Source organism: Serratia sp. CY33802, from assembly GCF_052169095.1.
GTDB lineage: Bacteria > Pseudomonadota > Gammaproteobacteria > Enterobacterales > Enterobacteriaceae > Serratia > Serratia bockelmannii.
In genome coordinates this window covers 282,294-396,454 of the sequence record NZ_JBJNLL010000001.1, presented here as the reverse complement: position 1 = coordinate 396,454, position 114,161 = coordinate 282,294, and the positions used below count along the sequence as shown (strand labels likewise).

Below are 114,161 nucleotides of genomic sequence, written 5' to 3'. Positions count from 1 at the left end.
CATGGCCCATCGCCCGACTCATATCGTACATTACGCTTGTTGCCACTGCTTTAACGCGGGTATCCATCGCGGCGTCGTTTAACGCCATGCCACCCCAGCCGCAAATGCCGAGCAGCCCGATACGGTTGCGGTCCACCTCTTTTTGCAGCCCTAAGAAATCCACCGCCGCGCTGAAATCTTCCGTATTGATATCCGGTGAGGCGACGTTTCGCGGATAGCCGCCGCTTTCCCCCGTGTAAGAGGGATCAAACGCCAGGGTAATAAACCCTTGTTCCGCCAGCGTCTGCGCATACAGTCCGCTGGATTGCTCTTTCACCGCGCCAAAAGGCCCACTGACCGCAATCGCCGCCAGCTTGCGATCGCCGCGATCTTTGGGCAGGTAAAGATCGCCCACTAAGGTGATGCCATATCGATTCTGGAACGAGACTTTACGATGATCGACTTTCTGGCTCTCGGCGAACGTTTTATCCCATTTATCTGTCATGGATACAGGGGCGTTCGGATTGGTTGAATCAGCATAACTCATTGTCGTGACTCCACTTAATGATGCGAATAACAGCATGGCCGGCATCGCGGTTTTTAGCGTTCGGGTGAAGGTTTTCATAAAAATCCCCATGAAAAACAAGAGAGATACAGGTTTCCTACGGACAACGCTGCGGTGCTTTGTTTTGATGGGGTCATTATAGTGAGCAGAATTAGTGCTGATTAGAGGGGTATTACTGCTAAGATTGATACCATATTGTTATAAATTAATGCTGAGTTTGCTGTCGTTCAGGAGGGATTATTCAATGGCGAAAAGGGAGAACTACAACGAGTTGTACCTATTTATGCAGGTGGTACGGGAAGGCAGTTTTACCGCGGCGGCTCAACGGCTGGGGCTTGCTCAATCAGGGGTCAGCCGTTCCGTTCGTGAGCTTGAGGAAAGGCTGGGTGTCCAGCTACTGGTGCGCACCACGCGTAAACTGTCGCTGACGCAAGCGGGCGAGCAGCTCTACCAGAAGACGGCATCTGGATTTGATACGCTAGATCTAGGGCTTGCCGCGCTGGCACATTATCGAGAGACCCCTTCCGGCACGGTTCGTATCAATGCCAGCCAGCACGCGATTGATAAATGCCTGCTGCCAAAGCTTGCGATATTTAAACAGCGCTATCCTGATATCAGGCTGGAACTCATAAACGAGAGCAGGTTCGTCGATATTATCGAAGAAAGATTCGATGCGGGCGTTCGCCTGGGGCCCGAAGTAAGCACTGGCATGGTTGCTGTACGCATTACGCCCGATATGGAGATGGCCATTGTGGGTACCCCTGAGCATTTTCGTCGCTACGGTTTTCCGCAAACCCCGGCGGATTTAACAACGCATCCCTGTATCGCCTATCAGTTTGCCGACGGCAGCGTGTACCAGTGGGAACTCAATCAGGATGATAAAAAAATCACTCATCGGCCTGAAGGACAATGGGCCTTATCTGACAGTTATATGGAAGCAGAAGCCGCCCGGCTGGGCTTGGGGCTGGCCTATGTTCCTGTCGAACTGGTCACAGATGATCTGGAACGCGGGGCGCTTATCAGAGTTTTACAGCGTTACAGCCTGCGAATGGAGGGGTTGTTTCTCTATTACCCTCATCGCAATGTATCCCCCGCTCTGCGAATGGTCATTGAAACATTGAAAATCTGAGCGTTTAGCGATGACCGAGCCTTCACTGTGCAGAATGGTGTTAGGTCGTATTTTTGCACTTTCAATCCTAAGGGCTGCTATACGAAGAGCGGACGTCCCATCCAGCGAAAGAACGTAAAAAAACCGCCTCACGGCGGTTTAGTTATCCAGTTAGGAAGTTGCGCTTGCAAGCCGTGCTGCAAATCCAATGAAGAACATACCTACCAGCGCGTTTCCGGTGGCAGATAACCTACGGTTGCCTTTCAGACGACTGAGCAGATAAGAGCCGCAGAAAACGAGGAAGCCGAAATAAACGAGAGTAATCGCGAACATCACTGCAGCAAGAATGATAAACGCCATCCAGGAGTGCTCAGCCTGAACATTGATGAACTGGGCGAAGAAAGAGATATAGAACAGCAGCGTCTTTGGATTCAATAGCGTAACCAGCATTCCGCGCCCGATGATCCCCTTAGCATCAGCTGAAGATTTCTTTTCCTCACTCGTTTCGACCGCTGGCTTAAAGATAGCGCGTATCGTCTGGACTCCGAGATAGAACAGATAAGCAGCACCTGCGTATTTGATGGCGTTAAACAAGGCTGGTGTTGAGCTGATAACTGCCGCCAGCCCGCACCAGGCCAAAAGAACCAGGATAACGTCGCTCAGGAGGATGGAAAATATTGCAGCAAAGCCTCGCTTGATGCCGCTGGTAATGCTCGTTTTAATCACGAACAGGGTTTCAGGGCCTGGCACAAGGACTATCAGCGTCGCACCAAGCAGGTACGTCCAGAAATTCACGACACCAAAATCAGCAAACATTTTCACTCCAGTTCTCTCGTTTTCAACGAGGCCATTCTAACTAAAGTTACGTTAATGGAAACACATCGCCACGGCTTTCAATTCACAATCAATGTCTGCTCCTGGTACAAAGCCGGCCGTCAGATTGCTAACCCTACCAATCCCCACAAACACCAAAAGGCCCGCCCCCAGGCAGGCCTTTATCCCTCCGCAATGTCTCAGGCCCCATCCCGCTCCGCAACCCGCGCCATCAATGCCCCCAGCAACGCCAGGTCGACCAGCAACGCCAGCGCGAAACAGGCTCCCTTTATCCCCGGTGCGGCATAGGTTTGCACCAGCGAAGCGGCAATCACTACGGCCACGATAGTCACCACCATCGTCAGCCTGCACGCCACGGCGAACGCCGCTTTCTCCCCCACTGCCGTGCGGTAGGCGACGCCCTGCCCCAGACCGCCGAGGACGATGCCCGCCAGCAGGGCCGGCCAATCATGGCCGCCGAACAGCATCAGCAGCGTCAATAGCCACCCCACCGCTGCCAGTAAAAAGCCGTAGCGGAGAATCGCCAGCGCAGGCCGGTTCCGCAGCGGCCGTAGACGGGCCAGTGCGGCGCCGCCGAGAAACGCCAGCGCCAATGCCGTTAGCAGCATCAGGGTCGCGCCGATGCCCAGCAGATTTTCGGTCTTCAGCAGCAAGGCGCCTGCCGCGGCCGGCACGCTGAGCGCCAGGGCGCTCGCCGCCGCTCCCGTGTGTGCCATGGCGCCCAGGGCACCGTTGTTGATATAAAGGCTCATCGTTCACTCCCGACATGATGGAAATGATGAAATAAATTCATTTCCCTGTTCACAGGTTAGTAGCCTATCTCTTGTATAATCGCTCAGACAAACTCATAGTTTTCAGCCTTGGATGAGAATAATTCAGCCATGAGAAAAACCCGTTTGCCGCCGCTGGGCGCGCTGCGCGCCTTCCACGCCGTGGCCGGCTGCCGCAGCTTCAAGCTGGCCGCCGAGGCGCTGGGCGTCAGCGCGACGGCAGTCAGCCACCAGATCAAGCTGCTGGAGTCGGTGCTGGAATGCCGGGTGTGCGAGCGCAGCGCACATGGCGTCAGCCTGACCGAGACCGGCGAGATCCTGTATGCCGGCACCCAGCGCGCCTTCGCCGCGCTGGAGCAGTCCGTCGCCCAAATCACCCGCGCCCAGCAGCCGCCGGCGCTGACCGTCACCACCACCTCCAATTTTCTCACCCACTGGCTGGTGCCGCGCCTGGCCGATTTCAAGGCGGAGTTTCCCGCCATCGATCTGCGCCTGCACACCAGCGTCGAGCGGGTCGATCTCAGCCAGCGCACCGTGGACGTCGCCATTCGCTACCGCGAAACGCCGGAAAGCGATCTGCACTGCACCTTGCTGCATGAGGATCGTTTTATCGTGGTGGCCAGCCCGGCGCTGGCGCTGGAGCGCATCGAGGATTTGCAGCGGGTAACGCTGTTTCACGTGGAACATCGGCAGGTGCCCGCCGACGCGCCGACCTGGGAAAACTGGCGGCGGCGCTACGGGCCGGAAGGGTTGAATGTGGAAGCCGGGCTGACCTTCAGCGACGAAACCCATGCGCTGCAGGCGGCGGTGGCCGGCCAGGGGGTGGTGATCGCCAGCCGGCTGCTGGCACGCGATTTGTTGCAGCGCGGCGTGTTGGCCGCGCCGTTCGAGATGGCGTTACCCGGCGCCAACTACTATCTGATGGCCACCGAAGAAACTGCGCAGCGCCCCGATATCATTGCGCTACGCGAGTGGTTGCTGCGGCAAATGGCGGCGGGCTAACGGCTCTCGGGGGCGATCTCCCCCAGGCGGATCGCCACGCTGATCGCCTGCGCGGTGGTGGCGGCGCCAAGGCGTTGGCGAATGCGGCGCAGGTGGTTTTCCACCGTGCGTTCAGACAGGCCGAGCATCGCGGCGATATCCGCCTGCCGCCGGCCGATGGCGGTCCAGCTCAGCACCTCGCGCTCGCGCGCCGACAGCCGGCTCCCCCCCTCACCGGCTGCCGGTTCGAACAGCCGCCGCGCCGCCAGAAAGGCCGCCGAACCCACGAGCGACAGCGCCAGCCGCACCGGCGGCGAGGTGTCGATGCGCTCGCCCCCCAGGCTGACGGCCCCCTCCAAACCGGCGGGGCCGAACACCGGGATCTGCACGCCGTGCAGACCGGCTCCGCGCGGCGTGCGCACAATCCGGTAACGCTCGCCCTGCCGCGCCCGGGTCTTTGTCCAGAAGAACGGCTCGCTGGCCCGCAGCATGTGCCGGGTCACCGGGCAGTGCCGCACGTAGGTCAGCGCATCGACCGCCTCCCCCTCGCCGAACCAGTCGCCTTCGACCCAATAGATATGCTCGATCCCCGCCTCCGCCGCAGCGGAAGCGGAAAACAGCACAAAGCGATCGAAACCGAACGGCGCGGCGAAGGCGCGAACCCGCCCCTGAATGGCGGACAGGGTTCGCTCGTGGTCCATCGCCAGCGCCGTCTGGAAAGCGCGCTGCGCGATCTCGTCGCTCATCGCGTGGCGACGTCGGCCAGCAGCGTCTCTGCCGCCAGTTTGCCGAGGTTGTTGGAAGCCAGCGGGCTGTCGCCGGTCAGCAGGCGCCGATCTTTATGCACCTTGCCGGTGATGTCGGCGTTGACGATCTTAACGCCCCGCTCGCGCAGGCGTTCGCCCACCAGCCAGGGCATCGGACCGGGAATATAGCCGATGTCGATGTTGGCGCCGGTATCGAGCGAGTCCGGGAACACGCACATCTCATAGCCACGATAGAGGAAATCCTCTTTGTTCTCGCCGATGCCCGCCGCCAGCAAACCGGCCGGCCCGTGGCACAGCGAAATCACGTAGCGATCGTTGTCATGCGCCCAGTGCAGGGTCTTTTTCACCTCTTCGCTGAACGGGATATCATTGAGCACGCCGTGGCCGCCGGGAATGAAAACGCCGAGGTAGTTGCCGCCATCCAGATCCTTCACCACTTCCGTCAACTTTTTCGGCTGCTTGAGCTGGCTGCGGTACTTCTCGTAGGTGGCCTTGACTGCTTCATCTTCATGCGGGAACGCCCACATCTCCAGCTTCACCGGATCGCCGGACGGCGTGGCGATGTCGATCTCGAAACCGGCCAGATCCAGGTGATACATCGGCAGCAGCATCTCGACCGGATGGTTGCCGGTGGAGAAGAACTTGCCGTTTTGCATCAGCAGGTAACGCTCCTGCGAGGCGATCATCAGCACCTTCCACTTGCCGCCGCGATAGGCGTTCGGGTAGCTGGCGCCCGTGAAGTCGGTTTTGGACGAGGTGTACTGGCTGAGGGAGTAAGGGGATGGGAAGAACGCGTTGTCTTCCGCCACATCCGGGGTGGGATTACGATCGTTGGATACTGAATCAGTCATGATTATCTCCATATTCACCGTTGCATTTCTCTTTCAGCTTAAATAACCGCCGGCGGGGCCGCAATGAGGGATATCCCTCAATCACCCTCGCGCTGGCGGCGCTCAAGCGGGGTGCGGTAGCGCGACAATGAACGTTTCTTCGCTGACGCCGGCATATTCGTACCGGCACTTTCTCACCGGTACCTGGAAGTAACGCTCCAGGATATCCTCTTGCAGCAAGGCGTTTTTATCGCCAAACATGCACTGTCGCTTATTCATCAGCAGGCACTTGTCGGAGATGCGATCGGCATAATGCAGAAAATGCGTATTCAGCACGATCGTCATCTGCCGCTCTTTGGCGAGGCGCCAGAGCATCTCGATCATTTTAGCCTGATTGTAAAAATCCAGATTCGATTCCGGTTCGTCGAGGATCATGACGTCGGGATCCGCCGCCAGCGCCTTGGCGAAATAACACATCTGCAGTTCTCCACCGCTGATCTGGTTGATATTTTTCTGCGCCAGCGGCGCGATCTCCAGCGCATGCAACACCGCCTGCGCCTTGGCGACATCTTGCCGCCGCGGCCTGGCGAACCACCCCGCCTGGCGGGCACAGCCGAAAGTGACAAAATCGAGCACCCCATAAGCGAAATGCGGCGTTTTCGCCTGCGGCACATAGGCCAACCGGGCGGGCCGATTGTCGACCAGGCCGATCTTGCACCCGCCAGACAGGGGCCGGCACAGGCCCGCGATGTGTCTCAGCAACGTGGTTTTACCGGCGCCGTTCGGCCCGAGCACGCTGAGGATCTCGCCCCGCGCCAGATGAAAACTGACGTTGTCGAGAAGGGGTTCTCGCCCCTTGAAACCCAGGGTCAGCTGGTTAACTGTGATCATGTTTGCTGCTCGTAATAAAAAGGAGAGCGAAAAGCGGCGCGCCGATCAGCGCGGTCAGGATGCCGATCGGGATTTCAGCATAGGTGGCCCCTCTGGCGATATTGTCGATCACCAGCAAAAACAGCGCCCCGCTCAGCGCCGAAGCGGGGATCAGGCGGCCGTGGTTATACCCCAACACGCTTCTCACCAAATGCGGGATCACCAAGCCGACCCACCCCACCACGCCGGCCAAGCTCACCGAGGCGGAAACCAGCAGAGAGGCGGCGATCAGCAACAGGATCTTCAGCCGAGGCGGATTCAGGCCGGCGATGCGCGCCTCGTCGTCCCCAAGAGAGAGAATGTTCATATTCCACCTGAGCCGGTAGATAGTCAGGTAACACGCCGCAAACAGCGGGATCAGCCAATAAACCTGCGCTTTCGCTACCGAAGCGAAACTGCCCATCAGCCAGAAGACGATCGCCGGCAAGGTATCCTGCGGATCGGCGACATATTTTATGACCGAGACAAACGCGATAAACAGCGACGCGATAATCATGCCGGACAAAATCGTGGTGAGTGCATCCTGCCGGCGTTTGAGGCGGCAGATGCCCAGCACCAGCAGCAAGCTCACCACGCCGAAAAGAAACGACAGCAGGGAACTCAGGGCAAAAGGCAAACTCAACAAAATGCCCAGCGCAGCGCCAAAGGCGGAGGCGGAAGAGGTGCCCAGCACGTCCGGGCTGGCCAGCGCGTTTTTCAGCACCGCCTGAAAGGTCGCACCGGCGACCGCCAACCCACCGCCCACCAGCATCACCGCCACCACCCGCGGCGCGCGCAGGTTAAAAATCACCGAGTAGCGGGCCTGGTTTTCCCCCGGCATGTTCCCCTGCCATAAAATCTGCACCACATCATGGGCCGACAAGGCGTAGCGGCCGGCAAACAGCGATGCGAAGGCGACCACACAGAGCGAAATAAACAATCCCGCCATGATCGCCACATATTTTCCTCTGCCCGGCATCCCCAAGCTCCTCCAACGAACTCACGCTATTCAACCGTGGCACTAGCGTTGCGCCAGCACCTCATCCAGCAACCGGTCCGGGATCGCATAAGAGAACATCGTCTGATAATAGCGACGCGTCTCCTCCCGCAGCGTTTTGTCGCTAATGTCTTCAGGGGCATACCGGTTGATCATAAACAGCGGCAGCAGTGACGTTTCCGCCGACAGGCCCCCCCAGTTGTGAATGCCCACCGGCGTCGAGAAAACCTTGCCGTTTTTCACCGCCCTGAGCGTCTCCCACGCCTGGCCGGGGATCCCCCCGCGCAGCAGTGCTTTGGCGCTGCCGAACACCACGAAAATCACATCCGGATCCCAGGCCATGATCTGCTCCATCGAAACGTTGATGTACCTGCCGGCATCCCCTTTTACCGGCAAATCCCCGGCGACATTGTCCATGCCGGCCATTTTCAGGTAGGTGTCGCCGTAGGTATGCGGGCCGCTCACCTTCAGCTGCCTGCCGTCGCTTTCTTCGAGATACAACGCCCTGACGTGCTGCGCGCGGATGGCGGCGGCATAGGGGCGGATCTGTTTCAGGGTCTTTTCCCAGGCGTCTTTGAATTTATGCGTACGCGGCAGGCCGAGGGTGTCGGCGAAGGTATTTTCCCAATACACCTGGGTAACCATCGGCTGGTATTTGGTCTTCCCGCCGGCGTCCAGATCGACCGTCATCACGCCCGCCCTTTCCAGCCGATCGTCCTGGCTTTTGCCGTAGTAATAAATGATGTCGGGCCGCAGATTCATTAACGACTCCATGTTGACCCGATAGTCTTTATTGATGAAATCGGACGTGATCCTGCCGATATCCGGCTTCATGTCCTTCAACACATGCCTATCGGCATGCATGAACGCCCAGGGCCCCACGCCGACGACGTGCCGATAGGCCGCCTCGTTCGCCAGGATCACGCCGAAGGGGCAGTTGCCGGTGATGACGATCCGCGGGTAGCTGCCGGGCAGCGTTTGCGTCGCCGCGCTTTGCAACGGCTCGGCCGCCGCCGGCAGGCTGGCGCCGGCGCAAGGCACCGTCGGCAAGGCAAATAGGGCCAGCAGCGCGGTGGCGATAAATTTCACTGTTACGCACATGGTGCCTCCTGCGCGCACGCTCGGCGGCGCGCGTCGATGGGCTGTATTAGGCCGACGCGGCGATGCCTGCTGCCATAATGGTGATCCCGGCCACAAAGACGATTGCCGTGGTGGCTACCGCGCCGCCGCCAACCAACGCGGCGGTTTTTCCCGTGGAAAGGTCTTTTCGTTGCAGGAAAGAAAGCTCTGCCAGGGGAATGATTTTTCCGCTGTCGGCGACGATGTCTTTAGGTTCCACCTTCGCCACCTTCAGCTCGCCGCCGCTGCCGTCCTTCAGACCATATTTCAACTGGTCGCCGACATAGACCGGCGGCTGCAGCAGGTAATACGGGCTATTGAGCCCCGCCTCTTTTTGTTGCAACGCCACGTCGTGGTAGGTCGTGCAACCGGCAAGGGAAAACGCCGCCATCCCGATAACCAACGGCACTAATGGGATAAATCGCATGGGAAACCTCGTGCTTCTATTTGCTGGTTTTTAACGTAACGGCGGACTTGAAGCGCATATAGCTCACGACCAGAGAAAGGAACGAGAATGCCGCCCCCGCCATTAAACTGATATTCGTCGCTTGCGCGCCGCGCATATTGAAGAAAATCGCCACTAATGCCGAACCGACGATTTGCCCGATCAATCGGGAGCTGCCCAACAGGCCGCTGGCGATGCTGCTGTTTTCATGGGACACAGAGGTCATGATCAGCAGGTTGTTCGGTGATTGAAACAGGCCGAAACCGATGCCGCACAGCGCCACGCGCCATACGATCGCCCCATTCGACGGATCGCTCGGCAAATTGGCCATCAGCAGCATGCCTGCCAGCAGACAGGCGAGGCCCGAGAGGGCAACAAGATTGGGATCGTATTTCTTGGCCAAATCGCCGGAAATTAGCGAAGACGCCATGGTGGCCAGCGGCCAGGCGGTCAGCAGCAGACCGATGTCCACCACGTTTCTTTGCAGGACATTGTGGAAATAGAAAGGCAGCGATACAAAAGCCAAAAGCTGGGTGCTGTAAGACAGCATCGACATCAGCAAAGACAATGACAGCGTCGGGTTATGCAGCATCGCGATCGGGATCAGCGCGGCGTTAGCCTTTCTTTTCTGATTGATGTACAGCCACCCGGCCAGCCCGGCGAATACCGCAAAGCTGAGCGCCGCCGCCGGCAGATGGTGGGTAGTCATGCTCATCGTGCTGAGCGAGAAAGCGATAAACAGCACAAACACCAACAGAGCCCCCCCGCTGTCGAATCCAACGCTGCGCCGCTCGCGGGGGGCCAGGAAGATCAGGCTCAGCAGCAGCGACAGGCAGGCGATGGGAACATTGATGGTAAACAGCCAGTTCCAGCTCGTCTGAGAAAGTATCGCCGAGGCGATGGACGGCCCGGCGGCGGCGGAAACCGACACCACCATCACATTAATCCCCAGACCGCGCCCCAGCAGCCTTTCCGGGTATATCTCCTTGATCAGCGCCGCATTGACGCTGAGCACCGCCGCCGCACCGAAGCCCTGTATCACCCTGAATGCCGTCAGCATCGACAGCGTCGTGGACAGCGCGCAGCCCAAGGATGAAAAAGCGAACAGCACCACCCCGGCTATAAAGATCTTTTTATTGCCCACCGCGCGGCCCAGCGCCGCGAAGGGCATCAAAGAGGCGACAACGGCAAACTGGTAGGCATTAATAATCATGATGGAGGCCGATTCGGAAACGCCGAAATCTTTGGCGATAACCGGCAATGCCACGTTGGCGATGGTACTGTCGAGCATGGCGATGACCGTGCTTAACGAGACCGCGAGAACGGCGAATATATTTAGTGTCTCTTTTTCCTGGTGTTTAAAAGTCATGTTAACGCTCCAAAAACGTGAGTAGCTTCATGCCGGCGGCAAAGACCCCGTTTTTTATCCGTTTTAATATTTACGTTATAACATATCAATTAAAGAGGAGAATAAATCTCATTTGAAATATTAGATTAAATAGTGTGTCAAAATAAGAATTAACAAATGCAAAACAAATTTATATCAATACAAACATTCAATAAACAAAATAAATGCAGTATAAAAAACCAGTGAATTTAAGGAATGACATTAAAAGTAACAGCCGCTAACAGACAACCCCGCCGGCGCGTGAAATTGTTATGTTATAACAAAAACACCCTTTCCTTTTATGCTGGTTAACCTTATGGCTAAGACGGACCTTTTGAACACCCGGTTATCTCGCCGCAGAATGATGTTGGCAGGGTTGGCGGCCCTGGCGCTGAACGGCGCCGTTTCCCCGCTGGCTCACGCCCACGGCCTGCCACGTCCCAAAAAGCAGAACGGCCCTCAGGGGGCGCGAAAAAGATTCCTGGTCATGTTGGATCCCGGTCATGGCGGCATCGACTCCGGCGCCATTGGCCACACCGGTTCGCTGGAAAAACATGTCGTTCTGGAGATCGCCAGAAATGTGCGTGCACAGCTTGATCGACACGGCATCGATGCCCGCCTGACGCGCGACAGCGACGTTTTTATTCCGCTGTACGATCGGGTGGAGATCGCGCACCGGCATGGCGCCGATCTTTTCATGTCCATCCACGCCGACGGCTTTACCTGCCCCAGTGCCTGCGGCGCGTCGGTTTTTGCGCTTTCCAATAAAGGCGCCAGCAGCGCGATGGCGAAATACTTATCGAACAGTGAAAACGCGGCGGACGATCTCGCCGGCCCCAACGTCATCAAGAAAGATCGCTATTTGCAGAAGATACTGTTTGATTTGGAGCAGACGGAAACGATCAAAGAGAGCCTGGCGCTGGGCTCGCACCTGATTCAGCATATTGCGCCCATCCATCATTTGCATGCCAAAAATACCGAACAGGCGGCCTTCGTGGTCTTAAAGTCCCCGTATATTCCTTCCGTCTTGGTGGAAACCTCTTTCATCACCAACCCTGAGGAAGAAAGGCTGCTCGGCACCCCCGCCTTCCGAAATAAAATTGCCACGGCGATCGCTCAGGGGATCGTCAGTTACTTTAAACGCGAAACGCACGCTTAAGCTTCGCCGGGGCGGCAAGCACACGGGCTTGCCGCGCACAGGGACGGTGCCATCATGATAAAACGCAATCCTCGTTATTTTTCGGCGGGCATGCTGTTCCCCCTGCTGGCCCTGTTGCCGCGCGGCGCCTTCGCCGTGTCGTTGATGGGATCGCAGCAAAACAGCCTGAATTTCTACGGCACGATTATCGCCAGACGCTACAGCGGCCAAAACGAACGCGACGACGGCGACCGCAGCTACCTCTATTTCGGCCTGATAGGCAAAAAAAAGATCGCGCCGCGCTGGCAGGCTTACGCCCACTGGGAATATACCGTCAGCTTCGCCGACGCGAGCCGAAACAGCACCCGGCTCGCCTATATCGGCGTGCAAAACGCCACCCTGGGCAGCCTCGATATCGGCCGCAACTGGGGCGTACTTTATGATGTGACCGCCCTGACCGATCGCTCCCCGCTGTTTAGGGAAATGGCGTACAACTACATCGATAACTTTATGCGCGGCCGGGCGCATAACCTGCTCACCTACCGCCAAACTTTCAGCCTGTTTCAGCGGCGCGCCGCCCTCGCGTTGCAATATCAGTTCAAAGACGGCGACGATCGGCAAGCGCCGGGCAAACAAAACGGCAACGGCTTCGGCGCTTCGTTCCGTTATGCGCTGACGCCGACGCTCAGCCTCATCGCCGCCGCCTCGGCGTCTCAAACCACGCAGCGGCAGCAACACGCCGCCGGCTATCGCCGACGCATCGATACGCTGGCCGAAGGGGTTCTCTATGCGTCGAAAAAAATCTATCTTGCGGCCGTGTTCACCCAAAGCGACAACGCCATCAGCCCACAACAAACCGCTAACCGCGGCTCGGCGTCAAGTTATGAAGCGCTCGTCAAATACCGGCTGACGGACCATATTCAGCCCAACATCGGCTATACCCGTTTAATACAGGCCCGGGCAGGCCGCAACACCGACTTATTGAACTACGAGGAGCTGGGGGTGACCTGGTTGCTCAACAGCAACATGCAGGTGTTTATTAACTATGAATTCAATAACCTTTCGCAGCACGCGGCCGGCGTCGATGCGTCGGACAAGCTCGATATGGGCATCAGCTATCACTGGTGATCCGCTTTCGCGCAGCCAATAAAAAGCCCCGCCCGGTGAGGGGCGAGGCTCGCTTAATGGCTCGAGTGGGCCGGCAGCCCAGCGTAGCGCGCTATGGCTAGCCCTGGCGCGGCGGGCATCTTAACGCGGCGCTTGCGCGTTCTTCCACTCCCGCCAAATCGTTTCCAGCCCGGCGCGATACGTCGTGACGGCGAAGTCGGGAAAGCGCTGCTTGAACTTGGTCGAGTCGAACAGGTTGTCGTACTCGTAGCGCGGCAGCAGCTCGCGCATCTCACGCGCCCCGGACGAAACCAGCCCTGCGGCGATCAACGCCCATTTGCCGATGACGGAATATGAAATGTCCTTCCCAAACACCTCGCAGGCCAAGGCGGCGAACTGCGCATAGGTGAGCCGTTCGTCGCAGCACGGGAGATGCCACGTCTGGCCGAACGCGTCGGGCGTATTGCCGAGCCGGGCTAACCCACGGCTGGCGTCGGGCGTCCAGATCAGCGTGCGCAGCCTGTCGTCGCGAACCGGCACGCGCGGTTTTTCCCCCGCTTTCAGCCTGTCGACGATCAACGCATTGGTGAAGCTCTGCGTTTTTCCCGGCCCATAAAACTCAGGAGCACGGCCGATCAGCACGGGGATCTGCTTGCGCTCCATCTCGTCGAGCACCTTCTCGGTCATCAGAGCGCGCACCCGTCCCTTGCGCCCCCGAGGCGCGAACGGCGTCGATTCCGTCTGCAGTTCGCCGTTCTGCGGATACATGTAAGTATTGTCGAAATAAACAAAGGGCACGCCCGCGGTACGGCTGGCGTCCAACGCATTCTGCAGCATGGTCGGAAATTGCCGCTCCCACAGCGCCGAATCCGGCGGCAGGCCGGCGGCGAAATACACCACGTCGCTGCCCTTCACCGCCGCCAGGGTCTGCTGTGCATCGAGCAGGTCGGCCGCGACCAGCGTATCGCTGTCGTTGACCTTCCTCGGGTTGCGGCTGACCAATCTTAAATCATCGGTGTACGCGCGCTTCAGTTCACGCGCTAGCTCTTGGGCGATCTGGCCACTGGCGCCCAGGATCGTTTGCATTTCCGTTCCTCATCGTAATGAAAAAAGCTCCGCCCACTCAGGGCGGAGCAAAAGTGCTTGTTCGCGCTTAACTGTTCACGAACGCCAGCAGATCGGCGTTGACCTGATCGGCATGGGTGGTCGGGATGCCGTGCGGCGCGCCCTTATAGGTATGGAGCGTGCCGTTTTGCACCAGCTTGGCCGAGAGCACGCCGGAATCCTGATAAGGCACCACCTGGTCGTCATCGCCGTGGATCACCAGCACCGGAATGGCAATCTTCTTGAGATCTTCGGTGAAATCGGTCTGCGAGAAGGCGACGATGCCGTCATAGTGCGCCTTGGCGCCACCCATCATGCCCTGCCGCCACCAGTTCCAGATAATGGCCTCCGACGGTTTGGCACCCGGGCGGTTATAGCCATAGAACGGGCCGGCCGGCACGTCGTAATAGAACTGCGCCCGGTTGGCGGCCAGCTGCGCCTGGAAATCATCGAATACCGATTTTGGGGTGCCCTGCGGATTGGCGTCGGTTTTCACCATCAGCGGCGGCACCGCGCTGATCAGCACCGCTTTGGACACCTTGTCCTCGCCGTGGCGCACGATGTAGCGCACCACCTCGCCGCCGCCGGTCGAGTGGCCCACGTGCATGGCGCCCTGTACGCCGAGGTGTTTTACCACCGCGGCGACGTCATCGGCGTAATGATCCATGTCGTGCCCTTCCCACACCTGGCTGGAGCGGCCGTGGCCGCGGCGATCGTGCGCAACCACGCGGAACCCTTTGTTCACGAAGAACAGCATCTGGGCATCCCAGTCATCGCTGGACAGCGGCCAACCGTGGTGGAAGTAGATAACCTTGCCGTTTTTTGGGCCCCAATCCTTGTAGAAAATCTCGACGCCATCGCTGGTCGTTACATAACCCATGTCGTTTCTCCCATTTACACTATGGTTAAAAAAGAAGGTTTATACTGCGCACGGCACCGGGATCTCTGGCTCCCTCATCCCGGTTGGCCGACGATCTTGCGTTGATCGTTTAACGAGTATAGGTTTAAAGTTCACTTTAAGGTCAAACACAATTCGGCAAACCGCATTCCCGCTTTCACTCGGCATCAGGAGAATTCAAGTGCAGGGAGATGACATCCTCATGACGATGGAGCCGCGGCTTGCCGCCCAGCGCCACGCCTTCCTGCGCGACGGCGCGCCGACGATGCAACAGCGCAAGGCCGCCCTGCGCCGCTTGCGAAGCGCCATTCTGGCCCAGCGCGCCGCGCTGGCGGCGGCCGTCAGCGCGGACTTCGGCCACCGTTCGCCTTACGAAACCGACATTCTGGAGATTCTGGTTACCGTTCAGGCGATCGATTACCTGCTGCGCAACCTGAAACGCTTCATGAAGCCGGAGCGCCGCCACGTCGCCCTGCCGTATCAGGCCGCACGCGCCTATGTGCAATATCAGCCCAAGGGCGTGATTGGCATCATGGCGCCGTGGAACTATCCCTTCTCGTTGACCTTCATCCCGCTGGCCACCGCGCTGGCCGCCGGCAACCGCGTGATGCTGAAACCTTCGGAGCTCACGCCACATACCAGCCGCCTCATCGAAACGATGCTGGCGGCGCTGTTTCCTGTCGATGAGGTCGCCGTCGTGACCGGCGGGCCGGACGTCGGGGCCAAATTCAGCGAGCTGGCGTTCGACCATCTGGTGTTCACCGGCAGCACGGCGATCGGCCGTCAGGTCATGCAGGCGGCCGGCAAACATCTGGTGCCGTTAACGCTTGAACTGGGCGGCAAAAGCCCCGCCGTCATGGCGCGCGGCGCGGTTAACGCCAGAAACGTCAAGAGCGTGGCGTTCGGCAAGCTGTCAAACGCGGGCCAAACCTGTATCGCGCCCGATTACCTGCTGGTTCATCAGGACGATCTGGCAAGCTTCATGGCGCTCTATGACGCGGCGGTCAAAACCTTTTATCCCGACGGGCCAACCGGCGACGACTACGGCGCCATCATCAACGACAGGCACTACCACCGCTTGCACGATCTGCTCGCCGATGCCCAGGCGCGGGGCGCGCAAATCCTTCCGGTGGGCCATCGCCCGGACTCGGCGTCTGAACGGCCGAAAACCCTGGCCCCTACGCTTATCGTCGGCGCCCCCGATGACAGCGCGATCATGAAAGAAGAGATCTTCGGGCCGCTGCTGCCGGTGCGCACCTACACCGCCTTTGATGAAACGATCGACGTTATCAACGCCGGGCCGCGCCCGCTAGCGCTCTACTACTTCGGCCCGCCGGGCGAGGATCGGGACCGGCTGCTGGCGCGCACCGCCTCCGGCAACGTCAGCATCAACGCCACCCTGCTGCACTTCGCCCAGGACGACCTGCCGTTCGGCGGCATCGGCCCCAGCGGCATGGGGGCCTGTCACGGCATCGAAGGATTTCGGGCGCTGAGCCACGCCAAAGGCGTTTTCATCCAGAGCCGCTGGCGCTTTACCGACCTGCTGCGCGCGCCGTTCGGCAAGCTGGCGGACGCGGTACTCGCGTTCATGTTGCGGCGCCGATAACGCGGCGTGTTGACTATCAATAGCACACTCATAAATCGCCGCAAGCTATCACAATATTCACTCATTCCTATTTTATCTCTCCGCCACCGCTGACTAAGCTTAGCCATGAGTCGCCTTTTGCCCATTAGCGGCCGGGGCGATGCGAATCCATTGAGTTCAGTTATTTAGCGCAACACCCGACGCAAGCCTTACCCGCATGCCTTGTTAACCGCTCCACGCCCGGCGGCTGGAGCACCTTTATGGAAGCAGAGAGCGCATTATGACAACTGAAAGCAAATGCCCGTTTTCGGGCGGCAAGCAGCCCGCACCGCAGAACGGCCCCACCAATCAGGATTGGTGGCCTAATCAGCTCAGCCTGAAACCGCTGCACCAACATTCCCCCCTGTCCGATCCGATGGATAAAGACTTCAACTACGCCGATGCCTTCAACAGTCTCGATCTGGCGGCGGTCAAACAGGATCTGCACGCCCTGATGACCGACTCGCAGGAATGGTGGCCGGCAGACTTCGGCCACTACGGCGGCCTGTTCATCCGCATGGCCTGGCACAGCGCCGGCACCTACCGCATCGGCGACGGCCGCGGCGGCGCGGGCGAAGGCCAGCAGCGCTTCGCCCCGCTCAACAGCTGGCCGGACAACGTCAGCCTCGACAAGGCGCGTCGCCTGCTGTGGCCAATCAAACAGAAATACGGCCGCAACCTCTCCTGGGCAGACCTGATTATCTTGACCGGCAACGTGGCGCTGGAATCGATGGGCTTCAAAACCTTCGGCTATGCCGGCGGCCGCGCCGACACCTGGGAGCCGGACGACGTCTACTGGGGTTCTGAGAAGATCTGGCTGGAGCTGAGCGGCGGGCCAAACAGCCGTTACTCGGGCGACCGCGATCTGGAGGACCCGCTGGCGGCAGTGCAGATGGGCCTGATCTACGTCAACCCGGAAGGCCCGGACGGCAATCCCGATCCGGTGGCCGCCGCACGCGACATCCGTGAAACCTTCGCCCGCATGGCGATGAACGACGAAGAAACCGTGGCGCTGATCGCCGGCGGCCACACCTTCGGCAAGACCCACGGCGCCGGCCCGGCGTCTAACGTCGGCGCCGATCCGGAGGCCGCCGGGCTGGAGTCGCAGGGCCTCGGCTGGCACAGCACCTTCGGCACCGGCGTTGGCAAAGACGCCATCACCAGCGGCCTGGAAGTCACCTGGACCACCACCCCGACCCAGTGGAACCACGACTTCTTCCGCCACCTGTTCGAATACGAATGGGAGCTGAGCCAAAGCCCGGCCGGGGCGCATCAGTGGGTAGCGAAAGACATCGGTGAAACCATTCCCGACGCCTTCGATCCCAACAAGAAACGCCGCCCGACCATGCTGACCACCGACCTGTCGCTGCGCTTCGATCCGGCCTACGAGAAGATTTCGCGCCGTTTCTATGAGCATCCGGAAGAGTTGGCCGACGCCTTCGCCCGCGCCTGGTTCAAGCTGACCCACCGCGATATGGGGCCGCGCGCGCGCTACCTCGGCCCGGAAGTGCCGCAGGAAGAGCTGATTTGGCAGGATCCGATCCCAGCGGTCGATCATCCGCTGATCGACGAGCAGGACATCGCCGCGCTGAAAAACGCCGTGCTGGCTTCCGGCCTGCCGGTGTCCGCACTGGTCTCCACCGCCTGGGCTTCGGCTTCCAGCTTCCGCGGTTCCGACAAACGCGGCGGCGCCAACGGCGCGCGCATTCGCCTGGCGCCGCAAAAGGACTGGGCGGTCAACCAACCTGCGCAGCTCGCCGCGACGCTGGCCAAGCTGGAGAGCATCCAACGCGCCTTCAACGATGCCCAGACCGGCGGCAAGCGCGTCTCGCTGGCGGATCTGATCGTGCTGGCCGGCGCGGCGGGCGTGGAACAGGCGGCGAAGAACGCCGGTTTCGCCCTGACGGTGCCGTTCGCCCCGGGCCGCATGGACGCCTCGCAGGAACAGACCGACGTGGACTCCTTCGAGGCGATGGAGCCGCTCGCCGACGGATTCCGCAACTTCCTGAAGGGCAAATACCGCGTGCCGGCCGAAACGCTGCTGGTCGACAAGGCGCAGCTGCTGACCCTGACCGCGCCGGAAATGACGGTGCTGGTCGGCGGGCTGCGCGTGCTCGGCGCCAACGTTGGCGGCACGCAGCACGGCGTGTTCACCCAGCGGCCGCAGGCGCTGACCAACGACTTCTTCGTCAACCTGCTCGACATGGGCACCACCTGGCACCCGATCGGTGAAGACGGCCTGTTCGAAGGCCGCGATCGCCGCAGCGGCGCGGTCAAGTGGACCGGCACTCGCGTCGATCTGGTGTTCGGTTCGCACGCGCAGCTGCGCGCGCTGGCCGAAGTCTACGGCAGCGCCGACGCGCAGGAGAAGTTCGCCCACGACTTCGTCGCCGCCTGGAACAAAGTGATGAACCTCGATCGTTTCGATCTGGCGTAACGTCCCCCCAACGGCCTGCTTTGGCAGGCCGTTTTTTCCCCTGAGATCAGCACCACCTCCGCTCCACGTCAGCCCTGTCAGGCGCCGCGATATTCTCTTTCCCCGCTTATTCGTATTTACTCAACAAGTCATATAAAAATTTGATGGGCGGCAATTCTTTTAATGCTGTATTTATATTTAGACGGCAATGAAGACCGTAAACTCAGCTGGCTCATGCGATATATCCCATCTAGGAGAACACCATTATGGATTATCCTCGATTCACCTCAACACGCGGCGAAGCGGGCCTCATGACCACCGCCATTCCTTAGCGATAGCGGGCTGAGCCGGCAAAGGCGCCCCACCGTTCCACGCCCATAAAAAGAGATATTTTGCACCTGCGCGATATTCGTTTTAGGCGCCAGATCCTCGCCCTTATTTAATGTTTCACGACGCGCATTGCGTTTTTCGTTTTTATTTTTCAGCCGACGGGAAAGCTCATAGGAAATTACGCTTCACTCAGGACAATAACCGCTACCTGGAGGTCAACATGCAACATATTATCGGCATTTCTTCTCGTCGGCTGAGGATATCGGCCCTTGCGCTGCTGCTCCCGGCGATGTCATGGGCGGCCGATACGGCGTCTCTCGCCGTGGGGCCGCAATATGACACCACCCATGTCTACGTCGAACGCGGTAAGATGGATGCCTTTGTCGACAGCATCCTGAAAACCTTCGGCGGCACCAGCACCGAACGCGTGCTGGTCAACGTCACGCCCACGCCGAGCGAAACCTACTCCCAGCTGATACTGACGCCGGCCGGCAGCTTCTCGGTGTTCGATTTCAAAACGCCGATCCCGCACCCGTTCGGCACCGAGCGCAACGGTTTTCTGGTCAGGGATATGGACGCCGCCATCCGGCAGGCCAGGGCCGCCGGCGCCGATGTGCAGGTTGCGCCTTTCGACGATCCTATCGGCCGCGACGCGGTGATCCAGTGGCCCGGCGGCGTCAACATGCAGCTCTATTGGCACACCAAGGCGCCTGACTACAAGCCGCTGCTGAGCGTGCCGGAAAACCGCCTGTATCTCTCCGCCTACCGCGTCGACGATTTCCTGAAAAGCTACCAGGCGTTCTCACACGGCAAGGTCGTGAGCGACGAACAGGTCAGCGACACGGCGATCGGCCGTAACGGCAACGGCAAGATCCGCCAGATCGAACTGGACTCCCGCTTCGGCAAAACGCGCATTTTCGTCACCGACGGGCATCTGCCTTATCCGTTCGGCCATGAGCGCACCGGCTATGGCGTCGACGATCTGTCGGCCACGCTGGCCAAAGCGACGGCCAGCGGCGCGCAGGTGCTGTGGCATTCGACGGCGGCGGAACGCCGCGCCTCGGCGCTGGTGCGTTTCCCCGGCGGCTATATCGCCGAAATTCACCAGACGGCTAAATAAACCCAAGGCGCGCTGCGGCGCGCTTTTTTCTTCGGATATTCATGATGAAACGCACGCTACCCGCACTGTTGCTGTTCTCCACGCTCCCCGCGCTGGCGGCGGAGCCCGCCGCTTCCCCCTGGAAAAACATCCCGTTGGGCGATGCGGCCACGTTGTCTTTCGACGGTTCACTGCGCGAGCGCTATGAATGGACGGATCAGCGGGATCTGAACGGCGGACGCGACGACACTTTCATGCAGCGCTTGCTGGTTGGCGCGCGCCTCGACTACGGCGACTATTTCGGCGCCTATGTGCAGGTGGGATCGTCGCTGGCCACCCCGCGCGACCGCGGGCGCAAGCCGACTGACGAAGATCATGCCTACCTCGGCCAGGGCTATGTGGACTTAAAACTGCCCACCGCCTACGGCCTCGGCACCCTGCGGATCGGCCGCCAGGAGATTGCGCTGGGCTCGCTGCACCTGCTGGGCACCCGCGACGGCCCCAACGTGCGCCGTTCCTTCGATGCTATCCGCGCCAGCTGGGCCAAGGATAAAAACCGCCTCGACGCCTTTATCGGCCATCCCGTCACCCTCAAAACCGGCAGTTTCGACGACGATACTGACAACAGCCAAAAGGTCTGGGGGCTGTACGGCACCACGCCGCTGGCCGCGCTGGCCTCCTCGCTCGATCTCTACACCTTCGGCTTTGAGGATAACGACGTCCACTACGCGCAGCTCAGCGGGCAAGAGCGGCGCTATACCGTCGGCGCGCGCATTTTCGGCGCGGCACAGGGGTTCGACTGGGATAATGAAGCCGCCTGGCAGTTCGGCAGCGCAGAACAGCGTGACATCCGCGCCTGGTCGGCGTCGGCGCACGCCGGCTATACGGTCAACGACTGGCGCTGGCAACCGCGCTTCGGCGGCAAGATTGGCATCGCCAGCGGCGATAAAAACGGTCACGATGGGCAGCTCAACACCTTTAACGCCATGTACCCCAAGCTGCCCTACCTGACCGAGAACGGGCTGGTGGCGCCGGCTAACCTGATCGCCATCCATCCTTCGGTCACGATTATGCCGTGGCAAACCCTGGCCATCGACTTCAGCTGGGACGCGTTGTGGCGGCAACGCCGCGAGGATGCCTTCTACCTCGGGCCAATGCGCCCGGTGAAGGGCAGCGCGCAGGGCTCGCGCTTTATCGGCAACCAGTATCAGGTTGAAACGACCTGGACACCGCGCAGCGATCTTCAGTTCAAGGTGGCCTACGTCTACTTCGACGTCAGCAACAGCCTGCAGCAACATGCCGGGCTGAAAAACATGAACTTCGTGCTGGCGCAGGGCACCTACAGTTTTTAAGTATCAGGTAAGTTAATCGGTGTACGCGGACGCCCTTAATAATCCCGTACTCAATTAATGCCGAGCGCCGGCGAGTAGCCGCCCATATGCATTGCGGCAATGGCGGCTACTCGCCGCCATTCACAGATAAAAGCTAAATAAAAGCAAAAAGATAAATCAATCACGTAAACTCCGCTAGCCAATTACAGTGTAATATTAAATAAAAATTTAATTCCACCTGGTTATTTAAGCACGCCTTTTACGCATATCTTATGTAAAAGATTCATATAAGAATAACTCATTAATGAAATAATTGTGTTTATACTGCTTTAACTCAATCACAGTGCACAATTAATTCCTCACCGTGATTAATGATAAGGATATATTCCGCTTGAACGCAATATTCAAGCCAGACCAAGGAGGCAAACCAATGATATCACATTAATTACCCCTGATTTTCAAACCTGTGTACGAGCATATAGAGCGTTAGGTGCAATATTGTCAACGTCCAAAGGAGTTTGATATGTCATTAGCGACCGATAAGATTTCCGATTATTTAACCCGTTATGAAAGAGGCGATCATGCGGGGAGCAGTAAACCGTCATATACCACGCAAGAGGTTTCAGATCTGCTGCTGAGGAGCCATTATTCCGCCAATGGCAAAGGCGTGACCGACCATGCGGCTACCTTGACCTACTCTTTCCCCGTCTATACCGACAGCGACAAGACGGGCGCCGCGCAGCTTACCGCCGCCCAGCAAGCCCAAACCAAGCTTTCATTGCAATCCTGGTCGGATGTGGCCAACATCACGTTCACCGAGGTTAAAGGCAACGACGCGAAAAATGCAGATATCAAGTTTGGTTTTTATAAGGCGGCCAGCGGGGGCAATTACACCTCGTATGAAAGTACGCAGAGCAATCTCAAAAGCACCATTTGGATCAGCGGCAATAACGGCTACGACGCCTCCAATCCGCAAACCAATAACTACGCCAGGGATACGCTGACTCATGAAATAGGGCATGCGTTGGGGCTTTCTCATCCCGGCAATTATGATGCGTCAAATGCCACCTACCCCACCTACGCCAACTCGGCGAAGTATTATGAAGACGACCATCAATATTCTTTGATGAGCTATTTTAACGAACAATACACCAGCGCTGACTATAAAGGCGTTTGGCCATCAGGGCCGCAGCTGGATGATATTACCGCCATACAGAAGCTTTACGGCGCGAATACCACCACGCGCACCGGCGATACCACCTATGGTTTCAACTCGAATACGGACAGAGACTTTCTGAGCGTTAAGGCGTCCACGGACAAAATCGTGGCGGCTATCTGGGATGCCGGCGGCAATGACACGCTGGATTTTTCAGGCTACAGCCAGGATCAGCGCATCAACATTAACGAAGGCGCATTCTCTGATGTGGGCGGCTTGAAGGCAAATATCGCCATCGCCTACGGCGCGCAGATTGAAAATATCATCGGCGGCAGCGGCGCAGACATTTTAGTGGGCAACGCGCTGAGCAATACGCTAAAAGGCGGTGCAGGCAACGACATCATTTACGGTGCCGGCGGCGCCGATCAGCTCTGGGGCAATGCAGGCGCGGACACCTTCGTCTTCCGCGAAGCCGGCGACAGCCAAGCCGCCGCGCCGGATTGGATCCGCGATTTCCAGACGGCGGTGGATAAAATCGATCTGTCGTGGCTCAACCAGACGGCTAAGGCCGACGGGAGCGAGCTGCACTTCGTGGATAGTTTAAGCGGCTCGTTGTATGAAGCGGCACTGAATTATGACGCGCAGCAGAATGTCACCGATCTGGCCATCAATCTCTCCGGCAATCAATTACCTGATTTCCTTGTCAAAATCGTTGGGCATGTCGACGCTTCCGCCGATATTCTCGTCTAGCCAAGGCAAACCCGCAGTCCGGCCTTCACGCCGGACTGTTCATCTCTTCTCAGGCCTCACCCCGGCGTCTTTTTACATTGCCACAGCAATAAATCGCGCAGACGAGCTCACACCGCTTCCAGCTCCGCCGCCAGGGTGGCGACCAGCTCCGCCGCCGGCATCGGTCGCGCCAGGCCCACGCCCTGCCCGGCCCACAGCGACATAAACTCCCCGCGCCCGGCCTTGGCCGCCGCCTGGCGGATATCGCCGGTGAGCGCGTTCTGCACCGGATAAGGCAGGATCTGCGCCTCTTCCGCGCGCATCTGCCGCATGAAATCATTGACGATGCCGCGCGCCGGGCGGCCGCTGAAGGCGCGCGTCAGGCGCGTGCTGTCATCGCCGGCGTTGCGCAGCGCCGCCCGCCAGGCTTCGGCGATGCCCGACTCCGGGCTGCACAGGAACGCGGTGCCCAGCTGCGCCGCCTGCGCGCCCAGCAATTGCGCCGCTGCGATGCCGCGCCCGTTCATGATGCCGCCTGCGGCGATCGCCGGGATCTTCACCGCCGCCACCACCTGCGGCAGCAGGGCCATCAGGCCGACGCAGGATTGCTCAATGTCGCCGAGGAAGGTCGGGCGGTGGCCGCCCGCCTCCGCGCCCGAGACGCACACGAAGTCGGCGCCCGCCTCTTCCCAGGCGCGGGCTTCCGCCACCGTGGTGGCGGTGCCGATCACCCGCGAGCCGGCCTTCTTGAACTGCGTGACCGTGGCGCGCGGCAGCACGCCGAAGGTGAAGCTGACCACCGGCGGCGCCGCCTCCAACAGGGCCGCGATCTGGTCGCGGTTGTTTTCGGCGAATTGGATCGGCATGGGCGGCTCACTCAGCCCCAGCGCTTCGCGGAACGGCCGCAGCAGGTGCTGGGCGCGCTTGAGCTCGGCGAGATCCGGGTGCTGCTCATCGAGCAGAAACAGATTGATGTTGAACGGCGCGGCGGTCTGCGCGCGGATCTGCTGCACCCGTTCGAGGATCACCGCCGGTGAAAACAGCGCCGCCGCGCACGATCCCAGCGCCCCGGCGTTGCTCACCGCCACCGCCAACGCCGGCGGCGACGCGCCGTTCATCGGCCCCTGAACGATCGGATAGCGCAGCCCAAGCTCGCGGGCAAAAGCAGAAGGTGCCGTCATCAATGTGTCTCCCTGTGCTGACTACATTCGTCTTACGGCGGCCGCGCCGCCGAACCGACCAAAAGCATAGCACCTTCTCGCCGCCTGGCCGTGCAGTTAATGCTTCACCTGACGCCGGTCGAGCGACAGGAAGTGATGCACCACCGGTTTCTCAGGGCCAATGTGGAAGCGCAGCGCCTCCTGCTGCAGGTCGGCGTCGGCGTGCGACACCCGCTGGTGCTGCCGCAGGTGCTCCGCCCAGGACTCCACCAGGAACCACTCCATGATGCATTCCGGATCGCCGGTGTGCTCGGTGATGCCCCAGGCGTAAGCGCCATCGCGGCGGCGCGCCCGTTCCAGCATCAGCAGCGTGCGCAAGAACTGCGGCCGATCCTGTTCGCGGATGCGGTACTCCACCTGGATCATCACCGGGCCGCGATCGTTTTCAACCGGCGTGTTAACCAACGGCTCCGGCCAATGGTTCGACGGCTGCAGATCGGCCTCGCCGGTCGGCAGACGCAGGCGGTGGAACAGCAGCCCCGCCGCCAACAGGCCGACGCCGCCGACCAGCAGCGTAGCGGCCACGCCCAGCTCCTGCGCCACCAGCCCCCACAACAGGCTGCCCGCCGCCATCGCGCCGTTGAACACCATCAGGTAAATGGCCAGACCACGGCCACGCACCCAGTTGGGCAGCACGCCCTGCGCCGCGCCGTTAAGCGTGGTCAGCGCGATAATCCAGCCGGCGCCCAGCACCAGCAGCAGCACCACCGCCAGCCACTGCGGCGGCGCCAGCGACAGGGCCGCCATCACCACGGCGGTGAGCACCGCCGCCAGCAACACCAGCCCGTCGGCATTCAGCCGCTGGCGCAGACGCGGCAGCACAATAGCCCCAAGGATCGCCCCGGCGCCTACCGCCCCCAGCAGAACGCCGTAGAAACCGGCGCTGCCGCCCAGCATGCGGCGCGCCACCAGCGGCAACAGCGCCCAAACCGAGCTGGAGAAGGCGAAGAACACCGCCGCCCGCAGCAGCACCACGTGCAGCTCGCGGCTGGAGCGGGCATAACGCAGGCCGGCGCGGAAGGCACCGAAGAAATGCTCCGACAGCCCGCTGTCCTCGGCCTTCGGCCGCTTCCACCACAGCAGCGCCGCGATCACCAGCACATAGCTCATCACGTCCGCGCCGTAGGCCGCGCCGGCACCGAAGCTGGCCAACAGCAGACCGCCGGCCGCCGGGCCGATGGAACGGGCGATGTTGATGCCCAGCGAGTTCAGCGCCACGGCGTTTTTCAGCTCGGTGCGCGGTACCAGCTCCGGCACGATCGCCTGCCAGGTCGGCCCCATCAGCGCCGCGCCGATGCCGCCGACGAAGGTCAGCGCCAGCAGGTATTCCACCGTCAGCGCGCCGGTCTGCGACAGCAGCAACAGGCTGCCGCTGACGCAGGCCAGCAGAATTTGCACGAAGATCAGAAAGCGCCGCCGATCGAGGATGTCCGACAATACCCCGGCCGGGATCGCCAGCAGGAACACCGGCAGCGTAGCGGCGGTCTGCATCAGCGCCACCGCCGAAGGGTTGCTCGACAGGTCGGTGATCAGCCACGAGCTGGCGACGTCACGCATAAAGCTGCCGACGTTGCCGAGCACCGTGGCGCCCCACAGCACCGCAAATAATGGGATTTTCAGCGGCGCGAAGCCGCCCGCCGCCGCCTTGTTTTCCGTCTGTTCAGCCATCCGTTCGCTCCTTCAAATCGTTAAATGCCACCAGCAACAGCGCGCCGGCCAGCCCGAGGTGTTCAAAAAATCCGTTCATCATCTGGCCGCGCTCCGCCCCGTCGAACTGCCAGAACGGATTGGCCATCAACGTCGCCATCAGGGTAAAACCGGCCAGCGCCAACGCGCCGAGCCAGCGATAAAAGCCGCTCAGGATCAGCGCCGACGCCGCCAGTTCCAGCAGCGTCACCAGCACGGCGAACAGCGCCGCCGGCTGCAGGCCGAAGTGGGTCATTTCGGCGATGGCGCCCTCAACGTTCAACGCCTTGACCAATCCGCCCTGAATATAGGCGGTACAAATCGCGAGCAGCAGCAGCCAGCGCACCGCGGGCGCATGCAGCCGCTGTACGCAGCGGGCGGCGATAGCAGTCAGGTTCATCGCGCCCCCTTAAAACGGCGAATTCTGGATGAAGGCCAGCAGATCGGCGTTGAAGCGATCGGGATCGACCTGCGCCAAACCGTGAGAACCGCCGGCGTAAACATTCAGCTCCGCCTGTTGCATAAGCTTAGCGGCTTTCAGCGCCGAGGCACCGATCGGCACGATCTGATCGGCATCGCCGTGCACCAGCAGCGTCGGCTTGTCGATCGCCAGCAGATCGGCGGTATAATCCACTTCGGAGAACGCGCGCACACACTCGTACTGCCCTTTCACGCCGCCCTGCATGCTCATCAGCCAGAAGTGGTCGATCAGCCCCGCATTGCTCTCCACCTCGTCGCAGTGGAGGCCATAGAACGGCACCGCCAAATCTTTGAAGAACTGCGAGCGGTTGCCCGCCACGCCGCTGCGAATGCCGTCGAAGGCCGCCATCGGCGTACCCTCTGGGTTGACCGGCGTTTGCAGCATCAGCGGCGGTACGGCGCCGACCAGCACCACCTTCGCCACCCGATCGCTGCCGTGACGGCCGATGTAGCGCGCCACTTCGCCGCCGCCGGTGGAATGGCCGACCAGGATCAGATCGCGCAGATCCAGCGTTTCGATCAACAGGGCCAGATCGTCAGCGTATTGATTGATGTCGTTGCCGTGCCAGGTTTGATCGGAACGGCCGTGGCCGCGGCGATCGTGGGCGATCACGCGGAATCCGCTCTGGCCGAAAAACAGCAGCTGGTTGTCCCAGGCGTCAGCGGACAGCGGCCAACCGTGAGAAAACAAGATCGGCTGGCCGCGGCCCCAATCCTTATAGAAAATGCGTGCGCCATCGGGCGCGGTAAGGGTGCTCATGACGTGTTCCCCGCTCGGTATCGAATTGGATTTTGTACGGGTTAACAGTACGGCAGGCGTAAAAGCAGTGATAACGGAATAATTTTCGCATGATCGCGAGTTTTTTTGCTGAAGAAGCCGGCGTCGCCGCCGGCGCAAAACGTCAGATGTTTTCCAGATCGATACCGCGCGTTTTTGGGCCGAACAGCCCGATCACCAGCATCACGATCAGCATGCTGGCGACGATAAACGCGATCACCCCCAGCGAACCGCCGTACTGCAAGATAATGCCGATGATGATGCTGCTGAACACCGTCGACAGCCGGCTGAAGGAGTAGCAGAAGCCGACGGCGCGGGCGCGGATATGGGTCGGGAAAATCTCGGACTGGTAAGAGTGGTAGCTGTAGGTCAGCCAGGCGTTGGACCAGGTGATGAAGAAACCGCACAGGATCAGCCACAGCGGGTTGTTCTGCAGTGCGAACAGCGAGCCGAAGATCACCGTCACCAGGCAGGACAACACGATCTGCCACTTGTTCTCCATCTTGTCGGCGTAGAAGCTGCACAGCAGCGAGCCCAGCGGGTAAGCCAGCGTGATGAAGAAAGCGTACAGCAGGCTGTGGGTGACCGAAGCGCCCTTGCCCGACAGCAGCGCCGGTAGCCAGTTGCCGAAGCCGAAGAAACCGATGGCCTGAAAGAAGTTCATCACCACCAGCATCAGCGTGCGATCGCGATACTGCGGCGCCCAGATGTCGCGAAAGCGGCCGCGCAGCGGCGCCCCCTCGGCATCGTCCACCGGGCGCGACGGAAAATCCGTGGCCGCCACGCCGCAGCGCCGTTCCATGTCCCGCATCACCTGCCGGGCCTGCGCATAGCGCCGCTGCTGCACCAGCCAACGCGGCGACTCCGGCAGCCCCTTGCGCACCAGCCAGATCACCAGCGAAGCCAGCGCGCCGGCGATCACCACGTAGCGCCAGCCGCTCAGGCCCCAAATCGTCTGCGGCACCAGCCACCAGGACATCAGCGCCACCGCCGGCACCGACAGAAACTGCACGAAGAACGCGAAGGCGAAAGCCCGGGTACGCAGGTGCGCGGGGACCCATTCCGTCAGGTAAGTGTCGATGGTCACCAGCTCGATACCGAGCCCAACGCCCACCAAAAAACGCAGAAAGATCACCCATTCCGCCTGCTGTTGAAACGCCAGCAGCAGCGAGAAAGCGCCATACCAGATCAGGGCGAACATAAAGGTGGCACGCCGGCCGAAGCGATCGGCGTACGGGCTCAGCAGGCTGGCGCCGACGAACAGGCCGAGAAAGGTGGCGGAGGCAAAGGCCGCCTGATCCGATACGCCGAAGACACCCTGCGCGCCGGTGTGGAAAATGCCGTCGGCGATAAGGCCGGTGCTGATATAGCCGGTCTGGAACAGATCGTAAAGTTCGAAAAAACCGCCCAGCGACAGCAGAATGATAAAGCGCCACAGGCCGGCCGACGCGGGCAAGGCGTCGATTCTGGTCGCCAAATCCCGCGCATGGATCGGCGACGCCGCTACAGATTCACTCACCGTTAACCTCGCATTAACATTTTTGATGACTTTCTATGCTAGCGAAGCGGCGTCGGAGTTAAATTTTTAATTAGCAGACTATGAAAAAAAGTTAAGCATAAAACGCTGCAGCAGCCTGTTTTATAGCAGGAAAATGCAGCGCGGAATGCCGCAGCGGCATCCCGAATCGGTGGATTAACGACTGTGGTGCTGCTGCAGCCGTTCGCTGCGATAGACGCTCAGCAGGCACCAGCCGAGAGCGATCAGCGCCAGCGGCGCGGCGACGAAGCCGATGTTGCCCATGCCCAGATGCAGGCTCACCTGGTTGCCCAGCAGCGCGCCGCTGCCGATGCCGAAGTTGTACAGGCCAGAGAAGATCGCCATCGCCACGTCGGTGGCGTCCGGCGCCAGGCTCAGCACTTTGGCCTGCATCGACAGGCCGATGGCCATGATCGCCATGCCCCAGAAGATGCACAGCACCGTCAGGTGGCTTTCGCTGCCGGCGGCCGGCAACAGCAGCAGCAGGCTCAAGGCCAACAGCACGATGGCGCCGATAAAGAAGCCGGAAGGAAACTGCTCGCTGTAGCGGCTGAACAGCAGGCTGCCGACGATGCCGGCGGCGCCGAACAGCAGCAGCATCAGCGTGGTGAAGTTCTCCGACAGCCCGGCCACGGTCTGGATAAACGGCTCGATGTAGCTGTAGGCGGTGAAGTGCGCCGTCACCACGATGATAGTCAGCATGTACAGCGCCACCAGCGCCGGGCGTTTGAACAGCAGCGGCACGCTGGCCAGCGAGCCGGAATGCTCGCTTTTCAGTACCGGCAGCAGGCGCCACAGCAGCACCAGCGCCAGGGTGGCGCACACCGCGATGCCGATAAAGGTCATGCGCCAACCGAGCAACTGCCCCACCACCCGCCCGAGCGGCAGGCCGAGCACCATCGCCAGCGCGGTGCCCCCCGCCAGCAGGCTCAGCGCCTGGGCTTTCTTGCCCGGCGGCGCCACGCGGATCGCCAGCGAGGCGGTGATCGACCAGAACACCGAGTGCGCCAGCGCCACGCCGGCGCGCGAGATAACCAGCGTGGTGAAGTCCCAGGCCACGGCGGTCAGCACGTGGCTGGCGATAAACAGCATGAACACGCCGATCAGCAGCTTGCGGCGCTCGATTTTGCTGGTCAGCAGCATGCACGCCAACGAGGCGGCGGCGACGATCCAGGCATAAATGGTAATGATCAGGCCGACCTGTTCGGTTTGCATCGAGAAGCTGGCGGCGATATCGCTCAGCAGGCCGACCGGGATAAATTCGGTGGTGTTGAAGATAAAGGCCGAGACGGCGAGGATAACCACGCGCAACCAGGCGGTTGAGCGCGAAACGGGAGCGTGTTCCATGGTAAACAAAATCCGGACAGGTGCGGGCAAGTAGCGATATTTTAACCAACCGGCCCGCTAAATGCGATACGCGTCACACTTTAATTGTGTGGTTTTTTTCGCCGCATTTCGACACATTCGCAGACACACGGTTGCACAAATGCTGTGCTAATCTCTTGAAGCGTACCAATTTTTCCTGCCGCTCTTCCCCTCCGGCCGCCACACAGGACGCGCCGCGCCGAAGAACCGCGCGCAGTGTCCCTTTGGCGTTTTCTGAGGCGAGGTCATTATGTCTGCGATTTATGATTGGTCCGTGCTCGCATTGCGCAATGTTTACGATCGCCGCATTCAGGGCAAACCAGTGCTCGACAGCGCCGCGCTGTTCCCCGACGCCGAACGTTTCACCGCTCAATGGCGGCAGATCCGCGAAGAGGCGCTGACCGTCGCCCACGATCTGCACAATATTCCCCGTTTTCACGAGATCATGATCCAGCAGGAATCGATCTCCGCCAACGACGCGCGCGACTGGCGCATGTTCATCATGAAGGCCTACGGCCAGCCGATTGACCGCAACCTGGCGCGTTGCCCGACGCTGGCGGCGCTGATCGCTTCGTCGCCGGACGTACTGTCCGCCTCGCTCTCCTTCCTCGCGCCCAGCAAGCAGGTGCCGCCCCACCGCGGGCCGTTTCGCGGCATTCTGCGCGGCTATCTGGTGCTGGACATGCCCAAACGCGCCGACGGCGTACCCGCGGCGGTGCTGAAAGTGGACGGCCGCGAATACCGGCTGCACGAAGGGGAGTTCATGCTGTGGGACGATACCTTCGAACACGAGGTGTGGAACGACAGCCCGCAGGTGCGCACCGTGCTGCTGCTGGACATCCGCCGCCGCGACATGCCCGGCGGGCTGCGGCTGCTCTCCAGCGCCATCATCGCCCTGGTGCGGCTGAACGTGCGCTGGATGCAGCGCCAGTTCTGATTCCGGCGCTCAGGCGACTAACCGTCCTGAGAGATCGGCCATTGCTGCGCCAGCCACTGCTCGGCGGTGGTGGTGGCTATGCCCTGGCGCGCATTGAAGGTTTTCGCCTTATCCCAGGCCACGCCGTCGGGGCGGGCGAAAGCCAGCCGGTATTTGGCGCCGACGTCGCGCGGATGGTTCCGCACCTCCTCCTGCAGCCGCTCTTTGTCCAACAAGACTCTGTTGACCTCAACGCCCCAGTGCGCCTGCATGACATCGGCAAGCTCGCGGTAGGTCAGCGTGTCCCCGGCGATATAGACTACCTGGTTGCGAAACGCGGGCCGATGGAAAAAAATCGCGGCCGTCAGCCGGCCAATGTCCGCGGGAGTGGTCAGCGTCACCGCGTAGCGCCAGTCGCCCAGCGCGCGCACCGTTTTGGTTGCCGCGTCCACCACGCCAAAGCCCGAGTCAAACAGGTAGCTGGTGAAAATGCCCGTGGAAACAATCACCCACTCCGTCGTCTTCTGCGCACGCAACAGGTGACGCACCTCGAGCTGTTCATCCCACACCTGTTGCCCGCTGCCTTTGCCGACAACATCGTAGTCCACGCCGAACTGCCACGGGAAGTAGCGCGCCACGCCCGCTTGCAAGACGGCCTGGGTGATCTTTATCTGCGTGCCCGCCCCGCCGACAAAGCCGCTGCAGTTGATCACCGCGTCGAAGGAACGGAATAGCGCACTCAGCGCCTCCACGCCGTTTTGCTGCAGATCGCCTTCCACCACGGCGATACCGAGCCGCGCCAGCGCATCCCGCCGCGCACGATGCGGGCCGCTCACGGCGCGGGCGGCCTCCGGCCGGAGCAGTACGCTGATTTTTAAAGCATGGTGTAACCGAGCCTGCCGGCTCATCGCTCGCAGTACCGGCAGCCCCAGTTCGCCGGCGCCGAGTATGAGCACGGTATTGATGGATGGATTTGTGGATTTCATGCTTGCCTCCTGTCTTGACACTGCGTCATCCTGACAGCTGACAAAAACGGGTTCAATTAGGTACACGCGTGATACCGGAGAGGAATATGACGAACGATCGGGAAGCGCTGCTGCAATTTTCACAGGCGTTCTGTGAAGCATTGAGCAACGACGATGAAGGGTTAAAGCGTGAGATCCTCGCGCATGCGGGCAACCGTTGGTCGCTGGGGGTATTGCATCTCCTGGGTACCCACGGGCCGCTGCGCCACGGCGAGATAGGCCGCCAATTAGCGGGCGTGACGCAGAGAATGCTGACGCGGACGCTGCGCCATCTCGAGCGGGACGGGTTGATATCGCGCTGCGATTATCAGGAAAAACTGCCCCGCGTGGTTTACACCATCACCGACGCGGGGGAAGAGATGCTGCTCAACATGCTGCCGCTCTGGTCGTGGATTATCGCCTCCGCCGGCTCCTTCAGAGCGGCCCGCTCGCGCTACGATGATCAAGAACGAAGCGCCATCGAGGGATGAACGCGGGCATCCCTGCCCGTGGGGCGGCGCTCAGCCGCCGCCCAGATAGGCCTTTCTCACCTCCGGATCGTTCAACAGCTCCTGGCCGCTGCCGGTGAGGCGGATCTGGCCGTTGACCATCACATAACCGCGATCGGACAACTTCAGCGCGTGGTTGGCGTTCTGCTCCACCAGAAACAGCGTCATGCCGCTGCGGGTCAGCTCGCGCAGCACGCCGAAGATCTGCCGCACCACGATCGGCGCCAGCCCCAGGCTCGGCTCGTCCAACAGCAGTAGCTTCGGCCGGCTCATCAGCGCGCGGGCGATCGCCAACATCTGCTGCTCACCGCCGGACATGGTCATCGCCCGCTGGTTGCGCCGCTCTTTCAGGCGCGGAAACAGCTCGAACATGCGCGGCAAATCCTCCTCCAGGTAGCGATTGCCGACGGTGATGGTGCCCATCAGCAGGTTCTCCTCTACGCTCATGTCCGGAAAGATGCGCCGCCCTTCCGGCGCCTGCGCGATGCCGCTGCTGGCAACAAAGTGCGTGGAGCGGCGGCTGATGTCCTCGCCGCCAAACAGGATCTGCCCGCCGGCGATGCGCGGCTGGCCGAAGATCGACATCAACAGCGTGGATTTGCCCGCGCCGTTGGCGCCGATCAGCGCCACCGTCTCCCCGGCGTTAACCTGCAGCGACACCTTGCGCAGCGCCTGGATCGGCCCGTAAAACACGTCCACTTCGCGAAATTCCAGCATCGCCTCTCTCATCCCGCCAGCTCCTCTTCGTCCGCGCCCAGGTAGGCGGCGATCACCGCCTCGTTGTGCTGGATCTCCTGCGGCGTGCCGCGGGCGATCACGTCGCCGTGATCGAGCACGATCACCCGATCGGAGATCTCCATCACCATGCCCATATCATGCTCGATCAGCAGCACCGTGATGCCGTGATGCTGGCGCAGGAAGCGGATAATGCGGCTCAGCGTGGCCGTCTCCACCGGGTTCAGCCCGGCGGCAGGCTCGTCGAGGCAGATCATCTCCGGCGCGGTGCACATGGCGCGCGCGATCTCCAGCCGCCGCTGCTGGCCGTAGGACATCTCCCCCGCCAGCCGGTTGGCGCAGTCCACCAGATCTACCACCTCCAGCCAGTAGAAGGCGTGATCGAGCGCGGCGCTTTCCGCCCGGCGGTAGCCCGGCGTATTCAGCACCCCGGCGATCAGGTTGCGGTTGCTCTGCATGTGCTGCGCCACCAGCAGGTTCTCCACCACCGACATTTCGCGGAACAGGCGGATATTCTGGAAGGTACGCGCCAGCCCGGCGCGGTTGACCAGGTGGGTGCCGCCGAACATCTTGTAATAGAGGCGCGAACCGAGCCGCTTCGGGCGTATCCAATCACCGGCGCGAAACTTCTGCCCCAGCACCTGGATCACATCGGTTGGCCGCTTGTGGGTATTGAGCAGGATCGCGCCGCCGGTGGCGCGGTAAAAACCGGTCAGGCAGTTGAACACCGTGGTCTTGCCGGCGCCGTTGGGGCCGATCAGGGCGGTGATGGAGCCGCGCTCCACCTCCAGATTGACGTCGTTCAGCGCCTTGATGCCGCCAAAGCGCATCATCAGGTGTTCCACCCGCAAAATGGCGTCGCTCATGGCGCCACCCCCTTGCGTTCCGCAAAGCTGGCGCGGCTGATGCGCACCAGCCCGCGCGGCCGCCAGATCATCATCGCCACCATCAGCACGCCGAACAACAGCACCCGGTATTCGGCAAAGCTGCGCAGCAGCTCCGGCGCCACCGTCAGCACGAAGGCCGCCAGCACCACGCCAAGGGTAGACCCCATGCCGCCCAATACCACGATCGCCAGGATCAGCGCCGACTCGAAGAAGGTGAACGAGGTCGGGTTGACAAAGCCCTGATAGGTGGCGAAAAACACCCCCGCCAGCCCGGCGGTGGAGGCGCCCAGCATAAACGCCGACAGCTTCACCAGCACGTGGTTCAGCCCGAGAGAGCGGCAGGCGATCTCATCTTCGCGCAGCGCCTCCCAGGCGCGGCCGATCGGCATGCGCGTCAGCCGGTGCTTGATGAACAGCACCAGCAGCACCACCAAAAACAGCACCGCGTAGATGAAAATGAACTTGAGATTCGGGTTGTAATCGATGCCGAGAAACTCGTGGATCGGCACGCCGCCGTCTTTGGCGCGCCGGCCGAATTCCAGGCCGAACACCGTCGGCGCCGGCACCGAAATGCCGTTCGGCCCGCCGGTGAGCGACATCCAGTTGTTCAGCACCAGCCGGATGATCTCGCCGAACCCGAGCGTAACAATCGCCAGGTAGTCGCCGTGCATGCGCAGCACCGGGAAACCCAGCAGCGCGCCCGCCAACGCCGCCATCAGCGCCCCCAGCGGCAGCATCGCCCAAAACCCCAGCCCGAGATACTGGTAGCCCAACGCCAGCCCGTAGGCGCCGATGGCGTAAAACGCCACGTACCCCAGATCGAGCAGCCCCGCCAATCCGACCACGATATTCAGCCCCAGCCCGAGCAGCACGTAGATCAGGCCGAGGATCGCCACCGTCAGCAGGTATTTGGTGGCGACGAACGGGAACAGCAGCGCGATCGCCGCCATCAGCGGCAGGAACCAGCGCAGGTTGGATTTATCGCCCAGCGGCCGTACGTAGACGCCGTCGTTGCCGCCGTCGAAGCGCGCCAGCACTCTGCGCCCCGGCGCGGTTTGCAGGAACAGGCTCAGCAGCAGCCGCCCGACCATCACCGCGACGATAATCCACACCAGCCGGTGCGGTTCGAAGTTGAAGCTGTAGCCGTTCAGCACGATGCCGACGATCGGCCCGAACACGATCAGGGCGATCAGCCCGGCCAAGACGGCGTCCAGCAGGCTGCGTTTAACGTCCAGCCCGCCGTTGATCACGGATTGCGACATGGCGTTCTCCTTAAACCTTGGCGATCAGCGGCCGGCCGAGCAGCCCCTGCGGACGGAAGATCAGGATCGCCACCAGCAACCCGAAGGAGAACACGTCCTTGTAATCCGAGTTCACCATGCCGGCGAACTGCGCCTCCGCCACCCCGAGCAGCAGCCCGCCCAGCATCGCGCCCGGCAGCGAGCCGATGCCGCCCAGCACCGCGGCGGTGAAGGCCTTGATGCCGATGATAAAGCCGACGTAAAAATCGAAGGTGCCGTAGTTCATGGTGATCAGCACCCCGGCCAGCCCGGCCATGGCAGCACCGATCACAAACACCAGCGAGATCACCCGATCGGTATTGATGCCGAGAATCGAGGCCATTTTGCGATCCTGCTGGGTGGCGCGGCAGATGCGCCCTAGCCGGGTACGCTGAATGATGTAGGTGAGGATCGCCATGCCGAGCAGTGACGCCACCAGAATGAACACCTTGGTGTAGGTGATCTGCAGCACGCCGCCGTCGAACTCCAGGCGGAATACGCCGCTCAGCAGCGTCGGGATGCCCTGCTGGCGCGGCCCCTGGCTTATCTGCGCGTAGTTTTGCAGGATTAACGACATGCCGATGGCGGAGATCAGCGGCGCCAGGCGGGTGGAATTGCGCAGCGGCTTGTAGGCGATGCGCTCGATCACCCAGCCGTACACCCCGGTGATGACGATGGTGAACACAAGCGTGCCGAGGATCAGCAACGGGAACGAGTGCAGCCCGAAGAACGACAGCAGCGCCAAACCGATGGCGCACAGGTAGGCGGAGATCATGTACACCTCGCCGTGAGCGAAGTTGATCATGCCGATGATGCCGTAAACCATGGTGTAGCCGATGGCGATCAGGCCATACACCGCACCGAGGGTCAGGCCGTTGATCAGCTGTTGCAGAAAGAATACATCCATAATGAGCAGTCTCGCCTGGTAAGGCCGCCAACGCAGTCCGACGCGGCCCAAAGGTCATCGAGGAACGGGCTCGCCAGGGCGGCGAGCCCGTCTGTCATAGAGTCACAACGTCAGTATTGGGTTGTTCAAAGCTGGTGATATTTGCCCTTGTCATCCCACTGATAGACCACGTAGTCCGAGACCTTCAGGTCGCCCTTCTGATCCCAGGTTTTTTTGCCCATCACGGTGTCGACATCGTGCGACTTCAGCCATTCGGCGGCCTTGGCGCTGTCTTTGCCGCCGGTGGCGTTGAAGGCGGCGGCGATCGCCTGGATCGAGGCATAGGAGTAGAGGGTGTACCCTTCCGGTTCAAAACCGCTGGCGCGGAACTTGGCGATCACCGCCTTGCCTTCCGCGATCTGACGCGGATCGTTGCCGAAGGTCATCAGCACGCCGTTGGTGTACTGCGGCCCGCCGGCGGCGGTCACCAGCTCTTCGGTCACCACGCAGTCGCCGGAGAAGAACTTGGCGGTCACGCCCTGCTCGCGCATCTGGCGCACCAGCGGCCCGGCTTCCGGATGGCAGCCGCCGAAGTAGACCACGTCCGGCTTGACCGAGGCGATCTTGGTCACCAGCGCGTTGAAGTCTTTCTCACCGCGCGACAGCCCCTCATACAGCACTTCCTTGACCCCGCGCTTGTTCATTGCCGCCTTCGCTGCGTCCGCCAGCCCCTGGCCGTAGGTGTCTTTATCGTGGATCACCGCGATGCGTTTGGCCTTCAGGGTATCCAGCATGTAGTTGGTGGCGATCACCCCCTGCTGATCGTCGCGCCCGCACATGCGGAACATCGTCTTCATGCCGCGCTCGGTGATCTGCGGGTTGGTGGAGCCGGGGGTAATGGCGATGATGCCGGCCTCGTCATACACCTCGGAGGCGGGCATGGTGGAAGAGGAGCAGAAGTGGCCGACCACCGCCGAGACCTTGTCCTGATCCACCAGCCGGTTGGCGACCGCGACCGCCTGTTTCGGTTCGCAGGCGTCATCCCCCTGCACCAGCTTGATTTTTTCCCCTTTGATGCCGCCGGCGGCGTTGATATCCGCCGCCGCCTGCGAAGCCCCGCGCCAATACTGATCGCCGTAAGTGGCGTTCGGCCCGGAGAACGGCCCGGCGACGCCGATGACAATATCGGCCTGCGCGGAAAACGCCGTACCTAAACAACCGATGAGCAAAGCAGCGAGCGGACTTTTTATCAATTTCGATGACATTGTTATCTTCCTCAGCACTGTTGTAGCGAAACGCCCTGGGGCGCGGATCAGTCACTTTATGTGTAGACGGGGAAAATAATTTTCTTGAGAGCGCAGTCGCATTCCCCAAAAATGGGTAAGCAAAAATCCAGCCATTGTGACGACGAATACATATTGTTTGCTTATTCATCCTACATATCAGTTGCGGCGCGGCGTGTGGCGGCGTTAGCCGGAGACTGGGCAATACGGCTAGCGCGAGAGGAAGTATGGGAGGGAGAACGGCCCTGCACCATCGCCGTGCAAAGGCTTGTGCAAGCGGCGTCAAAACGATTTGGGATGCAAAAATCAACGCATAGCGATGGAAAATGCCGAAAAACAGCGCAAGGTGCTCATTCCCTCAGCAAACGCACTTTTTTTGCAGTTTAGCGCTTTGACAAACCCCAGGCGCCCCGCTATTATTCGCCCCGTTCACACGATTCCTCTGTAGTTCAGTCGGTAGAACGGCGGACTGTTAATCCGTATGTCACTGGTTCGAGTCCAGTCAGAGGAGCCATATTTAGAGAAGCCCGCTTAAGGAAACTTAAGCGGGCTTTTTGCTTTAACGCTAAATGCATCGACAGGCAGCGTTACTCTTTGGCTATCGGCGCGTCATTCTCATCAATTTTTACCTTGCCCTGAATATCCGCAATCTTCTGCTCCAGATCCGCCACCTGCGCTTTGCTGTGCAGCAAGGTATAGGTCAGATCAAACTGCGCACTGGCGCCTGGCTGCAGCTGCTTAACGCGTTTTTGTTCGCGCTCGATAGTGACCGGGTAGGCATAGCTGGTGCCCGGCTCAATCCCCGTGACATACCCCTGTTTTAACGTATCGGTATTCTTCCACAGCGTCAGGACGGGCAACTGGCGGGTATCGAACTGAATCGCCACCCCTTTGTCGCCCGCGTTATTGACCAGCGCCGCCAGTGTCTGATGATTCGGATCCGATAATGGCTTAATGTTAAAGACCATTTCATCGAACCCTTTGGTTGGACCGGCATAGGTTGCCCAGGTCTTCAGCCCGGCTTTGGCATAGTCGTTAAACGGGCTGATGCTGGCCATCGGCGCCAGGAAGCGGGCGCCATTTTCCAGAATCGGTGCGCCGAAATTGCTGTGATAAATAATCTGGTAGTCATGGGGATAATCCGCCCGGTTGGTTAACACATCATGCAGGCGGAAACTGTTGCTGCCGGGCACATAGCGCAATTCGGTCAGGGTTTGCAGATCGGCTTTTTTGAATGTGCTCTCTTTGATCAGGCCGCGAACACGAATTTCATACGGCGCCGTATCCGCGACCTCAACCTCAACCCGCGAGGCCGGCGTATTGCCCGCTTTGCCGTGCAACGTGTACATTTGCCCTCCTTCGGTCACCGGATGACCGGTCCACTCATAGCCACAACGCACCATCATCTCATTGAAACCTTCCAGCCAGCCGAGCCCATTGCGGCTTTCCAGGTTGATAAAGGCGGGGTTGACCACCTCTTTGACCGGGGAATCCCATCCCATTTTCGCGCCAAATCCTTCTGCCCGCAGGAGGTTCATGCCGCGGGTGGGACTCAGCGTGATGGTCAGGCCATCCTCGCTGCGGATAATCACGACTTTGCTGCCTTCTTGCTTACCGCCGTGCAACACCTTCTGCTCAATGCTGAACGTTTTATCCTTAATCTTCAGCGCCTCACTCGAAATCTTCCAGTTTCCTTTCTCCACACCATCTTCAGCGCTGGTCAGCACCCAACTCTGCGCCGCCGCCTGCCCTGAAATCAGGGCCGAAAACACCGCCATCACCCATGTCTTTTTCATTTCCCTTCCCCTTTAGCTGAATCGATTTTTTATAAACAAGGAAAATCTACTGTTAAGCAGGTTAAAGAAATGTGATGAGCTTCACCGGGTGAGTATTTGACGAAATAGCGCGATAAAAATACGAATTTCATCGCAGTTTTAATGAAATACGTTGAATTTTTTTGCACACAAAACGAGCTGCTTATCAACATAATTTGTATCGTTTCAGCTAAGGAGCAAGGAGACAGTTACGGGCAAGCAAGACATCGCGAAGGGAGCGCGGGTGGCTTGTTTAACGCTATCCGACCCAAACGAAAGCGCTCAGACAGCCTGCCCGTCTTGAGCCTCTTTGCTTTTACGGCCGCCTGGTTGTGTCAAAGGAGCCCTGGTGCACAAAGCCCGCTCCGGGGAACCTGAGCGGGCTTTGTGCCTTTCTGCCGTTAGCGCTTACAGCACAAACTCGTAGTGAGAGCCGTCCGGCAGTTCGATGTCCAGGCGCAGTTTGCCGCCGGCCGCCTCAACATAGCGTTTAAGCGAAGACAGTTTCAGATCGCGGCCCGGTTTTTCCATTACGGCAACGGTCGGCTGCCGGATCCCCAGCGCCTGCGCCATTTCAACCTGCGTTTTCTGTACTTTTTCACGCAGCTCGGCAAGGTGAATGTTCAGCATGATGTCCGCCGCCAGCGCCTGCGCTTTGGCCACGACCTCGGGCTTTTCATCCGCAATAAGCTGTTCCAACGTTCTGCCCATCGCGTCACTCCTTCTCGTTTAATGTGTTCAGCCAGTTCGTGAATTCCCGATCGGCAACCTGGATCATCCGATCGTAAAAACGCTTTTCATTACCGGCTTTATTGCCCGCGCAAAGCACAATGCCAATACGGTACGGATCGAAAGCGAAGAATGCCCGCAACGGTTCGCCTCGGCACTGAATGCGCAACTCTTTCATATTGCTGTAACGTGAGCCTTTAACCGTATCGGCATAGGGTCTGGACAGCCCCGGCCCCTTTTCCCGCAGGACCATCAATGCGGCAAGTACGCCGGCCCGATCGGCATCGCTGAGCGATCTGTACCAATGATCAAATGCATCCGTTGTTTTAATTTCCCACACGGGACCTCCCTAAAATATAGATCAGTAACTATATAGATGTAAAGCTATAGCAGAGAGGCGCAGGGATAACATGCAAAGGCATACGTGGATACTGCAAGGCTGAACGTACATCCACGTATTTTGCAAACGCAGTGCGAGGTATTCATCTTTTTACGTACGGTATCGAACAATCGTTCAGAGGCACGGGGCGCTTCCCCGCCGCCCCTTTATGAACCCTGTCACAAAAAGCACATAACGTTTTCGGCGTTCTGCGCAGCGGGCAATGAGCGACAAACTTGTTAACGCCACGTTACATCGGGTTAGGCAACATTGTTAACGCCGATTGATGCGTCAAACGCATCGCGTCATGCGTTTATTGCGCTTATTTACTTTATTTTCCTGAGCGAATCTTCAGCAACAGGCGCGGCGTCAAGCGCCAATAACAAACTGGAGATAAAGATGCATTCCTCTACCTCACCCATGACCATCAGGGCCAGAACCGGCGCGATACTGCGCGTCACCTCCGGCAACTTTTTAGAACAGTTCGATTTTTTCCTGTTCGGCTTTTACGCTACCTACATCGCACACACCTTTTTCCCGGCCAGCAGCGAATTTGCCTCGCTGATGATGACCTTCGCGGTATTCGGCGCTGGTTTTCTGATGCGCCCGATCGGCGCTGTCGTGCTAGGTGCTTACATCGATAAAGTCGGCCGCCGCAAAGGGCTGATCGTCACCCTGTCGATCATGGCCGCGGGCACCTTCCTGATCGTGCTGATCCCCTCTTACCAAAGCATCGGGCTTTGGGCGCCGCTGCTGGTGCTGTGCGGGCGTCTGTTGCAAGGCTTTTCGGCGGGCGCGGAGCTGGGTGGCGTGTCCGTCTATCTGGCTGAAATCGCCACGCCGGGCCGTAAAGGCTTCTACACCAGCTGGCAGTCCGGCAGCCAGCAGGTGGCTATCATGGTGGCGGCGGCCATGGGCTTCGCGCTCAATGCGGCGCTGGAAGAAAGCGCCATTCGCGAATGGGGCTGGCGCCTGCCTTTCCTGTTTGGCTGCCTGATCGTTCCCTTCATCTTCTTCCTGCGCCGCAAGCTGGAAGAGACGCAGGAATTTACCGCTCGCCGTCACCACCTGGCGATGCGCGACGTGTTTAAAACCCTGCTGAAAAACTGGCCGGTGGTGATCGCCGGCATGCTGATGGTCGCAATGACCACCACCGCGTTTTACCTCATCACCGTCTATGCGCCGACCTTCGGCAAAAAGGTGCTGCTGCTCAGCGCTTCAGACAGCTTGCTGGTCACCCTGCTGGTGGCGATCTCCAACTTCATCTGGCTGCCCATCGGCGGCGCGCTGTCGGACCGTTTCGGCCGCAAACCAGTGCTGGTCACCATGACGTTGCTGACGTTGGCCACCGCCTACCCGGCGCTGAGCCTGCTCGCCGCCGCCCCCAGCTTCAGCATGATGCTGGCCGTGCTGCTGTGGCTGTCCTTCATTTACGGCCTCTACAACGGCGCCATGATCCCGGCCTTGACGGAGATCATGCCAACGGAAGTGCGGGTGGCCGGGTTCTCGCTGGCCTACAGCCTGGCGACGGCGGTGTTCGGCGGCTTTACGCCGGTAGTCTCCACTGCGTTGATCGAATACACCGGCGACAAGGCTTCACCGGGCTACTGGATGAGCTTCGCCGCGCTGTGCGCCCTGCTGGCGACGCTGTATATGTATCGCCGCATCGCCATGCCGCTGCAAACCGCGCGCTAAGCCGCCATCTCAAAAGGAATGATGTCATGCTAAAACTCACTCGTTCGATCCTCGCCGCGCTGGTGTGCGTCTCCTGCAGTACGGCGGCGCTGGCCAAAGACGTGACCGTGATGATCTCCGGCGGCTTCAAAGCCGCGCTGGAGAAGCTGGCCCCGGAATATGAAGCCCAAAGCGGCGATAAAATCATTCTGGTGTCCGGCCCCTCGATGGGCAAAACGCCGCAGGCGATCCCCGCGCGGTTAGCGCGCGGAGAGCAAGCCGATGTGCTGATCATGGTGGGCGACGCGCTCACCCAACTGGAAAAAGAGCGCTGGACCCAGCCGGGTTCGCGCGTGGAGCTGGCCGATTCGCCGATCGGCATGGTGGTCAAACAGGGCGCGCCCAAGCCGGTGGTAAAAACGGATGCCGACCTGCGCAATGTCCTGCTGCAGGCGGACTCTTTCGCCTATTCCGACAGCGCCAGCGGCCGCTATGTCAGCGGCCAACTGTTTAAAAAGCTGGGTATCGAGGAACAGGTGAAAGGGAAAGCGCATAAGGTTGAGCGCATTCCGGTGGCCTCTGAAGTGGCGCAGGGGAAATACGCACTGGGCTTCCAGCAGGTCAGCGAATTGCTACCCGTGGCGGACGTGACCTTTATCGGCGAGCTGCCGGAAAACGTGCAGTACATCACCCGCTTCGCGGGCGCGGTAACCGCCAAGGCGGAGCACCGCCGCGAAGGCAAAGCGCTGCTGGACTTCCTCGCCTCCTCTCAGGCGCAGCCGACCATTCGCGCGACCGGCATGCGAACCGTGCCGGCGCCGCAGCCGGTCAAGCAGAGTGATACTGTTCAGTAATCAGCTTTTCCAACTCGGCGGCGACGAAAGACTGCATGCGGCCGCCGCGTCTGATGAGGCCTACGGTGCGTTTCACCACCGGATCGACTAGCGGCACCGACGTCAACACCGAGTGCTCTGAAGCGGGCATCGACATGGCGGGCACGGCGGCAATGCCGATGCCCGCCTCAACCATGCCCAGCATGGTCGTCACATGGCGAGTTTCACACACGCTGGGGCGTTCCGGCACGAGGTGTTCCAGGCGCTGATCGAGCAGATTGCGATTGCCGGAGGTTTTATCCAGCGACACGTAATCCTGCTGATAAAACTCCCGCCAGGTGAGAGTCTTTTTACCGGCGAGCGAATGGTCACGCCGGCAGGCGGCCACGTAGACGTCCCCCACCAACGGCACAAACTCAAGATTAGGCTGCAGCCGCCCGGCGAAGCAGATGCCGAAATCGGCCTGGCCGCCGGTGACCGCCTCGATGACATTGCCTGCGCTGCCGTCGATCAGCTTAACGCGCACGCGCGGATAGCGAAGCCGGAAACGGCGTATCACGTCGGGCATGAAATAGTAGGCCGCCGATGGCACCGTGGCGACGGTGACCAGCCCCACCCGCTCCTGGCTGACCTTATCGATATCGGCCATCACCGCTTCGACGTTCATCAGTAACTGCTCCGAACGTTCGGCGAAGGCCTGCCCGTACAGCGTCAAGGTCACGCGCCGGGTGGTGCGGTCGAACAATTTGATGCCCAGCGCGTTTTCCAGCTTCTCAATCCTGCGGCTCAATGCCGACTGCGACAGGCAGATGGACTCTGCGGCCAGCCGAAAATTGCCGTACTCCACCAGCGCGCGAAACGCATAAAGATCGTTGAGATCAAAATTCACGGGCATAACGGCCAACTCTCCTTGCTGAAATGGCAGAGGACGCAAAACAACGATGATAACCGCTTATATCGCCACGGCAACCGGCTTGCTGGTTGAGCCACCAAAGCCCCTATCGCCCCAGCAGCACCATTCCCCAAATAATGATAGTCATCACCACGGCCACCAGCTGCGCTGCGCCGCCCAAATCTTTGGCGCGTTTGGATAACGGATGCAATTCCAGCGAAATGCGATCGACCACGGTTTCAATCGCCGTATTAAGCAGCTCAACCACCAATAGCAGAAAACTGCAGGTGATTAATAACAGCCGTTCTATATTTGTAATATCTAAACCAAATGTAACAACCAGTAAAATGGCGTTAATAACCAATAATTGGCGGAACGCATCTTCGGTAAGCACGGCGTCAATAAACCCGGCCCAGGAATTCCTTATGCTGTAGGTTAATCGGCTTATTCCTTTTTTCTTTTCCACAGGCATACAATCTGCTCTCGTCAAGACTGCGACAATCACTCGCGAATAAATAACGCGGCGTGAATTTATCACGAGTTTATTAATTAAGGACCTTAACTGTTCTCTTCCAGGAAGTGATGCATTCCCTCACGCGCCGTCACCCTGCCCCTGAAACGGCACCGCCCGAAAATACCCTGCCGCGGTTATTATTCTGAGAACGTGAAAAGGCGATGCGTTATCAGCCGGTTAAAGCGTTTTCTCGAACAAGCGGTAGCGCTTATAGGGAACTGCGCCGATGCGTTCTAAAATCGTCCGCATGCCGGTATTGGTTTCCAGGATCCACGACATTTCCAGCGCGTCGATATTGCGCTTCGCGAAAGGCTCGCGCAGCGCCTCAATAAGCAACAGCGCAATAATCGGCCCGATGCGGCTGAATTGATATTCCTGACGCACGCCCATCAACGGCACGCGCGCGGTGCGCACGCCGCTGACTTTCAGCCGCCACAAGAGCTTCGCCCAACCGAACGGCAATAACCGCCCCTGCAGATCGGCAATCGCTTCGTTGATGTTTGGCAGGCCGACAATAAAGGCGCAGGGGGCACCATCCACCTCGGCGATATGGATCATATCGTCGGGCACCAGAAACTTCAGCTGATCCCCCATGGTGGCGAACTCATGCTCGGTGAACGGGACAAACCCCCAGTTATGCTGCCACCCGGAGTTGAACACCTCGCGCAGCACCTGCATCTCCTCGCGAAAGCGCTTGCGATTGAGGCGGCGCACGGTCACCTTTTTGCGCACCTGATCCATCATCCGGGTCAGCGACGGCGAAAAATGCAGATCGGTTCTTTTCATCCAATAGGCAAGCAAATCAATCCCTTCGCTGTAGCCCTGTTGCGCTATCTGGGCCGCGTAGTAGGGTTTCGCGTGCGTCATCAGGGCGGAAGGCGGGGTATCGAACCCTTCGACCAACAGGCCGCTTTCCTGATTGATATTGAGGCTGAATGGCCCGGTGATTTTACGCGCGCCTTTCGATCTCAGCCACTCTTCCGCGACCGTGAATAAGGTGCTGAAAACGGCGGGATCGTCAACGGCGTCAATCATGCCGAAGTGGCCGGTATCCTCGCCATGCAGCTCCCGGTGCAGAGAATCGATTTGCGCCGTGATGCGCCCAACGACTTTGCCTTGTTTTTTGGCCACCCATGCCTGCCATTCAATATGGTCGGTACCGGGATTCTTCTTTGACAGGTGCTCTTCGCGCTCGACATGCAGCGGCTCAATCCAGTTCGGATCATCGCGAAACAGTTGCGAAGGGAAAGCAATAAATTCTTTAAGTTCGCGTTTATCCAGAACTTTCTCAATACGGATCATAAATAGCCTTACGTTTTAATAAAATAATTAAATGAGCGCGCGACAACGCCTTTAGCATTTTTTATGCTGTTCTCTTTTATTGGATTGTGTATTGCCTCCGGTTCAATGATAAGAAAAACCGAATATTACCCCCTGTGAATCAGCGCATTATTGGCTCTACATTCACCCTGTGATGTCCATAATTGATAAAAAAAGGAAACAGAAAGCGGCGCAGCCAGGCTACGCTAATGGTGCTCTTTTATTATTTCGTGCTGTTATGGCAAAAGAAACTCGCCGTTTTTAGTGTACCGACTTTAATCAGGAGGTGTGCCGCCATCTTTACCACTTAATGCTCTTTTTAAGATTAGCCTTAAATGAATCGTTCACTTTTGGATTTCTTGCGGCATACTGTTTAGGAAGTGTTTAAGTTCCAAGATAGCCATGCATGAGGTCATAACCTATGAGCCGACAGTTATTTCCTGCCCGACAGATGCAGACTAAAGAACGGCGAAACCCGGATATTACAATAGCCTCTCGTATATCGCCGGGGTGCCGTTCAGGCTGATAGCACGGGCTACTCGCGCTCTGACCGGTTAATAACCGGCGTGCCGCTCAAGCACGGCAATATACGCTGTTCGCGGAATGAAGATGGTTGAATAACAAACTTATTCAAAAACCTATTCATAGTAAAACATCAATTACCTCGCCAAGAGTGATTTTTCTCTTTTGGTGATTTTTAATCTATGGCTAAGTTTGTCTATGTCTGAAACAAGTTCCGTTCATTCTCTTCCTATGCGCTATGCGGACTTCCCCACTTTAGTGGACGCGTTGGATTACGCGGCGCTGGGCAATACGGGAATGAATTTTTACGACCGTCGCAATCAACTCGTGACCGTTCTCGAATATCGCACGCTGCAGCAAAAAGCGATCTCGGGCGCGCGGCGTTTATTGTCCCTGAAGCTCAAGAAAGGCGATCGCGTGGCGCTTATCGCCGAAACCAGCGCGGGATTCGTCGAAGCCTTTTTTGCGTGCCAATATGCCGGCCTGGTGGCGGTACCGTTGGCGATCCCGATGGGCGTAGGCCAGCGCGACTCCTACACCGCCAAACTGAAAGGGCTGATCGCCAGTTGCAACCCGGCGGCGATCATCAGCAGCGAAGAGTGGACACCGCTCATCGCGTCGGCCACGGAAAACACGTCGGCGATGCACATCCTCAGCGACGAGGATTTTAACGCCTTGCCGGAGCCGGAGATCGCGTTGCCCGCGCCTTCGCCCGACGATATCGCCTACCTCCAATACACCTCGGGCAGCACCCGCTTTCCGCGCGGCGTGATCATTACCCAGCGGGCGGCCATGGCGAACCTGAACGCGATCAGCCGCGACGGGATCAAGCTGCGTGCGGGCGATCGCTGCGTTTCATGGCTGCCCTTCTATCACGACATGGGCCTGGTCGGTTTCCTGCTGACGCCGGTAGCGACCCAGTTGTCCGTCGATTATCTGCGCACGCAAGATTTCGCCATGCGCCCGATGCAGTGGCTGAAACTGATCGCCAAGAATCGCGGTACGGTGTCCGTCGCCCCGCCGTTCGGCTACGATCTGTGTCTACGCCGCAGCAACGCCAAAGAGCTGGCCGATCTGGATCTTTCCAGCTGGCGGGTTGCCGGCGTAGGCGCCGAGCCGATCCCGGCCGAGCTGCTCGGCCAGTTTGGCGAACACTTCAGCAGCATCAACTTCGACAGCAAAGCCTTCATGCCGTGTTACGGCCTGGCCGAGAACACCCTGGCGGTGAGCTTTTCCGATCCTTGCTCCGGCCCGCAAACCAACGCGGTCGACCGCGATATTTTGGAGTACGAGGGTAAAGCGGTCGCGCCGGGCAAAAAAACCCGCGCTGTCTCGACCTTCGTCAACTGCGGCCGTGCGCTGCCCGGCCACCGCATCGAGATCCGCAGCGAAACCGGGCAACCGCTGCCGGAGCGCCAGGTCGGCCATATCACGATTTCCGGCCCCAGCCTGATGAACGGCTATTTCTGCGACGATGAATCTCAGAAGCAAATTCAGGTGACCGGGTGGATGGATACCGGCGATCTGGGCTACCTGCTGGAAGGCTATCTGTACGTCACCGGCCGCAAGAAGGACTTGATCATCATTCGCGGCCGCAATATCTGGCCACAGGATATCGAGTACGTCGCGGAATCCGAACCGGAAATCCGTTCCGGCGATGCGATTGCCTTCGTGACTGAAGAACACGACGAAGCGGCCAGGATCATTTTGCAAATCCAGTGCCGAGTCAGTTCGGAAGAACGCCGGGAACAAATCGTGCATTCGCTGAGCGCGCGCATTCAAAGCGAGTTCGGCATTGCGGTGGACATCGAGCTGCTGCCGCCGCACAGCATTCCCCGCACGTCATCGGGCAAACCCGCCCGTGCGGAGGCCAAAAAACGCTGGCTGAGCGCTTCGCTCTATCCGCAAATGCCGCAGCTGGCCGGTTTCGCGCAATGAGCGGCACCGTCGCAGTGACGGGCGCGACCGGCTTTATCGGCCGGCATATCGTCCAGGAACTGCTGGCGCAAGGGTTTAACGTGCGCGCCCTGACGCGGCAAGCCGGAAAAGCCGCTGCGGACAACCTGCAGTGGATCCCCGGCGCGCTGGAAGATCGGCCCTCGCTCACCGAGCTGGTGCGCGGCGCAGAATACGTCGTGCATTGTGCGGGCCAGGTGCGCGGGCATGCGGAAGCGGTGTTCACCCGCTGCAACGTCACCGGCAGCCTGAACCTGATGCAGGCGGCCAGGCAAAACGGCCGCTGCAATCGTTTCTTGTTCATGTCGTCGCTGGCGGCCCGCCATCCGGCGCTGTCCTGGTACGCCCATTCAAAACAGGCCGCCGAGCAGCAACTCATCGCCGCCTCCGGCGATATCGCGCTGGGGATTTTCCGCCCAACGGCGGTTTACGGGCCGGGCGATAAAGAGCTGAAACCGCTGTTCAACGGCCTGCTGCGCGGCGTACTGCCCCGGCTGGGCGCGCCTGAGGCCAAGCTCACTTTTCTGCACGTGAGCGATTTGGCAAAGGCGGTCAGCCAATGGGTGCAGGCCGAACCCGCGCAGCCGAATATTTACGAACTGTGCGACGGCGTGGCCGAAGGCTATAACTGGCTGCGCCTGCGCGACATCGGCGCCGCCGTGCGTCACGGGCCGGTGCGTCTGGTGAGCATTCCGCTGCCGCTGCTGAAAGCCCTGGCGGATATCAGCGTGGTGTGGAACCGCCTGGTCAAACAAGAGCCGATGCTGACGCGCAGCAAAATACGCGAATTAACGCATCACGACTGGTCCGCCAGTAATCACGCGCTGTCGCAACAGATTAATTGGTTTCCACAGGTAAGTTTGGAGCGCGCACTGCGCGAAGGGCTGTTTTAATTATTCCAATTAGAGGTGTGTCAACGTTCTTATGCTAAATCGCGATGCTGTAATGGATTATATCCTGACGTGTTTGCAAGGTATCGTCGAAGGCGGAGTGGAAATAAAACCTGATAGCGATCTCGTCAATGATCTTGGCCTGGAATCCATCAGAGTCTTGGATCTGCTGATGATGCTGGAAGATGAATTAGATATCTCCATTCCTATCAATATATTGCTTGATGTCAGAACGCCGGAGCAACTGCTTGACGCGCTGCGCCCTTATCTGGAGAAAAACCATGGGACTGTATGATAAGTTTGCGCGGCTCGCCAATGACCGTGAGCAATTTCAAACGTCCGGTCTGAATCCGTTCGGCACCTGCATCGACGAAGTCTATTCCGCCACCCAGGGGCGCATCGGCGATCAAAAGATTGTCCTCGCCGGCACCAATAATTACCTTGGCCTGACGTTCGATGCGCAGGCGATCGCCGCCGGCCAGGCGGCCCTGGCCGCACTCGGCACCGGCACCACCGGCTCGCGCATGGCGAACGGCAGCTACGGATCGCACCTGACGCTGGAACGGGAGCTGGCGGAGTTCTTCGATCGCCCAAGCGCTATCGTTTTCTCCACCGGCTATACCGCCAACCTGGGCGTCATCAGCACCCTGGCGGGGCCGGGCGCCGTGGTGTTGATCGACGCGGACAGCCACGCGAGCATTTACGACGCCTGCGCCCTCGGCGGCGCGGAGATTATTCGCTTCCGCCACAATGACGCCGCCGATCTGGAGCGCCGCATGGTGCGCCTGGGCGAGCGGGCCCGCGAGGCGATCATTATCGTGGAAGGCATCTACAGCATGCTGGGTGACGTCGCCCCGCTGGTGGAAATCGTCGATATCAAGCGGCGGCTCGGCGGCTATCTGCTGGTCGACGAAGCGCACTCCTTCGGCGTGATGGGTGAGCACGGCCGCGGCCTGGCCGAAGCGCTCGGCGTCGAGCAAGACGTGGATATTATCCTGGGCACCTTCAGCAAAAGCCTGGCTTCAATCGGCGGTTTCGCCGTCGGCGGCAAAGGGATGGACGTGCTGCGCTACAGCAGCCGGCCGTATATCTTTACCGCTTCGCCGTCGCCGTCCAGCATCGCATCGGTGCGCACGGCGCTGCAAAAAATCGCGCGCCATCCCGAGCTGCGGGAAAAGCTGTGGAGCAACGCGCACCGTCTGTACCACGGCCTCGCCGAACTGGGGTATACCCTGGGGCCGCGCATCAGCCCGGTGGTGCCGGTGATGATCGGTTCAAAAGAAGAAGGATTGCGTTTCTGGCGCGAGCTGATCGCCCACGGGGTGTATGTAAACCTGGTGCTGCCACCGGCCGCGCCGGCGGGCGTCACCCTGTTGCGCTGCAGCGTCAATGCCGCGCACAGCGATGAAGAGATAGACGCCATCGTGCGCGCCTTTGCGGCGCTGAAAAAATAAAGCCTTCCCTCTCGGCCGCGGCGGCGGTGCCAAAATGGTATCGCCGCCCTGCCGAATCGCTGCGCACCTCAGTGCGCAGCCGTTGATACCCCATCAGCCGAATAGCGATAACCCTGCGCCGCCATAAATTCCCCGATGGCTTTTTCCGCCGCCGAAAGCACCTCCTCGATCGGCCGATCGGCATCGAGATCCACGATGTCGGCGCCTTCGAACGTCAATAACGGCGTGACGGCGATCTTCTTCTCCAACGCCGCTTTGCGGTGATCGGGTTTACGCGCGCAGGCCACGTCCAGACTGACATTCAGCTTGAGTACCAGATCCGGTTTTTGCCCCGCCATCCATTGGAACGCCGCCCGCTCGCGCGCCGCCAGCCAACGGACAAAACGGCTCCCTTCCACGTCGACGGGAAAAACCGTACCGTCGTAAGCGCCGGGGATTTGCGCCTGCGGAAAACGGTCGGTCAACACGATGAACCCTTGCCGACGGTACGCCAGCATGCGGCGGAAACGCAGCAGCCGCCGCCCCACGAAAGCGATGATCACCGCCGACGGCAACAGGCCGATGCGGGATTTTTTCGTTTTGACTTTTTTGGTATTACTCTCGATAGCCTTGCCCACCGAGCGCCCGAGCAGCGGCAATTTCGCCGCCGCGCGGCCGACGTTGCCCGCCTGTTTGCCCAGATGCACTTGCACCGCCGGGCCATAATGTTTCATATACGCGATCAGATGTTCACAAACGGTGGACTTACCCGATCCGTCGCTGCCGATAACCGCAATCAGCGGCGGAAATTTTGCACTCATAATAAGACTCTCTTTCAATACACCAGAAACGGCGTGCCATATTTGAAGCGACCTATCGCTTATCATTGCCGTGGCGGCTACGTGAAAAAATTTACCGTAGCGCGGCGCCAAAAAGCACAAAATATTAAGCGAAAATTGAAAACCTCTGCTCTTTTTTCACCGTGAGCCCTACCGGAAATTAACATAAAAAGCGAAACCGGCGCGCGCACGAACAATTAGCACAAAATAACAAGAACGAACGCCATAAATATCAATTCAAATAGCGAACAAGAATACCAATCTCATTATTTTATCGCAGCAAAGCACAATAAATATCTTGAACCCAAGGCGTATTGGAATACAATAGTTTTTTTCGCATTGGATCAATTATTGTGAGTCAGCAGATAAGACCTTCATCTGATCGCTCGCCCGTGCGCGTAATAGCGATAACCGGCTGTGACGGCTCGGGAAAATCCACGTTAGCTGCCAGCCTGGTCAACGCGTTATCGGCACAAGAACCTGCCGAACTGCTGTATCTCGGCCAGTCTTCCGGGCGCATCGGCGAATGGATCAGTTCGCTGCCGATTATTGGCGCGCCCTTCGGGCGTTATTTGCTGAAGAAATCGGAACGCGTGCATGAGCGCCCTTCCACACCGCCGGATAATGCCACGGCGCTGGTAATTTTTTTACTCTCCTATTGGCGCGTTTATAAATTCCGTCGCATGCTGAAGAAAAGCCGCAGCGGCGCATTGCTGATCACCGATCGTTATCCGCAGGCCGAAGTGGCGGGGTTTCGTTTCGATGGCCCGCAGCTGGCGAAAACCACCGGCGGCAATAGCTGGATCCGCGGGCTGAGAAAGCGCGAACACAAGCTGTACCAATGGATGGCGTCTTATCAGCCCTTATTATTAATTCGGCTGGATATTGACGAACAAACGGCCTATTCACGTAAACCCGATCACTCGCTGGCGGCGTTGCGTGAAAAGATCGCCGTCATCCCGCACCTGACGTTTAATGGCGCTAACATATTGGATTTAGACGGCCGCGAGCCGGCTAACCGTATTTTCGATGCCTCACTGCGCGCCGTTAAAATATCGCTGAGGGCCGCTAATGCCTAGCCGCCAAATAACCTTTTCGTACCGAAACAGATGAAAAAAAATAAACTCACCGCCGAACAGGATACCTCTCCCACCTGCATCACCGGGCTGATTGCCGTGGTGGGCAGCGACGGCACGGGCAAGTCCACGCTGACCGCCGATCTGGTGAAAAACCTGCAGCAACATCGCCCCACGGAGCGCCGCTATTTGGGGCTGATCTCCGGCGAAGACGGCGACAAAATCAAGAAGTTGCCGTTCATCGGCGTGTGGTTGGAACGGCGCCTCGCGGCCAAATCCGATAAAACCCAGCGCATGAGCAACAGGCCGCCGGCGCTGTGGGCGGCGCTGATCATGTACGGCTTTTCGCTGTGGCGCGCCGCCAACCTGCGCAAGGTGCGACGGCTGGCGCAGAGCGGCGTGCTGGTGGTCAGCGATCGCTACCCGCAGGCGGAAATTTCAGGTTTTTACTACGATGGGCCCGGCATCGGCGTGGAACGCGCAAAAGGCTGGCTATTGAGCCGCCTGGCGGCGCGCGAACGCCGTTTATATCAACGCATGGCCGTCTATCGGCCGGCGCTGATCATTCGCCTTGATATCGACGTCGATACGGCATTTTCCCGCAAGCCCGATCACAGCTATGAAGAGCTGAAAGACAAGATCGCCGCTATGGTGCGCCTGCAGTACAACGGTGCGCGCATCATCGAGCTGGACGCCAGAGCCCCTTACGACGAGGTGCTGAGCAACGCGCTCAACGCCATTTCCGCCGTAGTGAATCCCGCGAAGCGCCCACAGAGCGATATCGGGCAACCCGGCGAAAACGCCGGCGAAGAAACTCAGGTTTATTAAACGCATACAGGGCAAGCGCATGACGGCGGAACAAAAAGTGCAGCAAAACAACGATAACGGCTGGTTTTGGTTATGAAACGGTGGTTTTCCGATGGCGCGTTTCGCTCCATTTTACGTAATGCCGCCTATTTAGGCTCCGGCAGCGTCGCCAGCGCGCTGCTCGGCCTGCTGGCGCTCTCCTGCGCCGGGAAAGGCATGTCGCCTGAAATGTTCGGCGTGCTGGTGGTGATCCAGGCCTACACCAAAGCGGTCAGCGATTTCATCAAATTCCAGACCTGGCAGTTTGTGGTGCAATTCGGCACCCCGGCGCTGGAGCATCAAAATACCGGGCGCTTCCGCGACGTCGTCGCCTTCTCCTTTGGCCTGGATATCGCCAGCGGCGTCATCGCCGTGCTGGGCGGCATGATCATGCTGCCGTTCTTGTCTCACGCCCTGGGGCTGGACAGCGAAAGCTTCTGGCTCGCCATGCTGTACTGCACCCTGATCCCGTCGATGACCTCGTCCACGCCGACCGGCGTGCTGCGCGCCTTCAACCGCTTCGATCTCATCGCCATCCAGCAGGCGATCAAGCCGTTCCTGCAGGCGGTGGGCAGCGTCATCTCCTATTATTTCGATCTGGGGTTCCCCGGCTTTATCGTCACCTGGTACGCCTCTAACTTGATCGGCGGCACGCTGTTTTGGTGGTTCACCGCGCGCGAACTGCGCCGCCGCGATATCCACGGCGCGCTGAGGCCACGCCTGTTCAACGTCGCGCGCCGCATCGAGGGCGCCTGGAACTTCGTCTGGACCACCAACATCGCCCATACCATCTGGGCCGCGCGCAACTCCTGCACCACCGTGCTGGTGGGCGTGGTGCTCGGACCGGCCGCCGCCGGGCTGTTCAAGATCGCCATGACCTTCTTCGATGCGACGGGCACCCCGGCCAAGCTGCTGGAAAAAAGCTTCTATCCCGAGATCATGCGCCTGGATCCGCGCACCAAGACCCCGTGGCTGTTGGGCCTGCGCTCCTCGCTGCTGGCCGGCAGCATCGGCCTGGCCGTCGCGGTGTTGATGTTGCTGGTGGGCAAACCGCTCATTTCCGCCGTCTTCGGGCAGCAATACCTGGAAGCCTATGACCTGATTCAAATCATGCTGGGCGCGATCATCGTCTCCATGATGGGCTTCCCGCAGGAATCCTTACTGTTTATGGCAGGCAAGCAGCGCGCTTTCCTGATCGCGCAGGCGACGGCCTCGGCGGCCTACATTGCGCTGCTGGTGTCGATGGCGTATGCCTTCGGCGTGCAGGGCGCCGCCTTCGCTTATTTACTGGGGCAATGTTTAGACGTGCTGTTATCCCTGATACCGACGATCGGCGCCTACCGCAATCGCTTTATGTTGGGGCTGAATGTGCCCAAAGAGAGTAATCAATGACCGCTATCACGAATTGGAAGAAGTTCTCCGCCGAAACCACCCAGGCGCTGTTTGTCGCGGTGGAAGAGGATGACCTGGTCGAGGCGAATATCAGCCTGCCGCAGCAGATCGATCTGGAATGCTCCCCCGAGAGCATTCGGGACAACTACGCGCTGTGCCTGCAGTTTTGGGAAGACGGTTTTTCCCGCCGCGAGCTGCTGCAATTGGTGAACGGTTTCCTGCAAGACCCGCAGTTGGCGGCGGCTACCCGCATGCGCTACAAATATATCCGCGCCCGCTACAAGCACCTGCGCTTCGCCCAGCAGCTGTACGGTGCGCCCCACCGCGCCAACCGCCTGTTCCACACCACCACCGTGGTACTTGGCCATTTTCAGGACGCGTTTCGCAACGGCAACCAGAAGAACCTCACGCTGTACGGCAACCTGCTGCGGCTACTGCTCAGCAAGCCGGTGTGGTCATACGTGCGTTATGCGCTGCGCCACACCCGCCTGGAAAGCGCACAGGGCTTTATCACCTACCGCCAGGAGCAGATGCGCCAGCTGCAAACGCTGATCGCCGGCCCGGCGCTGACCGGGCATCAGTTCCACGACGTGCGCAAAATCGTCAGCCGCCAGGTGTCGTTTTACGACACGCTGAGATCGATCGATCCGGACAACCGCGAGGCCCGGCAGATCTCGCGCTTCCTGGCGGCGATTAACGGCCTGATGGGCGACCGGCACGACGTGATGGTGGCGGACAAGCTGGCCGGCGGCGATATCTATGACCGGCCGGCGATCCTGGATATCGACATCCGCCAGCGCCTGGAGCTGCTGCTGGCGCGCTTTCCGCTGTCGTTTTCCCCGTCGGCCGTCGCGGCCGGCAGATAAGCGCATTGCCCGTAGCCATGATGACGTTACCTCGCTTGCTGACCCTTGCGCTGCTGCTGTCGCCGCTGGCGGCATCTGCGCATAACTTCGTGCATGGCCGGCCGGTGGCGCCGATCGCCATCGCCGATCGCGGCGAGCTGCTGCTGCGCAACGGCGATTTCAGCTACCGGCCGTGGAACAGCGCAAAACTGGCGGGCAAGGTGCGGGTGATCCAGTACATCGCCGGGCGCACCTCAGCCAAAAAGAAGAACTCGCTGCTGATCAACGCCGTTAAGGACGCGAACCTGCCGGGCGATCGCTTCCAGCCGACCACCATCGTTAACACCGACGACGCGATACCGGGTTCCGGCTTCTTCGTGCGCGGCAAGATCGAGAAAAACAAACGCCATTACCCCTGGGCGCAGTTCATCGTCGACAGCGACGGGCTGGGGCGCATGGCCTGGCGGCTGCCGGAGGAGAGCTCCACCATCGTGGTGCTGGATAAGGCCGGGCGCGTGCAGTGGGCGAAGGACGGCGCACTCACCCCGCAGGAAGTTGACCAGGTGATCGCCCTGCTGCGCACCCTGATCGCGCAGGAAACGCCATGACGCGCACGCCGCCGGGAGCCGATGACGCATGTCTTTGATTGAACGCTATATCACGGTTGAGATCCGCCGCCTGGTGATGATGATCGCCGGGTTTCTGATCTTCATGTTCGCCAGCTACTCGGCCCAGCGCTACCTGACCGACGCCGCCAACGGCACGCTGGCGCTGCGGGTGGTGGCCGACGTGATTTTCTATAAATCGCTGATCGCGCTGGAGATGATATTGCCCGTCGCGCTGTATGTCTCGGTGGCGGTAGCGCTGAGCCAGCTGTACAGCGATGCGGAGATCACCGCCATGCTGGCCGCCGGCGCCAGCCCGCTGCGACTGTACAAGGCGGTGCTGCTACTCGCCGTGCCGCTGGCGATCGCGGTCACACTGCTGTCGCTGTATGGCAGGCCCTGGGCGTACGCCAATATTTATCAGCTGCAGCAACAGTCGCAATCGGTGTTGGACGTGAGCCACCTGCAGGCCGACAAATTCAACATCAGCGGCAACGGCCGCATGATCCTCGCCAATCACGTCGACAAAACGGCCAACCACCTGACGGACGCCCTGATTTATGTGCGCGGCGGCCATCACACCAACCTGTACCGCGCGCAGTCGGTGGAGGTGCTCGACGCCTCTCCCGCCAGCCCCGCCGTGCGGCTGAAAACCGGCACTGCCTATGTGCTGGATCGTGAGGGCGCCGACGACAACGGGCAGAACTACGACAATTTCGACATCGCGCTTAAACCGTTCGTGCCCAGCGCCGAGAGCCGGCACAAGTCGGCCTCGCCGGCGGAGCTGGCGCGCTCCGCCGATCCGGGCGACGCCGCCGAACTGCAATGGCGCGAGAGCCGCGGGCTGACCACCGTGCTGATGGTGCTGCTGGCGATCCCCTTGAGCCGCATCAAGCCGCGGCAGGGGCGCTACGCCGCGCTGCTGCCCCTGACGGTGCTGTTTACCGTGATTTTCTATGGCGGCAACATTTGCCGCACGCTGGTGGCCAACGGCTCTCTGCCACCGATCCCCGGCGTTTGGCTGGTGCCGATAGCGATGGCTGTCGGCATCGCCCTGCTGCTGGCGCGCGACTTATCCCTGCTGCGGAAACCCTCCCGATGACCATTTTTAGCCGCTACCTAATGCGCAACGTGTTCATCGGCTTCGCCGCCGCTGCCGGGTTGCTCATCCCGCTGTTCACCACCTTTACGCTGATCAACGAGCTGGAGGACGTCACTCCGGGCGGCTACCGCTGGCAGCAGGCGCTGCTGGTGACCGTGATGACCCTGCCGCGCAGCCTGGTCGATCTGGGGCCGTTTATCGCGCTGCTCGGCGGCATCGTCGGGCTGGGGCAGCTTTCCAAGAGTCTGGAACTGACCGCGATCCGCTCCGCCGGGATGTCGATATTCCGCATCGCGCTGGTGATGCTCGCCGCCGGGCTGCTGATGAACCTCTCGCTCGGCGCCCTCGATGAATGGGCCGCTTCGCCGCTGCAGCAACGCGCGCTGCAAATGAAGAACAACGCCCTGGCGCAGTCGAACGATAACGACGTCACCGTTAACCCGCTGTGGGCGCGGCGCGGCAACGAGTTTGTGACGGTCAAAACCGTCGATGAGAACGACCAGCCCCACGGCATTGAGATCTTCCGCTATCAGGCCAACCACGCGCTGGAATCTTACATTTACGCCGACAGCGCCAGCACCGCCGCCGACGGCAGCTGGCTGCTGCACAACGTGATGCAAAAAAGCTGGCAAGGCAGAAAGGAGACAATTCAGCGGCAAGACAGCCTGCTCTGGCGCTCGCTGTTCGCCGTGCCGAGCCTGAAAGAGCTGACCCTGCCGGCCGGCAGCTTCTCGCTCCAACAGCTGGATCGCTATATCGATTACCTGCAGGGCTCGGGGCAGCCCAGCACCGAATACCGCCTGGCGCTGTGGAAAAAACTCGGCCAGCCCCTGCTGGTGCTGGCGATGATTTTGCTGGCCATCCCGTTTACCTTCACCGCCCCGCGCGCGCCCGGCATGGGCAGCCGATTAGCGCTCGGCGTCATCATCGGGCTGCTGACCTACATCGCTTACCAGATCGTCCTCAATCTGGGGTTGCTGTTCGCCCTCAACGCGCCCTTCACCGCCCTCGCCCCGCCGCTTTTACTCCTGGCATTGTCGCTGGCGCTGGTTTATCGGTTTGATCGACGGGGTTAGGCATTTTCTGAGGTTGATAAGGGATAAGAAGAGAATCGCAATTTCCATTCCAGAGAAAACATTACGCGCTCACCTGCTCAGCGATTTTTAAGGATGTTAGTTAATGGCAAAGATAGCTGTTTGTATACTGACTTTTAACTCCTCTCGTTTATTACACGAGGTGCTTTCTCCACTCATGGGCATTGCGGATGAGTGGATTGTGGTGGACTCCGGAAGTACGGATAAAACGCTGTCTATTTGCCAAAGCTTTGGAATAAGCCCTATTTACCATCGTTTCGAAACGCATGGACGACAAATGAACTTTGCGATTTCTCAATCTCACCATGATTGGGTACTGTGCCTGGACAGCGACGAAATCCTTGATGCCGAAACCATAGCGTCCATTTTAACATTCAAATCGCAGGCAAACCCGCCACCACAGCAAGCCTATAGAATAAAAAGGAATTGGTTTGTACTCGGACAGCCAGTCAGAACAATTTATCCCATCTCCTCACCGGACTACCCCGTTCGACTGTTCAATAGAACACAGGTCAGGTTCAATGATGCTCCGGTAGATGATGCCGCTGAAGGCTATATTCACACGTCGGTCATTCCCGGCAATGTTAAGCACGATACTTTTTATTCTCTCCATGAAATACTCAATAAGCTCAATAGCTATACGACAAGGGTAGTCAAATACAGAGACATCAGGCCCTCGATATTTCGTGGCGTCGTAAGCGCGATCGGCGCGTTTTTCAAATGGTACGTACTGAGCGGCGCATGGAAGGAAGGCAAAGTCGGCGCCGTTACTGGGTTTTATGCCGTGGCCTACAGTTTCCTAAAGTATTTTAAATCCTGGTATGGCAAAGATTGATAGCGTTAAGGACAGAAATAGGGGCTGAATGACAACCGCCATCCAGCCCCTGCTTGCCCAGCCGACGTTAACGCAATTCCTTCGCTATCGCGCTAAACATCAGCGACGCCTCCAGCGGTTGCGCGCTGAAAGAAGGCTCCGCCTGCGGCCAGGTGGACCACTGGACGATCACCAGATTCTCCGCCTGATTGACCATAATCATCTGGCCGAAGATCCCCAGCGCCCACAGGGAATGCTTGAGGGAGGCCTGCGGAACAGGCTCAACGTTGGTCGCATTCACCGGCACTTCGTTGTTCCACCATTGGAATCCGTAAATGCCGTTGGGATGCGCCGCCGACACCGAGCCCACCGCCCGCGTCCAGTTGGACGACTGGGCTACCCAATCTTCCGGCAAGATCTGTTTGCCGTTCGGCAACGTCCCATTATGCAGAATGAACTCGCCGAAGCGCCCCCAGTCTTCCAGCGTGGCGTTAAAGCCGTGCGCGCCCACGTCGTGCTGGCCTTTGGCGTAGGCATGCCACACGCCGTCGCTCGCCATGCCGTACGGCTGCCAGATGCTTTGCTGCAGATAGGCCGCCAGCGGCATGCCGGTGGCGCGCTCCAGCACGTCGCCCAGCAGCCACGCGCCGCCGGAGGAGTAAGACCAGTTCTGCCCGGCAGGGTGCGCACGCTGCAAGCCGGCCACCAGCTTGCGCACGCAGGCGTAGGTGCCGGGCCTGGCTTCACACTCGGTCAGCTGCGCGAAGTCCGATTTCGGGTTGGTGTAATCCTCATTCCACGCAACGCCGGAGGTGTGGGTGATCAGCTGCCTGAGGGTCACGCCATCCCACGCGGTGCCTTTCAGATCGGGTTCGTATTGCGTGATGAGATCGTCGAGTGAGTGGATCTTGCCCTGTTTAATCGCCACGCCCACCAGCGTGGCGACCACCGATTTGCCCACCGAGCGCGACGTCCACAGGGTGGCGTCGGTATTGCCCTGCCCCAGGTATTTCCAGGCGATTTTGCCGTCTTTCAATACCAGCATGCCGCTGACGTTCTGGCGCTGCAGATAGTCCTGCAGGCTGTAGGTTTTGCCATTCACCTGATAGCTGGCATTCGTTAGCTGTTTAGCGGCAGCCACCAGCGGTGTGGCACTGCCGTGATGAAACACATCCCCGGCATAGTTGCGGTAGTCGTTACGAAAACCGATCACCCGATCGCTCTGGCTCCAGGTGAGCATCTCGTGCGTGTCCGGCAATTGCGCATCGAAAGGCGCCGGACAGGCGCTGAGTTCGGTGCCCGCACAGACGGCCAGCGCGGCGGGCGCCAACAGGCCGCTACAGAGACTGATGACAACGCCCGCCAGCAGGCTGCGGTTAAACACTTTGCTTTTCATATTTTTTCTCGCTTAGCTCAGGAAGGCGTTCAGCTTAAAAAAACGCGGCCTATAATAAAAAACGCCTGATGGGGGAAAATCCCCCGAAAAATCGACGGGAGAACCGCGTGCCGAGCCTGATTTATTCCTTTGCCCAACTGGAAGCCTTCACCGCCGTCGCCGAGCACGGCAGCCTGGCGAAAGCCGCGCTCAAGCTGGGCAAAGACCGCACGACGCTGCGCGATTTGATTGATTTTCTCGAGGATGGCTTGGGCTATGCGCTGTTTCTGCGCGAGGGGCGCAGCCTGCACCTGACGCCGGAAGGCGAACAGCTGCAGCGCCAGGCGCACCTGCTGATGCGCCAGGTGAAAGCGTTTGAGGCGTTTGCCAAAGACGTGCCGAAGAGCGCGGCGCAGGAAATCTCGCTGGTCTACGATCCCTTTACACCCCGCGCGCTGTTGCAAGCGCTGATTGCCGCCATGGCCCAACGCAACACGCGGCTGAGCCTGATTAACGCCTCACGCGACGAAGCGGAAAGGCTGCTGGCAAACGGCCAGGCCGATCTGGGTATCTGCCAGGCGCGCAACCGCAGCGTGGGCGACGCCATGGAGTGGCGCGCCTTAGGGGCGATAGAGATGGATTTTTACGCCGCCAAAACGCTTTTCCCCGGCACGGAACAGCCGCTTTCACTGCTGGAGCTCTCGCTCGCGCCGCAGGTGATCATGCACCCGGATTCTGACGAGCCCGTGGCGCGCCGCCTGCAAATTTCAGGGCACACTATCTTCACCAACGAGCTGGAAATGCTGCGCGCCCTGCTCGAACAGGGCTGCGGCTGGGGATTCCTGCCGACGCATATGCATGCCGAACAGTGGAAAAGCGTCAACACGCTGCGCACCGAAGTGGGCAACCAGGGGATCAGCCAAACCATGGTGACCATCTGGAAGCCGGGCAATGACCGGCGGGCGCTGATTGATGAGACGCTGGGGTTGTTGCCGGGATTGTGGCGGGAGGTTGAGGGGTGAAAAGTCGCTGCTAGATTAGCGGTGGTGTTACCGTGACCTGCCCCCCGTTGACTAGTACATCATGATGTTAGCCGCGTTCGCTTCTGACACTCTCTGGAAATTTAAGGGTGTTGATGCTCTACGCGAGCGCATGTAGTTTTGCTGATACTAGCCAGAGAGTTCAATAAGTACACATAGAAGCCGTGGGATACGAACTTGGTTCGGTTTTTGGCGAAGGGGTGAAAACGAACTAATTGTAAATCTTCAAGGCAACAGGATATCAAGATGGCTTCCAATACTAACTATGCGATACCAGAAGGGTTTAATGGTGGCTGAATAAATCCTGAGCCACCAAATTGATAGTCACAAATGCTATATGTTTCAGATTAATTTTGGTTCCGCTTTGAGCGAGTGCGGACATAACACTCGCATTTGCGATTGGTTTGGAACATAGCAGACAACCAGTCCAACAACATGCGCTTGTTAGACGTTGGGTTCATCATTAGGGAAGTCAACGCCTGATATGAAAAGTTTGGCAGATTCCTTGTCGACTGATATAAAATCAGCCTTGTTACTTACCCCCCCAAAATCTCCATTTCTACCTCCTTTAATTTGACCGTGAGGGGTATTAAAGGTGATAGCTTCACCTATAGAGTAACTATATCTATCTAACTTAGAGTCATATAACCCATCCAATCCTTTTGGATATTGTTTAAATCTGACTGTATTGTAATTTGGCTGCAACAAGCTTACGAAAGCTTTCTCGGCATCCGCAATAATCCTTTTGTGATCGTAATCAAAGTCCAAATCTATATCGCTACCAGAACCGAACGTCGTGATAAATAAAGGTTCAGCATGGAATAGGAAAAGAAAAATCTCATCAGTAACTCTAGCACCAGGATAACGCTGTGGCTCATTCGAAAGTATTTCTTGGCGGGCCTGATGACCTTTAGCTATTAGGCGATCATAACTATCTCCTTTTTTTGCTATTCCAACGTAAAGTAGGTCATAAACCAATACATCCGCATAGTTATCTAATCCTGATATACCAGCTGCTTCTCTAGACCGATACCATAAGATGTTTTCTGGTGTAAACCGATCCAATAGAATATTTTCTCCATTATTTTCATAGAAAAACTCTATTGCTTCATCCCCACAGCCAATACCAAAGTTATTACCCTTAAAATCAATGACCGACTCCAACTCATATATATGAATGATTCCGCTGCTTTTATGATTGTCGCCTACAAAAACATCAAAGAGAATTTTACTCTTGTCTTCATTGGTACGAACTTTAGAAAATTTTGACTTAGCTTTTCCACCGATCATGTAGAAATCGCTTTGCTTCATGTGTTTAGCAAAAGGCTCATCTTTAAACCAAACTGCTTCTTGATTAGAAATGGGTGGAATAACAAGTTCTAAAATTGTTACCTTTGAACGATTTGTTCCAGTCATTGCTACCTCTATAGTTTGTTTTTGGGAAAGTTAATTACTTGCCTAACAGCTTTATATTTTTCCGGCTCGTCCTCTCTGGCTTCACCAGATGATATACCGATATCAATTTATGGGTAAAAATAGTCATTTAAAATTAACCAATGTCAACATGGAAAAAAGCGCGCTGGAAATTTATTACTTTTTTCCCACTCTATTATCAATCTAATCACCTAAATTAGCGTTATTTTCCTTCATCAGAAACAAATAAACATGCCTACTAATTTTATCAAAGCGAGCCTGCTTTATTTTTACAGCAAATAATGTCCCCTATTCGTCCTGATGTACAACGAATGTCCGATTTTGGCACAAAACAGCCTTCCCCCGTAGAATACACTTTACTAAACCTTCCGGTAAGAGAATATAGTCATACAAATAATTAAATAAAACATTAATCAACAAAATTTATTATTTAATGTATTTACACTGTGTTATTTCCCTCTCCCCCCCAACTCCCCCCTAGCACCGCCCCCGCCCTTTCCCTACAATAAGGGATCTGTTGAGGCATAACGCAAGGAAAGACGGTGTCGAAAGCCAATCCCAATGCCACTATCGTGGATATCGCCCGCCGCGCCAGGGTGACCAATATCACCGTTTCCCGCGCCTTCAATAAGCCCGAGCTGGTCAAGCCGGAAACCCGCGAGCGCATTCACGCCATCGCCAAAGAGCTGAACTATGTGCCCAACGCGTTCGCACAGGGGCTGAAAAGCAGCAGCAGCCAGATTATCGGCATCGTCACCAGCAGCATGTACAACCCGTTCTATTCCGGCCTGATCAAGACCGTGTCGCGCATTGCGCGTCAGCAGGGCTACCAGATCATGCTGTTCGACACCGACGGCAGCGAAGAGGCTGAAATGCGCGCCATTCAGGCGCTGTTCGGCTACAAGGCGCGCGGCATCCTGCTGTCGGCGGTGCGCGACGACAAGCGCTACCGCCCTGCCTATCTCGAGCTGGCCGAGGTGTACGGCGTGCCGCTGATCCTGATCGACCGCGATCTTTACGATCAGCAGCTGAGCGGCGTGTTCCTCGATAACCGCGAGATCGGCGTTTTGGCCGGGCGTTATCTGGCGGAGCAGCCGGAGCAGAAGCTGCTGATTATCGGCGGCCCGGCGGATTCGGAAATAACCTTAACGCGCACCGCCGGCATCGTCGCGGCGCTGCAGGACAGCGGGCGTGAGATTCATATCATCAACGGCGACTACGATTTCACCTCGCAAGAGAGCGAGGTGCGCGCCTATCTGGCGCAGCCGGAGAACCGCCCGGATTACATCATCGGCCTGAACGGCATCATCACGCTGGGCGCCATCGCTATCTGCCACGAGATGGGGCTTTATCAGCAGGTGAAGTTCTTCTCAATAGACGAGCCGCCACGCGCCGGCGCTTACGGCCTGCACATTCCGGGGGTGTATCACGATACGCAGAAACTGGGGGAGATCGCCGCGGAGCTGCTGTTCAGCGCCATTCACAGCCCGCGCGGCGAGCTGCCGGTGCGCAGAGAATTCTTCACCGGCTCGCTGTTGAATCGCTGACGGGCGCTATTGCCCGTAGTAGGCGTGTTTGCCGTGTTTGCGCAGGAAATGTTTGTCCAGCAGCTCCGGCTGCATCGGGGCGATAGCCGGCGCCAGCTGGCGGGTCGCCATCGCCATGATCGCCACCTCTTCCAGCACCACCGCGTTGTGCACCGCATCCGCCGCGTCCTTGCCCCAGGCGAACGGGCCGTGGGAATAGACCAATACTCCCGGCACCTGCTGCGGATCGCGCCCCGCCTGATTGAAGGTCTCGATGATCACCTTGCCGGTTTCTCCCTCGTAATCGCCGGCGATCTCCGCCTCGCTCATCGGCCGGGTGCAGGGAATGTCGCCGTAAAAGTAGTCGGCGTGGGTGGTGCCCAGCGCCGGGATCGGCTGCCCGGCCTGCGCCCAGATGGTGGCGTTGCGGCTGTGGGTGTGCACCACGCCGCCGATATCGGCGAAGGCGCGGTACAGCGCCAGGTGGGTGGCGGTATCGGATGAGGGTTTACGGTGCCCTTCGCGCACCTTGCCCTCCAGATCCACCACCACCAGATCCGCCAGCGTCATCGCCTCGTAGGCGATGCCCGAAGGCTTGATCACCACCAGCCCGCTCTGGCGGTCGATCGCCGAGACGTTGCCCCAGGTAAAGGTCACCAGCCCGTATGCCGGCAGGCTGAGGTTGGCGGCCAGCACCTGCCGCTTGAGTTCGTTCAGCATGCGATGCCTCCCTCATTCATTTGTTGTTCGATCCAGGCCTTGGCCTGGGCAATGCGTTGCTTATCCTGCCCGTCTTCGCGCGCCCACATCTCCAACAGGTAGGGGCCGCGATAGCCGAGCGCGTTGAGCACAGAAAAAGCGTGGGCGAAATCCACGCAGCCCTCGCCGAACGGCACGTCGCGGAACTGCCCGGCGCTGCCCGGCTCCACGGCGACGGTGTCTTTGAGGTGCACGGCGGTGATGCTGCCGATGCCCAGCGCCAGCTCGGCGGTGACGTCGTTGCCCCAGGCGCTGAGGTTGCCGAGATCGGGATACACCGTGAACCACGGGCTGTTAACATGGCGGGCGATGTCGCGCCATTTGCTGATGCTGTTGATGAACGGCGTGTCCATCACCTCCACCGACAGCATCACCTGCGCCCTGGCGGCCTGCGCCGCCGCCCACTGCATGCCCTCGATAAAGCGTTCGCGGCTGTGGCGATCGGCCGGTTCGTAATAGACGTCGTAGCCCGCCAGCTGGATGTTGCGGATGCCGAGATCCGTCGCCAGTTCCAGCGCCTTGCTCATCAGCACCCGCGCCCGTTCGCGGGTGGCGGCGTCGGCGCTGCCGAACGGATCGCGCCGGTGCGCCGACAGGCACAGGCTCGGCACCGTCACCCCGCTGTCGAGCCGCGCCTGGATAAACGCCAGCCGCTGGCGGCGATCCCAGTCCAGCCGCTGCTGGCGCGCCGGCTGCTCGTCGATCGACATCTCCACAAATTCAAAGCCCAGCTCGGCGGCGGTGGCCAGCCGCTGCGGCCAGCTCATATCGGCGGGCAGCGCCTTTTCATACAGCCCCAGACAGGCGGCGTTAGTCGTTTGCATCAGTCACCTCACTCAAAGCCTGGGCGACCGCCAGATAGCGTGCCTGCTGGGCGCGCAGGCGCCGGTGGGCGGCGGTCGCGGGATAATAACAGCGCAGCTTGGGCGGCGCGGCGGCGATCGCCTCGGCGAACCCGGCGTACTCCCCGGCGCCGACGGCGGCGCACAGGGCGGCGGCGCGGCAGCCGCTCTGGCGGGTTTCCACCACCTCGAGCGGCAGGTTGCCGGCGTCGGCGTACATCTGCATCCAGACCTCGGACTGCGTCGGCCCGCCGGTCATGCGCACCCGCTCGATGCGCGGGTTCAGCTGCACCATGCGCTCCTGATGGATCAGGTGCGAGAACACGATGCCCTGATAGATCGCCTGCACCACGTCCGCCATCTCGTGGTGGGCGCTCAGGCCGATCAGCCCGCCCGGCGTGTTGCCGCCGAGGTTGGAGCCGTACAGATAAGGCAGGAACAGCAGCCCGCTGGGCTGCTCGCAGCGCTCGGCCACCCAGGCGTTGAACTGGGCGTAGCGCTGCCGGTCGTCGGCGCAGAACTGGCGCAGGAACCAGGCCAAATTGCCGGCCGAGGTCGGGCTGCCTTCGTGCACGAAATAGCGGCCGTCGATGCAATAGCGCCCCCAGGCGTAGGGATAATCGGCGGGAAGGATGCGCTCGGTCACGCAGGTGGCGATCGACCAGGTGCCTGCCACCGCGCTGAGCGTGCGATCGTCGGCCACGCCGGAGCTGAGCGCCGCGCCCACCACGTCGAACAGGCCGCCGTACACTGCGGTGCCCGCGCGCAGGCCGCACTGCGCCGCCGCCGCGGCCGTCACCCGCCCGGCCAGCTGCGCCGAGCCGATCGTTGGCGCGGTCTTCTCCTGCGCCTCTTCGATGCCGAAGGCCGCCATCAGCGCCGGATCGTAAGCGCCGCTGTGCTGGTTAAACAGGTTGCTGCCGGAAATGTTGGTCACCTCGGCCGCCGCCTCGCCGGTGAGGCGAAAGCGCAGGTAGTCGTGCGCCATCAGGATGCGATCGACGGCGGCGTACTGCGCCGGTTGCCGCTGCTTCAGCCAGCGCAGCAGCAGCGCCGGGTGGCTGGGCCACAGCGGCTGCAGGCTGCGCGGGTAGGTCTGCGCACCCACCCCGGCGCGACGCAGCTCAGCCGCCGTGGCCGCCGCGCGGTTGTCCGAAGAGAGGATACCGTTGCCGACCGGCTTGCCGTGGCGGTCGATGGCGTACAGCCCTTTGCCGTGCGCCGAAAAGCTGACGCCGCGCACCTGGCCGGCCTCCAGCCCCGCCGCGTGCAGCGTCTGGCGGATCGCCGCGCAAACGTCATCCCACAGCGCGTCCATATTGCGTTCGCTGAAGCCCGGCTGGGCGGCAATCGCCGCGCCGTCGCGCTCGGCGATCGCCAGCTCTTCGCCGCTTGCGCGGTACAGCCCGGCCTTGATCACCGTGCCACCGACGTCTATGCCAAGAAAGACTGACATCGCGCCTCCTATTTGCGCCGCACGGAGCTGAGGTAGATGGCGGCCAGGATGATGCCGCCCTTCACCACGTTCTGGATATACGGCGATACGTTCATCAGATTGAGGCCGTTGTTGAGTACCCCGAGCATCATCGCCCCCACCAGCGTGCCAATGATGGCGCCGCGCCCGCCGGAGATCGCCGCCCCGCCCAGCACTACGGCGGCGATGGCGTCCAGCTCGAAGCCTTCGCCGGCGTTGGGCTGCCCGCTCATCAGGCGCGAGGTCAGCACCAGCCCGGCCAGCGCGGCGGTCAAGCCGCTGATCACGTACACCAGCATCTTGTAGCGCGGCACGCGGATGCCGCTCAGGCGCGCCGCCTCTTCGTTGCCGCCCATCGCGTAGACGTAGCGGCCGAACGGCAGCTGGTTGAGCATCAGCCAGGCCAGCACGTACACGCCGAGCATGATCAGGATCGGCACCTGGATGCCCAGCACCGTGCCGCGGCCGAAGAACGCGAACACGTCGGGCAGGCCGGAGATCGGGTAGCCGCCGGTATAAAGCAGCGCCAAGCCGCGGGCGATGCCCATCGACGCCAGGGTGACGATGATCGGCGGCATGCGCAGGTAGGCGATGCAGGCGCCGTTGGCCAGGCCGAACAGCGCGCCGACCGCCAGCGCCGCCACCATCGCCAGCGGGATGGGCACCGCCGCCAGCATCAGCCCGGCGGCGACCGAGCCGACCAGCGCCATCACTGGCCCCACCGAGAGATCGATGCCGCCGGTCAGGATCGCGCAGGTCATGCCCACCGCGATGATGGCATTGATAGACACCTGGCGCGCCACGTTGGTCAGGTTGTTGACGCTGAGGAAGCTGTCGTTCAGCAGGCTCATCAATACGAACAGGACAGCGAAGCCGATAAACGGCAAGACCGCCGGGTGATGCAGCAGTTTTTCCCAGCGTTTGCCGAGGCTGGGGCCGGCGGCGCGGCGCGCCACGGCGGGTTGTTCAATTCCGATCATAGGGCACTCCCGGTCGCGTGAAGCATGATGTGGTTGGATTCGATGTCGTCGCCGGTCAGCTCGGCGACGATGTGGCCGCCGCGAAACACCAGCACGCGGTCGCACACGCCGATGATCTCCGGCAGTTCGGAGGAAATCATGATGATGGAGATGCCCTGCAGGGTCAGTTGCTGCATCAGTTGGTAGATCTCGGCCTTGGCGCCCACGTCGATGCCGCGCGTCGGCTCGTCGAAGATCAGGATGTTGCAGTCGTTGTTGAGCCAGCGGGCGATCACCACCTTCTGCTGGTTGCCGCCGCTCAGGGTGCTGACGGCGGTCTCGGCGTCCGGGGTTTTCACCCCCACGGCGCGGATCAGCCGCTGCACCACGTCGCGATCCTTACGGGCGCTGACGAAAATCTTGCCGCGCCGGTGGTGCCGGTTGAGGGTGATGTTCTGCGCCACCGAAAACGGCAGCACCAGGCCCTCGGTTTTGCGGCTCTCCGGCAGCAGGCCGATACCCTGCGCCAGCGCCTGCGCCGGGGAGCGCAGCGCCGCCGGTTGGCCGCCGAGGCTGACGCGTTTGCGGTGGCAGCGGCTGGCGCCGATCAGCGCCGAGACGGTCTCGGTGCGCCCGGAGCCCACCAGCCCGGCGAAGCCGAGGATCTCGCCCTTGTGCAGGTGGAAGCGGTCGGTCGCGCCGTGCTTCTCACGCTGGATCTCCGCCTCCAGCAGCACCGTCGCGGTATCGACCGGGTGCTGTTTCACCGGGAAGGCGTTCTCGATTTTGCGCCCGACCATCAGCCGCACCAGCTCTTCCACGTTGGTGTCGCCGGTGGCCAGCGTTTCGATGTAGGCGCCGTCGCGCAGCACGGTGATGCGATCGCAGATGGTGAAGATCTCGTCCAGGTGGTGCGAGATAAACACCATGCCGACGCCCAGCAGCCGCAGATCGTTCATCACGCTGAACAGGTGCTCGGCCTCGCCCGGCGTCAGCGTGGCGGTCGGTTCGTCCAGCACCAGCACCCGCGCCTCCAGCGACAGCGCCTTGGCAATTTCAACGAACTGCTGCTGCGCCACGCTCAGCTGCTCCACCGGGCAATCGAGATCGATAGCCACCGTCAGCCGCTTGAAAATGGCCTCGGCCTTGCGCCGCATCGCCCGCCGATCCAGCAGGCCCCAGCGGTTCCTGATCTCCCGGTTGAGGAAGATGTTGTCGATGGCGCTCATGTAGGGAATCAACGAGAATTCCTGAAAAATAATGCCGACCCCGGCCTCGATCGCCTGGCGATAGTTGTTAAAGCGGCGCTGCTCGCCGTCGATAAAAATATCGCCCTCGTCCGGCTGATAGATGCCACACATGATTTTCACCAGCGTCGATTTGCCGGCGCCGTTTTCGCCCAGCAGGGCGTGCACCTCGCCGCGTTGAATGGCCAGATCGATGCCGTCCAGCGCCTTCACGCCGGGAAAGCTCTTTTTTATTCGCTTCAGTTCCAGTAAAGGTGTCACCGTATTGCCCTCCGCACCGAACGCCCCGCCGCAGCGGGGCGAACCCGGCTGCTGTTACCAGCTAAAGCCGGCCGCATTGCTGCGGTCGATCAGCTTCACTTTGACCGGCACGGTTTTCGGCACCGTGGCGCCCCAGTAGCGGGCCAGCGCAATGCCGAGCGCAATGCGCAGCTGGTCGCGCGGGAACTGCGCTGAGGTGGCGATGAACGGCGAATTCGGCTTGAGGATCTCTTTGATGGCTTCCGGCTGGCCGTCGACGCTCACCAGCTTGACCTTGGCGCCGTTGCTTTCGATCGCCGCCAGGGCGCCGAGCGCGCCGACGTCGTTGACGCTGAAAATACCCGCCAGATCCGGCGCCGACTGCAGCATGTTTTCGGTCACGGTCAGCGCGGTGTCACGCTCCTGCTTGCCGTTTTGCTTGGTGACGATCTTGATGTCGGGGTATTTCTTCATCGCCGCTTCAAAGCCGCGCACGCGCTCCAGGATCGGCACCACCGGGATGCCGTCGAGGATCGCCACCTTGCCTTTGCCGCCCAGCGCTTTCGCCAGGTATTCGCCCGCCTGGAAGCCGGCGTCGTAGTTTTCCGAGCCGACGAACGAGTCGAGCGGCCCTTCGGCCTGCGCGTCGATCGCCACCACCACCGCGCCGGCCTTATGGGCGGAGATCACCGCCGACTGCACCCCCACCGAATCGGTCGGGTTGATCAGCAGGATATCCACCTTCTTCTGCAGCATGTCTTCCACGTCGCCGATCTGTTTGGCAACGTCATGGCGCGCATCGGCCACGTACACCTTGGCGCCGATATCCGCCGCCGCCTGATCCAGCGCCTGCTTCATGGTGACGAAGTAGTCGTTGTTCATTTCCTGGAACGACATACCGATAGTGATTTGCTTGGCCAGCGCCCCATGGCTGGCCGCCAACATTCCACCGGCGACGATAAAAGGCAGGGTCTTTTTGAATAATGAAAACATAGCCAATTCTCCTGTAGGGAAGCTTCTTGTTGTGGTTATCAGAGCAACAGCATGTCTTTACGTTTGGCCGACCAACCGGCCCCCCATTGCGAACGGGCCGGCAGTCGTGACTGCAACAGCGGTACGGCGGGAGGGTCAGGGAACCAGGATCACCTTGATAGAGTCGGTCGAGTCCGCCAGGGCGAAGGCTTCGTCCCAGTCGTTCAATGAGTAGCTGTGGGTAACCACGCCGTTGGAAGTCACCAGCCCGCGCTCGAACAGATCGATGGCGATTTCATAGCTGTAGGGCGCCAGGTGCGCGCCGCGAATGTCCAGCTCCTTGCGATCGCCGATGATGGACCAATCGACGGTGGTTTCCTTGCCGAACACGCTGAACTCCACGAAGCGGCCCAGCTTGCGGATCATCTGCAGCCCCTGGGTGACGCCGATCGGCGCGCCGGTGGCCTCGATGTACACGTCGCAGCCGTAGCCGCCGGTCAGCGATTTGACGATCTGGTCGGCATCTTCCTTCAGCGGGTTGATCACCACGTCGGCGCCGAATTCCTTCGCCAGCGCCAGCCGCTCGTCGATGGCATCGATCACGATCAGTTTCTTCGGCGTTTTCAGGCGCGCCACCTGCACCATGCACAACCCGAGCGGCCCGGCGCCGGCCAACACCACTACGTCGTCCAGCTGGATGTCGCCGCGCGCCACGGTGTGGATGGCGCAGGCCATCGGCTCAATCAGTACCGCGTCTTCATGGCTCAGGCTTTCCGGGATCTTGTGCACGATGGCGTTCTCGGAAAAACGCATGTATTCCGCCATGCCGCCCTCCGCCACGTCTTTCTGGAAGCCGTAAATGTTATGCGTCTCACACATCCAGTAGCTGCCGGATTTGCAGTAGCGGCACTCCCAGCACGGCACGATCTGCTCGGCGATCACCCGCTCGCCGATCCGGTATTTGCCTTCCGCGCCCTCGCCCAGCGCGGCGATGCGGCCGTAGAACTCATGCCCCGGCACCACCGGCGGTTTGACCCACGGGTTCTCCCCCCAAAACATCTGCGCGCCGTTCTTGCATTTGCAGTCGCCGGCGCAGATGCCGCAGCCTTCCACCTTGATCACCAGCTCGCGCGCCTTCGGCAGCGGCGTAGGCACCTGTTCGAAACGATAATCCTGCGGGCCGTGGCAAACGACCGCGCGCATTTTTTCCGGCAACTGGCTCATCTCTTCCTCCAATACACTCGTTAAACGCTTGAATTTTCTTAATGTTGACGTTGTCATTTTTATCCAACAAAAAACAAGTAACGAAACAACATGATAAATTTCAATGAATTAATCATCACACATCCCAGAAACTCAAAATGACAACGTGAACATTGATCGACATATAACCAAAGCTGCAAAAATAATTGTTTGAGCAAAATCACAGTTCGTTAACATTGCGGCTAAAAATGCTACAAATGCGGATCGCGATCCCATTTACGGGATCGGCGATCCGGGGGGGCCGCTAAATCAGCAGGCGCACGCGATCGTAGATCTGACGATCTTCCGGCCGCGACGATCGCACCTGCTGGCGCAGGGTGCGCACCAGCGTATCGATAAACGTATGGGCGGCGGCGCTCAGAATGCTGTTGCGCCGGGTGACGATATTCAGCTGCGCCGGTTGGCAGCCCTCCCGCAGCGCCAGCGGCTGCACGCGGGAGGCGAACTGTGGCAGCGCGGCGATCGGCCGCGGGCACCAGGTGCACATCTCGGCGGACTCCACCAGCGCCTGCAGCATGCCGAACGAATGCGCCTGGATAATGCGCTGGCGCGGCAGGCGCGCGCCGTGGCGGTGGAACACCTCGTCGAGCAGCGCATCGAAACTTTCCTGGGTATAGCTCATCACCCAATCCTGCTCCAGCAGCTGATGCAGCGAGGTGCTGTGCGCCAGCGGGTGGCCGCGTCGCACCATGTACGCCGTTTCATACTCCAGCAGCGGCTCGCAGTGGAACTCCTGCGGCGCCGACGACGCCGGCAGCGGCGTGATGGCGAAATCCATCGTGCCCTCGCGCAGCTGCGACTGGGCATTGGCCATCAGGCTTTCCGACAGTTCCAACCGCACCGCCGGCACCTTGCTGCGAAATGCCATCACCGCCGGCGGCAGCACCGTCAACATCAGCCACGGGGTGATCGCCGCCTTGACCAGATCCGCCGTTCGCCCGCGCAGCGCCGCCATTTCGCCCTGCGCCTGCTCCAGCTGGTTCAACACCAGCCGGGCGTGCGCCAGCAGGGTTTTGCCGTAGGGGGTAAAGCCCAGCCCGGTCGGGGTGCGGATCAGCAGCGGCAGCGCCTGCTCCTGTTCCAGTTCGCGCAGCGCGCGGGTCACCGCCGCCTGCGACAGCCCCAGATGCCGCGCCGCCGCGCGAATGCTGCCGCTGTCGGCGCTGGCCACCAGCGCCTGCAGTTGGTGCAGTTTCATGTTCACCTCCTGACAATCATCGGTTGTCAGCATAACCGAACGGCGGCTACCCAGCAAAAACGGAGTTTGCTAGTCTCGATGCCTATCCCTCTGCCCGTTCCGTGCCCGTTAGCCGGGGCCCTTTGCCGGAGATCGTGATGATGCATTCACTGGTACTGCCTGATATCGCCGCCGTTCATGATGAGATGGTCGCCCTTCGCCGCCACCTTCACGCCCACCCGGAGCTGGGATTCCAGGAGTTCGCCACCTCGGATCTGGTGGCGCAACGGCTGGCGGAATGGGGTTACCGCATCACGCGCGGCGTAGGACAAACCGGTGTTGTCGCCACACTGCAACATGGGCCGGGAAAATCGCTCGGCATCCGCGCCGACATGGACGCCCTGCCGATTGCCGAAACAACCGGCTTGCCGCACGCCAGCACCCATGCCGGGGTGATGCACGCCTGCGGCCACGACGGGCACACCGCCATGCTGTTGGCGGCGGCGCGCTATCTGGCGCGGCAGCCGAACTTCAGCGGCACCCTGCACCTGATCTTTCAGCCAGCGGAAGAAGGCGGCGGCGGCGCCAGAGTGATGATCGAAGACGGCCTGTTTGAGCGCTTCCCCTGCGATGCGGTGTTCGCCATGCACAACGTGCCCGGTTTCCCTACCGGCCACCTGGGCTTCGCCAGCGGCCCCTTTATGTGCTCGGCCGATACGGTACACATCACCCTGCACGGCCACGGCGGCCACGGCGCGGTGCCGCAGAGCACCGTCGATCCGGTAGTGGCCTGCGCGGCCATCGTCATGAGCCTGCAAACCATCGTGGCGCGCAATATCGAACCGCAGGAAACGGCGATCGTCACCGTGGGGGCGATGCAGGCCGGCCAGGCCGCCAACGTGATCCCGGCGACCGCCACTCTGACGCTCAGCGTGCGCGCGCTGACGGCGGCGGTGCGTGAGCGGCTGGAGCAGCGCATTACCGAGCTGGTCACGGCGCAGGCCGCCAGCTTCGGCGCCCGCGCGGAGATCGACTATCAGCACGGCTACCCGGTGCTGGTGAACCATCCGGCAGAAACCGAGCTGGCGCGCGCCGTAGCCCTGGAATGGGCAGGAGAGAGCCGGGTTATCCCCACGCTGCGGCCGTTTACCGCCAGCGAAGATTTCGCCTTTATGCTGGAAAAGTGCCCGGGCAGCTACATCTCGATCGGCAACGGCCCCGCTACGCCGGGCAATTCCCTGCACAACCCCGGTTATGACTTCAATGACGACAGTCTGTCACTAGGCGCCACCTACTGGGTCAAATTGGTCGAGCGTTTTTTGGCTCGCCCCGCGGTTTAATCGCCAACGCTAAGGAAATGACATGAAAACCATCAAAGGGCTGTTGTTGTTGCTGCCGCTGGCCGCGAGTTTTCCCGCGCTGAGCGGTGAATTTAGCGGCAAAGTGATCAAGCTGGGCATCGATCCCACCTTTCCGCCGCTGGAGTATAAAAACCCGCAGGGCAAGCTGACCGGCTTCGGCGTCGATATCGCCCAGGCGCTGTGCGACCAGATGCAGGCCAAATGCGTGTGGGTGGAAAGCAGTTGGGACGGCATGATCCCCGGCCTACAGGCGAAGAAGTTCGACGCCATCGCCTCGTCGATGACCATCACGCCGCAGCGCCGGCAGCAGATCGCCTTCTCCAGCAAGGTATCCAACGCCCCGGCGCGGCTGGTGGCGCATAAGGGCAGCAACCTGCAGCCGACCGCCGCCTCGCTGAAGGGCAAATCGGTCGGCGTGCAGCAAGGCTCCAGCCAGGAGGCCTATGCCAACGCGCTGTGGCGCCCGGCCGGCGTTAACGTGGTGGCTTACCAAAGCCAACAGGAAGTGAACGAAGATTTGGCCAACGGCCGCCTGGATGCGTCGCTGCTGGCCAGCGTCAGCGCCAGCGAGTTCTTCAAAACGCCCGGCGGCAAAGATTTCGCCTTTATCGGCGCCGAGCTGACCGACAGCAAATACTTCGGCGTCGGCGACGGCATCGGGGTGCGCAAAGACGATACCGCGCTGCTGAACGCCTTCAACGCCGCGCTGCAGGCGATCCGCGCCAACGGCACTTACAAGAAAATCAACGACAGGTATTTCGACTTCGACATGTACGGTGCGGGGCAGTAACAAGCGTTCCCCGGCGGTCACCTGCAGATCGGGCAGGATGGGGAGGCGCCTTCGGCCGCCGGGGAACGCCCCAACGAAAACGGCAGTGTCGGCAAGAACGGAAAATCAGGCGGGATAAGGATGCGGGCCAGGCAGGACGCCCGGCCCGATAAAGCGGGTTACTTCACTTCGCCCATCGCTTTCAGCTTTTTGGACAGCTCGCGGCGCTCTTTGGACAGATCGGCATTTTTGATGATGTAGTCATCAACGCGATCTTCGTAGTCGCTGCGCATGTTGGCGATGATGCCCTGAATGTCTTCAATGCTCATGCCGGGCTTGATGTACTCGCTCAGGTTGTCGAGCAGCAGCACGCGCTTCTGGTTATCACGAATTTTCTTTTCGTTGTCGACGATCTCGCGTTGCAGTTTGTTTTTGCGGCGGAACATACGCACAAACTCCAGCACGTCCTGGAAACTCGGCTTATTTGCATTATCCATCTTTATACCCTTGCTTTAGTAATACACAGATTCATTTGCTTACGGCCACATGGCACCAAGATACAGGTTTGTGGCGGTCCGGCACAACAGTGATTGCCTTATCTTACCCACTTTGCCCCGGCGGCCAAAACCCAAAGCGCCGCCTTCATGATCTGACCCCCTATTCACGCCCGGCGGCGGTACAAACCTGGAGCAGATCCCCCAACTCTTCCAACTGCTGCGCCAGCTCCATGCTGAGCCAAACGTAGCCGTAAATCGGCGCTTCGCCGTGCTGGCCGAGGCTGACCTCCTGCATCAGCGTTTTCAGCTCGCCGGCGATCTCCGCCAGCTGCCCCGCCACCGCCTGCCGCTGCGCCTGCGGCCCTTCGCGCATCAGCACCGCCAGCGATTCCAGCGAGCTCAGCGTCAGCAGTTGGGTACTGCGCAGCGTGCGGGCGTTCAACATGATGAAGTGCGTTTCGCGCGAGGCCCAGTAGGCGTCGGCCATCAGCTCCAGTGTACACACCAAATTGCGGCTGAGGGTTTGCACCGCCTCGAACACCGCTTTGGGGATGCGGGTTTCCTTGCTGGCGGGCACGATCAGGCTGCGCAGCTTCACCACCTGATTCAACAGATCCTTGAGCTGCGGCTCCAGCCGCGGCCGCTCGATAACGTTCGGCGAAAAATACGCGCCGTAGAGGCGGGCGGCGGTTTGCAGGCAGTCCGCCATTTGCATGCGCCACAGAATGTAGGCGCGCTGTGGGTAGATGCTGGTGAACAGCAGCGCCAGCAGCGAACCGAAGATCACGTCGCCGCTGCGCCACAGCGCGGTGTGCATGTCACCGGCGCCCGCGCCGCATACCACCGCCAGCGTGATCCCCACCAGCAGCGCCATATACGGCCGTTTGCCGAGCGTCAGGTAACCGCAGACGAACATCACCACGCCGCACCAAGCCAGCATCAGCGGCAGCGAATAGAGTTCCAGATACAGGGCGATCAGGCCGGACGCGGCGCCGAACACCGTGCCGGCAATGCGTTGCAGCGCCCGCTGCAGCACGTTGCCCCAAAACGAGATCGGCCCCATCACCACCACCAGGGTGATCAGCGGCCAGGTGCCTTCGGGCACCGCCAGCAGGCGGATCAGCAGAAAGGTCAGAATAAACGCCAGCCCGATGCGCACGCCGTGTACGATGCGGTAGTGGCGATAGGTCAGCAGTTCAAGGGAAGAGATTTTTCGATCGAGGCGCACAATGCCTCCGATAAAGACCAGCCAGGCCGTTATTTTAGCGGAGGAAGCCCGGCGAGGAAAAGGCGAATGAGGCGTCCCCCATTCGCGGTCAGGCTCAGGCGGCGTACTTGTCGACCAGCGCGCGCAGAACGGCGGCGGTTTCGACATCCATCACGCCGTCATACTTCTGCTGACGGAAGTGCAGCTGGAACGCGCGCACCAGCTGGCGATAGCCTTCTGCGGTGTTCGCCGCCGAGGTGTCGTAGCCATATTGGGCGAACAGTTTCAGCAAATCGGCCTGCGCCGGCAGGCCCTGGCTGCAGTATTCCTGCTGGCGCTGCTGCTTGGTCGCTTCGTCATACCAGGCGCCGACGCCGGCCTGATACAGCTGCTGCCACGGGAACTGCGGGCCCGGATCGCTCTTGCGGCCCGGCGCGATATCGGAGTGCGCCACCACGTTCACCGGCGAGATGTCCGGATAACGCTGCAGGATGTTCTGCGCCAGCTGGGTGACCGCCTCGATCTGCTGCGGATTGAACGGCGGGAAGGTGATGTTTCCACCGTCGCCGCTCGCCAGGTTAACGATCTCGATGCCGATCGAGGTGTCGTTGATATTGCTGCGGGTGCCCCACTGGCTGGTGCCGGCATGCCAGGCGCGCTCGTTCTCGTCCACCAGGTTGAAAATGCGCACGCCGCTGAAGCCGGCGGCCTGATAGGTGGCCTCGGTCGGATCCGGCACCAGATAGTGCGCGCTAACCGATTTTCCGGTCAACGACTTCACCGAGTCGGCGAAGTTTTGCGCCGTGTAGTGCAGCACCAGAAAACGCACGCGGTGGCCGAAGCTGGCGACCGATCGGTAGCTATTGTAATCAATCTTATACATCGTAAAGTCCCTCTCTCGTTTGATTTCACTGAGCGGCCCCTCATCATGACAGGCCGCCCCGCACAGGTGAACCCTTGGCTCACCCTTTTTGTTTTAGCTAATTGCTAAATCATGCGCAAGTGTTTTTTAGCAAAATCGTTATTTACCTTTTTGCTAAAGAGTGCGATCATTGCACGATGGAAACTAAAGAAATCAGGCGCAACAATCTGCGCGAATTGATGGCCCGCTACGCCCGGCAAGGCGTCAACCAGAATGAATTCGCCACGCTGGTTGAGTCTTCCGCGCCGACGCTGAGCCAAATCATCGGGGAGAAATCCTCCCGCAATCTTGGCGACAATCTGGCCAGGCGGATCGAGGCCAAGCTGAATTTGCCCAAGGGCTGGTTCGACGTGTTTCATGAAAAGCAGCTGGTGCGCCCGTTTGACAACGTGGCGGCGGAGTCGGACTTCCAGCCCGCCCGTTTAAAACCGGTGGTATGGGAAGATACCGAACAGGACAAGGAAGAGTTTGTGGAGATCCCGCTGCTGGATATTGATTTTTCCGCCGGCGACGGCTGCTACGAAATCGTCGATCGCGAGGAATTTTCGCTGATCTTCCGCCGTTACTATCTGCACAAGATGGGGGTGGCGGTCAACGCCGCGCGCATTATCCGCATCTCCGGCTCCAGCATGGAACCGCGTCTGCAGGATGGCGACGTGGTCGGCATCAACACCGACGACACGCGCATCCGCGAGGGCAAGACCTACGCCATCCGCCACGGCAATTTGCTGCGGGTGAAGGTGCTGATCGAGCAGCCGGACGGCGGCGTCATCATCCGCTCCCTCAACCGTGAAGAGTACCAGGACGAGCATCTCAGCTATCAGCAGCGCAAGGAGCAACTGGTAGTGCTCGGCCGCGTCTTCTGGTCCTCTTCGTCCTGGTAGCAGAGCAACCTCGGGCGCCCGCTGCGCCCGGCGGTTATTTGAAGTCCACCACCATCTGCTGCTGGATAGACAACCCGCGAGTCGACTGCACGCAACCGGCGATGTAGTCGGTGAAGCGCGGCGGTTTCGGCATGCCCAGCTTGAGGATCTTCTCGTTGCTGAAACGCACGTTGAGCATGGCGAACGAGCCGTACAGGCGCATCGCCTTCAGCATCAGCCGCTCGTTGCACGGGCCGAAAATGTCTTTCAGCTGACGGCGCATTTTCACCAACGCGTCATACGTCACCTGCGCATACTCATCGCCCACCGGCGCTTTTTCCAGCGCTGCCGCCATGGCGCGGTCGATTTCGGCAAAGCTGACGCTGCGCTCTTCACCGGCGGAGATGTGATAAACGTCGTTCTCCAGCGTTTCGCTGTTCATCAGCATCACCAGCGCATCCGCACAGTAGTCCACCGGGATCACGTCGATATTGTCCTGCAGCGAGCACATAAACTTGCGCAGCATCAGCGCCATGCCAAACACCCAGAAAATGCTGCTCGAAGGCTGGCAGCCCAGGCGGGTGTGGCCCACGACAATCGACGGACGAGCGATGGTCAGCGGCATTTGCGGGCAGCGTTGGCGCATCAGCTGTTCGATGGTGGATTTGGAACGCGTATATTCCACCAGATGCTCGGCATCTTCCTCAAATTCGCCGCTCTCCGCCACCAGCGAACCCGGTTCCGGGGAACAGGACATGGCGGTACCAACATGCAGAAAGCGTTTTAATCCCGGCACCTGCGCCATTCTTTCGGCAAAGGCCAGGGTGCCTTCTACGTTTACCTTCCAAATGAGCGGGTTATTACCAAATGAAGCAACGGCCGCGCAGTTAATAACGTGCGTGACATTGTTAATACGTGCGTCAGTTAAAAATTCGGCCGGCTCGGAAAGGTCGCCCAACAATATATTTTCTATCGTAATTTTAGACAGCAGATTCGCGTCGATATTAAACTTTTCCATATTCGTACGAATACGGGCCAATCCTTGCTGCGCATCATCGGCGCGCACCAGCAAAAGATAATTAATAGACTGATTTTCAATCAATAATTTTTCGAGAACTGCACCACCGAGAAAGCCGGTAGCGCCGGTTAACAGTAGCGTTTTCATCATTGTCACCCACATTGGTATTGAATGTGGGTGATTGTATCTGCGGATATTTAAACAAATATTAAATAGAATTACGGCGCCCAGAATCACTTTTCTTAATATTATCTTAAGGAATCTTTTGAAACATCCATCGTGGCTTTAGTAACAAAAGAAGCGCGTAGATTGGATGATTAATCTCTGCCGTTTAAATACCATTGATGTAGTGCCTGATTTAATTTAACGGTCAATGTTATTTCTCTTCTCGTCCGTGGAGGACCTATGACCTATAACCAAAAAATCTGGTTGGGGGTTTTACTGCTGTGCGCCCTGTTTTGGGGGGCGGTGATAAGCGGCGCCTGTTCGCTGTATAACCGGGCAGATCGCCTCAATGCGCACCAGGCGCAGAGCGAGTTCGCCGCGCGCCACAGTCTGGCCCCCAGCTCGCAGCAAAGCGCGCAGGCGTCCACCTCCCCTCGGAATGGGTAGGGACAAGACCCGCTAACGATCCTATTATACCCTAAGGTTAACAGGGAGATAACGATGGTTCGAAAGCTGGATAGCTTACCGCAGGCGCAACGCGAGAAAATAGAAGCCGATTTGCTGGCCATCAGCGTGATCTACAACGAGCGCTACGGCATCGCTTCGACCCAGGCGGAAACAGAACGACAGATCCCCGACCACCTGCTCCCCTACTTTCACCAGCGGCTGGATTTCTATCGCCGTGCGTAATTGCGCGCATTTCGCTAACCGCCGCTTGGCATCGCTCCCTACGCCGTTACAATAGAGGCATATTGTATCCGCCACTGAAGAGACGCGATTTTGAGCAGCAAGGCACCGGCCACATTTTATATCCACGATTACGAGACCTTCGGCAAGAGCCCGTCGCTGGACCGCCCGGCGCAGTTCGCCGGCGTGCGCACCGATATGGATTTCAACGTTATCGAAGAGCCGCTGGTCATCTACTGCGCCCCGGCTGATGACTACCTGCCGGAACCCGAGGCGGTGATGATCACCGGCATCACGCCGCAGGTGGCACGTGCTAAAGGGGTTAACGAGGCCGAGTTCACCCGCCAAATCCATCAGGCCTTCAGCGTGGCCGGCACCTGCATTCTCGGTTACAACAACATCCGCTTCGATGACGAAGTGAGCCGCAATATCTTCTATCGCAACTTCTACGATCCCTACGCCTACAGCTGGCAAAACGGCAACTCGCGCTGGGATCTGCTGGATGTGATGCGCGCCTGCTACGCTCTGCGCCCGGACGGCATCGTTTGGCCGGAAAACGAAGACGGTTTCCCCAGCTTCCGCCTGGAACATCTGACGCGCGCCAACGGCGTCGAGCACACGCAGGCTCACGACGCGATGTCGGACGTTTACGCCACTATCGCCATGGCCAAGCTGGTCAAACAGGCACAGCCGCGGCTGTTCGATTTCCTGCTGCAGCACCGCAACAAGCACAAGCTGAACGCCCTGATCGACGTCGCCGACATGACGCCGCTGGTGCACGTCTCCGGCATGTTCGGCGCGGCGCGCGGCAATACCAGCTGGGTGTCGCCGCTGGCCTGGCACCCGGACAACAAGAACGCGGTGATCATGTGCGATCTGGCCGGCGACATGACGCCGCTGTTGACGCTGAGCGCCGAGCAGCTGCGTGAACGGCTGTATACCCGCCGTGACGATCTGGCGCCGGATCAGGCACCGGTGCCGATCAAGCTGGTGCACATCAACAAATGCCCGGTGCTGGCGCCGGCCAAAACCCTGCTGCCGGAGAATGCCGAGCGGCTGGGCATCGATCGTCAGGCGTGTCTGCAAAATCTGCAGCTGCTGAAACAGCATCCGGAAGTGCGCGAGAAAGTGGTCGCGCTGTTCGCCGAAGCCGAGCCGTTCAAAGGCGCCGACGACGTCGACGCCCGCTTGTACGACGGTTTCTTCAGCGACGCCGACAAGGCGGCGATGAGGATTATCCAGCAGACCAAGCCGCAGAACCTGCCGGCGCTGGATCTGGCCTTCAGCGACGGCCGCATGAAAGAGCTGCTGTTCCGCTTCCGCGCGCGCAACTACCCGAATACGCTGGACGACGCCGAGCAACGTCGCTGGCTGCAACACCGCCAGGAAGCGCTGAGCGCAGAGCGCGTGCAGAGTTACCTGCTGCAGCTCGAATCGCTGTATAACCTGCACGAAGGCGACAAAGAGAAAACCGCCCTGTTGAAAGCGCTGTTCGATTACGGCAAAGAGTTGGTGGGATAAACCCCGCAGCAAGCAGAAAAGGAAAAGGCCGCGAAAGCGGCCTTTTTTGTGGCTGAGGAGACGGCTCGCGCTTAGGCGGCGTCTTCGCTCGCTTGCGGCACCGGCAGACGGAAGCTGCGGGTGACGAAGGCCAGGTAGATCAGGCCGATGGCCGCCCAAACCAGGCCCAGCGTCATCGAGCTGGCTTCCAGGTTGATCCACAGCGCGCCGACGGTCAGTGCGCCCATCACCGGCAGGATCAGGTAGTTAAATGTGTCCTTCACGGTGCGGTTCATCTTGTCGCGAATATAGAACTGCGAGATCACCGACAGGTTGACGAAGGTGAAGGCCACCAGCGCACCGAAGTTGATCAGCGCGGTCGCGGTCACCAGGTCAAACGACACCGCGGACAACGCGATGGCGCCAACCAGGAGCACGTTCAGCGCCGGGGTACGCCACTTCGGATGCACATAGCCGAAGAAGCGAGTCGGGAACACGCCGTCGCGGCCCATCACGTACATCAGACGCGAAACGCCCGCGTGCGCCGCCATGCCCGACGCCAATACCGTCACGCAGGAGAACACCAGGATCACCGACTGGAAGAACTTGCCCGCCACGTACAGCATGATTTCAGGCTGTGAGGCGTCCGGATCCTTGAAGCGCGAGATGTCCGGGAAGTACAGCTGCACGAAGTAAGACACCACGATAAAGATGATGCCGCCGATCAGCGCCGTAAGGAAGATGGCTTTCGGGATCACTTTTTCCGCGTCTTTGGTCTCTTCGGACAGCGAGCTGATGCCGTCGAAGCCCAGGAACGAGAAGCACAGGATGGTCGCGCCGGTAATCATCGGCACCACGTGGGCGTTATCGGACCAGAACGGGCGGCTGCTGACCAGCGTACCGGCGCCTTCGCCGTGGTAAATACCGTTGATCACCAGGCCGAGGAACACGATCATGATCGCCACCTGCACCACCACGATGATGGAGTTCAGGTTAGCCACCAGCTTGATGCCGCGCAGGTTGAAAATCGTCATCAAGCCGACCAGCACCGCCACGAAGATCCAGGACGGTACGCCCGGGAAGATCGCTTCCAGGTAAATCTTGGCCAGCAAAATGTTGATCATCGGCATGAACAGATAGTCCAGCAGCGATGACCAGCCCACCATAAAGCCGACGTGCGGGCTGATGGCTTTCTGGGCGTAGGTGTAGGCGGAACCGGCGGAAGGGAACTTCTTCACCAGCTTGCCGTAGCTCAGGGCGGTAAACAGGATCGCCAGCAGAGCGAAGGCGTACGCGGTCGCGACGTGACCATCGGTCAAACCGGATACGATGCCGAAGGTATCGAAAATGGTCATTGGCTGCAGGTAAGCCAAGCCCATCATCACTACCGGAACTAATGTCAGGGTTTTACGCAGCTGAGTGCGCTGAGCCGGAGCGGCGTTGATGGTGTTATCGGACATTGTTCAGCCCCCCCTTACCTTGAGCCTTGCGGATGGCGGACACGCCAAGACTTAAGGTTGCGGGGAAACTTCGCAACGAGCGACTTAATTCTAAAAGAAGGGGGTTGTAAGCTGGATAACGGGTCGAGGAAACCTCGGCTGCTCCATAGTCGCTGCGGCCACAGCGGAAACCGGCGGGCACCGGCGCTAAAGTGAAAAATTGCCCCATCTTTCTAATCCTCATGAGTCACGACCATAAAGTTTTGTTTGATCGTGCACGAAACTATTTATCTATCCGGATCGGTGTCCGGCCTCGCTTGGTGTATGAAACGCTACGTTGGTAAAACATAATGCAAAAAAAATAACCGACGCTTTCAAAACGTCGGCTATCTGCATTTGAGATATTTTGCACCAGAATGCCTCCGAATGACAAGATCCGGAAACCCTCAAATACAAATTCTTTTTGTCGATCGCACGGAAAACCAGCCCGGCAGGCGAATTATTCCGCTGCCGGCAGGCCAGTCACCCGCACATACCTCTTACTTTATACGCCCATTCAGGCATTTTTCAACATCCAGTCGATCTCGGTTTCCGTCACCCGCCGTTCAAACTGCAGCAGTTCGTCGGTCTTGCAGGCGTGATACACCTGGGTGAAACGCTCGCCCAGATAGTGCGTCAGGGCGTGCTGATGTTCAAACTCGTACAGCGCGTCGCTCTGGCGGATCGGCAGCGGCAGCCCTTCCTGCTCCAGCCCGTTGCCGGTCACCGGCTCAGGCAGCGGCAGTAGGTTGTCCAGCCCGTACAGCATGCCGGCCAGGATCGCCGCCATCACCAGATAAGGATTGGCATCGGCGCCGGCCACGCGGTACTCCACCCGGTGGTTCTCCGGTTCGCCGCAGGGAATGCGCAGCGCCACGGTGCGGTTGTTGTGGCCCCAGGCGGCCTGGATCGGCACATACATCCCCGGCTGGAAGCGCCGGTAGGCGTTGACGTTCGGCGCCAGCAGCGCCATCGACGCCGGCATCAGGGTGATCATCCCGGCCAATGCCTGTTTCAAGAGCGGCGAATCCTCGCCTTCGGCGTCGGCAAACAGGTTGTTGCCCGCACTATCCTGCATGCTGACATGCACGTGCATGCCGCTGCCGGCGTAATCCTCATAGGGTTTGGCCATAAAGGTGGCGTGCATGTCGTGGTTCTCGGCGACCAGCCGCACCAGCCGCTTCAGCGCCAGCGCGTGGTCGCAGGCCAGCAGGATGTCGTCGGTATGACGCAGGTTGACCTCGAACTGCCCCGGCGACGCCTCCGCCACCGCGCCGTCCGCCGGCAGCCCCTGCAGCTTCGCCAGCGCGTCGATATCGTTCAGCACCTCGGCGAAATGGTTCAGGTTATCGACGGAGTACACCTGGCTTTGGGTGTTGCGTTCCTGAGTGCCGGGCGCACACGGCGGCTGCAGATCGCCTTCCGCGTCGCGCAGCCTATCGATGAGATAAAACTCCAGCTCTACCGCTGCCACCGGAAACAAACCGCGCTGTCGCAGCGCCTGCCACACGCGGTTCAGCACATTGCGGGGTTCAACGTCAAAGGGAGTGCCATCTTCATCCAACATGGTGAGCAGCACCTGGCCGATGTGCTCCGGATCGGCGGCTGACGGCGTCAGCGAACCGGGCACCGGCAGGCAAATGCGGTCTGGTTCGCCGAGCTCCTGCCCAAGGCCGGTCTCCTCCACCACGTTGCCAAGGATGTCCATGGCGAACACCGACGCGGGGAAGTAGCTGCCTTTTTCCAGTTTTTTTAACCCAGAGACGGGTATGCGTTTGCCGCGGAAGGAACCATTAAGATCGGTGAGAAGGATATCGACATACTGCGTGGCGGGATGGCGTTCCAAATAATGAGCAACCTCATTTTGGAACGCGCTACTTCGCCTCTCTTCATGATGCTGTGCAAAATGTTCAACTGCTGCGCTATTGGTTTGCATACGTCACCCGCCATTATGCTCTGAAGGCGCGTTGGCGCCCGTCCACCGTTCGATTCAACACATGATTGGATTTCTCGTCAGGCCGCGCCGCTGCCGGGCGCTCAAAATAACATCCACAATATGAAACATAGTATTAACAGAATGGGTTTGCAAATGTTACAATCCTGTTTGATTATTCGCCAGCGGCTGCTAAATTGATAAAATATTGACCGAAAAGGCCTTACTGCCATTTTCACGTCAACTATTTTGTCCAACGCACCAAGAGTGAACATGGGCAATATATTTTCCAAACCCACCCTAACTACCGATATCATGCAGTATCGTTATCGACCAGACAGGCACCCGATAGCGATCTTCATTTCTGCCTGTCGCCCTTACCAGAAGGAAGTACCGCTATGAGCGAAGTCAGCTTGGCACCGGGCAAACGCCTGTCGCAGATCCGTCAGCAATTGGGTTTGTCACAGCGCCGGGTCGCCGAACTGTCCGGGTTAACCCACAGTGCGATCAGCACCATCGAACAGGACAAGGTCAGCCCGGCCATCAGCACGCTGCAAAAGCTGCTGAAGGTGTATGGCCTGTCGCTGTCTGAATTCTTTGCCGAACCGGAAGCCGCCGACGAACCGCGCGTGGTGATCGACGCCGAAGATCTGATTGAGATCGGCAGCCAGGGGGTGTCGATGAAGCTGGTGCACAACGGCAGCCCGACGCGCAACCTGGCGATGATGCTGGAAACCTACCAGCCCGGCACCACCACCGGTGAAAAGATCAAGCACCAGGGCGAAGAGATAGGCACCCTGCTGGAGGGCGAGATTGTGCTAACCATCAACGGCCAGAGCTATTGCCTGACCGCCGGCCAGAGTTACGCCATCAACACCGGCATTCCGCACAGCTTCAGCAATACCTCGGCGCGCATTTGCCGCATCGTCAGCGCACACACCCCCACCACCTTCTGACCGCTTCTCGCACCGGCGCAGCCTGACGCGGGTTGCGCCCCTGCCTCTCGACGTTTTTCATCGCCGTTATGCCATTTTGTTGGTTGCCAACGGCGCAATCTGTGTTACAACAGAGCAAAACAGCCATCTAAACATCTAAACGGCCTTACTACCCTATGTCAACCGCAACGCCTTCACGCCTCGAGATGCGCAATATCTCGATCGCCTTCGCCGGCTTCAACGCGCTGCAGGACGTGGACTTCACGCTGCAGGGCGGTTCAATCCATGCGCTGGTCGGCGCCAACGGCGCGGGCAAGTCGACGCTGATGGCGATCCTCTCCGGCGCCCACGATCACTACCGCGGCGAGATCCTGATCGACGGCCGGGCAGTGGAAATTCATTCCCCGCTGCAGGCGCGCCGCCACGGCATTCACGTGGTACAGCAAGAGGTCGACGTCGCGCTGATCCCCACGCTGTCGGTGGCGGAGAACATCATGCTGGACTGGCTGAACGAGCCGGGCCACTGGCTGAACTGGGCGGAGCTGCACCGCCGCGCCGCGCAGCTGCTGCAGCAATGGGCGCTGCCGCTCAACCCGCGCAGACGCCTGGCGGACTGCACGCTGGCGGAAAAACAGCAGGTGCTGCTGGCGCGCGCGCTGTCGCACCGCTGCCGTTTTTTGGTGCTCGATGAACCGACCGCGCCGCTCGATCGCGCCGAGAGCGAGCGCCTGTTCAACGTGGTGCGCCGCCTGCAATCCGAAGGCATCGGCATCGTGTTCATTTCTCACCGCATCCACGAACTGAGCGACATTTGTGATCGGCTGACGGTGCTGCGCGACGGGCGGCGCGTCAGCGAAGACGCCATGCGCGGGCTGAGCGGCGAACAGATCGTCGAGAAAATGCTCGGCCACCGGCTGGACGACATTTTCCCGCCGCCGCGCCCGCCGCACGCTGGGCGTAAGCTGCTGCAGGTGGAGGGCTTGCGCGATCGCCATAAGCTGCGCGACGTTTCGCTGCGGCTGCATGAAGGAGAGATCCTCGGCATCGCCGGGCTGGCCGGAGCGGGCAAAACCGAACTGTGCAAGGCATTGTTCGGCGCCAGCACCGTGCAGCTCGAGCGCGGCGAACTGCGCGGGCAGCCCTGGGCGCCACGCGCGCCGCACCTGTCGGTCGAACAAGGATTGGCGCTGGTGCCGGAAGAGCGCCGCAAAGAAGGCATTTTTATCGATGAGGCGATCCCGATGAACCTGAGCGTCAGCGCCGACGACAGCTTCTCGCGCTGGAGCCTGTTCAGCCGGCGGCAAGAGCTGCGCTGGGCGCGCGAGATCATGCAGCGTCTGAACATTCGCGCCTCCGGCCCGCAACAGCGGCTGGCGCGCCTGTCCGGCGGCAATCAGCAAAAAGTGGCGATCGGCAAGTGGCTGCGCGGCAACGCCGAGGTGCTGATCTTCGATGAGCCGACCAAGGGCGTGGACATCAAGGCCAAGCAGGAGCTGTTCAGCCTGATCGACGGCCTGGCTCACGCCGGCAAAGGCGTGATTTACGCCTCCGGCGAGTTCGCCGAGCTGATTGGCCTGTGCGATCGCATCTGCGTGCTGTGGGACGGCCGCATCGTGGCGGAGTTGAACGCCGCCGACATCGACGAAGAAACCTTATTGCTCTATTCCACCGGAGGAACCCCTGCGTGAGTAAAGAATTTGCCTTGCGGCCTGCGCTGCCCTGGCGCCAACAGCTGTTTGATTTCCTCTACAAGTGGGGCATGCTGCTGACCGTCGCGGCGCTGATCGCCCTGTTTGGCCTGGCGTCGGACAACTTTCTCGATGCCAATAACATCATCAATATCCTGCGTTCGATCGCCATCGTGACGGTGATCGCCATCGGCGTCTCTATCTCGCTGTCGGTCGGCGGTTTCGATCTGTCGGTCGGCTCGACCGCCTCGCTGGCCAACGCGCTGGTGATTTCACTGTTCGTCTGGCACGGGTTCGGCACCACCGGCGCCATCGTGGTGACGCTGCTGCTGTGCACGCTGGTCGGCCTGTTCAACGCCCTGCTGATCGTGGTGTTCAGAATTCCCGATATGCTGGCGACGCTGGCCAGCCTGTTCGTGATCCAGGGCGTAGCGATGACCTACAGCTACGGCGGCTCCATCACCCAAAACATGGTGCTGCCGAATGGCGACATGGCGGAAGGCCTGATCCCAGAGGTGTTTTCCGCCCTCGGCCAGGTGCCGGTGATCGTGCTGATCATGTTGGCGGTCACCGTGGCGGTACAGCTGTTCCTCTCGTTGACCAAGCACGGCCGCCGGATGTACGCCATCGGCGGCAACCCCGAGGCTGCGCGTCTGTCGGGTATCCGCACCGTACGTTACAGGGTTGCCGCTTACGTCATTTCTTCCTGGCTGGCGGCGCTTGGCGGCATCTTGCTGGCGTCACGTATCGGCTCTTCGCAGGTCAATGCCGGCGGCGGCTATCTGATGGACGCGGTGGCGGCGGCCTATATCGGTTTCTCGCTGGCGGGCTCCGGCAAACCCAATGCGCTCGGCACCCTGATCGGCGCAGTGATCCTCGGCGTGCTGCAAAACGGCCTGGTGATGCTGTCGGTGCCCTACTACGCCATGGATATTATCAAAGGCCTGGTGCTGGCGCTGGCGCTGGCCATCACCTACATCCAGAAACGCTGATCCTCCCCGGCGCACGCCCGCTGCGCCGCTTTTCCCTTTAATTCATCCGGTTACCCTTTCCCGTCAGCAGAACAAGCATACAAATGATATGAATTATCATTAGCGTTTACATTCAGTAAAAAATCCTTACAATACCCTCACGCAACGCTGACGAAGCGAAGTATTTCTCAGCGAACGATGAATAATTTCATTAGAAATTCAATTGGTTAATTACTTTCACTTCAATCCAGGAAAGGTTCACCTCATGGAAACGCCACGTTACAGCAAGCTCGCCGCTCTGGTGATTGCCTCACTCAGCGCCACCGCCGCACTGGCCGCGCCGCAGGACGACACCCAGGACACCATGGTCGTCACCGCCTCCGGCTTCCAGCAAAAAATTCAGGACTCCGCCGCGTCCATCTCGGTGATCCCGCGCCAGCAGATCGAAGACAAGGCCTATCGCGACGTGACCGACGCGCTGAAAGACGTGCCTGGCGTGGTGGTCACCGGCGGCGCCAGCAGCAGCGACATCAGCATCCGCGGCATGTCCTCCAAGTACACGCTGATCCTGGTGGACGGCAAGCGCGTTGACACCCGCGGAACCCGTCCGAACAGCGACAACGCCGGCATCGAACAGGGCTGGCTGCCGCCGATGGAAGCCATCGAGCGCATCGAAGTGGTGCGCGGCCCGATGTCTTCGCTGTACGGTTCCGACGCCATGGGCGGCGTGATCAACGTCATCACCCGCAAGACTTCCCGCACCGAGTGGAAAGGCTCGCTACACGGCGACGCCACCCTTCAGGAAAACCGCGATTCCGGCGATCTGTTCCAGACCAACGCCTACGCCTCCGGCCCGCTGATTGAAGGCCTGCTCGGCGTGCGGGTCAACGGCCTGCTGTCGCGCCGCGCCGAAGATAAAATCGCCAACGGTTACAACGAACAGCGCATGCGCAGCGGCACCGCGGTGTTCACTCTGACACCGGACGAGAAGAACGAATTCGACTTCGAAATCGGCCGCTCGCTGCAGGATCGTAACAGCACGCCGGGCAAATCGGTGGTGGCGGAGCGCTGCAGCAAAGGCAAGTGCAAACCTACCTCTCGCAGCGAAGATCTCTACACCCGCACCAACTACTCGCTGACCCACAACGGTTATTACGACTTCGGTAACTCAACCAGCTACGTTCAGCGGGAAGAGACCAACAACCCGGGCCGTAAGATGAAGATGTACAACACCATCTTCAACACCCAGAACCAGTTCGAGCTGGGTTCCCACATGCTGAACCTCGGCGGCCAATACCGCTATGAGAAACTGGGCGACAGCGGCAACCAGCTGAGCTCGGCGAAAGACGTCAACCAGCTGACGCGCTGGAGCTGGGCGCTGTTCGCCGAAGACGAATGGGCGCTGACCAACGACTTCAGCCTGACCAGCGGCATCCGTATGGACCGCGATCAGAACTTCGGCAGCCACTGGTCGCCGCGCATGTACGGCGTCTGGCACCTGACCGAGCAGTGGACGATGAAAGGCGGCGTCTCCGCCGGCTACCGTTCGCCGGATCTGCGCCAATCCTCCGCCAGCTGGGGCCAGGTCACCGGTGGCGGCGTGCGTAACGGCATCATCGTCGGCAACCCGGATCTGCAGCCGGAGAAGAGCCTGAGCGAAGAGATCGGCCTGATGTGGGATAGCCTGAAAGGCGTCAACGCCGGCGTGACCGTCTTCAACACCGATTTCAAGAACAAGATCACCGAAGTCCGCCGCTGCGAAGACACGCCGGACTGCAAGATCGGCAACGAGGTCTATGACTTTATCAGCGATCGCGTCAACGTCGACAAAGCCAATATGCGCGGCGTAGAAGCCACCTTCGGCTGGCAGATCAACAAAGACTGGAAGTGGAACACCAACTACACCTACACCGCTTCCGAGCAGAAGAGCGGCGAGTTCCAGGGCAAGGCGCTCAACCAGATGCCGAAGCATATGCTCAACACCGTGCTGGACTGGCAGGCCACGCAGGACCTCAGCCTGTGGTCGCGCGTTAACTTCCGCAGCCGCACCTCAGACTACCTGAGCCGCACGTCGATGGAGACCAGCACGCCGTCCTACACCTTTGTCGATGCGGGCCTGAGCTATCAGGCGGCGAAAAACCTGCAGTTGACCGGCGGGGTTTACAACATCCTCGACAAAACCGTGGATTACGATCACTACCGCACCACGCTGGACGGCCGCCGTTACACCGTCGGCATGACCTACAACTTCTGATGCCCCTGGGCGCGCGCTGCGCGCCCTTTTCATTCCATCACCGTGAGGAAGCTCCATGAGATTACGCCGCTCCCCCCTGATGATCGCCCTGCTGGCCGCGATGGCGCTGGCGGGTTGCCACAGCAAAACCGATACGCCGATAGCCGCTACTCCGGCCACCGTCAACGTCCAGCACCTGAACGGCAGCACCGAGGTGAAGAAGCACCCGCAGCGCATCGTGGTGCTGGATTACGCGTCTCTGGAAACGCTGCAGCTGCTGGGCGTCGAACCGCTGGCGCTGCCCGGCAACCGCAAGAACTTGCCGGATAGCCTGAAGCGCTATCAGGATGACAAATACCTCAATGCCGGCACCCTGTTCGAACCGGATATGGCCGTGCTGCGCGCCGCCAAGCCGGACCTGATCCTGATCGCCGGCCGGGCGTCCAAAGCTTATGACGAGCTGAACGCGCTGGCGCCGACGCTGAACATGTCCGTCGATCAGCAGGATCAGTTGGGCAGCCTGAAACAGCGCACCCTGCAGCTGGGCGAGCTGTTCGATAAGCAGCAACAGGCGCAGGCGGCGATCGATAAGCTGGATGCGCAGATCGCCGCAGTCAAACCACAGGCCACCCAGGCCGGGCGTGGGCTGGTGGTGCTGTTCTCCGGCGGCAAGATCAGCGCTTACGCGCCCAAGAGCCGTTTCAGCTTCGTCTATGACGCCCTCGGCTTCTCGTCCGCGCTGCAGTCCGACGAAAAAGACGTGCGCGGCAACAAGCTGACGCCTGAGCAGGTCGCCAAACTGAATCCGGACTGGCTGTTCGTCATCGACAGAGACGCCGCGACCGGGCGGCCGAACGCGGTGGCACCGCAGAAAATCCTCACCGGCACCGCGCTGAAGAAAACCACGGCGGTGAAAAAAGGCCAGGTGGTCTACCTGCCGGCAGCCGAGGTGTATCTGTCCGGCGGCATCGTCACCGCCCAGCACGTCGTCGAACGCGTGAGCGAGGCCCTGAACCACGCTGCGCGATAAAGAAAGCCCGGCGATGCCGGGCTTTTTCTTGGATTAAATCGTCGGCTGGTTCACCAGACCGTCTATCAGCACCTGCGGCGTGCCCTGCGAACAACGCTCGATGCGCCCGCGCACGCCGTAGACCCGCGCCAGGCTCTGCGGCGTAATCACCTGATCCGGCGCGCCATCGGCGATCAGATCGCCATCCTGCAGCATCAGCACGTGGTCGCCGTGACGCAGCGCGATGTTGATGTCATGCACCACCACCACCGTCACGATATTGCGCTTGCGGGTTTCGCGGCGCACCAAATCCATCACGTGGAACTGGTAGTTGAGATCGAGCGCGCTCAGCGGCTCATCCAGCAGCAGCAGAGACGGCTGACGGATCAGCGACTGCGCCAATCCCACCAGCTGTTTCTGGCCGCCGGACAGCTGATCGAGATAGCTCAGCGCCAGGTGGGCGATGCCCAGCTGTTCCAGCAAAGCCATCACCTCCGCTTCGCTGCCGGCGTTGCTGCGGCCGCCCGAGGCGCGCTGCGCCACGATGATCGACTCCAGCACGTGCAGATGCACCCCGGCGGGCAGCGACTGCGGCAGGTACACCACTTTCTCCGCCCGACGGGCGAACGGCATCTGCATCAGATCGCCGTCGTCCAGCCACAGCTTGCCCTGCGCCGGGTTCAGCCCGGCCAGCGAGCGCAGCAGCGTCGATTTGCCGCTGCCATTCGGCCCCAGCAGCACGGTGATTTGCCCGCGCGGCAGCATCGGCACCGAGAGATTGTCGATCACCTGGCGTTTCGGGTAACCCGCCGAGAAGTTTTCTATCCGTAAACCCTGGCTCATACGTTCCCCCGGTGGCGCAGAATAATGCTCAGGAAGAACGGCACCCCGACCAGCGACGTCACGATGCCCACCGGAATGATCACGCCGGGCACCAGGTTTTTCGACGCCACCGAGGCCATTGACAGCACCAGCGCGCCAATCAGCGCACTGGCCGGCAGGTAGAAACGGTGATCTTCGCCGAAGATCATGCGGGCGATGTGCGGCGCCACCAGGCCAATAAAGCCGATCGGCCCGACGAACGCCACCGCCAGCGCCGAGAGCATGCTAATGCGCAGCAACGTGGTCAGCCGCAGGCGGCGCACGTCAATGCCGAAGCTCACCGCCCGGTCTTCACCCAGACGCAGCGCGGTCAGTTTCCACGAGCTCATCATCGACAGCGGCAGCAGCACGGCGAACACCCCGAACAGAATGCCCAGCTTGTCCCACGAGGCGCGCGCCAGGCTGCCCATGGTCCAGAACACCAGCCCCTGCAGCGTGTCCTCGCTGGCGATGAACTGCATCATCGAGACCAGCGCGTTGAAGGTAAACACCAGCGCGATGCCAAACAGCACCACGCCGGAGGTGGCGACCCGCGTCCAGCGCGTAATGCCGTCGAGCATCAGCGCGGCGAACAGCGCGAAGATAAAGGCGTTGGCGGAGATGAACCACTGATCGGGAATACCCGGAATGCCGATGCCAAGCACGATCGCCAGCGCGGCGCCAAAGGCCGCGGCGGAAGACACCCCGAGGGTAAAGGGGCTGGCCAGCGGGTTATTCAGGATGGTCTGCATCTCCGCCCCGGCCAGGCCGAGCGCAAAGCCCACCACCACCGCCATCAGCGCGTAAGGCAATCGGATGTCCCAGACGATCACCCGCGTGCCGGCATCGGCCGCGGCGGGGTCAAGCAGCGTGTGCCATAAAGACGACAGCGACAGGCCGGACGGCCCCATGGTGAAATCCAGCAGCAGCGAGCCCAGGATCGCCAGTGCCAACACGCCCATCATCATCAGGCGATGGCGAAGAATATGCTGATAACGCCCCATCACGCCGGCGTTGGGTTGCCCCTTGGCGTCAGTCATGGGATCGGTGGATACGCTCATTCGTTAAGATACCTGTTACAACCATCATGACAGCGGCGCGAAGGCGTCCGCCGTGAACCGGAAAGTGTGCGGCAGCAGCCTGCGCGCAGCCGTCCACAATAAAGCAAACGATAATACTTATCAATCATATCAATCGGTGAAAACAGCGTTATCGAAATGTAACAATTTGTTTTTACACGCCATTTTTCAAACCACCACGCTTACCCCCGCCAGCGGCCAGTAGGTTCATTATTCTGAAAGTGATCCCTGATCCGACCAGACTCTGACAAATAACGGCAAAACCACATAGAATCCAAAGCCACAGCACCGCGCGTGCAAAAAACCTTCAGGCCGCCGCAAGAGCGGCCTTATTGACGAGGCTGTAATGAGAAGTCCATCTCCGGCGACAACGCCCAAACGCCCGGCGCTGCTGAACTGGCTGTTATACAGCCCGCTGCAGGCCGATGACGAGCCGTTTCAACGCCAGCTGCGTCTCACGCTGACGCCCTCTCCTCTCACTCCCTGGCTGAATGCCGCAGGGCCGGTCGCGCTGTTGGTGGGGTACGCCTGGCTGAACCGACCGCTGGTCGGTATCGGCCTGCTGCTGCTGTTGCTGCTGTTGACCGCCGGGCGAGCCTGGCTGGCGCGCCGGCGTCAACCCGCCTGGCCGGACGCCATGCTGGTGACGGTGTTGCTGTGGACGCTGCTGGTCGGCGCCAGCGCCGCGCTGGCGATGCTGTCGGGCCGCTTCGTTTTAATACTTTTCGCCGGCCTCACCATCACCGCTCTGGCCTGCTGGCTGATGCAGCGCCACGCCGCCGCGCCACGCTTCGCGCTGCTTGAGGTGATCGCGCTGACGCTGCCTTACCTGCTGGCGGCACCGCTGTCGCGCGTGCAAAATCTGTTTGTCCTGGCGGACCTCGCGCCGCTGTGGCTGGTGCTGGCCCATGGCATGATCGCACGCTACCACCGCCAACTGGTGCAGCACGTCACGCTGGCCTGGGAGAAGCAGCAGGCGTCGCACCGCGATCGCCTGACCGGCTTCCTCAACCGCGCGGGCGGCGAGGTGGTGATGCGTAGCATCTGCCGCCCCGCAGCGGCACAGACGATCTCCCACCTGTTCATTCTTGAGTTCGGTCCGCTGGCGGCGCTCTACCAAAGCCACGGCGTCCAGATCGGCGACGACGTACTGCGCACCGTCGGCGAGCGTCTCAAGACGCTGATCCGCCCGAGCGACTACGTCTGCCGCTATACCGGCGGCCTGTTTTTGATTCTGGTGCACGATCTGCCCTACGGCGCGGAAAGCGAATTCCTGGCGCGCATCGTGCCGCCGCTGGAGGCACCTTACGATTTTGGCGCGTTCGGCGAGGTGAACATGCAACTCAACGCTGGCATTGTGGCGCTGACGCAGCATTATGCGACGGTGGAAGATTTGATGAGTTCGGCGCAGCAGGCGCTGGCGGAAGCCAAAGGCGGGAAAAAGTAAAGCCAAACGCGGCGGGAACCCCCGCCGCGTATCACTCACCGAAAATTACTTCACGTCCATCTTCGGGAATTCCATTTCGCTGTACTTCACGACACGGGTGCCTTGCGACAGCTTGTAACCGAACCAGATCAGCAGGAACAGCGGAATGCCGATGTAGGTCGCGGTCACGCCGTACCAGTCGATCTTATCTTGCAGGAAGGCCTGGTAGTTCTGCCCCAGGGTAATGATCAGGCACAGCACGAAGGCGAAGATCGGCCCCAGTGGGAAGAACCCGGAACGGTACGGCAAATCGTTCAGATCGCGCCCCTGCAGCATGTAACCGCGACGGAAACGGTAGTGGCTGATGGCGATGCCCAACCAGGCGATGAAACCGGTCATGCCCGAGGTATTGAGCAGCCACAGGTAAACCGACTGGTTGCCGAACATTGACGTCAGGAAGCACAGGCCAGCCACCACGCAGGTCGCATACAGCGCGTTACGCGGCACGCCGCCTTTCGACAGCTTGGCGAAAATGCGCGGCGCCTTGCCTTCCGATGCCAGGGTGTACAGCATACGGGTCGATGCGTACATGCCCGAGTTACCGGCCGACAGCACCGCCGTCAGGATCACCGCGTTCATCACCGCCGCCGCCGACAACAGGCCGGCATGCTGGAACACCAGGGTGAACGGGCTGACGCTGATGTCTTTCACGTCGTTGCGCAGCAGGCTCGGATCGGTGTACGGAATGATCAGGCTGATGATCAGAATGGCGAAGATATAGAACAGCAGGATACGCCAGAACACCTGACGCACTGCGCGTGGGATGTTTTTACCCGGATTCTCCGATTCGCCGGCCGCGATACCGATGAGCTCGGTGCCCTGGAACGAGAAGCCGACGATCATGGCCACGCCGATCATCGCCGAGAACCCGCCGGCAAACGGCGCGTCTCCTACCGTCCAGTTCTGCCAGCCAGCATGCTCGCCGCCCTTCAGAATGCCGACGATCATCAGCACACCGACAGCGATGAAGATAATCACCGTGCTGACCTTGATTAACGCGAACCAGTATTCCGCCTCGCCGAACCCTTTCACCGAAATGTAGTTCAGCAGGAACATCAGACCGAGGAACAAGGCGCTCCAGATCCAACCTGGGGTGTCCGGGAACCAGTAGTTCATTACCAACTGCGAGGCCACCAGGTCAACGGCGATGGTCACCGCCCAGTTGTACCAGTAGTTCCAGCCCAGCGCGAAGCCGAAGCCTTCTTCCACGTATTTGGCGCCGTAAGTGGAGAATGAACCTGAGACCGGCATAAAGGCCGCCAGTTCGCCCAGGCTGGTCATCAGGAAGTACACCATCAAACCGATCAGAGCGTAAGACAGCAGCGCCCCGCCGGGGCCTGCCTGAGAAACCGTGGCCCCCGAGGCCACAAACAGGCCGGTGCCGATGGAGCCGCCGATGGCGATCATGGTCAAATGCCGGGCTTTCAGCTCGCGGCGCAATCCGGGTGCTTGCTGCCCCGATGTTTTTATATCCTGCTGAGCCATTCGTACCCTATCTGCTCTTTGAAAAAATGAGGGCGGATTGTAACAAATACCCGCCGGTGAACTAGCAACATTGCACTGATATAAGATAGCTTCATAATTCAGAGGCAATTATTAGCCGCGGCCCTTATGGCCTTACTTACTCTCATTAATGTGAGCGCGCGCAGGTTTTTATGCTTTCTTCGGCCTGCGCAGCAGCAGAGGACGTGACGCGCTGTCGATTACAGCGCGCAATAGCTGAGAAAACGCTGCAAGGCGTTGGAAATGTGCTTTTGCCGATGGCGGATCAGGTACAGGGTGCGCCGCAGCGGCGGCAGCGGCACCGGCAGTTCTACCAGTGCGCCGCTGGCCAGCTGTTCTGCCACCACACGCCGCGACAGGCAGCTGATGCCGATACCGTGCCGCACCGCGTGCTTGATCGCCTCCGAGTTGCCGAGTTCCATCACCAGCTGGAAGTGCGGCAGGTGCGCCAACAGCAGATGATCCAGCACCTCGCGGGTGCCCGAACCACGCTCGCGCAGGATCCAAGGCGCATTGGCCAGCGCCTCCAGCGTCGGCGGTTGGTGGGTCAAGGGATTGTCCGGCGCGGCAAACACCACCAGCTCGTCCTCCAGCCACGGCTGCGTCACCAGCTCCGGCATATGGCAAGGCCCTTCGATCAGCCCCAAATCGACGCGAAAATCCGCCACCGCTACGATCACGTCCTGGCTGTTGCCAACGTTCAGCTCCAGCGGCGTGGCCGGAAAATCCCGACGGTAACGGGCGATCATCTCCGGCAGCATGTAGTTGCCGATGGTGCTGCTGGCGGCGATGCGCAGCGCCCCGCCGTCATGGCGGAACAGCTGCTCTATCTCCCCCGCCTGTTCCAACAGCGCCAGCGCCTTGGGATACAGCAACCGGCCGTGCTCGTTGATCACCAGCCGTTTGCCGACGCGATCGAACAGCTGCACGCCCAGCTGCCCCTCCAGATCCGCCAGCGCCGCGCTGACCGCCGACTGCGACAGCGCCAGCACCACCGAGGCCTGAGTGGTCGAACCGCTTTTCAGCACTTCGGTGAAAACTTCCAGTTGACGCAACGTGATATGCATAGCCGTCCCGGTATTGAAAGAAGGTTCTGCCAGAGAACCCAACATGGTGATGTGGGCAGCCCGGCCAGGCTACCCTGTTTGCGGCCAGATCGGCGCGCTATTTGCCTAACGCGACCAGCTGCGCCGCCGCGGCCAGCACCGGCTCGCGCGGCGTGCCGGCTTCGTCCCGCAGTATCAATTGCAGCATCGCCACCAGGTGATCGCGGTCGATCGCCTTGTTTTCTTCAATCAACCGCCGCACCGCGCGCCCCACTTCCTGATCTACCTGCTCTCTGCGTTGATCGTCGGTATCCATCGCCTGCTCCTGTTAGTTGGAAAGTTGACGGCGGCTCGCCGCTCCTCCACACCCTAGCCGCAATGCGGCGTTATGCCAATGCCTGATCCCATACCACTTATTCAGATAGGTTATAAATATATAATCAATTTCTCTTTTATTCAGCCCAAACGTACTCTTAGCAGCAAGAAACAGACTGAAGGACTGACTTTTATGGCGACTGATACCACTCACACCTATCCCGAGCGACGCTTTCCGCTGTTTGGCCTGCCACGGCTAGTGCCGGGGCTGGCGCTGACCGGCGCGCTCACCGCGTTGGCCGTCTGGGCCGGCGATATTCCCTGGGTGGCGGAGCTGGGGCTGGGGGCGCTGACGCTGGCGATCCTGCTCGGCATTCTGGTGGGCAACACGCTGTACCCCCACTGGCAAACCGTTTGTCACAGCGGCGTACAGCTGGCCAAACAGCGGCTGCTGCGTCTGGGGATTATCCTTTACGGCTTCCGGCTGACCTTTCAGCAGATCGCCGACGTCGGCGCCAGCGGCATCATCATCGACGCACTGACCCTGATCACCACTTTCCTGCTGGCCTGCTGGCTCGGCAAGAAAGTGTTCGGCATCGACAGCCAGACCGCGATACTGATCGGCGCCGGCAGCAGCATTTGCGGCGCGGCGGCGGTGATGGCCACCGAGCCGGTGCTCAAGGCCGATTCCAGCAAAGTGGCGGTAGCGGTCTCGACCGTGGTGGTATTCGGCACCCTGGCTATCTTCGTTTACCCCTGGCTGTATCAGTTGAATGAACACTTCCAGTGGCTGCCGTTCAGCCAGGAAACCTTCGGCATTTACGCCGGCTCCACCATCCACGAAGTGGCTCAGGTGGTCGCCGCCGGACACGCCATCGGGCCGGACGCCGAAAATGCGGCGGTGATCGCCAAGATGATCCGCGTGATGATGCTGGCGCCGTTCCTGCTGCTGCTGTCGGGCTACATCAGCCGCGGCAGCGCAGGCAAGGCGGAAAAATCCGCCATCACCATTCCGTGGTTCGCCGTGCTGTTTATCGCCGTCGCCGGGCTGAACTCCTTCAACCTGCTGCCGGCCACGCTGGTGCGCCATCTGATCACCGCCGACACCTGGATGCTGGCGATGGCGATGGCGGCGCTGGGGTTGACCACCCACATCAGCGCCGTGCGCCAGGCCGGGATGAAACCGATTCTGCTGGCGACGCTGCTGTTCGTCTGGCTGCTGGTCGGCGGCGGCGCGATAAACCAACTGGTGCAACACCTGCTGTAATCCCCCTCGGCGGCCCGCTTCGGCGGGCCGCCGCTTTTCGCCATTCAATCCGCCTGCCATCAATGCCATAATGTCACCGATAACACAGGAGAATGAAGATGAAGTTTGTCGGTGCACATGTCAGCGCGTCAGGCGGCGTGGATCAGGCGGTTATCCGCGCGCACGAATTGGAGGCGACCGCGTTCGCCCTGTTCACCAAAAATCAGCGTCAATGGAAGGCCGCACCGCTGGCCGCCGACGTGATCGATAAGTTCAAGAGCGCGTGCGCCCAGTACGGCTTCGGGCCGGGGCAGATCCTGCCGCACGACAGCTACCTGATCAACCTGGGCCACCCGGTAGCCGAGGCGTTGGAAAAATCGCGCGAGGCGTTTATCGACGAGCTGCAGCGCTGCGAACAGCTGGGGCTGACGCTGCTGAACTTCCATCCCGGCAGCCACCTGCTGCAAATCGATGAAGACAAGTGCCTGGCGCGCATCGCCGAATCGATCAACATCGCGCTGGATAAAACCGCCGGCGTGACGGCCGTGATCGAAAACACCGCCGGCCAGGGCAGCAACCTGGGCTTCAAATTCGAACACCTGGCGGCGATCATCGACGGCGTGGAAGATAAGAGCCGCGTCGGCGTTTGCATCGACACCTGCCACGCCTTCGCCGCCGGGTACGATCTGCGTACCGAAGAAGACTGCGAGCACACCTTCAAGCAGTTGGGCGACATCGTCGGCTTCAACTACCTGCGCGGCATGCACCTGAACGACGCCAAGAGCGAGTTCAACAGCCGCGTCGACCGCCACCACAGCCTGGGGGAAGGCAACATCGGCAAAACGGTGTTCAGCTACATCATGCGCGATCCGCGCTTCGACAATATTCCGCTGATTCTGGAAACGGTAAACCCGGACATCTGGGCGGAAGAAATCGCCTGGCTGAAGGCGCAGCAGTAACCCTCCCCGGCCGCTCGCCTATGCGCGAGCGGTTTCCCCCACCGTGTGCTCCGCCGCCAGCATGGCGCCGAACTGGCGCAGCGTCTCTGCCTCCAGGCCAGCCGCCCTGAACACTGCGGTGGTAAAGCTGACCGGCGCCGATCCCGGTGCCGTAATGACACAGTCATCCACAACGGCGACGGCGCTCGCAACGTAATGGCGCTGCCCGCTGTAGCCCTCAACGTTGCGCGTCAAGAACTCGGCAGCGTTGGAGGTATGCGCCCTGCCGTTCAACAGACCGGCGCGCGCCAACGCCAACGTTCCGCCGCAAATGCCCGCCAGGGTTGCGCCGCGTTGAAACTGCTCGTTGAGCAACGCGCGGATATCCGGTGCCCGTTCGGTTTCCCACAGGGTGCCGCCGACCACCACCAGCACCTCGGGGCGCCAATCCGCCAGTTCGGCCACGCTTTTTTCAACCTCGACCGTCAGCCCGCCCTGTGAGCGAAGCGTTCCGGCCTGCGGCGCAAAAAACGCCACCTCCAGCCCATAAAACGGGCCGCCAACGCCGGCAATCAGCGCGTATTCCCAATCGGCGAAACCGGGTGTGAGTACGATCGCCACTTTTTTAGCCACGGATGAATCTCCTTGAGTCATTGCTTGTTCGCAGGAACAAAGTCGCGCTATCAGCTTAGAAAGCGTTGTGGTTTCTGACCAGGGGTAAATCGTGCTAACTACCTAAGGCACAAACAAAAACGCGCAGCTCGGGGCTGCGCGTTTTGCGATATCGCGAGGCTTACGCCGCGGCGGTAACCGGTACTTCCGCACGTTTCAGCAGGGCATAAGCTACGCCCGCCAGCAGCGTACCGGCGGCGATCGCCACCAGGTACAGCAACACCGGCGAAATCGCGCCCGGGATCAGCAGCACGAACAGCCCGCCGTGCGGTGCCATCAGTTTGGCGCCGAAGGCCATCGACAGCGCGCCGGTCAGCGCCCCGCCGGCGATGCAGCACGGCAGCACGCGCATCGGGTCGCGGGCAGCGAACGGAATCGCCCCTTCGGTGATGAAGCACAGCCCCAGCACCAACGCCGCCTTGCCGCCTTCCTGTTCGGATTTCGGGAACTTGCGGCGCGCCAGCAGCGTCGCCAGACCCATCGCCAGCGGTGGCACCATGCCCGCCGCCATGATCGCCGCCATCGGCGCATACACCGAAGAGCTGAGCAGCGCCACGCCGAACGCGTAGGCCGCTTTGTTCACCGGGCCGCCCATGTCGGTACACATCATGCCGCCGAGGATTGCCCCCAGCAGTACGGCGTTGGCGGTGCCCAGCGATTGCAGCCAATGGGTCAGACCTTCCATGATTTTCGCCACCGGCGTGCCGACCACGTAAATCATGATGAGGCCGGTGATCAGGCTGGCGACCAGCGGAATGATCAAGATGGGCTTCAGCGCTTCCATACTTTGCGGCAGGCGCAGCTTGCTGCTGATCGCCTTGGCGACATAACCCGCCAGGAAGCCGGCGATGATGCCGCCGAGGAACCCGGCGCCGGTGCTCACCGCCAGCATGCCGCCGATCAGGCCCGGCGTCAGGCCCGGACGATCCGCGATGGAGAAGGCGATAAAACCGGCCAACACCGGCACCATCAGCGCAAAGGCGGAGCCGCCGCCGATCTGCATCAGCGCCGCCGCCAACGTGCCCTTGACTTCAAACGCCTTGATGCCGAACACGAACGACAGCGCGATGCACAGACCGCCGGCCACCACCATCGGCAGCATGTAGGACACGCCGGTCAGCAGGTGGCGATACGGGCCGCTGCCCTCTTTCTTTTTCGCCGCCGGCGCCGCGCTACCGCGCTGCTGCGGCTGGAACACCTCCGCCTCGGCCTGCGCCTTGTCCAGTTCCTGCGCGGTTTTCTTCAGCGCCAGACCGGTGGAAGTACGATACATCGGCTTACCGGCAAACTTGTCCAGATCCACTTCGATGTCCGCCGCGACGATCACCAGATCCGCCGCCGCCACTTCTTCCGGGGTGATGGCGTTGCCGGCGCCGACGGAACCGCGCGTTTCCACCTTCACCCACCAGCCGCGTTTCTTGGCTTCACTTTCAATGGCTTCGGCCGCCATAAAGGTATGCGCCACGCCGGTTGGGCAAGCGGTGATCGCCACGATGCGTTTTTGCCCATTGGCTTTCACCGGTGCCGCCGCCTGCGGCACCTGATAGGTTTCAGCTTCGGCCTTGGCACGCGCCAGAAAAGCGTCCGGTTCCCGCACCGCCTGTTCGACATCGCCCACATACACCAATTTACCGTTCAGCCCGGCGTCAGCAGGGGCAGACTGCCCCGCCACCGCCACCAGTTCGGCGTCCTGCAGTGACTCGACCAGCGTCAGGCCGTTTTTGGCCGCGGCGGCCTCCAGCATGCGTTTCGCCAGGTGGCCACGGGCCTGCCCCAGCGAACTGTCTACCATCAGCAGCGTTTTCATTCTGCCTCCTGCTATTGATTGAAAGGTTTCAGATCGACGCGCGCCATCATCGCGGCCAACTGGGGACGATCGGTCACGCCGACGTTGCTTTGGCTGACCGCCAGCGCCGCTACCGCCGTGGCCAGACGCAGAGTGTGTTCGCTGGATTCGCGCATCAGCAGGCCGTAAATCAGGCCGCCGACCATCGAATCGCCGGCGCCCACGGTGCTGACCACCTCACAGGACGGCGGTTTGGCGATCCAGGCGCCGGAGGCGTTAACCCACAGCGCGCCTTCCGCGCCGAGGGAGATGACCACGTGGGCGATGCCCTGTTCACGCAGCGCATGCGCGGCCTCGACCACGTCCGCCAGCGTCGGCAGCGGGCGACCGGCCCAGATTTCCAGCTCGCGGCGGTTCGGCTTCACCAGCCACGGCGAGGCCTTCAGCCCGGCGACCAGCGCTTCGCGGCTGCTGTCGAAAATGATGCACGGGCACTTGGCGCGCAGCTGGGTCATCCAGTCGGTAAAGGCGTCGGGATCGACACCGGCCGGCAGACTGCCGCTCACCGCCACCATGTCGAACTGGCCCAGCCAGCTCAGCGAGTCGCTGACGAAGCGATCCCAGTCCTGTGATGTCACTTCAAAGCCGGAGAAGTTGAAATCGGTCACCTCGCCGTCTTTTTCCGTCAGCTTGACGTTGATGCGGGTGCGGCCCGGCACCACCTGAAAGCGATTGGCGATCCCCAGATCGCTGAACAGCAGTTGGAAACCGTCCTGATTGTCTTTGCCCAGGAAGCCGCCGACGGTGACGTCGATGCCTAAATCCTTCAACACTTTGGCGACGTTAATGCCCTTACCGGCGGCGTGCAGGCCGGCGGTTTTTACCCGGTTGACTTCCCCGCGCTCGATCTGCGGGCAGAAACCCACCAGATCGTACGCCGGGTTCAGGGTGATTGTTGCTACTCTTCTGCTCATGCTGCGCCCTCGCCCAGTCCTTCATTAATCGCTTCGCCAATCGCCTTCAGCGCGGCTTCAGCATCTTCTCCATTGGCGGTAAAGCGCAGGTGATGCCCTTTCTTCACGCCCAACGCCACCACCTTCATCAGGCTGCGCCCGTTGGCCGGCTTGCCGCTGCCGTCCAGGTTGGTGACGGTGATGTCACTGTTGAAACTTTTGATCACGTTGACCAGCGCCGTGCCCGGCCGCGCGTGCAGGCCATGCTCGTTGCGGATCACGAATTCGGCGCTCAGCACGCTGCTCTCTTCCGCCACGTCGCTGGTCAGCAGCGCCAGCACCCCGGCGGCATCCGCCTTCAGCAAGCGTTCAGCTTTGTTGGCCAGCAGCAGATCGCTGAGGTAGTTGAGCACCGCCAGCGGCTGCGCGTCGGCGACCGACACCGTCAGCAGCAGCGCCACCGGCTCGCCATCTTCCACGAAAGCCTGCGCCGGGCGGCTGACGGTGGCCGCGCTGGCCAGGTTGCCTTCAACGCTGTCGCTCAGCCAAATGCCCTGCCCCAGATTCAGCGGCCTGCGGGTGATGACATCGCTGACGAACTGCGCGTTGACCGCCCCGATTTTTTGCAGACGGCCGGCGTTCAGCGCCTGCAGCGTCATCAGGCTGTCGGCCGCGACGTCGAGCGCAATCAGCGAAACGTCGAACTGGAATTCAGCGCTCTGCTGTTCGCCCATCAACAGGCTGCGCAGCTCTTCCGCGGAGGTGGTTTTCGCCAGCCGCTCCGCCACGCTGTCATCACTCAGCACGTGGGTGAGCTGACGCAGCAGTGCCAAATGCTCGTCGGAACGGGCGGCGATGCCGATCGCCACATAGGCGGTCTGGCCTTCCCCCCACGCGATGCCCTGCGGGAACTGGAACACCTGCACGCCGGTTTTCAACACCAGATCGCGGGTATCGGTGGTGCCGTGCGGAATGGCGATGCCGTTGCCCAGATAGGTGGACGTCTGCAGTTCGCGCTGCAGCATGCCGTCCACGTAACCGGCGCTGACGCAGCCGGCTTCGGTCAGCGCGGCGGCCACCTGACGGATGGCCCCCTGCTTATCGGCGGCAGCGGCGCCCAGATGAATGTCTTGCGGTGACAACTGGAACATGATTCTCCTCTCCTGCTGAATTGAATCGTTTCAGCTTTATTGAGAAAAAGGAGCGTTACCCGCTGCCCACAAGCGGTCGGATAACGCTGAAACGTTTCAAGGAGTGTGTAAGCAGCGCAAGATGAAAGCAAGCTTTCTCCCTTTCGCCATTGCAGATTTTTGAGCTTACGCACACTTTCATCGGCGCATTGGTCAGCGCCGGGGCAAAATGACATACTGTGCTGAAACTTTGCTGACGGAGAAAAGCATGAACGTAGTGACGGGCGTCGGGGTGATCATCGTCAACCCGCAAGGCGAGATTTTGCTGGGCAAACGCTGCGGCTCCCACGCGCCCTTTTGGTCGATCCCCGGCGGGCATCTGGATGCCGGTGAAACCTTCGAGCAGTGCGCCCAGCGCGAAATTGCCGAAGAAACCGGGTTGATCATCGATCCGCCGCGCTTCGTTGGCGTCAGCAACAATCTGCAAACCTGGCACGCCGAAGGCAAACACACCGTGTCTATCTGCCTGCAGGTGGATCACCCCGGCGGCGAAGCGGAGCTGAAAGAACCCGAAAAATGCGCCGAATGGCGTTGGTGCGCGCCAGACTCTCTGCCGGAACCCCATTTCGAAGCCAGCCGCACAGCGATCCGCCTGTGGCTAAGCGGCCAGGCCTATCTGCCCACGGCCTGACCCATCGCGAGCGCGTGCTGCGCCGCCCCACCGCTATATAAATTAGAATATAACGCTATTTTTTGCGATATAAACCATTTTTTTGACTACGGATAACCCCATGGGGTTAACCCTCTTCTATTATTACCCCTGCAATCGACGTGGCATTCTGACCTCCGGTCGGTGGCCTTTTGGCAAGATTTTATTTTAAATTCATAATTATAAGCGGGTTTACCATGAGCAAAAAACTGACTGGCTTTGAAAAAAAGCGCCGGTGGGGATGGTTATGGCTTTTGCTGCTGGGGATTATCCTCGGCGCGGCGCTGTTGGCCGGGACTGCCACCGTATTCCATAAAACCAGCGATACCGCCTTCTGCGTTTCCTGCCACACCATGCAACAACCGCTGGCCGAATATCAGGGCAGCGTCCACTTCCAAAACACCAAGGGCATCCGCGCCGAGTGCGCCGACTGCCACGTCCCCCATCAGCCGATCGATTACCTGTGGACCAAGATCCGCGCGGTAAAAGACATCTACGGCGAGATGGTCGGCACCATCGATACGCCGGAAAAATACGAAGCGCACAAGCTGGCGATGGCGCAGTCGGTCTGGAAGACGCTGAAAGAAAACGATTCGGCCACCTGCCGTTCCTGCCACAGCTACGACGCCATGGACATCACCGCCCAGCGCCCTGAGGCGCGCCTGCAGCACCCGGTGGCGATCAAACAGGGCGAAACCTGCATCGACTGCCATAAAGGCGTGGCCCACATCCTGCCGGACATGAGCGGCGAAACCCAGGCTGGCGCCGCCGAGCTGGCCAAGGCCGCAGCGCTGACCGCACCGGGCGCCACCACCCTCTACACCATCGCCACCGAACCGTTCTTCCTCAGCGCAGACGACAGCCATAATGCCGGCAACCTGATGCCGTCCACCGAAGTGCAGGTGGTGAAACAGGAGGGCGACAAGGTGCTGGCCACCGTGAGCGGCTGGCAGCAAGACGGGGTCAGCGAAGTGTTCTACGCCGCGCAGGGCAAGCGCATCCTCAGCGTGCTGCTGGGTGAAGACGCGCGCAAACAGCTGAAGACCGCGTCCACCCAGACCGATGCGGAAACCGGCCTGGTCTGGCATCAGGTCTCTCTGCAGGTGTGGCTGCCGCGCAAGCAGCTGATCGACGATCAGCAAAAAATCTGGCGCTACGCCGCGGACATGATGTCGGCCAACTGCACCGGCTGTCACGGGCTGACCGCGCTCGATCGCTTCAACGCCAACCAATGGATCGGCGTCATCAAAGGCATGGCACCGCGAACCTCGCTGACGCAGGAACAGCTGCGCGTGCTGACACAATACGTACAAAAACACGCCAGCGACATGCCACCTGCCGCACCGGCCAAGCTTTAAGGGAGAAGCGCAATGAGCAACCAACAACCGTTAACCATGAGCCGCCGCCGCTTTCTGACCGGCGCCGCCGCGCTGACCGCCGCCCCGCTGCTGGCGGGCTTATGGCCCAAAGCGGCACTGGCGCAGGCCATCAGCGAAGCGCTGCCGCAGTTCATCGTCTTGCGTCAGGCGCAAAAAGGCATCCTGACCGGCGCCCACTGGGGCGCGTTTGAGGCCATCGTGCAGGACGGCAAGATGGTCGGCGTGCAGCCGGTGCAGGACGATCCGTATCCCAATGAGCTGATCACCATGGCGCCTTATCAGGTGCACGCCGAGAACCGCATCAAATACCCGATGGTGCGTAAAAGCTGGCTGGAAGGCGGCCCCGGCAGCCGTACCGAGCTGCGCGGCCGCGACGAGTGGGTGCGCGTCAGCTGGGATAAAGCGACCGAGCTGGTGTGCAATGAGATCACCCGCCTGCAGAAAGATCACGGCCCGCAGTCGATCTACGCCGGTTCCTACGGCTGGAAAAGCGTCGGCATGCTGCACAACAGCCGCACGCTGCTGCAGCGCCTGATGAACCTGACCGGCGGCTTCCTCGGCTACGCCGGCGACTACTCCACCGGCGCGGCGCAGGTGATCATGTCGCACGTGGTCGGCTCGATGGAGGTCTACGAACAGCAGACCGCCTGGCCGAACGTGATCGAAAACAGCGAGCTGGTGATCCTGTGGGGCTGCAACCCGATGGTCACGCTGAAAAATAGCTGGAACGTGCCGGATCACGTCGGCCAGACCGGTTTCGAAGCGCTGAAGAAAAAAGGCACCCGGGTGATCAGCATCGATCCGGTGCACAACGACAGCGCCAAGTTCGTCAATGCGCAGTGGATCGCCCCGCGCCCTTACACCGACGGCGCCATGCTGATCGGCATCGCCCACACGCTTCTGACCGAGAAGCTGCATAACCCGGACTTCCTGAAAACCTACACCGTCGGCTTCGACAAGTTCCAGGCCTACCTGCTGGGCGAGAGCGACGGCGTGGCGAAAACCGCCGAATGGGCGGCCGACATCAGCGGCGTCGATGCCGACACGCTGCGCGCGCTGGCGCGCGAGATGGCGAAGAGCCGCACCATGATCATGGGCGGCTGGGGCATTCAGCGCCAGCACCACGGCGAACAGCAGCACTGGCTGCTGGTGACGGTGGCGGCGATGCTCGGCCAAATCGGCCTGCCGGGCGGCGGCTTCGGCTTCAGCTACCACTATTCGTCCGGCGGTAGCCCAACCGCCAAGGGTGGCATCATCGCCGGCATCTCCGCCGGCAATGCGCCGAAAAACTCACCGGCGCCGATCCCGGTGGCGCGCATCGCCGAATGCCTGAGCAACCCGGGCAAAACCATCGACTTCAACGGCGCCAAGGTCACCTACCCCGAGGTGAAAATGGTGTATGTGGCGGGCGGTAACACCTTCCACCAGCATCAGGACACCAATAACCTGGTCAAAGCCTGGCAGCGGCCGGACACCATCGTGGTCAACGAACCTTATTGGACCGCCACCGCCAAGCATGCCGATATCGTGCTGCCGGCCACCACCAGCTACGAGCGCAACGATCTGGAGATGGGGGGTGACTATTCGCAGCTCTATGTGTTCCCGATGCATCAATGCGTGCCGCCGCAGCACGAATCGCGCAGTGACTTCGACATCTTCTCGGCGATGGCGGCCAGGCTGGGCGTGCAGGAGGCCTTTACCGAGGGCAAGGATGAAACCCAGTGGCTGAAAGGCATGTATGACGACATGAAAAACCAGGCGCGCGCCGCGCGGGTGGCGCTGCCGCCGTTCGACATGTTCTGGCAATCCAATAACTACGTGCGTTTCCCGGTGCCCGAGGCCAATAAGCAGTGGGTGCGCTTCGCCGATTATCGTGACAACCCGCTGCTGAACCCGCTGGGCACGCCGTCGGGCAAGATCGAGATCTACTCCGACGCGATCGCCAAAATGCATTATGCGGATTGCCCCGGCATCCCGACCTGGATGCCGCCGCACGAGTGGTATCGCGGGCCGGAAGCGGCCAAGTATCCGCTGTCGCTCAATACCGCGCACCCGACCAACCGGCTGCACTCTCAGCTCGACAACACGCCGCTGCGCGAGAAATACGCGGTAGCGGATCGTGAAGCGATCCTGATCCACCCGCAGGACGCGCAGCCGCGCGGCATCACTGGCGGCGATCTGGTACGGGCGTACAACGATCGCGGCCAGATCCTGGTGGGCGCGGTGGTCAGCGAAGACGTGCGGCCCGGCGTGGTGCGCATCAGCGAAGGCGCCTGGTTCGATCCGGCCGATCCGGCGCAGCCCGGCTCGCTGTGCAAGAACGGTAACGTCAACTGCCTGACCTTCGACATCGGCTCTTCCAGCCTGGCGCAGGGCAACTGCGGGCAGATGGCGCAGCTGCAGATCGAGAAATATCAGGGGCCGGCGCTGAAAAATACCGCGCACGCGGTGCCGCAAGGCGCCTGATTTACCAGCAAGCAAGGGGGCGCAACGCGCCCCTTTTTTCTCGTCGCCGCGCGACATATCCGTTTACCCTTCGCCGCAAAGGAGCGGTTTGCGTTTCATTTCAACGGGCGTATGATGCGCGCGACCTTCCTTTTTCGACGAATTCTCAACCACCATGCCGACTTCATCCGCAGTAACGCGACGCGCGCCCGATCTCACTTCGCTGGCCTTTTTGGCGGTGGCGTTTCTTACCGGCATCGCCGGCGCCCTGCAAACCCCGACGCTGAGCCTGTTTCTGGAAACCGAGGTCAAGGTGCGGCCGGCGCTGGTCGGGCTATTCTTTACCGGCAGCGCGGTGATCGGCATTCTGGTCAGCCAGTTTCTCGCCGGCCGCTCGGATAAAAAAGGCGACCGCAAATCACTGATTTTTCTCTGTTGCATGCTGGGTGCGCTGGGGTTCACGCTGTTCGCCTGGAGCCGCAACTATTACCTGCTGCTGCTCGTCGGCGTACTGCTCACCAGCTTCGGCTCCACCGCTAACCCGCAAATGTTCGCTCTGGCGCGCGAACACGCCGATCGCACCGGCCGCGAGGCGGTCATGTTCACCTCCATCATGCGCGCCCAGGTCTCGCTCGCCTGGGTCATTGGCCCGCCGATCGCCTTCGCGCTGGCGCTGGGCTTCGGCTTCAAGGCCATGTATCTGGCGGGCGCGGCGGCCTTTGTGCTGTGCGGCCTGCTGGTGTGGAAACGGCTGCCTTCCATGCCGAAAACTGCCGCGGCGAGTGCGCCCCTGGCCGCACCGCGCCAGCATCGCCGCGATGCGCTACTGCTGTTTGGCGCCAGCACTTTGATGTGGACCGCCAACAGCATGTACCTGATCAACATGCCGCTGTATATGGTGCACGAACTGCGGCTGCCGGAGCGGCTGGTCGGCGTGCTGATGGGCACCGCCGCCGGGCTGGAAATCCCGATCATGCTGATCGCCGGTCTGGTGGCGAAACGCTGCGGCAAGCGTTGTTTGATGCGCGGCGCCGCCGTCGCCGGCGTATTGTTCTATTGCAGCCTGCTGTTTATCACCGGCAGTTGGCAACTCATCGCCCTGCAGCTGCTGAATGCGGCGTTTATCGGCGTGCTGGCGGGGATCGGCATGCTCTACTTCCAGGATTTGATGCCCGGCCAGGCCGGCACGGCCACCACGCTGTTCACCAACACCATTCGGGTCGGCTGGGTCATTGCCGGCGCCATCGCCGGTGCGGTGGCGGAAATCTGGAACTACCATGCGGTATTTTACGCCGCGCTGGCGATGGCGGCAGGTGCGACGCTGTGTCTGTGGAAGCTGAGGGAAGTTTAGGGCGCGGTGTCCGCTTCCAGCCTGGCGAGGTAGATCAGCGCCTGATCGCGGTGATCGTGGCACATATCGCGGCTCGGCTGCAGGCTGCCGCACACTTTCGGCCGCAGCGGCGAATGAAACAGGCCGCAGCGCAGCTGTTCATCCAGATGAATGCAGCGGGTATTGGCGGGCTTGCCGTTCGGCATGCCGGGGATCGGGCTGGATATTGACGGCGCGATACAGCAGGCGCCGCAGTCGCTGCGACAGTCCATCAGCGCTACTCCTGGTGGGCTGGGGAAAAGAAGCGCGACAATAGCAGCCGCGCGCGGTGGCCGCCAGCAGAATCCCTGCGCCCCTGCGATCTTTACACTCGTCCCGCAACCGTCTTACCCCGGCTGATTCGCCGCCTGGCGAGTAAACGCCCAAAAAGCCGCAATTTAAAGACAAAAACGCGTGAAACGTGCAATCCCCCCGCTTTACATGCGCCATGCACCAATGTACCATTGAGCTAGTACAAAAGAACTTCTTCCATCAGGAGCACGCATGTCTACGGACACCATCCAGAAGCTGGCCCGCCCTTCCGTCCTCGGCGGCGCGATGATCATTGCCGGAACCGCCGTTGGCGCCGGCATGTTTTCCATTCCGATCGTCACTTCCGGTGTCTGGTTCAGCGGCTCCGTCGCGCTGCTGGTGTATACCTGGGCCTGCATGTTGCTTTCCGGCCTGATGATCCTCGAAGCCACGCTGCACTACCCGAGCGGCGCCAGCTTCAACACCATGGTCAAGGATCTGCTGGGCAAAGGCTGGAACGCCGTGAACGGCCTGTCGGTGGCGTTCGTGCTGTACATCCTGACCTACGCCTATATCTCCGCGGGCGGTTCGATCATCGCGCATACGCTGGAGGGCATCGTCGGCGTCGGCCAGACCACCGCCGGCCTGGTCTTCGCACTGGTCGTGGCGTTTATCGTCTGGCTCTCCACCCGCGCGGTCGACCGCCTGAGCACCATTCTGATCGGCGGCATGGTGATCACCTTCGTGATGTCGGTGGGCGACATGTTCACCCACGTGCAGCCCGCGGTGCTGTTCAACACCGACGATGACCAGGCCAGCTATCTGCCTTACGCCCTGGCGGCGCTGCCTTACCTGCTGACCTCGTTCGGCTACCACGGCAACATTCCCGGGCTGGTGAAGTACTACCACAAGGACAGCAGCTCCGTGGTGCGCAGCCTGGTGTACGGCACCCTGCTGGCATTGGCTATCTACATCCTGTGGCAGTATGTGATTCAGGGCAATATCGCGCGCGATGCCTTTAAGCAGGTGATCGCCGAAGGCGGCAATATCGGCAGCCTGCTCAAGCAAATGGGCAACGTCTCCAGCAGCCAGACCGTCAGCCAACTGCTGAACGCCTTCTCCTATATGGCGCTGGCCAGCTCGTTCCTCGGCGTGTCGCTGGGCCTGTTCGACTACCTGGCGGACTTCTGCAAGTTTAAGGACGACGCCGTCGGGCGCAGCAAGACCGCGCTGGTGACCTTTGTGCCGCCGACCCTGGCCGCGCTGCTGTTCCCGAACGGTTTTCTGTACGCCATCGGCTTTGCCGGGCTGGCGGCCACCATCTGGGCGGTGATCGTGCCGGCGCTGATGGCGCGTGCCAGCCGCCGCCGCTATCCGCAGGCGGGTTACCGCGCACCGGGCGGTAACGGCGTGATCCTGTTCGTCATCCTGTTCGGCTTGATCAACGCCGCCGCGCATATTCTGTCGCTTTTCGGCCTGCTGCCGGTCTTCCACTAATCCCCGACGGGAGGGCGGCCGCCCTCCCTTTCCCGCACTGTTTTTGCGCCGGGCTATTGCCTGAAATCGGTGGCGCGAGTACCTTGTCGCAACTTCTCTAATACTCTTCATTGCGGATGAATTGAAATGGCAAGAGCTAACGAAATTAAACGCGGCATGGCGATCAGCTACAACGGCAAGCTGCTGCTGGTAA

Annotated in this window: 104 protein-coding genes and 1 tRNA gene (2 of these 105 cut by a window edge); 48 read left to right on the top strand and 57 right to left on the bottom strand. The window is 60.4% G+C overall.

Annotated elements, in window-relative coordinates:
* A protein-coding gene (locus tag ACJ8HA_RS01905; RefSeq protein ID WP_123867415.1) for an alpha/beta hydrolase crosses the window boundary here: on the bottom strand, positions 1-526 show its start. The gene continues 533 nt to the left of window position 1, outside the view; only the first 526 of its 1,059 coding nucleotides appear in the window; it begins with the start codon at positions 524-526; the stop codon falls past the left edge of the window.
* 262 nt (positions 527-788) lie between these two features.
* On the opposite strand from ACJ8HA_RS01905, the gene ACJ8HA_RS01900 reads away from it, so the two are divergent.
* Positions 789-1,673: a LysR family transcriptional regulator gene (locus ACJ8HA_RS01900; protein WP_016927075.1), complete on the top strand. Its 885-nt coding sequence runs from the start codon at positions 789-791 to the stop codon at positions 1,671-1,673.
* Positions 1,674-1,823: 150 nt separating this feature from the next.
* On the opposite strand, the gene leuE is transcribed toward ACJ8HA_RS01900, so the two are convergent.
* Together leuE and ACJ8HA_RS01890 are read right to left on the bottom strand one after the other, a co-directional pair.
* On the bottom strand, positions 1,824-2,468 hold the full coding sequence (gene leuE / locus ACJ8HA_RS01895) for a leucine efflux protein LeuE (RefSeq protein ID WP_016927074.1): 645 nt from the start codon (positions 2,466-2,468) through the stop codon (positions 1,824-1,826).
* Between the two features lie 197 nt (positions 2,469-2,665).
* Complete coding sequence (locus tag ACJ8HA_RS01890; RefSeq protein WP_089196042.1) at positions 2,666-3,238, bottom strand: hypothetical protein; 573 nt, start codon at positions 3,236-3,238, stop codon at positions 2,666-2,668.
* 129 nt (positions 3,239-3,367) lie between these two features.
* On the opposite strand from ACJ8HA_RS01890, the gene ACJ8HA_RS01885 reads away from it, so the two are divergent.
* Positions 3,368-4,258 (top strand): LysR substrate-binding domain-containing protein, encoded by an 891-nt coding sequence (locus ACJ8HA_RS01885; protein ID WP_197813447.1) that lies wholly within the window; start codon positions 3,368-3,370, stop codon positions 4,256-4,258.
* Here the strand turns inward: ACJ8HA_RS01885 and ACJ8HA_RS01880 are convergent.
* From ACJ8HA_RS01880 to ACJ8HA_RS01850, 7 genes are all read right to left on the bottom strand, one after another.
* Positions 4,255-4,983: a PA1136 family autoinducer-binding transcriptional regulator gene (locus ACJ8HA_RS01880; RefSeq protein ID WP_025303465.1), complete on the bottom strand. Its 729-nt coding sequence runs from the start codon at positions 4,981-4,983 to the stop codon at positions 4,255-4,257. The genes ACJ8HA_RS01885 and ACJ8HA_RS01880 overlap by 4 nt on opposite strands.
* Complete coding sequence (gene hchA, locus ACJ8HA_RS01875; RefSeq protein WP_016927070.1) at positions 4,980-5,855, bottom strand: glyoxalase III HchA; 876 nt, start codon at positions 5,853-5,855, stop codon at positions 4,980-4,982. Before hchA ends, ACJ8HA_RS01880 begins: the two co-directional genes overlap by 4 nt.
* Positions 5,856-5,957: 102 nt before the next feature.
* The gene (locus tag ACJ8HA_RS01870) at positions 5,958-6,725 is read right to left on the bottom strand and encodes an ABC transporter ATP-binding protein (protein WP_193402889.1); all 768 of its coding nucleotides are present in this window, start codon (positions 6,723-6,725) and stop codon (positions 5,958-5,960) included.
* The gene (locus ACJ8HA_RS01865; protein ID WP_043143129.1) at positions 6,712-7,722 is read right to left on the bottom strand and encodes a FecCD family ABC transporter permease; all 1,011 of its coding nucleotides are present in this window, start codon (positions 7,720-7,722) and stop codon (positions 6,712-6,714) included. The genes ACJ8HA_RS01870 and ACJ8HA_RS01865 overlap by 14 nt, the downstream gene beginning before the upstream one ends.
* A gap of 42 nt (positions 7,723-7,764) precedes the next feature.
* Positions 7,765-8,841 carry an ABC transporter substrate-binding protein gene (locus tag ACJ8HA_RS01860; protein WP_212637287.1) on the bottom strand — a complete coding sequence of 359 codons (1,077 nt, stop codon included), beginning with the start codon at positions 8,839-8,841 and terminating at the stop codon, positions 7,765-7,767.
* Positions 8,842-8,887: 46 nt separating this feature from the next.
* A complete protein-coding gene (locus ACJ8HA_RS01855) occupies positions 8,888-9,286 on the bottom strand; it encodes a hypothetical protein (protein WP_100225590.1) in 399 nt (132 codons plus the stop codon).
* Positions 9,287-9,302: 16 nt separating this feature from the next.
* Positions 9,303-10,673 (bottom strand): MFS transporter, encoded by a 1,371-nt coding sequence (locus ACJ8HA_RS01850; protein WP_049203302.1) that lies wholly within the window; start codon positions 10,671-10,673, stop codon positions 9,303-9,305.
* 334 nt (positions 10,674-11,007) lie between these two features.
* On the opposite strand from ACJ8HA_RS01850, the gene amiA reads away from it, so the two are divergent.
* Both amiA and ACJ8HA_RS01840 read left to right on the top strand, forming a co-directional pair.
* Positions 11,008-11,850 (top strand): N-acetylmuramoyl-L-alanine amidase AmiA, encoded by an 843-nt coding sequence (amiA, locus tag ACJ8HA_RS01845; protein ID WP_025303471.1) that lies wholly within the window; start codon positions 11,008-11,010, stop codon positions 11,848-11,850.
* 54 nt (positions 11,851-11,904) lie between these two features.
* Positions 11,905-12,957 (top strand): porin, encoded by a 1,053-nt coding sequence (locus ACJ8HA_RS01840; protein ID WP_049295964.1) that lies wholly within the window; start codon positions 11,905-11,907, stop codon positions 12,955-12,957.
* Positions 12,958-13,077: 120 nt separating this feature from the next.
* Here the strand turns inward: ACJ8HA_RS01840 and ACJ8HA_RS01835 are convergent, their stop codons facing one another.
* On the bottom strand, positions 13,078-14,022 hold the full coding sequence (locus ACJ8HA_RS01835; RefSeq protein WP_149570543.1) for an NAD-dependent epimerase/dehydratase family protein: 945 nt from the start codon (positions 14,020-14,022) through the stop codon (positions 13,078-13,080).
* Between the two features lie 67 nt (positions 14,023-14,089).
* Entirely contained in the window at positions 14,090-14,920 is an 831-nt protein-coding gene (locus tag ACJ8HA_RS01830; RefSeq protein WP_025303474.1) for an alpha/beta fold hydrolase, read from the bottom strand.
* A gap of 220 nt (positions 14,921-15,140) precedes the next feature.
* Between ACJ8HA_RS01830 and ACJ8HA_RS01825 the strand changes: the two genes are divergently transcribed.
* The 5 genes from ACJ8HA_RS01825 (at position 15,141) to ACJ8HA_RS01805 (ending at position 23,644) form a co-directional block, all read left to right on the top strand.
* Positions 15,141-16,544, top strand: a complete 1,404-nt coding sequence (locus ACJ8HA_RS01825) for a coniferyl aldehyde dehydrogenase (protein ID WP_239532896.1) — start codon at positions 15,141-15,143, stop codon at positions 16,542-16,544.
* 259 nt (positions 16,545-16,803) lie between these two features.
* Entirely contained in the window at positions 16,804-18,999 is a 2,196-nt protein-coding gene (gene katG / locus ACJ8HA_RS01820) for a catalase/peroxidase HPI (protein WP_141998491.1), read from the top strand.
* A 529-nt stretch (positions 19,000-19,528) separates the two neighbouring features.
* Complete coding sequence (locus tag ACJ8HA_RS01815) at positions 19,529-20,428, top strand: glyoxalase (RefSeq protein ID WP_421117542.1); 900 nt, start codon at positions 19,529-19,531, stop codon at positions 20,426-20,428.
* A 41-nt stretch (positions 20,429-20,469) separates the two neighbouring features.
* On the top strand, positions 20,470-21,759 hold the full coding sequence (locus tag ACJ8HA_RS01810) for an alginate export family protein (RefSeq protein WP_089181108.1): 1,290 nt from the start codon (positions 20,470-20,472) through the stop codon (positions 21,757-21,759).
* A gap of 502 nt (positions 21,760-22,261) precedes the next feature.
* Positions 22,262-23,644, top strand: coding sequence for a serralysin family metalloprotease (locus ACJ8HA_RS01805; RefSeq protein ID WP_049209249.1), 1,383 nt, complete (start codon positions 22,262-22,264; stop codon positions 23,642-23,644).
* A gap of 107 nt (positions 23,645-23,751) precedes the next feature.
* Here the strand turns inward: ACJ8HA_RS01805 and ACJ8HA_RS01800 are convergent, their stop codons facing one another.
* From ACJ8HA_RS01800 to ACJ8HA_RS01775, 6 genes are all read right to left on the bottom strand, one after another.
* Positions 23,752-24,804, bottom strand: coding sequence for an NAD(P)H-dependent flavin oxidoreductase (locus ACJ8HA_RS01800; RefSeq protein ID WP_049209250.1), 1,053 nt, complete (start codon positions 24,802-24,804; stop codon positions 23,752-23,754).
* Positions 24,805-24,900: 96 nt separating this feature from the next.
* On the bottom strand, positions 24,901-26,511 hold the full coding sequence (locus ACJ8HA_RS01795; protein WP_049203315.1) for an MFS transporter: 1,611 nt from the start codon (positions 26,509-26,511) through the stop codon (positions 24,901-24,903).
* On the bottom strand, positions 26,504-26,929 hold the full coding sequence (locus ACJ8HA_RS01790; RefSeq protein ID WP_043143109.1) for a DoxX family protein: 426 nt from the start codon (positions 26,927-26,929) through the stop codon (positions 26,504-26,506). The genes ACJ8HA_RS01795 and ACJ8HA_RS01790 overlap by 8 nt, the downstream gene beginning before the upstream one ends.
* A 9-nt stretch (positions 26,930-26,938) precedes the next feature.
* Positions 26,939-27,769, bottom strand: a complete 831-nt coding sequence (locus tag ACJ8HA_RS01785) for an alpha/beta fold hydrolase (protein ID WP_043143107.1) — start codon at positions 27,767-27,769, stop codon at positions 26,939-26,941.
* A 142-nt stretch (positions 27,770-27,911) separates the two neighbouring features.
* Positions 27,912-29,306 carry an MFS transporter gene (locus ACJ8HA_RS01780; protein ID WP_197813446.1) on the bottom strand — a complete coding sequence of 465 codons (1,395 nt, stop codon included), beginning with the start codon at positions 29,304-29,306 and terminating at the stop codon, positions 27,912-27,914.
* A 174-nt stretch (positions 29,307-29,480) separates the two neighbouring features.
* Positions 29,481-30,671: a sugar transporter gene (locus ACJ8HA_RS01775; protein ID WP_197813445.1), complete on the bottom strand. Its 1,191-nt coding sequence runs from the start codon at positions 30,669-30,671 to the stop codon at positions 29,481-29,483.
* Positions 30,672-30,939: 268 nt separating this feature from the next.
* Here ACJ8HA_RS01775 and ACJ8HA_RS01770 point away from each other — a divergent pair, with 268 nt between their 5' ends.
* Positions 30,940-31,626 carry an aspartyl/asparaginyl beta-hydroxylase domain-containing protein gene (locus ACJ8HA_RS01770; RefSeq protein WP_197813444.1) on the top strand — a complete coding sequence of 229 codons (687 nt, stop codon included), beginning with the start codon at positions 30,940-30,942 and terminating at the stop codon, positions 31,624-31,626.
* A gap of 17 nt (positions 31,627-31,643) precedes the next feature.
* On the opposite strand, the gene ACJ8HA_RS01765 is transcribed toward ACJ8HA_RS01770, so the two are convergent.
* On the bottom strand, positions 31,644-32,591 hold the full coding sequence (locus ACJ8HA_RS01765; RefSeq protein WP_197813443.1) for an aromatic alcohol reductase: 948 nt from the start codon (positions 32,589-32,591) through the stop codon (positions 31,644-31,646).
* Positions 32,592-32,677: 86 nt separating this feature from the next.
* Here ACJ8HA_RS01765 and ACJ8HA_RS01760 point away from each other — a divergent pair, with 86 nt between their 5' ends.
* The gene (locus ACJ8HA_RS01760; protein WP_049295988.1) at positions 32,678-33,100 is read left to right on the top strand and encodes a winged helix-turn-helix transcriptional regulator; all 423 of its coding nucleotides are present in this window, start codon (positions 32,678-32,680) and stop codon (positions 33,098-33,100) included.
* Between the two features lie 30 nt (positions 33,101-33,130).
* On the opposite strand, the gene ACJ8HA_RS01755 is transcribed toward ACJ8HA_RS01760, so the two are convergent.
* From ACJ8HA_RS01755 to ACJ8HA_RS01735, 5 genes are all read right to left on the bottom strand, one after another.
* Positions 33,131-33,847, bottom strand: a complete 717-nt coding sequence (locus ACJ8HA_RS01755; protein WP_197813442.1) for an ABC transporter ATP-binding protein — start codon at positions 33,845-33,847, stop codon at positions 33,131-33,133.
* Positions 33,844-34,719 (bottom strand): ABC transporter ATP-binding protein, encoded by an 876-nt coding sequence (locus ACJ8HA_RS01750; protein ID WP_025303490.1) that lies wholly within the window; start codon positions 34,717-34,719, stop codon positions 33,844-33,846. The genes ACJ8HA_RS01755 and ACJ8HA_RS01750 overlap by 4 nt, the downstream gene beginning before the upstream one ends.
* The gene (gene livM / locus ACJ8HA_RS01745; RefSeq protein ID WP_025303491.1) at positions 34,716-36,002 is read right to left on the bottom strand and encodes a high-affinity branched-chain amino acid ABC transporter permease LivM; all 1,287 of its coding nucleotides are present in this window, start codon (positions 36,000-36,002) and stop codon (positions 34,716-34,718) included. Before livM ends, ACJ8HA_RS01750 begins: the two co-directional genes overlap by 4 nt.
* A gap of 10 nt (positions 36,003-36,012) precedes the next feature.
* Positions 36,013-36,927 (bottom strand): ABC transporter permease subunit, encoded by a 915-nt coding sequence (locus ACJ8HA_RS01740; RefSeq protein WP_147824010.1) that lies wholly within the window; start codon positions 36,925-36,927, stop codon positions 36,013-36,015.
* A 125-nt stretch (positions 36,928-37,052) separates the two neighbouring features.
* Entirely contained in the window at positions 37,053-38,171 is a 1,119-nt protein-coding gene (locus tag ACJ8HA_RS01735) for a branched-chain amino acid ABC transporter substrate-binding protein (protein ID WP_442515168.1), read from the bottom strand.
* Between the two features lie 456 nt (positions 38,172-38,627).
* Here ACJ8HA_RS01735 and ACJ8HA_RS01730 point away from each other — a divergent pair.
* Positions 38,628-38,703: transfer RNA gene (locus ACJ8HA_RS01730), tRNA-Asn, on the top strand.
* Between the two features lie 73 nt (positions 38,704-38,776).
* Here the strand turns inward: ACJ8HA_RS01730 and ACJ8HA_RS01725 are convergent.
* The 3 genes from ACJ8HA_RS01725 to ACJ8HA_RS01715 all read right to left on the bottom strand — a co-directional run bounded on the left by ACJ8HA_RS01725 (position 38,777) and on the right by ACJ8HA_RS01715 (position 41,072).
* Positions 38,777-39,985, bottom strand: a complete 1,209-nt coding sequence (locus ACJ8HA_RS01725; protein WP_043143093.1) for an aldose 1-epimerase family protein — start codon at positions 39,983-39,985, stop codon at positions 38,777-38,779.
* 426 nt (positions 39,986-40,411) lie between these two features.
* Positions 40,412-40,714, bottom strand: a complete 303-nt coding sequence (locus ACJ8HA_RS01720; protein WP_016927038.1) for an XRE family transcriptional regulator — start codon at positions 40,712-40,714, stop codon at positions 40,412-40,414.
* 4 nt (positions 40,715-40,718) lie between these two features.
* On the bottom strand, positions 40,719-41,072 hold the full coding sequence (locus ACJ8HA_RS01715) for a type II toxin-antitoxin system RelE/ParE family toxin (RefSeq protein ID WP_442515167.1): 354 nt from the start codon (positions 41,070-41,072) through the stop codon (positions 40,719-40,721).
* Positions 41,073-41,510: 438 nt separating this feature from the next.
* Here ACJ8HA_RS01715 and ACJ8HA_RS01710 point away from each other — a divergent pair, with 438 nt between their 5' ends.
* Together ACJ8HA_RS01710 and ACJ8HA_RS01705 are read left to right on the top strand one after the other, a co-directional pair.
* On the top strand, positions 41,511-42,806 hold the full coding sequence (locus ACJ8HA_RS01710; protein WP_060433586.1) for an MFS transporter: 1,296 nt from the start codon (positions 41,511-41,513) through the stop codon (positions 42,804-42,806).
* 26 nt (positions 42,807-42,832) lie between these two features.
* Positions 42,833-43,639, top strand: a complete 807-nt coding sequence (locus tag ACJ8HA_RS01705; protein WP_442515166.1) for a substrate-binding domain-containing protein — start codon at positions 42,833-42,835, stop codon at positions 43,637-43,639.
* Here ACJ8HA_RS01705 and ACJ8HA_RS01700 read toward each other — a convergent pair.
* The 3 genes from ACJ8HA_RS01700 to ACJ8HA_RS01690 all read right to left on the bottom strand — a co-directional run bounded on the left by ACJ8HA_RS01700 (position 43,614) and on the right by ACJ8HA_RS01690 (position 46,326).
* Positions 43,614-44,513 carry a LysR family transcriptional regulator gene (locus ACJ8HA_RS01700; RefSeq protein WP_025303496.1) on the bottom strand — a complete coding sequence of 300 codons (900 nt, stop codon included), beginning with the start codon at positions 44,511-44,513 and terminating at the stop codon, positions 43,614-43,616. The genes ACJ8HA_RS01705 and ACJ8HA_RS01700 overlap by 26 nt on opposite strands.
* A gap of 103 nt (positions 44,514-44,616) precedes the next feature.
* On the bottom strand, positions 44,617-44,982 hold the full coding sequence (locus tag ACJ8HA_RS01695; protein ID WP_004935528.1) for a diacylglycerol kinase: 366 nt from the start codon (positions 44,980-44,982) through the stop codon (positions 44,617-44,619).
* Between the two features lie 219 nt (positions 44,983-45,201).
* The gene (locus ACJ8HA_RS01690; protein WP_025303498.1) at positions 45,202-46,326 is read right to left on the bottom strand and encodes a hypothetical protein; all 1,125 of its coding nucleotides are present in this window, start codon (positions 46,324-46,326) and stop codon (positions 45,202-45,204) included.
* A 738-nt stretch (positions 46,327-47,064) separates the two neighbouring features.
* On the opposite strand from ACJ8HA_RS01690, the gene ACJ8HA_RS01685 reads away from it, so the two are divergent.
* From ACJ8HA_RS01685 to spt, 4 genes are read left to right on the top strand one after another with little or no spacing between them, the layout of a single operon-like run.
* Positions 47,065-48,804 carry a fatty acyl-AMP ligase gene (locus tag ACJ8HA_RS01685; RefSeq protein WP_197813439.1) on the top strand — a complete coding sequence of 580 codons (1,740 nt, stop codon included), beginning with the start codon at positions 47,065-47,067 and terminating at the stop codon, positions 48,802-48,804.
* Complete coding sequence (locus ACJ8HA_RS01680; RefSeq protein WP_025303500.1) at positions 48,801-49,715, top strand: NAD-dependent epimerase/dehydratase family protein; 915 nt, start codon at positions 48,801-48,803, stop codon at positions 49,713-49,715. Before ACJ8HA_RS01685 ends, ACJ8HA_RS01680 begins: the two co-directional genes overlap by 4 nt.
* Before the next feature lie 31 nt (positions 49,716-49,746).
* Positions 49,747-50,007 carry an acyl carrier protein gene (locus tag ACJ8HA_RS01675; protein ID WP_015378483.1) on the top strand — a complete coding sequence of 87 codons (261 nt, stop codon included), beginning with the start codon at positions 49,747-49,749 and terminating at the stop codon, positions 50,005-50,007.
* A complete protein-coding gene (spt, locus tag ACJ8HA_RS01670; RefSeq protein WP_025303501.1) occupies positions 49,994-51,166 on the top strand; it encodes a serine palmitoyltransferase in 1,173 nt (390 codons plus the stop codon). Before ACJ8HA_RS01675 ends, spt begins: the two co-directional genes overlap by 14 nt.
* 68 nt (positions 51,167-51,234) lie before the next feature.
* On the opposite strand, the gene ACJ8HA_RS01665 is transcribed toward spt, so the two are convergent.
* A complete protein-coding gene (locus ACJ8HA_RS01665; RefSeq protein ID WP_025303502.1) occupies positions 51,235-51,966 on the bottom strand; it encodes an ATP-binding protein in 732 nt (243 codons plus the stop codon).
* Positions 51,967-52,337: 371 nt separating this feature from the next.
* Between ACJ8HA_RS01665 and ACJ8HA_RS01660 the strand changes: the two genes are divergently transcribed.
* From ACJ8HA_RS01660 to ACJ8HA_RS01625, 8 genes are all read left to right on the top strand, one after another.
* A complete protein-coding gene (locus ACJ8HA_RS01660; RefSeq protein ID WP_197813474.1) occupies positions 52,338-53,063 on the top strand; it encodes a hypothetical protein in 726 nt (241 codons plus the stop codon).
* 30 nt (positions 53,064-53,093) lie between these two features.
* The gene (locus ACJ8HA_RS01655; protein ID WP_043143074.1) at positions 53,094-53,888 is read left to right on the top strand and encodes a hypothetical protein; all 795 of its coding nucleotides are present in this window, start codon (positions 53,094-53,096) and stop codon (positions 53,886-53,888) included.
* 72 nt (positions 53,889-53,960) lie between these two features.
* Positions 53,961-55,298, top strand: a complete 1,338-nt coding sequence (locus ACJ8HA_RS01650; RefSeq protein ID WP_197813437.1) for a lipopolysaccharide biosynthesis protein — start codon at positions 53,961-53,963, stop codon at positions 55,296-55,298.
* Positions 55,295-56,164 (top strand): hypothetical protein, encoded by an 870-nt coding sequence (locus ACJ8HA_RS01645; protein ID WP_025303505.1) that lies wholly within the window; start codon positions 55,295-55,297, stop codon positions 56,162-56,164. Before ACJ8HA_RS01650 ends, ACJ8HA_RS01645 begins: the two co-directional genes overlap by 4 nt.
* 20 nt (positions 56,165-56,184) lie before the next feature.
* Entirely contained in the window at positions 56,185-56,751 is a 567-nt protein-coding gene (locus ACJ8HA_RS01640; RefSeq protein ID WP_089181689.1) for a YtfJ family protein, read from the top strand.
* Between the two features lie 28 nt (positions 56,752-56,779).
* Entirely contained in the window at positions 56,780-57,850 is a 1,071-nt protein-coding gene (lptF, locus tag ACJ8HA_RS01635) for an LPS export ABC transporter permease LptF (protein ID WP_442515165.1), read from the top strand.
* On the top strand, positions 57,847-58,926 hold the full coding sequence (gene lptG / locus ACJ8HA_RS01630) for an LPS export ABC transporter permease LptG (RefSeq protein ID WP_442515164.1): 1,080 nt from the start codon (positions 57,847-57,849) through the stop codon (positions 58,924-58,926). Before lptF ends, lptG begins: the two co-directional genes overlap by 4 nt.
* Before the next feature lie 103 nt (positions 58,927-59,029).
* On the top strand, positions 59,030-59,779 hold the full coding sequence (locus tag ACJ8HA_RS01625) for a glycosyltransferase family 2 protein (RefSeq protein WP_043143064.1): 750 nt from the start codon (positions 59,030-59,032) through the stop codon (positions 59,777-59,779).
* Positions 59,780-59,846: 67 nt separating this feature from the next.
* On the opposite strand, the gene ACJ8HA_RS01620 is transcribed toward ACJ8HA_RS01625, so the two are convergent.
* A complete protein-coding gene (locus tag ACJ8HA_RS01620; RefSeq protein WP_442515163.1) occupies positions 59,847-61,154 on the bottom strand; it encodes a serine hydrolase in 1,308 nt (435 codons plus the stop codon).
* Between the two features lie 107 nt (positions 61,155-61,261).
* Between ACJ8HA_RS01620 and ACJ8HA_RS01615 the strand changes: the two genes are divergently transcribed.
* A complete protein-coding gene (locus ACJ8HA_RS01615; RefSeq protein WP_142590215.1) occupies positions 61,262-62,155 on the top strand; it encodes a LysR family transcriptional regulator in 894 nt (297 codons plus the stop codon).
* Between the two features lie 462 nt (positions 62,156-62,617).
* Here ACJ8HA_RS01615 and ACJ8HA_RS01610 read toward each other — a convergent pair whose 3' ends face one another.
* On the bottom strand, positions 62,618-63,589 hold the full coding sequence (locus tag ACJ8HA_RS01610) for a hypothetical protein (protein ID WP_442515162.1): 972 nt from the start codon (positions 63,587-63,589) through the stop codon (positions 62,618-62,620).
* Positions 63,590-64,149: 560 nt separating this feature from the next.
* Here ACJ8HA_RS01610 and ACJ8HA_RS01605 point away from each other — a divergent pair.
* Positions 64,150-65,154 (top strand): LacI family DNA-binding transcriptional regulator, encoded by a 1,005-nt coding sequence (locus tag ACJ8HA_RS01605; protein WP_151428928.1) that lies wholly within the window; start codon positions 64,150-64,152, stop codon positions 65,152-65,154.
* Positions 65,155-65,160: 6 nt separating this feature from the next.
* On the opposite strand, the gene araD is transcribed toward ACJ8HA_RS01605, so the two are convergent.
* From araD to ACJ8HA_RS01565, 8 genes are all read right to left on the bottom strand, one after another.
* Positions 65,161-65,853: an L-ribulose-5-phosphate 4-epimerase gene (araD, locus tag ACJ8HA_RS01600; protein WP_021505898.1), complete on the bottom strand. Its 693-nt coding sequence runs from the start codon at positions 65,851-65,853 to the stop codon at positions 65,161-65,163.
* A complete protein-coding gene (locus ACJ8HA_RS01595; protein WP_089181124.1) occupies positions 65,847-66,716 on the bottom strand; it encodes an L-ribulose-5-phosphate 3-epimerase in 870 nt (289 codons plus the stop codon). The genes araD and ACJ8HA_RS01595 overlap by 7 nt, the downstream gene beginning before the upstream one ends.
* A complete protein-coding gene (locus ACJ8HA_RS01590) occupies positions 66,703-68,190 on the bottom strand; it encodes an FGGY-family carbohydrate kinase (RefSeq protein WP_043136360.1) in 1,488 nt (495 codons plus the stop codon). Before ACJ8HA_RS01590 ends, ACJ8HA_RS01595 begins: the two co-directional genes overlap by 14 nt.
* Positions 68,191-68,198: 8 nt before the next feature.
* Positions 68,199-69,188, bottom strand: a complete 990-nt coding sequence (locus tag ACJ8HA_RS01585; RefSeq protein WP_089181125.1) for an ABC transporter permease — start codon at positions 69,186-69,188, stop codon at positions 68,199-68,201.
* Positions 69,185-70,675, bottom strand: coding sequence for a sugar ABC transporter ATP-binding protein (locus ACJ8HA_RS01580; protein WP_043136367.1), 1,491 nt, complete (start codon positions 70,673-70,675; stop codon positions 69,185-69,187). Before ACJ8HA_RS01580 ends, ACJ8HA_RS01585 begins: the two co-directional genes overlap by 4 nt.
* A gap of 54 nt (positions 70,676-70,729) precedes the next feature.
* Positions 70,730-71,647, bottom strand: a complete 918-nt coding sequence (locus ACJ8HA_RS01575; protein ID WP_015378502.1) for an ABC transporter substrate-binding protein — start codon at positions 71,645-71,647, stop codon at positions 70,730-70,732.
* Positions 71,648-71,782: 135 nt separating this feature from the next.
* A complete protein-coding gene (locus ACJ8HA_RS01570; protein ID WP_016927009.1) occupies positions 71,783-72,850 on the bottom strand; it encodes an erythritol/L-threitol dehydrogenase in 1,068 nt (355 codons plus the stop codon).
* A gap of 283 nt (positions 72,851-73,133) precedes the next feature.
* Positions 73,134-74,087 carry a LysR family transcriptional regulator gene (locus tag ACJ8HA_RS01565; RefSeq protein ID WP_311271720.1) on the bottom strand — a complete coding sequence of 318 codons (954 nt, stop codon included), beginning with the start codon at positions 74,085-74,087 and terminating at the stop codon, positions 73,134-73,136.
* A 137-nt stretch (positions 74,088-74,224) separates the two neighbouring features.
* Here ACJ8HA_RS01565 and ACJ8HA_RS01560 point away from each other — a divergent pair, with 137 nt between their 5' ends.
* Positions 74,225-75,406, top strand: coding sequence for a M20 aminoacylase family protein (locus tag ACJ8HA_RS01560; RefSeq protein WP_311271719.1), 1,182 nt, complete (start codon positions 74,225-74,227; stop codon positions 75,404-75,406).
* A gap of 22 nt (positions 75,407-75,428) precedes the next feature.
* Positions 75,429-76,217: an ABC transporter substrate-binding protein gene (locus ACJ8HA_RS01555; protein WP_089196081.1), complete on the top strand. Its 789-nt coding sequence runs from the start codon at positions 75,429-75,431 to the stop codon at positions 76,215-76,217.
* 158 nt (positions 76,218-76,375) lie between these two features.
* On the opposite strand, the gene tmaR is transcribed toward ACJ8HA_RS01555, so the two are convergent.
* The 3 genes from tmaR to ACJ8HA_RS01540 all read right to left on the bottom strand — a co-directional run bounded on the left by tmaR (position 76,376) and on the right by ACJ8HA_RS01540 (position 78,783).
* The gene (tmaR, locus tag ACJ8HA_RS01550) at positions 76,376-76,693 is read right to left on the bottom strand and encodes a PTS system regulator TmaR (RefSeq protein WP_004935612.1); all 318 of its coding nucleotides are present in this window, start codon (positions 76,691-76,693) and stop codon (positions 76,376-76,378) included.
* Positions 76,694-76,853: 160 nt separating this feature from the next.
* Positions 76,854-77,921: an FUSC family protein gene (locus ACJ8HA_RS01545; protein ID WP_025303520.1), complete on the bottom strand. Its 1,068-nt coding sequence runs from the start codon at positions 77,919-77,921 to the stop codon at positions 76,854-76,856.
* Between the two features lie 94 nt (positions 77,922-78,015).
* Positions 78,016-78,783 (bottom strand): N-acetylmuramoyl-L-alanine amidase, encoded by a 768-nt coding sequence (locus ACJ8HA_RS01540; RefSeq protein WP_025303521.1) that lies wholly within the window; start codon positions 78,781-78,783, stop codon positions 78,016-78,018.
* Between the two features lie 176 nt (positions 78,784-78,959).
* On the opposite strand from ACJ8HA_RS01540, the gene ACJ8HA_RS01535 reads away from it, so the two are divergent.
* A complete protein-coding gene (locus tag ACJ8HA_RS01535; protein WP_033643785.1) occupies positions 78,960-79,706 on the top strand; it encodes a S24 family peptidase in 747 nt (248 codons plus the stop codon).
* Between the two features lie 34 nt (positions 79,707-79,740).
* Here the strand turns inward: ACJ8HA_RS01535 and ACJ8HA_RS01530 are convergent, their stop codons facing one another.
* Entirely contained in the window at positions 79,741-80,850 is a 1,110-nt protein-coding gene (locus tag ACJ8HA_RS01530) for an SDR family oxidoreductase (protein ID WP_025303522.1), read from the bottom strand.
* 258 nt (positions 80,851-81,108) lie between these two features.
* Here ACJ8HA_RS01530 and ACJ8HA_RS01525 point away from each other — a divergent pair, with 258 nt between their 5' ends.
* From ACJ8HA_RS01525 to sbcB, 3 genes are all read left to right on the top strand, one after another.
* The gene (locus tag ACJ8HA_RS01525; protein WP_149570617.1) at positions 81,109-81,315 is read left to right on the top strand and encodes a hypothetical protein; all 207 of its coding nucleotides are present in this window, start codon (positions 81,109-81,111) and stop codon (positions 81,313-81,315) included.
* Positions 81,316-81,369: 54 nt separating this feature from the next.
* Positions 81,370-81,558, top strand: coding sequence for a DNA polymerase III subunit theta (locus tag ACJ8HA_RS01520; protein ID WP_025303524.1), 189 nt, complete (start codon positions 81,370-81,372; stop codon positions 81,556-81,558).
* A gap of 90 nt (positions 81,559-81,648) precedes the next feature.
* Complete coding sequence (gene sbcB / locus ACJ8HA_RS01515; protein WP_089196082.1) at positions 81,649-83,076, top strand: exodeoxyribonuclease I; 1,428 nt, start codon at positions 81,649-81,651, stop codon at positions 83,074-83,076.
* A gap of 71 nt (positions 83,077-83,147) precedes the next feature.
* On the opposite strand, the gene ACJ8HA_RS01510 is transcribed toward sbcB, so the two are convergent.
* Both ACJ8HA_RS01510 and ACJ8HA_RS01505 read right to left on the bottom strand, forming a co-directional pair.
* Positions 83,148-84,515: an APC family permease gene (locus ACJ8HA_RS01510; RefSeq protein WP_025303526.1), complete on the bottom strand. Its 1,368-nt coding sequence runs from the start codon at positions 84,513-84,515 to the stop codon at positions 83,148-83,150.
* A gap of 535 nt (positions 84,516-85,050) precedes the next feature.
* Entirely contained in the window at positions 85,051-86,469 is a 1,419-nt protein-coding gene (locus ACJ8HA_RS01505) for a glutamine synthetase family protein (RefSeq protein WP_025303527.1), read from the bottom strand.
* A 395-nt stretch (positions 86,470-86,864) separates the two neighbouring features.
* Between ACJ8HA_RS01505 and puuR the strand changes: the two genes are divergently transcribed.
* From puuR to ACJ8HA_RS01480, 5 genes are all read left to right on the top strand, one after another.
* Complete coding sequence (gene puuR / locus ACJ8HA_RS01500; RefSeq protein WP_025303528.1) at positions 86,865-87,422, top strand: HTH-type transcriptional regulator PuuR; 558 nt, start codon at positions 86,865-86,867, stop codon at positions 87,420-87,422.
* 155 nt (positions 87,423-87,577) lie between these two features.
* Entirely contained in the window at positions 87,578-89,089 is a 1,512-nt protein-coding gene (locus ACJ8HA_RS01495) for a sugar ABC transporter ATP-binding protein (protein WP_049294859.1), read from the top strand.
* Positions 89,086-90,081, top strand: a complete 996-nt coding sequence (locus ACJ8HA_RS01490) for an ABC transporter permease (protein ID WP_016926998.1) — start codon at positions 89,086-89,088, stop codon at positions 90,079-90,081. The genes ACJ8HA_RS01495 and ACJ8HA_RS01490 overlap by 4 nt, the downstream gene beginning before the upstream one ends.
* Before the next feature lie 244 nt (positions 90,082-90,325).
* Positions 90,326-92,314, top strand: coding sequence for a ligand-gated channel protein (locus ACJ8HA_RS01485; RefSeq protein ID WP_049205277.1), 1,989 nt, complete (start codon positions 90,326-90,328; stop codon positions 92,312-92,314).
* A gap of 55 nt (positions 92,315-92,369) precedes the next feature.
* Positions 92,370-93,323 (top strand): siderophore ABC transporter substrate-binding protein, encoded by a 954-nt coding sequence (locus ACJ8HA_RS01480; protein WP_049205275.1) that lies wholly within the window; start codon positions 92,370-92,372, stop codon positions 93,321-93,323.
* 33 nt (positions 93,324-93,356) lie between these two features.
* Here ACJ8HA_RS01480 and ACJ8HA_RS01475 read toward each other — a convergent pair whose 3' ends face one another.
* Together ACJ8HA_RS01475 and ACJ8HA_RS01470 are read right to left on the bottom strand one after the other, a co-directional pair.
* Positions 93,357-94,145 carry an ABC transporter ATP-binding protein gene (locus tag ACJ8HA_RS01475; protein WP_004935663.1) on the bottom strand — a complete coding sequence of 263 codons (789 nt, stop codon included), beginning with the start codon at positions 94,143-94,145 and terminating at the stop codon, positions 93,357-93,359.
* Positions 94,142-95,224: a FecCD family ABC transporter permease gene (locus ACJ8HA_RS01470; RefSeq protein WP_025303533.1), complete on the bottom strand. Its 1,083-nt coding sequence runs from the start codon at positions 95,222-95,224 to the stop codon at positions 94,142-94,144. Before ACJ8HA_RS01470 ends, ACJ8HA_RS01475 begins: the two co-directional genes overlap by 4 nt.
* 364 nt (positions 95,225-95,588) lie before the next feature.
* On the opposite strand from ACJ8HA_RS01470, the gene ACJ8HA_RS01465 reads away from it, so the two are divergent.
* Positions 95,589-96,689 (top strand): GGDEF domain-containing protein, encoded by a 1,101-nt coding sequence (locus ACJ8HA_RS01465; RefSeq protein WP_049294860.1) that lies wholly within the window; start codon positions 95,589-95,591, stop codon positions 96,687-96,689.
* 45 nt (positions 96,690-96,734) lie between these two features.
* On the opposite strand, the gene ACJ8HA_RS01460 is transcribed toward ACJ8HA_RS01465, so the two are convergent.
* The 3 genes from ACJ8HA_RS01460 to ACJ8HA_RS01450 all read right to left on the bottom strand — a co-directional run bounded on the left by ACJ8HA_RS01460 (position 96,735) and on the right by ACJ8HA_RS01450 (position 99,593).
* The gene (locus ACJ8HA_RS01460) at positions 96,735-98,213 is read right to left on the bottom strand and encodes an amino acid permease (protein WP_025303535.1); all 1,479 of its coding nucleotides are present in this window, start codon (positions 98,211-98,213) and stop codon (positions 96,735-96,737) included.
* A gap of 218 nt (positions 98,214-98,431) precedes the next feature.
* Positions 98,432-99,298, bottom strand: coding sequence for a DNA-binding transcriptional regulator YeiE (gene yieE, locus ACJ8HA_RS01455; protein WP_025303536.1), 867 nt, complete (start codon positions 99,296-99,298; stop codon positions 98,432-98,434).
* A gap of 97 nt (positions 99,299-99,395) precedes the next feature.
* A complete protein-coding gene (locus ACJ8HA_RS01450; protein WP_043136401.1) occupies positions 99,396-99,593 on the bottom strand; it encodes a hypothetical protein in 198 nt (65 codons plus the stop codon).
* 192 nt (positions 99,594-99,785) lie between these two features.
* Here ACJ8HA_RS01450 and ACJ8HA_RS01445 point away from each other — a divergent pair, with 192 nt between their 5' ends.
* Together ACJ8HA_RS01445 and nfo are read left to right on the top strand one after the other, a co-directional pair.
* Positions 99,786-100,859 (top strand): YeiH family putative sulfate export transporter, encoded by a 1,074-nt coding sequence (locus ACJ8HA_RS01445; protein WP_049205269.1) that lies wholly within the window; start codon positions 99,786-99,788, stop codon positions 100,857-100,859.
* Between the two features lie 98 nt (positions 100,860-100,957).
* The gene (nfo, locus tag ACJ8HA_RS01440; RefSeq protein WP_049205268.1) at positions 100,958-101,797 is read left to right on the top strand and encodes a deoxyribonuclease IV; all 840 of its coding nucleotides are present in this window, start codon (positions 100,958-100,960) and stop codon (positions 101,795-101,797) included.
* Between the two features lie 18 nt (positions 101,798-101,815).
* On the opposite strand, the gene ACJ8HA_RS01435 is transcribed toward nfo, so the two are convergent.
* The 4 genes from ACJ8HA_RS01435 to fruB form a co-directional block, all read right to left on the bottom strand.
* A complete protein-coding gene (locus ACJ8HA_RS01435; RefSeq protein WP_213928349.1) occupies positions 101,816-102,409 on the bottom strand; it encodes a DJ-1/PfpI family protein in 594 nt (197 codons plus the stop codon).
* A gap of 160 nt (positions 102,410-102,569) precedes the next feature.
* Complete coding sequence (fruA, locus tag ACJ8HA_RS01430) at positions 102,570-104,255, bottom strand: PTS fructose transporter subunit IIBC (RefSeq protein WP_049205266.1); 1,686 nt, start codon at positions 104,253-104,255, stop codon at positions 102,570-102,572.
* An 11-nt stretch (positions 104,256-104,266) separates the two neighbouring features.
* Positions 104,267-105,208 carry a 1-phosphofructokinase gene (fruK, locus tag ACJ8HA_RS01425; protein WP_043136417.1) on the bottom strand — a complete coding sequence of 314 codons (942 nt, stop codon included), beginning with the start codon at positions 105,206-105,208 and terminating at the stop codon, positions 104,267-104,269.
* A complete protein-coding gene (gene fruB / locus ACJ8HA_RS01420; protein ID WP_025303543.1) occupies positions 105,205-106,338 on the bottom strand; it encodes a fused PTS fructose transporter subunit IIA/HPr protein in 1,134 nt (377 codons plus the stop codon). Before fruB ends, fruK begins: the two co-directional genes overlap by 4 nt.
* Positions 106,339-106,585: 247 nt before the next feature.
* Between fruB and ACJ8HA_RS01415 the strand changes: the two genes are divergently transcribed.
* The 4 genes from ACJ8HA_RS01415 to ACJ8HA_RS01400 all read left to right on the top strand — a co-directional run bounded on the left by ACJ8HA_RS01415 (position 106,586) and on the right by ACJ8HA_RS01400 (position 112,201).
* Positions 106,586-107,008, top strand: a complete 423-nt coding sequence (locus ACJ8HA_RS01415) for a nucleotide triphosphate diphosphatase NUDT15 (RefSeq protein WP_043136420.1) — start codon at positions 106,586-106,588, stop codon at positions 107,006-107,008.
* 215 nt (positions 107,009-107,223) lie between these two features.
* Positions 107,224-108,384, top strand: a complete 1,161-nt coding sequence (locus tag ACJ8HA_RS01410) for a NapC/NirT family cytochrome c (RefSeq protein WP_043136424.1) — start codon at positions 107,224-107,226, stop codon at positions 108,382-108,384.
* A gap of 12 nt (positions 108,385-108,396) precedes the next feature.
* Positions 108,397-110,871, top strand: a complete 2,475-nt coding sequence (gene torA / locus ACJ8HA_RS01405) for a trimethylamine-N-oxide reductase TorA (RefSeq protein WP_025303546.1) — start codon at positions 108,397-108,399, stop codon at positions 110,869-110,871.
* 154 nt (positions 110,872-111,025) lie between these two features.
* Positions 111,026-112,201: a sugar efflux transporter gene (locus ACJ8HA_RS01400; RefSeq protein ID WP_043136428.1), complete on the top strand. Its 1,176-nt coding sequence runs from the start codon at positions 111,026-111,028 to the stop codon at positions 112,199-112,201.
* Here ACJ8HA_RS01400 and ACJ8HA_RS01395 read toward each other — a convergent pair.
* Entirely contained in the window at positions 112,198-112,452 is a 255-nt protein-coding gene (locus ACJ8HA_RS01395; protein WP_019453627.1) for a YkgJ family cysteine cluster protein, read from the bottom strand. The genes ACJ8HA_RS01400 and ACJ8HA_RS01395 overlap by 4 nt on opposite strands.
* Positions 112,453-112,723: 271 nt before the next feature.
* On the opposite strand from ACJ8HA_RS01395, the gene mtr reads away from it, so the two are divergent.
* Together mtr and yeiP are read left to right on the top strand one after the other, a co-directional pair.
* Positions 112,724-113,968: a tryptophan permease gene (mtr, locus tag ACJ8HA_RS01390; RefSeq protein ID WP_049208510.1), complete on the top strand. Its 1,245-nt coding sequence runs from the start codon at positions 112,724-112,726 to the stop codon at positions 113,966-113,968.
* 126 nt (positions 113,969-114,094) lie between these two features.
* A protein-coding gene (gene yeiP / locus ACJ8HA_RS01385; protein ID WP_004935725.1) for an elongation factor P-like protein YeiP crosses the window boundary here: on the top strand, positions 114,095-114,161 show its start. 506 nt of this gene lie beyond the right edge of the window; only the first 67 of its 573 coding nucleotides appear in the window; the start codon lies at positions 114,095-114,097; its stop codon lies beyond the right edge, outside the window.

Bases quoted from the DNA above. Each gene is read 5' to 3' on its own strand.
- ACJ8HA_RS01900 (WP_016927075.1), top strand. From the start codon at position 789: ATGGCGAAAAGGGAGAACTACAACGAGTTGTACCTATTTATGCAGGTG.
- leuE (WP_016927074.1), bottom strand. From the start codon at position 2,468: ATGTTTGCTGATTTTGGTGTCGTGAATTTCTGGACGTACCTGCTTGGT.
- ACJ8HA_RS01890 (WP_089196042.1), bottom strand. From the start codon at position 3,238: ATGAGCCTTTATATCAACAACGGTGCCCTGGGCGCCATGGCACACACG.
- ACJ8HA_RS01885 (WP_197813447.1), top strand. From the start codon at position 3,368: ATGAGAAAAACCCGTTTGCCGCCGCTGGGCGCGCTGCGCGCCTTCCAC.
- ACJ8HA_RS01880 (WP_025303465.1), bottom strand. From the start codon at position 4,983: ATGAGCGACGAGATCGCGCAGCGCGCTTTCCAGACGGCGCTGGCGATG.
- hchA (WP_016927070.1), bottom strand. From the start codon at position 5,855: ATGACTGATTCAGTATCCAACGATCGTAATCCCACCCCGGATGTGGCG.
- ACJ8HA_RS01870 (WP_193402889.1), bottom strand. From the start codon at position 6,725: ATGATCACAGTTAACCAGCTGACCCTGGGTTTCAAGGGGCGAGAACCC.
- ACJ8HA_RS01865 (WP_043143129.1), bottom strand. From the start codon at position 7,722: ATGCCGGGCAGAGGAAAATATGTGGCGATCATGGCGGGATTGTTTATT.
- ACJ8HA_RS01860 (WP_212637287.1), bottom strand. From the start codon at position 8,841: ATGTGCGTAACAGTGAAATTTATCGCCACCGCGCTGCTGGCCCTATTT.
- ACJ8HA_RS01855 (WP_100225590.1), bottom strand. From the start codon at position 9,286: ATGCGATTTATCCCATTAGTGCCGTTGGTTATCGGGATGGCGGCGTTT.
- ACJ8HA_RS01850 (WP_049203302.1), bottom strand. From the start codon at position 10,673: ATGACTTTTAAACACCAGGAAAAAGAGACACTAAATATATTCGCCGTT.
- amiA (WP_025303471.1), top strand. From the start codon at position 11,008: ATGGCTAAGACGGACCTTTTGAACACCCGGTTATCTCGCCGCAGAATG.
- ACJ8HA_RS01840 (WP_049295964.1), top strand. From the start codon at position 11,905: ATGATAAAACGCAATCCTCGTTATTTTTCGGCGGGCATGCTGTTCCCC.
- ACJ8HA_RS01835 (WP_149570543.1), bottom strand. From the start codon at position 14,022: ATGCAAACGATCCTGGGCGCCAGTGGCCAGATCGCCCAAGAGCTAGCG.
- ACJ8HA_RS01830 (WP_025303474.1), bottom strand. From the start codon at position 14,920: ATGGGTTATGTAACGACCAGCGATGGCGTCGAGATTTTCTACAAGGAT.
- ACJ8HA_RS01825 (WP_239532896.1), top strand. From the start codon at position 15,141: ATGACGATGGAGCCGCGGCTTGCCGCCCAGCGCCACGCCTTCCTGCGC.
- katG (WP_141998491.1), top strand. From the start codon at position 16,804: ATGACAACTGAAAGCAAATGCCCGTTTTCGGGCGGCAAGCAGCCCGCA.
- ACJ8HA_RS01815 (WP_421117542.1), top strand. From the start codon at position 19,529: ATGCAACATATTATCGGCATTTCTTCTCGTCGGCTGAGGATATCGGCC.
- ACJ8HA_RS01810 (WP_089181108.1), top strand. From the start codon at position 20,470: ATGATGAAACGCACGCTACCCGCACTGTTGCTGTTCTCCACGCTCCCC.
- ACJ8HA_RS01805 (WP_049209249.1), top strand. From the start codon at position 22,262: ATGTCATTAGCGACCGATAAGATTTCCGATTATTTAACCCGTTATGAA.
- ACJ8HA_RS01800 (WP_049209250.1), bottom strand. From the start codon at position 24,804: ATGACGGCACCTTCTGCTTTTGCCCGCGAGCTTGGGCTGCGCTATCCG.
- ACJ8HA_RS01795 (WP_049203315.1), bottom strand. From the start codon at position 26,511: ATGGCTGAACAGACGGAAAACAAGGCGGCGGCGGGCGGCTTCGCGCCG.
- ACJ8HA_RS01790 (WP_043143109.1), bottom strand. From the start codon at position 26,929: ATGAACCTGACTGCTATCGCCGCCCGCTGCGTACAGCGGCTGCATGCG.
- ACJ8HA_RS01785 (WP_043143107.1), bottom strand. From the start codon at position 27,769: ATGAGCACCCTTACCGCGCCCGATGGCGCACGCATTTTCTATAAGGAT.
- ACJ8HA_RS01775 (WP_197813445.1), bottom strand. From the start codon at position 30,671: ATGGAACACGCTCCCGTTTCGCGCTCAACCGCCTGGTTGCGCGTGGTT.
- ACJ8HA_RS01770 (WP_197813444.1), top strand. From the start codon at position 30,940: ATGTCTGCGATTTATGATTGGTCCGTGCTCGCATTGCGCAATGTTTAC.
- ACJ8HA_RS01765 (WP_197813443.1), bottom strand. From the start codon at position 32,591: ATGAAATCCACAAATCCATCCATCAATACCGTGCTCATACTCGGCGCC.
- ACJ8HA_RS01760 (WP_049295988.1), top strand. From the start codon at position 32,678: ATGACGAACGATCGGGAAGCGCTGCTGCAATTTTCACAGGCGTTCTGT.
- ACJ8HA_RS01755 (WP_197813442.1), bottom strand. From the start codon at position 33,847: ATGAGAGAGGCGATGCTGGAATTTCGCGAAGTGGACGTGTTTTACGGG.
- ACJ8HA_RS01750 (WP_025303490.1), bottom strand. From the start codon at position 34,719: ATGAGCGACGCCATTTTGCGGGTGGAACACCTGATGATGCGCTTTGGC.
- livM (WP_025303491.1), bottom strand. From the start codon at position 36,002: ATGTCGCAATCCGTGATCAACGGCGGGCTGGACGTTAAACGCAGCCTG.
- ACJ8HA_RS01740 (WP_147824010.1), bottom strand. From the start codon at position 36,927: ATGGATGTATTCTTTCTGCAACAGCTGATCAACGGCCTGACCCTCGGT.
- ACJ8HA_RS01735 (WP_442515168.1), bottom strand. From the start codon at position 38,171: ATGTCATCGAAATTGATAAAAAGTCCGCTCGCTGCTTTGCTCATCGGT.
- ACJ8HA_RS01725 (WP_043143093.1), bottom strand. From the start codon at position 39,985: ATGAAAAAGACATGGGTGATGGCGGTGTTTTCGGCCCTGATTTCAGGG.
- ACJ8HA_RS01720 (WP_016927038.1), bottom strand. From the start codon at position 40,714: ATGGGCAGAACGTTGGAACAGCTTATTGCGGATGAAAAGCCCGAGGTC.
- ACJ8HA_RS01710 (WP_060433586.1), top strand. From the start codon at position 41,511: ATGCATTCCTCTACCTCACCCATGACCATCAGGGCCAGAACCGGCGCG.
- ACJ8HA_RS01705 (WP_442515166.1), top strand. From the start codon at position 42,833: ATGCTAAAACTCACTCGTTCGATCCTCGCCGCGCTGGTGTGCGTCTCC.
- ACJ8HA_RS01700 (WP_025303496.1), bottom strand. From the start codon at position 44,513: ATGCCCGTGAATTTTGATCTCAACGATCTTTATGCGTTTCGCGCGCTG.
- ACJ8HA_RS01695 (WP_004935528.1), bottom strand. From the start codon at position 44,982: ATGCCTGTGGAAAAGAAAAAAGGAATAAGCCGATTAACCTACAGCATA.
- ACJ8HA_RS01690 (WP_025303498.1), bottom strand. From the start codon at position 46,326: ATGATCCGTATTGAGAAAGTTCTGGATAAACGCGAACTTAAAGAATTT.
- ACJ8HA_RS01685 (WP_197813439.1), top strand. From the start codon at position 47,065: ATGTCTGAAACAAGTTCCGTTCATTCTCTTCCTATGCGCTATGCGGAC.
- ACJ8HA_RS01680 (WP_025303500.1), top strand. From the start codon at position 48,801: ATGAGCGGCACCGTCGCAGTGACGGGCGCGACCGGCTTTATCGGCCGG.
- ACJ8HA_RS01675 (WP_015378483.1), top strand. From the start codon at position 49,747: ATGCTAAATCGCGATGCTGTAATGGATTATATCCTGACGTGTTTGCAA.
- spt (WP_025303501.1), top strand. From the start codon at position 49,994: ATGGGACTGTATGATAAGTTTGCGCGGCTCGCCAATGACCGTGAGCAA.
- ACJ8HA_RS01665 (WP_025303502.1), bottom strand. From the start codon at position 51,966: ATGAGTGCAAAATTTCCGCCGCTGATTGCGGTTATCGGCAGCGACGGA.
- ACJ8HA_RS01655 (WP_043143074.1), top strand. From the start codon at position 53,094: ATGAAAAAAAATAAACTCACCGCCGAACAGGATACCTCTCCCACCTGC.
- ACJ8HA_RS01650 (WP_197813437.1), top strand. From the start codon at position 53,961: ATGAAACGGTGGTTTTCCGATGGCGCGTTTCGCTCCATTTTACGTAAT.
- ACJ8HA_RS01645 (WP_025303505.1), top strand. From the start codon at position 55,295: ATGACCGCTATCACGAATTGGAAGAAGTTCTCCGCCGAAACCACCCAG.
- ACJ8HA_RS01640 (WP_089181689.1), top strand. From the start codon at position 56,185: ATGACGTTACCTCGCTTGCTGACCCTTGCGCTGCTGCTGTCGCCGCTG.
- lptF (WP_442515165.1), top strand. From the start codon at position 56,780: ATGTCTTTGATTGAACGCTATATCACGGTTGAGATCCGCCGCCTGGTG.
- lptG (WP_442515164.1), top strand. From the start codon at position 57,847: ATGACCATTTTTAGCCGCTACCTAATGCGCAACGTGTTCATCGGCTTC.
- ACJ8HA_RS01625 (WP_043143064.1), top strand. From the start codon at position 59,030: ATGGCAAAGATAGCTGTTTGTATACTGACTTTTAACTCCTCTCGTTTA.
- ACJ8HA_RS01620 (WP_442515163.1), bottom strand. From the start codon at position 61,154: ATGAAAAGCAAAGTGTTTAACCGCAGCCTGCTGGCGGGCGTTGTCATC.
- ACJ8HA_RS01610 (WP_442515162.1), bottom strand. From the start codon at position 63,589: ATGACTGGAACAAATCGTTCAAAGGTAACAATTTTAGAACTTGTTATT.
- araD (WP_021505898.1), bottom strand. From the start codon at position 65,853: ATGCTGAACGAACTCAAGCGGCAGGTGCTGGCCGCCAACCTCAGCCTG.
- ACJ8HA_RS01595 (WP_089181124.1), bottom strand. From the start codon at position 66,716: ATGCAAACGACTAACGCCGCCTGTCTGGGGCTGTATGAAAAGGCGCTG.
- ACJ8HA_RS01590 (WP_043136360.1), bottom strand. From the start codon at position 68,190: ATGTCAGTCTTTCTTGGCATAGACGTCGGTGGCACGGTGATCAAGGCC.
- ACJ8HA_RS01585 (WP_089181125.1), bottom strand. From the start codon at position 69,188: ATGATCGGAATTGAACAACCCGCCGTGGCGCGCCGCGCCGCCGGCCCC.
- ACJ8HA_RS01575 (WP_015378502.1), bottom strand. From the start codon at position 71,647: ATGTTTTCATTATTCAAAAAGACCCTGCCTTTTATCGTCGCCGGTGGA.
- ACJ8HA_RS01570 (WP_016927009.1), bottom strand. From the start codon at position 72,850: ATGAGCCAGTTGCCGGAAAAAATGCGCGCGGTCGTTTGCCACGGCCCG.
- ACJ8HA_RS01565 (WP_311271720.1), bottom strand. From the start codon at position 74,087: ATGAAACTGCACCAACTGCAGGCGCTGGTGGCCAGCGCCGACAGCGGC.
- ACJ8HA_RS01560 (WP_311271719.1), top strand. From the start codon at position 74,225: ATGATGCATTCACTGGTACTGCCTGATATCGCCGCCGTTCATGATGAG.
- ACJ8HA_RS01555 (WP_089196081.1), top strand. From the start codon at position 75,429: ATGAAAACCATCAAAGGGCTGTTGTTGTTGCTGCCGCTGGCCGCGAGT.
- tmaR (WP_004935612.1), bottom strand. From the start codon at position 76,693: ATGGATAATGCAAATAAGCCGAGTTTCCAGGACGTGCTGGAGTTTGTG.
- ACJ8HA_RS01540 (WP_025303521.1), bottom strand. From the start codon at position 78,783: ATGTATAAGATTGATTACAATAGCTACCGATCGGTCGCCAGCTTCGGC.
- ACJ8HA_RS01535 (WP_033643785.1), top strand. From the start codon at position 78,960: ATGGAAACTAAAGAAATCAGGCGCAACAATCTGCGCGAATTGATGGCC.
- ACJ8HA_RS01530 (WP_025303522.1), bottom strand. From the start codon at position 80,850: ATGAAAACGCTACTGTTAACCGGCGCTACCGGCTTTCTCGGTGGTGCA.
- ACJ8HA_RS01525 (WP_149570617.1), top strand. From the start codon at position 81,109: ATGACCTATAACCAAAAAATCTGGTTGGGGGTTTTACTGCTGTGCGCC.
- ACJ8HA_RS01520 (WP_025303524.1), top strand. From the start codon at position 81,370: ATGGTTCGAAAGCTGGATAGCTTACCGCAGGCGCAACGCGAGAAAATA.
- ACJ8HA_RS01510 (WP_025303526.1), bottom strand. From the start codon at position 84,515: ATGTCCGATAACACCATCAACGCCGCTCCGGCTCAGCGCACTCAGCTG.
- ACJ8HA_RS01505 (WP_025303527.1), bottom strand. From the start codon at position 86,469: ATGCAAACCAATAGCGCAGCAGTTGAACATTTTGCACAGCATCATGAA.
- puuR (WP_025303528.1), top strand. From the start codon at position 86,865: ATGAGCGAAGTCAGCTTGGCACCGGGCAAACGCCTGTCGCAGATCCGT.
- ACJ8HA_RS01495 (WP_049294859.1), top strand. From the start codon at position 87,578: ATGTCAACCGCAACGCCTTCACGCCTCGAGATGCGCAATATCTCGATC.
- ACJ8HA_RS01485 (WP_049205277.1), top strand. From the start codon at position 90,326: ATGGAAACGCCACGTTACAGCAAGCTCGCCGCTCTGGTGATTGCCTCA.
- ACJ8HA_RS01480 (WP_049205275.1), top strand. From the start codon at position 92,370: ATGAGATTACGCCGCTCCCCCCTGATGATCGCCCTGCTGGCCGCGATG.
- ACJ8HA_RS01475 (WP_004935663.1), bottom strand. From the start codon at position 94,145: ATGAGCCAGGGTTTACGGATAGAAAACTTCTCGGCGGGTTACCCGAAA.
- ACJ8HA_RS01470 (WP_025303533.1), bottom strand. From the start codon at position 95,224: ATGAGCGTATCCACCGATCCCATGACTGACGCCAAGGGGCAACCCAAC.
- ACJ8HA_RS01465 (WP_049294860.1), top strand. From the start codon at position 95,589: ATGAGAAGTCCATCTCCGGCGACAACGCCCAAACGCCCGGCGCTGCTG.
- ACJ8HA_RS01460 (WP_025303535.1), bottom strand. From the start codon at position 98,213: ATGGCTCAGCAGGATATAAAAACATCGGGGCAGCAAGCACCCGGATTG.
- yieE (WP_025303536.1), bottom strand. From the start codon at position 99,298: ATGCATATCACGTTGCGTCAACTGGAAGTTTTCACCGAAGTGCTGAAA.
- ACJ8HA_RS01450 (WP_043136401.1), bottom strand. From the start codon at position 99,593: ATGGATACCGACGATCAACGCAGAGAGCAGGTAGATCAGGAAGTGGGG.
- ACJ8HA_RS01445 (WP_049205269.1), top strand. From the start codon at position 99,786: ATGGCGACTGATACCACTCACACCTATCCCGAGCGACGCTTTCCGCTG.
- nfo (WP_049205268.1), top strand. From the start codon at position 100,958: ATGAAGTTTGTCGGTGCACATGTCAGCGCGTCAGGCGGCGTGGATCAG.
- fruA (WP_049205266.1), bottom strand. From the start codon at position 104,255: ATGAAAACGCTGCTGATGGTAGACAGTTCGCTGGGGCAGGCCCGTGGC.
- fruK (WP_043136417.1), bottom strand. From the start codon at position 105,208: ATGAGCAGAAGAGTAGCAACAATCACCCTGAACCCGGCGTACGATCTG.
- fruB (WP_025303543.1), bottom strand. From the start codon at position 106,338: ATGTTCCAGTTGTCACCGCAAGACATTCATCTGGGCGCCGCTGCCGCC.
- ACJ8HA_RS01415 (WP_043136420.1), top strand. From the start codon at position 106,586: ATGAACGTAGTGACGGGCGTCGGGGTGATCATCGTCAACCCGCAAGGC.
- ACJ8HA_RS01410 (WP_043136424.1), top strand. From the start codon at position 107,224: ATGAGCAAAAAACTGACTGGCTTTGAAAAAAAGCGCCGGTGGGGATGG.
- torA (WP_025303546.1), top strand. From the start codon at position 108,397: ATGAGCAACCAACAACCGTTAACCATGAGCCGCCGCCGCTTTCTGACC.
- ACJ8HA_RS01400 (WP_043136428.1), top strand. From the start codon at position 111,026: ATGCCGACTTCATCCGCAGTAACGCGACGCGCGCCCGATCTCACTTCG.
- ACJ8HA_RS01395 (WP_019453627.1), bottom strand. From the start codon at position 112,452: ATGGACTGTCGCAGCGACTGCGGCGCCTGCTGTATCGCGCCGTCAATA.
- mtr (WP_049208510.1), top strand. From the start codon at position 112,724: ATGTCTACGGACACCATCCAGAAGCTGGCCCGCCCTTCCGTCCTCGGC.